Genomic DNA, 115,343 nt, shown 5'->3' with positions numbered 1-115,343 from the left:
GGCGGGTCCGCCCCTCCTTGCGGGGCGGAACGGATAATCCATGGCCAGGGGCAGTAGTGAGATGAGGATTCATGAAATGTGCGAATGGGACCCCGTATGGCGGTGCAAAGCGGGGTCCCAGCTTCCGTCGAAGGCCTTAGCGGCGGTGCTTCTGCTGGTATTCGGTCATGGCCTCGACTTCTTCCGGCGAAAGCGACGACGGGCTCACCGAATCACGGCGGATGCCGCGACCGGAGAACGACATGGTCACGATGGCCATCAGCAAGAATGCCGCGAAGAAAATCACAGCCACCAACCAATGGGGGATGCCGAGGTCAAACCCTTCGGATTCTTCCGCCAATGTTGCGGTGGCGAGGATAGCGGTGTTGAGCATAGTCCTATTTTTCCCTTCCGACGGGCCGATTCCAGCGTCCGCCGTGATGCCGGTGCGATGAGGTCACGTCCAGTTTAGCCCCTGACGTGGCCTTGCCCCCGGACCACCCACTGCGACGAGGTGAGTTGAGCCAAGCCCATCGGTCCGCGAGCATGCAACTTCTGCGTGGAAATTCCGACTTCAGCTCCGAGGCCCAATTCCCCGCCATCGGTGAATCGCGTGGACGCATTGACCATGACGGTCGCCGAATCAACGCGATTCACAAATTCATCGGCCTTACGGAGATCGTTAGTGATGATGAGTTCGGTGTGACCAGTCGAGTACTTCTGAATATGCTCGAGAGCCTCTTCCATGGAATCGACGACCTTCACCGACATTTCGAGTGCCAGCGTTTCGGAATCCCAATCGTCGTCTGTTGCCGCAACCACTCGATCTGAGAACCCGCCCGCAAGCTCGGCAGACGCATCGTCCACGTGGAGGCGGACATCAGCGTCCAACAATCCCTTGAGCACCTCGCCGGCCGCCTGCGATCCCTTTTGGATCAACAAAGTTTCGGCGGAGTTGCAGGCGGAGGGGCGGTGAATCTTCGAGTTCACGACGAGCGGGACCGCATTTTCGGCATCGGCGGTGTCGTCCAAGTAGATGTGAACGTTGCCCTCCCCCGTTTCGATGACCGGAACGCGGGCGTTCTGGACCACCGACTGGATCAGGTTGCCGCCTCCGCGAGGAATGAGGACGTCGACCTTGCCTTGAGCCAGCATCAGAGCGTTGGCACCGTCGCGGCCGTACTCGTCAACCGACTGCACGGCGTCCATGGGCAGCCCCGCGGCGTCGAGTGCGTCTCGGATCACGCCGACGAGCGTCTTATTCGTTTCGAGGGCAGCCGAGCCACCTCGCAACATCGCGGCGTTACCAGACTTCAAGGCGAGTCCCGCAATATCCACGGTCACGTTGGGGCGGGCTTCATAGATGGCACCGACGACGCCGAGGGGAACCCTGACGCGTGACACCCTCAACCCATTGGGGAGGGTCTGGCCATCCAAGATCTCCCCAATGGGGTCAACCTGGGATGCAAGATTGTGGAGGGCCTCGATGAGTCCATCAATGCGCTCATCGTTCAGCGTGAGCCGGTCCAACAGGTTCTCAGCGAGGCCCTTCTCTCGACCCCGAGACACATCGTCACTATTCGACCGCAGAATGACCTCTCGGGAGGCGTCAATGGCCTCGGCGATGCGGATCAGAGCTCGATCTTTACGACTCCGATCGGCGGTGGCCAGAGCGCGGGAAGCCCTCCGGGCGTCATCGGCCATCGCATTGACCGCGGTCTGAACGTCTTCAGGGACCGAAAAGGTGGACTGGTGTTCCTGTGCGTTTTCGCTCATAACGTCAACCCTAGCGGGAGGCGGTCAGCGAATCATCCGCTTTCACTGAACGTAAAAACGTTTGACCGCCCCCACCGCCGGCTCGGAGTCTATGGTTTCCGGCGCAACAACGCGAGATTATCGACGTGCACCAGCACGCCGTCGAAATTCTCGCCGAGTTCGTCCACGACGTCGTCGGTGTGCTTTCCTGCGGTCAGATTACATTCGTCGCTTGAATAAGCGGCGATCCCGTGAGCAATAGTCTTTCCCTCAGGCGTCTTGAGCGCAATGGCCTCTCCCGGACGGAAAACACCCTCGACCTTGGTGACTCCCGCAGCCAAGAGAGAGGTCCGGCGGCGGATCGCTTTCACGGCGCCGTCATCGAGGGTCAACGCGCCCTTGGTTTTGGCGAGCTGAGTCAGCCACACCAGACGCACCGAACGACGGCCTCCCGTGGGCTTGAACCACGTACCGACGTCCTCACCCGCCAGCGCCGCCGCCGCATTCGCCGTGGAGGTCACGAGCGCGGGAATGCCCGATGCCGACGCAATCTTGGCCGCCTCGACCTTGGTGACCATGCCGCCGGATCCCACACCGGCACGACCGATGGTTCCGATTTCGACACCTTCCAGATCCTTCTCGGGATCCGAAACCTCGGCGATGCGTTCGCCGCCCTCGGCTGGGTGCTTGGTGTACAAGGCATCCACATCGGAGAGCAACAGGAGGGCATCGGCCTTGATCGTGTGGGCGACCAGCGCCGCGATGCGGTCGTTGTCCCCGAATTTCAGTTCGTGAGTCGCGACGGCGTCGTTTTCGTTAACAATCGGGAGAACGTTGAGGTCGAGAAGGCGCTCCAGCTGACGATGCACGTTGTGGTAGCGGTTCCGGTGCATGAGGTCCTCGGCCGTCACGAGCACCTGCGAGATGGTGACGTTATAGCGGGTGAAGAGCTCCGTGTACCGGGTCATGATGAGCGACTGCCCCACGGAGGCCGCGGCCTGCTGCGTGGAGAGATCTTTGGGGCGACGGCTCAAGCCGAGGGGCGCCAGACCGGCCGCAATTGCACCAGACGACACGAAAACCACCTCGACATTGCGAGCGTGGGCCTTGGCCAACACATCGGTCACCGTGGCGACCGCGAGTTCGTCCAAGGAATTCGCAATGGAGGTCAACGAGGACGAACCAACCTTGACCACCACACGCTTGGCTTTGGGAATATCCGAACGCTTGGCGATGGGGCTGACCCGGTTCTTCCCCCGGTTTTCCGCGGAGCGCTGGATCTCGGTCTGTTTCAGCTTCGAGTTGGCCTTGCTCATTCTGTCCCGTTTCCTCCAGAAATTTCTTCGGTGCCGGTTCCACGAGCCTTACGCTCACGCGCTTGGTCCACTGATTCCGTCCACTTACCGGCAAGGCGTTCGGCCTCGAGGTCCGCACGTGCGGCGGCCCTCGCGTCCTTGCGCTGCTGGTAGTCTTCACGCTTCTCCGCACGCGTCGGACGAAGCAGCTCCTCGAGCCGGGCGTCTGTTCCTCGGGGACTCGTGAGGTTTTCCGCACCGGTCATCATCGTCGGTTCCCAATCGAAGAGCACGGCATCCGTGTCAGGTCCGATGGCGACGGCGTCGCCAGGCTTGGCACCTTGCTTGAACAATTCATCTTCGACCCCGAGCTTAGCGAGACGATCCGCCAAGAACCCGACAGCTTCGTCATTTGCGAAGTCGGTTTGCTTGATCCAACGCTCCGGCTTCTCACCCAATACGCGGAAGAGCGGCTCCAGGTTCCGTTCTTCATGACGAATTGAGAACTCTTGAACCTTTTTCTTGGAGAACCCGCGTGGACGAATAACCGCCGGAGCAGGTGCTTCCTCTTCGACCTCAACGGCCTCAGCACGAGCGGCCTCCACGAGCTCCGCCATCGCGAAGGAAAGCTCCTTCAGACCCTCGTGCGACGCCGTGGAGATTTCGATGACGCGCATACCTCGGGCTTCGAGGTCACCACGGACAAATTCGGCGAGTTCCCTAGCCTCGGGAACATCAATCTTATTGAGCACGGCGATGTGTGGACGCTCCACAAGCGGAGTGGACGTACCGGCGGTGGGATCGACGTCGTACCGAGACAATTCGGCGTTAATCGTCTCGAAGTCGCTGATCGGGTCGCGATACGGCTCCAACGTCGCGCAGTCAATCACGTGAACGATCGCGGCACACCGCTCGACATGGCGCAAGAATCGGTGACCTAGGCCTTTGCCTTCAGATGCTCCTTCAATCAATCCGGGAACGTCTGCCACCGTGAAGCGTACGTTGCCCGCTTCCACGACGCCGAGGTTCGGCACCAGGGTGGTGAAAGGATAATCCGCGATCTTGGGACGTGCGGCACTCATGGCCGCAATCAACGAGGACTTACCCGCCGAGGGATAACCCACCAGGGCGACGTCGGCAATCGATTTGAGTTCCAGTACGACGTCGCGTGCCTCGCCGTCGATGCCGAGCAAGGCGAATCCCGGCGCTTTCCGTTTGGGCGAGGCCAGGGCAGCATTCCCCATGCCACCAATTCCGCCCCGGGCCGCGACGAATTCGTCGCCTTCCCGAACGAGGTCGGCTAGGACTTCGCCGTCTTTGCTCTTGACGACGGTGCCTTGTGGCACCGAGAGGATCAGGTTCTCCCCGTGCCGTCCGTGGCTCAGACCGCCTCGACCCACATCGCCCTTGGGCGCGGTTTGATGCGGCAGATGATGATATTCGAGGAGCGTGGTGGACTGACCGTCTACCCTGAGGATCACGTCACCGCCGTTGCCCCCGTTACCACCGTCCGGCCCGGCAAGGGGCTTGAACTTTTCACGGCGCACGGAAACGCAACCGTCTCCCCCGGATCCGCCGCTGGCGTGCAAGACGACCCGGTCCACAAAGTTGGCCACACAAACTCCTCAAAATCTTGCGGTGCGTATTCCGCGATTCTATCGGTTAAGCAGAAAAGAGGGCATACGCGACGTACGCGCATGCCCTCTTTTCCTCTGCCGGTCACACCGACCGGCACGTCACGACGAACGAATTACTCCGCTGCGGACAAGATGTTGACGACCTTGCGGCCGCGGCGACGGCCAAATTCGACCTGACCAGCGGCCAGAGCGAACAGGGTGTCGTCTCCACCGCGGCCGACGTTCTCGCCCGGGTGGAAATGGGTACCGCGCTGGCGAACGATGATTTCGCCGGCGTTGACGGCCTGGCCGCCAAAGCGCTTCACACCCAGGTACTGGGGGTTCGAATCGCGGCCGTTACGGGTTGAGCTTGCACCTTTTTTATGTGCCATACCTGCCTACCTTCGGATGAAATTTCTGACGGAAAACCGTGCTGGGGGTTACTAGGCGTTGATGCCGGTGATCTTGACCTTGGTCAGATCAGCGCGGAAGCCCTGGCGCTTCTTGTAACCGGTCTTGTTCTTGAACTTCTGAATGACAATCTTCGGACCGCGGAGGTCCTCAACCTTCTCTGCCGTGACCGTAGCGGAAGCCAAGGACTTCGCATCGGCGTTGACCTTCTCGCCGTCAACCAGCATCAGCACGGGCAGCTCAATGGTGCTGCCGGCCTCGCCGGCGACGCGGTCAAGGGTCACGAGGTCTCCGACGGAAACCTTTTCTTGGCGGCCGCCAGCGCGGACAATCGCGTACACCACTTGGGAACTCACTTCTCTCGACGTTATCTGTACAAAGTTTTTTGGGAGAGCACCTAATTCAACAGGCCCTCGCCGAATGGGATGGGACCAGTCGCATCGCTACCTGCGGAGTCAACCACCGGGCGTCCGGACTCTCTTGCTCATTGACTCGTCTCAGCCCGTTTGACCGGCTCGGACCTTAACGTCCGTTCATGAGATGTTAATGAGCACCGACATACAAGACTACGACACCGCAAGTCGGGCGGCAAGTGACGGTGATGCGTGTCGCGCCCAATTTGGCGCGACACGCATCACACTAACACCGGCTCATTCCGGACGCTGAATTTCGTCAGCCGTCACGCCCACACCCAACATCGTGACGTTCTGGGACTCGGACTTCTCAGATTCCGGAGCGCGGTAGGTGGTTGAAGATACCGAACCTCCCGAGGCCGCACCGGAAATGCCCGTCTGAATTTCACCGTCGGAACCACTCGAAGCGGCTCGACGAACGCGACGCTTCTTCGGCTTTTCCGGTGCACCGGTCGCCGAAGTGGGGACGGATGCGGTCGGTTCATTGGACGCGGCTTTCTCCTCGCCAGATGCCTGACCGCTACCCGGCACCGCGACTCCGGTCACCGTTGCCTTCGCGGGATCCGGCGTCTCCTGACGGTTGGGGCGACGTCGGTTGGTATCGCCCCGACGGTTGGAACGCGACTCTGACTTCGTCGTATCCTCCGACGGCTTCTGGCGCCGGTTACGTCCAGGGCGCATATCTTCCAGAGCTTCCAGGGCAGCCTTGCGTGCCGCTTCGGCACCTTGACGACCTGAACGGGCCCTCGAAGCCTCTCGGCGCTCTTCCGCACGACGTCGGGCACGATCGGTGGTGGAGACCGTGTCCGGTGTGCTCTGGTCGGCGTCTGCATCCGACGATTTTCGCTCGTCAGACGATTTACCGTCGAAGGCCGCATTGAGCGAATCGAGGCTGAGCTGAGAGTCATCACGACGCGTTGACTTCCGCTGGCCGCCCTTCTCGGACTGCGGCAGGTTGACGACCTCGCCCTGAATGGTGACGACCATATCCGGGTTGCCGTCGGTCAAGGCGCCGCCCTGATCCTCCGAGGAGTCCGCGTTTCGTTGGGAACTCTGCGAAGCCGAATCCTGACTCCGCGTTGCCTCGGCCTGGCGATCCTTATTCCGTTTGCGGCGCTTCCGCTTCTTGGCCGACTTCGATTCACCGCTCTCCGGACGGACCGACTGAGCATCGTCATGCTGGCCGGACCCTGACGTGTCGTCGTCGTGGTGCGCGGATGCCGCCGCGATATTGGCCACGGCGTTGCGCGTTGCCTCGGCTTGAGCGTCATTGCGCTTGGGCGTCTCATGTGACGGACGTGACGAACGGTTGCGGTCCTTGTGCCGCTTGCGGTCGTTGCGGTTGCTGTGATCCACGGCGTCGGAACCTGAACGGCCCTTCAACGGCTGGTCATGCACAATCACACCCCGACCGCCGCAATGCTCGCAGGGCTCGGAAAAGACATCGAGGAGGCCGGTACCCATGCGCTTACGCGTCATCTGCACGAGTCCGAGTGATGTCACCTCAGCGACCTGATGTTTGGTGCGATCCCGACCGAGGCATTCGATGAGTCGGCGCAACACGAGGTCCCGGTTCTGCTCCAGGACCATGTCGATGAAGTCGATGACGATGATTCCACCGATGTCGCGCAGACGCAGTTGCCGCACGATCTCTTCGGCAGCCTCCAAGTTGTTCTTGGTGACGGTCTCCTCGAGGTTTCCACCGGATCCGGTGAATTTTCCGGTATTGACGTCAACCACGGTCATGGCCTCGGTGCGATCAATGACCAACGAGCCACCCGACGGCAGGAATACCTTGCGGTCCAGGGCCTTCGCTAAGCCTTCCTCAACACGGTAGTGATCGAAGAGGTCGCCCTCGCCGTCCCACTTTTTGAGGCGGTCCAGCAAATCGGGAGCCACATAGGTCACGTAAGCTTCGATGTTGTCCCAGGCCTGCTCCCCCTGAACGACCATCGCGGAGAAGTCTTCGTTGAAAACGTCGCGAACCGTCTTAATGGTGAGGTCCGGTTCCTGATAAAGCATCTCCGGGGACAGCGTCTTCTTCGACGTGGACTTCGACTCGATGTCTTCCCACTGCGCCCGCAGGCGATTGATGTCGTGTGCGAGCTCTTCCTCTGCAGCGCCTTCAGCCGCGGTGCGAACGATGACGCCAGCGCCTTCCGGCAATTTATCCTTGAGGATTTTCTTCAAGCGTGCACGCTCGGTGTCCGGAAGCTTGCGCGAGATGCCAGTCATCGACCCACCGGGTACATAGACCAGGTATCGGCCGGGAAGCGAGATCTGAGATGTCAGACGAGCGCCCTTGTGCCCGATGGGATCCTTGGTCACCTGGACCAGTACAGAATCGCCGGACTTCAAGGCGTTTTCGATCTTCCTCGGGGCCCCGTCGAGACCGCTCGAGTCCCAATTCACTTCCCCCGCGTACAGCACAGCGTTCCGGCCGCGGCCGATGTCGACGAAGGCGGCCTCCATAGACGGCAACACGTTCTGGACCTTGCCCAGATACACGTTGCCGATCAGGGAGTCCTGCTGCGTCTTCGACACGAAGTGTTCCGAAAGGACGCCGTCTTCCAGTACACCGATCTGAATCCGGTCGTCCTTTTGCCGCACGATCATCTGGCGATCTACAGATTCACGCCGCGCAAGGAACTCCGCTTCCGTGATCACGTGGCGACGGCGCCCCGATGCTCGAGAGTCACGACGACGCTGGCGCTTGGCCTCGAGACGAGTGGATCCCTTAACCGACGTCACCTTGTTGGAGGTGGCGCCTTCGGTCACTCGCGGCGTGCGGACCTTGGTGACCGTGTTGGGCGGGTCATCCTCCGAACCACCGGTTAATTCGAGGTCCTCACCACCGCGACGTCGGCGGCGACGACGTCGGGCGACCACCTCGCCGTCATCAACCGCATCGTCCTCAGGCTCATCCTCCTCAGATTCCTCGGCCGCCTTTTTGGCCTTCGCCGCCGCCTTTATTTCGTCAAGGTCGGGGGCGTGAAAGAGCAACGAGGTCGCCGAGATGGCGGGAAAAGTCCCGTCCTGGGTGTCGTCGTTGTCGCGATCGTCCTGTGATTCGTCGGTCGTCTGTTCAGCGGAGGCTCCCGACGCTTCTACGGGTGCATTTTGAGTGGTCTCTGGCTGTTGAGCTTCCGACTGTTCGGAAGGTGCCGTGGTTTCCTGTCCGAAATTCGCGGACGACACGGCGTTCTCAGATTCCGATGATTCGGCCCCACCGAGTTCGGCGGCGCCTTCGTGATGTGTGCTCATGTTTAGTTGGTACTCCTAGGAGAGCATCCCGAGCCGCACTCGCGATCTCTCTCGATTATTCGGTCTCACCGCATTCATCGCGGCGACCGGAAGTCATGGCGTACCCCGTGGCGCACGTCGAGCCGACGTAACAGAGATGCCGGCAAAGGGCACCACTCGGGCCAATGGTCGCGCCGAGCTTCGCGTCTCGCAGAAGTCTTGTGCAAGGTGGTCTTCGCATCCCTGGTCGGGACGCGGTACACGGCACCTGTCGGCTGCACATTGGGCTTCGAACCGCGTGCGGCGCGGATCTCACCTCTGCCAGTATCGCACAGCAACACGTCCACATGCCGGATTACGAATTATCAGGGAGCTCCCAGTGGACTTGCGAAGCTTTCCGTAAAATTTCGAAGGAGCCCTTGGTTAGGATGATGGGGTACGAGCGCGGTCTTCTACCGCACGCCCCAACCCACAAGGACTATCGCGTGAGCACTTCGAGAATCGGTCGTGAGGTCGGAAACGACTCGGATCGACCCCTTTCTGGGGCTGGAGAGTCCACCGAAAGACGTTTCAGCTGGCTGCTCGTCATTACCGGTGCCATCGGATTTTTCGCATCTGCGGCGCTCGTTTTTGAACGGCTTCAGGTCTTTTTGGATGCTGGTCACAAAGCCAGTTGTGACATCAACGCCCTGCTCAACTGCGGCACGGTCATGCGAACCCCTCAAGCCGAACTCTTTGGTTTCCCCAACCCGTTCATCGGCATCGTCGCCTATGCAGTCATTCTGACCCTCGGTACGGCCATGCTGGCCGGTGCACGGTTCGCCAAATGGTATTGGATCTGCGTCAATATCGGTGTGGTGCTGGGTTCGATTTTCACTTTCTGGCTGTGGTATCAGACGACGTTCCAGATCGACGCTCTGTGCCTGTACTGCATGATCGTGTGGATCGTTCAAACCATACTTTCGGTGAGCGTGACCATGCACAATATCCGCATGGGGATTATTCCCGTATCCCCGCGAATCGCCGAGACTCTCCCCCGGTGGAATTGGTTCCTGACCGTGATGATCTTGTTGGTCATCTTCGGAATTATTTTTATCCGGTTCTTCGCCAACATTCTCGCGATGTTCTAAACGAGGAGCCCCACAGAAAAACGCTCCGTTGCCATATGGCAACGGAGCGTTTTTCTGTGGAGCGGGCCGATCAGCCGAACCAAATTCCGATTTCGCGTTCCGCCGATTCCGGCGAATCCGAGCCGTGCACCAGGTTTTTCTGCACTTTTTCGCCCCAGTCCCGGCCAAGATCTCCGCGAATCGTGCCTGCGGGCGCCGTCGTGGGATCCGAGGGCCCCATCATGGTCCGCAGCCCTTCAATCGCGCGGTCGCCTTCGATGACGGCGGCAACGATCGGGCCAGACATCATGAACTCCAGGAGAGGCTCGTAGAACGGCTTGCCCTGGTGTTCTTCGTAGTGCTGTTCCAAAATGTCCCGCGTCGCGCTGAGGCGCTGTAGCTCGGCAATTCGATAACCCTTGGTTTCGATGCGGGCCAAGATGGCACCCACCAGGTTGCGTTCGACGCCGTCGGGCTTAATGAGGACTAATGAACGTTCCGTCATCCGTAAACTCCTTGGTCGGTTGAATCTCTCGTATCGATCCTAACCGGGCCGTAGAGCCGTTCCAGGGTGACGCCCGTCTCTCTCAAAATGGAGGAGCCGAAAGAGATGGTCCCGGTGATCACTGTGCGATCGATGACGGCGTCCATGGCTCGATCACGGGGAATGATGCGGAGCCGCTCCTGGAGCTTCTGAGGGAGCCGATAGTCGAGGTGTCCGCCAGGCAATGGGACAAAATAGTGCGGAATGGCCTGAGCGTCCAGCCAGTCGGCCATTCCCACCACGTTCTTGGTGGCCGGTACGGACCACAAAATCTGGTCGACCGCGCCCCACGCTTCTTGGGCGCTCTGAAAGGTTCGGCGCAGCCCCTCAGGGTCAATGCTCGCGTCCACGATGTATCTCGCGCCGGATGCGTTGACGCGCTTTTCGCCTCGTCCTGGTCGGCTGACGACCACGGGCTCCGTGCTCGTACTCACGCCCACAGCCCGACAAGCGGTATCGGCGAGAGCCTCCCCCAAGGCTCGATTTTGAGTCCGGAAGTCCCCCGCCGCCACGATCTGCACCTGGGCGTTCCTCCGCTCGGCCAGGTCATGCAGCACCCGCCGCGGCCCTTGGCTTTGCGGTACAGACCAGACGACGTCGTTCGGCCGGATGAGGCCGAACTTTTCCTGAGCGACGTGTGCCAGGGTGGGCCCAAAGACATCCAGGTGCTCCGCAAAAATGCTGGTAAACCCGACGCACCAACGATCGAGCAACGAAATCTCGTCGCGGGCACCGCCCATACCGGCCTCATGAACAACGACGTCGACCCCTGCCGCGGTCATCATGGCGTGCCCCATGACGGTGAACAGCCCGGTCGGCGCCAAATAGCCCCGGAGGCGCTCCCGCTGGGACTCCACGGCGTCCGACAGACGACAAAGCCACCGGTTGTAAGTTCCCGCACCAACGACGGCTCCGTCGATACTGAAACGATCCAGGTTGGAAATGATGCCGGGCGACGAGACCAATCCCACGCGCAACCCCGCGTTCGAAAGGTGCGCGGCCGCCGTCGTCGCGGCTTCCCCTTTGCCCTTAGAACCCGTGATCAGAACGCTCGGCGTGCGGCGGGTTCCGGAGAGCATCTCGAGAATTTCGCCGGCGCCCTGTACATCGCGCTTCTCGCCCGGTTTCCGACGACTCCACGAGCCGAATACCGCCCGAGACTCCAACTCGCGATCAATACATGATGGGTCGGGGGCCTCTGAAGCTTCACCGACCCAACCATGGCATGACGTGGTCATGACGCCACGGCCTCGCACCAGAGACTAAGCACCACCGTGGGTACGTTCCCACTCGAGTTCGGCGTCCCACCGCTCTTTCTTTTCGCGGTCGATCTTTGTTCCCGTCAGCATGGAGTACCACCACGCTGCGAGGAAGCACAGGCCGATCACGAACATCGCCGGCAGCAAGAATCCCGTGGCTACGAGAAGCAACTGCAGAATCCAGCCCGCGGCGTAACCCCATGGTTTACGAAGGAACGCACAGTTGGCGACGAAGGCTGCCGCCAGAATCACGCCGCCCACCATGACTCCGGTTTTCGCCCCTACTCCCGAATGCAGATGTTGCAACCCGAAGTAAGCCAAGGTCCCGAAAAAGACCACAAAAGCTTCCAAGAGGAGCACGGTGGAGGCGAACATGACCTTGACGGATCCGGGCTTTTTCACCTGGCCGGGTCGCCATTCACGTTGCGCTTTGGTAAGTCGAGCCATCATCTTCTCCTAGCCGCCCAGTAACACTCGGGCTTCACCGACGACGGTGATCGACCCCGTAATCAACACCGCGGCGTCGAGCTCTTCCCTGGCCGCTGCGTCGGATATCGCCGCAACCGTTGCGTTGTCGAGACGCTCATGGACCTCGAGGGCGTCCTCGTCAAACCCGGCCTCCACGGCAAGTTCGGCCAGCTCCTCCACGGGTATGGCTCGCGGAGAGGTGGACTGGGTGAGATATAGCCGCGTCTCGAATTCCTCGGACTCGGCGTAGTGATGCCGCAAGATATCCAGCATGGACCGGGCGTCCTTATCCGAGAGGATGCCGAGAACGATGTTGAGCTGCTTGATGTTAAAGGCCTCGCCCACCGCTTGGGCCGAAGCCTCGATACCGTGGGGATTGTGCGCAGCATCCAGCACGACGACGGGTGCGTTGCGCACGACCTCCAACCGCCCGGGTGACGTGGCTTCCTCAAACGCGACACGCACCACGTCCAGGGCGAGTTCTTTCTCCCCACCCCCGAGGAAGGCCTCGACCGCTGCCACGGCCAGTGAAGCATTTTCCGCCTGGTGAGCCCCGAGGAGCGGCAGCGCCACATCCTCGTATCGCCCGGCCAAACCCTGAATGGTCACGACCTGTCCGCCCACGCCCGGTGTCCGCTCCGTGACGCCAAACTCGACGCCCTCGAAGCGGAACTCGGCGTCGTTTTCCCGGGCTGACGCCAACAGGATCTCTGCGACGCTGGGCTTCTGCACCGCCGAGACGAGGAAACCTTCGGGTTTGATGATCCCGGACTTCTCTTGAGCAATCTCTTCGACCGTTTCACCAAGCATGTGCACATGGTCCAGGTCGATGGGGGTGACCACGGACACCTGGGCATCCGCAACGTTGGTCGCGTCCCAGGCACCTCCCAAGCCCACTTCGAGCACCATAACGTCGACGGGTGCGTCCGCAAAGATCGCGAAGGCCAACGCCGTCATGGCTTCGAATTCTGTGAGCGGGACTTCGCCCTGTTCCGCCAGATGGGCATCGACCATCTGAAGGTATGGACGAATTTCATCCCACACACGGACGAACGTTCGATCATCGACCGGCTCGCCGTCCAAACAGATGCGCTCGTTGACCTTTTCCAGGTGCGGGGAGGTGTAGCGGCCCGGCCGTAGGTCATGGGCCAGGAGCAAGCGCTCGATCAGACGGGCCGTCGAGGTCTTGCCATTGGTTCCGGTGACGTGAATGACTGGTGCGCTATGTGCCGGGTCCCCCAGGAAGTCCATGGCTAGACGCATCGCATCCAACCGTGGTGCCATCTGAGTTTCGGGAGCCCTGCCACGCAGTTCGGCGTAAATGGATTCGACCGAAAAGACGTCGTCCATCACGTCGCCCGAATCATCGCGGGATGGGACGGGAAGGCCTACGGCATCGTCTAACTCGAGGTCGTCGAGGTCCCGTTCTTCGGCGAGTTCGTCGGTATCGTCGGCCCCGAATGGGCTGAGCTCTTCGGGCAATTCCTCGTGTTCGCGCCCACCGTCGGCGTCGTCACGAAATGGTTGGTTGCTCATGCATCCTTCTCTTGGTCGTTGCTCGCAACGGTCTCGACGGTCACCGACGGGTCCGCGGCCTCCTCAAGGACGAGGCGAGTAGTTAACGTCTCCCCCGCGACGAGTTCCTCGTTGGCACGGATGGCCTCAAGGTTTTCGGCCCGGTCCCGAACGACGGTGACGATGCGGTCGCTCACCTGAAGTCCGGCGTCCTTGCGTGCCTGCTGGATCACCCGAACCATGTCGCGCGCCGCGCCCTCCTTCAGGAGGTCGTCGGTCAACTCGGTATCGAGCACCAAGAATCCGCCATCAATGACCGAGACTGCTCGGTCCTGATGCGCACCCTCGGCAACCACCGTCTCGAGTTCGAATTCCCCGGCGTGCAAGGCAAATCCTTGACCGTCTGCCTGGACACCCACGACGACGGTTCCGTCGTCGTTGACCTGCCAGTCGCCGGTCTTGGACGCCTTAATGGCCGCTTGGACCTGCTTGCCGAGGCGCGGGCCCGCGGCGCGAGCGTTCACCTTCAGGCTTCGGGAAATCCCGTACTTCTCCGGCGAGACATCCTCGGAGTCGAGAATCTCCACGTGTTTGATGTTGAGCTCGGACGCGATGATTTCGGAGAAAGTCTCGCCGAGTTCTTTGCCGCGCGGTACGGCAACCGTCAACTTCGCCAAGGGTTGGCGCACCCGGAGGTTCTCGGCCTTGCGCAGTGCCGAACCCGCCGAACAGATGGCCCGCGTCGTCTCCATGTGCTCCACGAGGTCCGATTCTTCGGCGAACAGACCGGCGTCGGGCCAATCCGTGAGATGGACAGATCGCCCGCCCGTCAGGCCACGCCAGATCACCTCAGTCTCCATGGGAAGCAACGGAGCGGCGACGCGGCACATCGTCTCCAAGCAGGTGTACAGCACATCAAATGCTGCGATGTCCTCGTCGAAGAAGCGTTCACGGGAGCGTCGGACGTACCAGTTCGTGAGGGCATCCGTGTAGATGCGCAGGTGGTCGCAGGCGCTCCAGACGTCGTAAGCGTCGAAATCCTCCGTGACCTGCTCCACGAGCTGGCGGGTCTTCGCGAGGATGAATCGATCCATCACGTGGTCGCATGAATACCTCGGGCGTGCGTCGTAACCCTGACCACCGAAAGCGGCGTTCGAGTAAAGCGTCAGGAAGTGATAGGCGTTCCACATCGGAAGCATGACCTGGCGTACGCCTTCACGGATTCCGCGTTCGGTCACGATCAGGTTGCCGCCGCGAAGGATCGGCGACGACATCAGGAACCACCGCATCGCGTCGGAGCCGTCCCGGTCAAGCACTTCGGAGACATCCGGGTAGTTGCGCAACGACTTGGACATCTTCTGACCGTCGGAGCCCAACACGATGCCGTGTGAGATCACATTGGTGAAGGCCGGCCGGTCGAACAACGCCGTCGACAAGATGTGCAAGGTGTAGAACCATCCGCGCGTCTGGCCGATGTACTCCACGATGAAGTCCGCCGGGTAGTGGTTTTCGAACCACTCCTTGTTCTCGAACGGGTAGTGAACTTGCCCGTAAGGCATCGACCCGGAGTCAAACCATACGTCCAAGACATCCGGGACGCGGCGCATCGTGGACTGCCCCGTCGGATCGTCCGGGTTGGGGCGAGTCAGCTCGTCGATAAACGGTCGATGCAGGTCCGGCTTGCCTTCGTGATTCAGCGGCATGCGGCCAAAATCGGCTTCAAGCTCGGCCAAGGAACCGTAAACATCCGTCCGAGGATAGTTCGGGTCGTCCGATACCCACACCGGGATCGGAGAGCCCCAATAGCGATTACGCGAGATCGACCAGTCCCTGGCATTTTCCAACCACTTGCCGAATTGGCCGTGCTTGACGTTCTCAGGGATCCAGTTGATGTGCTCATTCAACTCGACCATGCGGTCCTTGAACTGGCTCACCGCGACGTACCACGAGGTGATCGCGCGGTAGATCAAGGGGTTACGGCACCGCCAGCAGTGCGGGTAGGAGTGCACGTAGGATTTCTCGCGCAACAGCACGTTCTTGGCACGCAGGTGACGGATGATCGGGGTGTTCGTTTCGAAGACTTGGAGCCCCACGATGTCTTCCAGCTCCGTGCCACGGAATAGAGGCAGGACTTTGGCTCCCTCATCGACCGTCAAGATGACCGGGATGCCGTACTGGTCGCACGTCGCCTGGTCGTCTTCACCGTAGGCGGGAGCCTGGTGGACCACGCCGGTACCGTCCGTCGTCGTCACGTAGTCTGCCAGGAGAACCTGCCAGGCCCGTGAGGTGTCGTAGGCTTCGCTGTCGACGAAGGTGTCGAAGAGAGGCTCATAGCGCAAGCCCTCCAAATCCCGGCCGAGGTGGTGGGCCTCTACGGCCGCCTGAGCGGATTCGGCGTCCTCATATCCAAGATCTTCGGCGTAGTCACCCAGGCGCTCGGCGGCCAACAGGAAACGCTGTGCCTCGACGGACGTACCCTTCGGGCCTGCCGGCAACACCACATAGTCGATCTCCGGGCCGACGGCGAGCGCAAGGTTCGCCGGCAGGGTCCAGGGCGTGGTGGTCCAGCCGATGGCCGCGACTCCGGCGAGTTGGTGGCTCAGGTCGGTTGAGCCGTCTTTGAGGGTGAATGCCACGGTGACGGTGGGGTCTTGGCGGTCTTTGTAGACGTCGTCGTCCATCCGCAGCTCATGGTTCGAGAGCGGGGTTTCGTCCTTCCAGCAGTATGGAAGCACGCGGAATCCCTGGTAGGTCAGGCCTTTGTCGTGGAGCTGCTTGTAGACCCAGATGACCGACTCCATGTATTCGACGTTGAGGGTCTTGTAGTCGTTCTCGAAGTCGACCCAGCGGGCCTGTCGGGTGACGTATTTTTCCCACTCGTCGGTATACCGCAGGACCGAGGACCGGCAGGCGTCGTTGAATTGATCGATGCCCATTTCTTCGATCTGTTTTTTGTCGGTCATGCCGAGCTGTTTCATGGCTTCGAGCTCGGCAGGCAGTCCGTGGGTGTCCCATCCGAAGCGGCGGTCGACCTTATTTCCGCGTTGGGTTTGGTAGCGCGCGACGAGGTCCTTGACGTAGCCGGTCAGGAGGTGGCCGTAGTGCGGGAGACCGTTGGCGAATGGGGGGCCGTCGTAGAAGACGAATTCGTCCGTCGCGCCTTCACCGTGATCGCGTTCGGCGATGCTGGCCTGGAACGTTCCATCGTGTTCCCAGTAGTTGAGGACGTTTTCCTCGAGTTCTGGGAAGGAAGGCGAGGCGGGAAGGGGCTGAGAAGTTGAGTGGGTCGCCTTGGGGTAGTGAGTGCTCACGCTGACATCCTGGTTCTCGATAAGGAACATTCGTTTGTGTCAGGACGCCGTGTTGGCGCGGTACCACCTCACTTGCCGTGGACGCCGGGACGCCTCGCGGTGGCCATGGAGGCCACCGCGAGAATGTCTCAGCGGCAACGGCCGCTTCATGACGGCTGTCTCGGGCCTACCCGTCCGGGTCTAATGAGGCTGTATCTATTCCGTGGTCTCCCGCGCCGCAACGCATCGATGGGAGAACACAGGTACTGCCCGTTCTTCCGGATTGCTCGCCGGTGATCGCCGGGTCTTCGCACCGTCTCTCAGTCTAGGCAGATGGGTCTTTCCTGTCTAACCCTGACGAGGCAAAAATGTTGCTTGTGAGGGTGCGAGCTGAAGCGTCCACCTCGGGGTTTGCGCCGGTGTGGCCCGGATATGCGGGCGAGAGCTTCACGACGTCGCCAATGACCGTGACGGCGGGTGACTCGACGCCGACTTTCGCGGCAATATGGTGGATATTTCCGAGTTGTCCGATCGTGGTGCGCTGGCGGTCGGTCCAGCCTCTTTCCACGATGGCGACCGGGGTGTCTGCGCGGCGTCCCGTGGAGAGGAGGCTTTGGACGAGTGTGGCGAGGGTGCCGACTCCCATGAGGATGACGAGGGTGTGGTCGCTTCCTGAGGGTAGGTGATGGATGTTCTGATGGCCCGTGAGCACGCTGAAGCCTGACGCGATGCCACGGTGGGTCAGGGGTATTCCAGCGGCGGCGGGTACGGAAACGGCTGAAGTAACTCCGGGCACGACCTCCGTGGCAATGCCGTGTTCGGCACAGTATTCAACTTCTTCTCCCCCGCGACCGAAGACGAACGGGTCGCCGCCTTTGAGCCGGACGACCCGCTGCCCTTTCTGTGCTTCTCGGACGAGAATCCGGTTGATCTCATCCTGCGTGACCGGGTGATGTCCTGGTTGTTTGCCCACCTCGATGATGTGCGTCGTCTCCGGGAGCTGGGCGAGCACCTGTCGAGGGCCGAGCCGGTCTGCGACGACGACGTCGGCGCCAGACAAGAGGAAACGTCCGCGAACTGTGAGGAGCCCGGTATCTCCCGGACCGCCGCCCACGAGTGCCACGGTCCCGGGGGCCTGAGCTTCCGGCTGTGGGGCGCTCGTGCGAACGGCTCGGGTAGGAATCTTCCCGGTTTCGAGGGCTCCTTGGATGTGAGCCGCAGCCGTTGCCGCTCGTCGTGGGTCCCGACTGGCGTTGACCCCTACTGTCACGCCATTCCACCGTGCGACGGCGCCGACGTGGGCGCTACCCGCGGTGTCTCCACCTTTGACGCAGAATCTCTTCCGCCGTTCCGCTTCCTCAGCCACGAAATTCTGCGTGTCTGGGGAGGACGTATGTGCGAAGACGAGCCAGGCCGAATCGATATCCGTAGCCCGAACACCTCGCGCGGACCAGGTGAGATCACCGCGCTCGGCCGCACGACGGATCGATTCATCGGCCTCGGGGGCGACCACGTGAACCGTGGCCCGTTCTGCTAGGAGACCCTTGACGCGCCGGGAGGCTACTGGCCCTCCCCCAACAACCAACACTTCGCGGCCTGTGAGAGACAGACCGACGGGATAGGTCGTGGTGTCGCGTGGGCTATTCATGGGTTCCCGCCGGCACATCGGGTGAGCTGTCAGGGGACTGTAGCCGGGAAATTCCGGCTCCCCAGGTGTCTCCACTGTGCGGATCGATGACTAGGAATGAGCCGGTATGTCGGTGATCTTGGTAGTCCTCGATTGGAAGCGGCGCGGCCGTTCGCAGGGTCACGGTCCCGATGTCGTTGAGTCCGAGAGATTCGGCTGGGCGGTCGTCCAGGCCTTCCAGGTCCAATCGTCCGTCGATCGTGGCCACAAGAGCTTTGACGGTCAAGGTTCCGTGCTTGATCAGTACATGGGTCCCTGCCGTCACCTTCCGGTCTGAAAGCCAGGCCAGTTTCGCAGTGAAGCTGTTGCGTGTGACGGGCACGGAGTCCGAAGCACACAAGAGTGTGCCGCGAGCGATATCCAGGTCTGCGTCGATTTCGAGGGTCACGGATTGGGGCGGAAGCGCGACTTCAAGCCGGGTGTTCCCGTTCCAGATGGCGGTGACGCGGGCCGTGCTACCGGAAGCGGCGACCCGAATCTCGTCCCCCACTCGGACGGATCCCGAGGTGACCTGCCCGGTATAGCCTCGAAAATCGCGGAATTCACTGGCGTCGACTCCTGGCGCCACGCCACCCTGCGGTCGAATCACGGACTGCACGGCCATACGGAAGGGTTCTGCCGCGCGCATGAGTCGAGATTGTCCCGGAAGGGTTTCCAGGAGGCTCAGAAGAGTCTGCCCCGTGTACCACGGTGTGCGATCGGAAGTCGTCACGATGTTGTCACCGCGAAGAGCCGAGACGGGGACGGCCCGGAGCCGTTCCTCGACACCCAGTTCCCGGGCGATGTCCTCCAGATCTTGAACGATGGACGTGAAGGTCGCTTCGTCGTAGTCGATCAGGTCGATCTTGTTGACGGCGACGACGACGTGAGGAACCCGTAGGAGACTCGCCACGGCCAGATGGCGGCGAGTCTGTTCTAGGACCCCGTGACGTGCGTCGACGAGCAGGACGACGGCGTCGGCGGTTGAGGCGCCGGTCACGGTGTTCTTGGTGTATTCCACGTGTCCGGGGCAGTCTGCGAGCACAAAATTCCGCGCGTCTGTCGCGAAGTATCGGTACGCCACATCGATCGTGATGCCTTGTTCGCGTTCCGCGCGGAGTCCGTCGGTGAGGAGAGCGAGGTCCAGCCCGTTCTCGTCATCCCCGAATCCACGATCCGCCGAGGTGCGTGCCACGGCGTCGAGCTGGTCCGCCAAAATGGCTTTGGCGTCGTACAGGAGCCTCCCGACGAGAGTCGACTTGCCGTCGTCGACGGAGCCCGCCGTGGCAAACCGGAAGAGAGTACGGGTATCCGCAGACGTCGCGGCGAGGGTATCGGTGCTGCTCATTAGAAATAGCCATCCTTCTTGCGGTCTTCCATTGCGGCCTCTGAGATGCGGTCATCCGCTCGGGTGGCTCCCCGTTCGGTCACTGTCGTCACCGCGACTTCCTTGACGACGTCGTGAGCGGATCTGGCCTCGGACAGGACCGCGCCGGTGCAAGACATGTCGCCGACGGTTCGGTACCGCACGAGTCGAGGCGCGACGGGCTCATCGCCGGTTGGTTGAGAATGCTCGCCCACGGCTCGGATCATGCCGTCACGTTCGAAGGTGTCCCTGACGTGGGCAAAGTACAGCGAAGGAAGGTCGATGTCTTCTCGCTCGATGTAGCGCCATACGTCGAGTTCCGTCCAGTTGGAGAGCGGGAACGCTCGAACGTGCTGTCCGGGCGCGTGACGTCCGTTGTAGAGGTTCCACAGTTCAGGGCGTTGCGATCGCGGGTCCCATTGACCGAAGTCGTCCCGAAGGCTCAAAACTCGTTCCTTGGCCCGAGCTTTGTCTTCATCGCGACGTCCCCCGCCGAATACCGCATCAAAGCCGTTATTGGCGATGGTGTCCAACAAAGGAACGGTTTGCAGGGTGTTTCGCGTGCCGTCGGGGCGTTCCATGAGTTCGCCTCGGTCCAGGTAATCCTGCACCGACGTGACGACCAGGCGGGTTCCAAGACGCTGCGCGGTGCGATCTCGGAAGTCCAGTACTTCGGGGAAATTATGTCCCGTATCTATGTGGACCAGCGGAAAGGGTATCCGCGCCGGGAAGAACGCCTTGGCCGCCAGATGAGTCATCACGACCGAATCTTTACCGCCCGAAAAGAGCATGGCGGGTCGTTCGAACTCGGCGACGACTTCTCGGATGATGTGGATGGCTTCGGCCTCCAGGAGATCGAGGTCGGTTAATTCGACATCGGTTGGGGCCCGGGTGGGGTCGAGGGTTGTGGTCATGGTGTCCTTCGTCAGTCGTGGCTGGTTCACAGGTGAATTCCGCATTCCGTTTTGGAGGAGCCGGCCCAACGGCCGGACCGCGGATCTTCACCCTCAGCTACGGGTCGTGTGCACGGTTCGCACCCGATCGAGGGATACCCGTTGGTGAGCAACATGTTCACGGGTACTTGATGTTCATTCGCGTAGTCGACGAGATCGTCGAAGCTCCAGGTCGCCAGCGGATTAACCTTGATGAGCCGGTGGGAATCGTCCCAGGTGATCAGGGGCGTATTGGTTCGCGTCGGGGCTTCGTCTCGACGAACGCCCGTGAACCACACCTCGTAGCCGCTCAGTGCCTTATTGAGGGGCTCAACCTTGCGCATCCGGCAGCACGCCGCAGGGTCCCTCGCAAAGAGGTCCTTGCCGTACTCGGCGTCCTGCTCGGCCACGGACAATTCCGGGGTGAGGTCGACGACATTGACGTCCAGTTTCTCTTGCACGAGGTCACGGGTCCCGAGGGTTTCACCAAAGTGATATCCGGTGTCGAGGAATAGCACGTCCACGCCTGGCAAACGCTCCGCAACCAAAGCGGGAAGCACGGCGTCGGCCATGGAACATGCCACCGCCACCTGATGAGTGTCGAAATTCTGCGCAACCCAATCGATGACTTCCTCAGCCGCCGCGTTCTCGCCGAGCGCGTGCGAGGCATCCTGTGCTGCTTCTTGCAATCGTGATTCTCGGAGCTGTGTCATACCAGTTCCTCCTCGGTCGCGTGATGTGCCCACTGGGCGAACGACTCGCCGGACGAGTGGCTCGAAATGTAACGCCGGACCACTCGATCGACGTATTCGGCGACGTCGTCGGAGGCGACCTTGAGTCCTCGGACGGTACGGCCGAGCCCTCCAGCGCCGTCGTTGTGATGATCCGCCAAACCCCCGCCCAGGTGGACCTGGAAGCCCGATGTTTGTCCGCCATTGCCATCGGGGATGAGCTGCCCTTTGAGGCCAATGTCGGCTGTCTGGATGCGGGCACACGAGTTCGGGCAGCCGTTGATGTAAAGGGTTAATTGCTCCGGCAACTCCTCTCTCACGTCCGCAAGGCGCCTTTCCAGGTCGTACACGATCCTGGCCGCCGTCGCCTTGGTCTCGACGATCGCGAGCTTGCAAAATTCCAGTCCGGTGCAGGCCATCGTGTCTCGCCGGAAAACCGACGGTGTGGCCTCGAGCCCGAGTTCCCGGGCCTTCTCCACGAACTCGTCCGAAGCGGAAGGATCGATGTCCAGCACCACAACCTTTTGATACGGCGTCGTCCGCAGACGGGAGGTTCCGTACTGTTCCATGAGGTCCGCGAGCGCTCGCAGGGTTCCGCCGTTGACTCGTCCGACGACGGGGCTGAGCCCGATGTAATTTTTGCCGTCCTTTTGGCGGTGCACCCCGACGTGGTCGCCCGGGTGCTGTGGCGTGGGCGGTGCAGGGCCATCGCTCAACTGGTATCCGAGGTATTCGGTTTCTAGGACCTCGCGGAATTTTTCGGGTCCCCAATCTTGCATGAGGAATTTGAGGCGTGCGCGGTTGCGCAGCCGCCGGTATCCGTAGTCACGGAAGATCCGGATGACGCCGTGCCAGACCTCGGGGGCTTGCTCGGGGCGTACGAAGGCTCCAAGCCGCAGGGCCAATTTGGGGTTGGTAGACAATCCGCCGCCGACCCACAGGTCGAATCCGGGACCGTACTCGGGGTGGTCGATTCCGATGAGGGAAATATCGTTGATTTCGTGGACCACGTCTTGGCTCGGGTGGCCGCTGATCGCCGTCTTGAATTTGCGGGGCAGGTTGGACAGCTCGGGATCTCCGATGAAACGGTTTCGGATCTCTTGAATTACTGGGGTGGGGTCGAGGATTTCGTCCTCTGAGACGCCGGCCACGGGTGATCCGAGGATGACGCGGGAGACGTCGCCACATGCTTCGGTTGTGGAGAGGTCGACGTTTTCGAGTCGCCGCCAGATTTCGGGGACGTCTTCGATGCGGATCCAGTGCAGTTGGATGTTTTGCCGGTCGGAGAGGTCCGCGGTACCCCGGGCGAATTCTTCCGAGATACCGGCGATGGTTTGTAGTTGCTCGCGGGTGAGGGTTCCGCCGTCGAGGCGGATTCTCATCATGAAGTAGCGGTCTTCGAGTTCGCGGGTGTCGAGGGTGGCGGTGCGCCCGCCGTCGATTCCTGGACGCCGTTGGGTGTAGAGACCCCACCAGCGGAATCTTCCGTGGAGGTCGTCGTCGGTGATTGCGTCGAAGCCTTCGGCGGCGTAGGTGCTTTCGATGCGTTCGCGCACGTTGAGACCGTTGTCGTCGAGTTTGAATTCTTCATTGTGGTTCATCGGGGCGGTGCCGTCGATTTTCCACTGTGCGTTGGGCTTTTTCGCGCGCCGTTTCGTCGCGTTGTTACTCCCCGCGCTTTCCCGTGTGTCTGAAACCATGATGGAACTCTAGGAACACGGGATGGCTTGGGGAAAGTGCCTCTCAACACGCATCAATACAAGGTCTCGGGAGGTCACAGACCACGTCACGTGGCGTCATGGCTTCGGACATATTGCGGGTCATGTCGCCTGGTCGGCGCTAATGGCAACGGCCGGAATGCGTCCGGGCCTAATCGCGTAATTTTTCGCGGGCTCGGGCCAAGGCTAGGTGTGCGACGAGCTCCAACGATTCTAGGTCGGAGATGTGCAGTAATGGTCCCGCGACGCGTGCGCTGGTGCGCTCCAACCGGTCCTGGAATATTCCCGGTGCCAGGATGTATGAGGAGACGTAGACCGTCCGGTCTCCCCCAGAGCTAAGCTCTTGGATCGCTTCGCTCACGGTCGGTTTCGCCGCCGCACCATACCCCACGCGTACGGGGATACCGAGTTCTTTGCTGAGGAAATCCGCTTGCTTTAGGGCATCGGTCCGCCCAGCGGCGACCGACGAGCCGACGACGCCCATGACCACAGGGTGGTCTCTGTGCCATCCACGCTCTTGGAGCCTGCGAGCCTGCAGCCGCGCCAGATCGGCGGATGGGCCAAGGGGCGCGGAGACGAGCGCTGGCCCTGATCCCTTATCGTGGCCGCCCGATGTTCTCCGTCGCTCCGCCGCACGCATCAGGTCCACGTTCGTGTGAAACCCGGTGGACAGGAGCAGTGGCATCACCAGGCATCGAGAGTCCGGGGGCAAACTTTCGACGACGTCGCCGACTGCCGGCTCCTGAACATCCACGGAGGCCCCGTGTACGGGCCCGTCCGCGAGTTGCGCAATGGTCCGGACGAGTGCGGCCATCGTTTCTTGCCCTCGTGGGTCCCGAGTTCCGTGCCCACACGCCACAAGATGGGTCGATGCTGCACCGTCGTGGTCCATGAGTTACCGATCCGTGGAGCGGATGACTTTGTGCTGGGCCGCTTGCGCGACGGGGCGCATCGTGATCGAGTCCAGGTTAATGTGATGCGGCAATGTCAACGAGAAAACCGCAACTCGCGCAACATCTTCGGCGGTCAACGGTTTGTCGACGCCCTCATAGACCTTCTCAGCGGCGTCTTCGTTACCTCCGAGGCGATTGACCGAAAATTCTTCGGTGTGCACCATGCCCGGAGCCAGCTCCAGGACGCGCACATTATGCTCCGCCTCTTCGAGTCGCAACGCACGCGTCAGGGCCCGTTCACCAAACTTCGCGGCGTTGTAACCGCCTCCGCCCTCATAGGCGGCCTCTGCCGCCGTCGAGGTGAGGTTGAAAATCGTTCCTTCACCGTTGGCACGTAACGCGGGGAGAAAGGCTTGCACCATGTGCAACGTTCCCAGCACGTTCAATCGGTACATCGCCTCCCAATCTTGGGGGTTGCCCTCACCGACGTTGTCCGTGCCGAAGGCCGCACCCGAAATATTGACCAAGGTATCCACGGTCCCCTGTTCTTGGATGACGCGCTCGGCGAGTTCCCGTGCGCCGTCGGCGTCCGTGATATCCAGCGGGTGGGGAATAACGCCGGTTTCCTCGGCCAGGCCTTCCAGACGTTCGACTCGGCGGGCAACCGCATAGACGGTCCAGCCTAGTTCGGCGAGCTGACGGGCCGTTTCACGTCCGATTCCGGAGCTAGCGCCGGTCACGACGGCGACGTGGTGAGAACGATGGGTGGACTGCGCACGTGGTGAGGTCATGAGTCCAGCCTACAAATCACCAGCCCGTCGCGGGTCAAACATTGCACGATACGTACCGGCACGTCATGACGCGTCTCACCGTCCGTATCAGAAAGAGCCGAGCGTGACAGAATGTCCCCATGGCTGAAAACACGCAGGGCACAGACACGCCCACCACAGTGACCGTTCCCGACAAGCCCGGACTCGAAGGGCTCGAGGAAAAATATTCGCGTCAGTGGCGCGAACAAGAAACCTACGCATTTGACGAGAACACCGATCGTGCATCCGTGTACTCGATCGATACGCCGCCTCCGACGGCGTCGGGATCACTTCACGTCGGCCACATGTTCTCCTACACACAGACCGACGTCATCGCGCGCTACCAACGCATGACCGGCAAGAACGTCTTTTACCCCTTGGGCTGGGACGATAACGGTCTGCCCACCGAACGCCGCGTCCAGAACTACTACGGCGTCCGTTGCGACCCCTCCAAGCCCTACATCGAGGGCTATCGTCCCCCGGAGAAGCCCGCCAAGAACCAACGCGACTGGGACGTCATCTCCCGTGCGAACTTCATCGAACTGTGTGAAGAGCTCGCCGTGGACGACGAAAAAGTCTTCGAGCACCTGTTCATGACGCTCGGCCTTTCGGTGGACTGGAAGCGCACGTACCGCACCATTGATGACCACTCCCGCAAGGTTTCCCAGCTCGCTTTCCTCAAAGACCTGGAGGCCGGTAACGCCTACATGGCGGAAGCTCCGACCATGTGGGACGTCACGTTCCGCACCGCGGTCGCGCAGGCGGAGCTCGAGGATAAAGAGCGCGACGGCGCATACCACCGCGTGAGCTTCCACCGCCCCAACGGGGACCCCGTGTGGATCGAAACCACTCGACCCGAGCTGTTGCCTGCCTGTGTCGCTTTGGTGGCTCATCCCGATGACGAGCGGTACCAGGACCTGTTCGGGACGACCGTGACTTCTCCGCTGTTTGGGGTGGATGTTCCGGTCAAGGCCCACACGCTTGCACAACCCGACAAGGGCTCCGGAATCGCCATGATCTGTACGTTCGGTGACACGACCGACGTGACCTGGTGGCGCGAACTCAACTTGGACACCCGTGCGCTCATTGGTCGGGATGGTCGATTCTCCCGTGAAACGCCTGAGTGGATCACCGAACCGTCCGCACGTGAACGGTACGAGCGCCTGGCAGGAGCCACAGTCTTTTCGGCTCAGAAGGCCGTCGTTGAAATGCTCGTTGAGTCCGGCGAGATGGATGGCGATCCCAAGCCCATCAAGCACCCGGTGAAGTTCTACGAAAAGGGCGACAAGCCCCTGGAGATCGTGACTTCGCGCCAGTGGTACATCCGCAATGGCGGACGAGACGCGGACCGTCGGCAAGACCTCATCGAACGCGGCCGCGAAATTCAATGGCATCCAAGCTTCATGCGTTCCCGGTACGAAAATTGGGTCGAAGGGCTCAACGGTGACTGGCTGATCTCCCGTCAGCGGTTTTTCGGCGTTCCCTTCCCGCTGTGGTACGCGCTCGACGACAACGGCGACCCTCAATACGATCGCCCCATTATCCCCGACGAGGCTCAACTGCCCGTCGACCCGGCCGCGCAAGCCCCCAACGGATACCAGGAATCGCAACGTGACCAGCCGGGAGGCTTCACAGCCGACCCCGATGTGCTCGACACCTGGGCCACGTCCTCCCTGACCCCGCAAATCGCCACGGGTTGGGCCGTGAATCCGGACCTCCACAAGGTCACTTTCCCCATGGATCTCCGCCCCCAGGGCCACGACATCATCAGGACCTGGCTATTCAGCTCCGTGGTGCGCGCCGAGACCCTCGCCGGAACGATTCCGTGGACCAACACGGCCCTTTCGGGATGGATCCTTGACCCCGACCGGAAGAAAATGTCCAAGTCGAAGGGCAATGTCGTCGTGCCCGACGAGGTTCTGAAGAATCACGGGGCCGATGCCGTACGGTACTGGGCCGCCTCGGCCCGCTTGGGCGCCGACACCGCCTACGACGAGGGCCAAATGAAAATTGGGCGTCGCTTGGCCATCAAGCTGCTCAACGCCTCGAAGTTCGTGCTCATGCAGGGCGTGGACCAGTCTTCCGTCATCGGCCGTGGAGTATCTGCCGACGTCGTGACTCAAGGCCTCGACCGTTCCCTCTTGGCCCAGCTGCGGCAGGTCATCGAGGCGGCCACCGATGCCTTCAACAACTATGAATACGCTCGGGCATTGCAGTTGACCGAGTCCTTCTTCTGGACCTTCACCGACGACTACGTCGAGCTGGTCAAGGACCGCGCCTATGGCGCTCGCGGGCCGGAAGAGCAGGCCTCGGTGCACGCGGCTCTGGCGACGACACTCGACGCCGTTTTGCGGCTCTTCGCCCCCTTCCTGCCGTTCGCGACCGAAGAAGTGTGGTCTTGGTGGCGGGAAGGCTCGGTGCATCGCTCTTCCTGGCCGACGTCGCAGGGCTGGGACGACGTCGCCTCCGCCGGAGATATCGAGGTGCTCACCGTGGTGGGACAGGCCCTTTCGGGGCTACGCAAGTCCAAGTCGGAAGCCAAGGTCAAGCAACGCACCGAAGTTGCCTCGGCCACCATCTCCGGACCCGCAAGACAGCTGGATCAGCTCCGCGCGGGAATCGGCGATCTCAAGGCAGCCGGCAATGCTCAAGAACTCACGCTGACCGAAGCCGAGGGTGAGCTAGCAGTCTCCGCGGTCGAGCTGATCCCCGGGGAGTAACCAGCAACCCCACCCCCTGGTGGACCACGCACCGGAACCACCTCCGGCAGCCTGCCCGGCAGTCACACACGTGCTGCGGGGCAGGCTTCGGCCGGAAGAAAGCAGGACAAGCATGCGGGACGACCCGAATTACCCCGTCTATCAAGGCGACACCGACAAGACCGGTGAAAGCCGCATCAAACAACAATTTGCCGATGGACGCCGACTCTTCAACGGCTTTTCGGACCAGGTCTACTTCATTTTCGCTGGGTTAGCAGGCCTGTGGCTCGCCGTCGTCTCCCTGACCGAAGCCGTCCACCTGAGCTGGTGGTCCGTGCTCTTTATCTTGATTTTTTGGGCGCTCGCTTCGTACCTGACCCTCCCCCGGATGCACCGCATCCTCACCAACATCTACGTGCCCAACTATTTTTTTGGGCGCACGCAAACGGGCGATGGGCTTCTAGGCGACCCGGTCAACCTCGCGCTCATTGCCGAAGAGGATGACATTCACGAGGCCATGACGCGCGCGGGGTGGACCAAAGCCGAACCTGTGACCCTCAAGAGTTCCTGGCGCATCATCGTGTCCTCCGTACGCAAATCCTCCTACCCAGAAGCACCGGTGAGTCCGCTTCTGCTGTTCGGCCGCCAGCAGGATTTTGCGTACCAGCAAGAGGTCAACGGGAATCCCAGCAAGCGGCACCACGTCCGTTTCTGGAAAACGCCCAAAGACTGGAGCCTCCCCGGCGGCAAAAAGGTCAATTGGCTGGCCGCTGCGACGTACGACAACGCCGTCGGCGTATCCCTGTTCACTTTTCAGGTGACCCACAAGGTCGATTCCGATACCGACCTCGAGCGTGACTACGTCGTCTCCACCATCCAGTACAAGAACCCGGAAGTCACCGAGGACCGGCTCGAGAACTTTATGGGTGACTACAATTCGCGTAACGGTGGCGGTGACGAGATCAAGACCGACGGGCACCTGCCGATCCTTGATCTCGACGAGGTTGTTCCCGGCGATCACGAGAGCGAGTCAGATCGCGATCCCGACCAGAAGCACCGGAACATCGCGGAATTGGCCAAAAAGACGCCGCCCGACGTCTGGATTGCCGGCGCACTCGTCACCCTGGTGGCTCTGTTGCAAATCGTGCGGACCCTCATGCTGTTCTACCGACCCGGTGTTCAGGAGAACCTTTCCACCGATCTGCTGGCATCCGCCGAGAATTTTGGCACCGACACCGGAAGCGACTTCTGGACCTTTGTGGTGGCCGGCGCTTCCCTGGCCATCACCGTGGCCGCGATCCTTCAGGTGTTGCTGGCGATCAACGTGCTGCGAGGCCATAACCGGGCGCGGCAGATCTTGTTGGCGCTGCTGTGCATCAGCTTCATCATCATCGCGGTTCAGATCGTGACCGACACGGGAGATTCCTCCAATGTGTACGCGGTCTTTGTATTGATGGCCAGCCAAGTATTCGCCATGATTTCCTATACCTCAGACGAAGCTCTCAATTACACCTGGGCCAGCACACAAGAAAAGCGCCAGGCCAAGAAGGCCCGGCGCTCTTCGCGAGACTCGTCAGGGAATTAGTCGAAGATGGGTCCGGTGGTCCTGGACCGCTTGAGTTCGAAGAAACCTGGGTACGAGGCCAGGGCCACCGCACCGTCCCACACTCGGCCAGCCTCTTCCCCCTTGGGAGCCGGTGACATCACGGGGCCGAAGAAGGCCGTGCCGTCGATCGAAATGATCGGTACTCCGACGTCGTCGCCCACGAGACCCAAAGCTCGAGCGTTGGATTCACGGAGCTTTTCGTCGTAGACGTCTTGATCCGCGTATTCACCAAGCTCCCCTGGCAGGCCGACCTCCGCGAGGGCCTTGTCGATGGCCTTCCGGTACCGCTGGCGGCTGTCTTCTTCACCCGTGTTCTCTGGGTGGATCGCCGTCCCGACGGCGTCGTAGAACGCTTTGACCTTCTCCTGGCCGGCTTCTTCGCGAACGGCCATGGCCACGCGAGCCGGGCCCACCGAATCATCGATGTGCTTCCGGTATCCGGGGTCGAGGTCCTTGCCCTCGTTGAGGATTGCCAAGCTAAACGGATGCCAGGTCACCTCGACGTCGCGAATCTGGGAGACCTCAGTCATCCACCGGGAGGTCATCCAAGCCCAAGGGCAAATCGGGTCAAACCAGTATTCAGCATGCTGAGTCATGTTTCGTTCTCTCCTGCCAGATTGCTATTCGATGCATCATCGATCTTTCGGAGAGTTCAACGAACGAGCCGTGAGTTTTATGCCCGCCAACGGTGAGTCAATTCACGGGCCACTTGCTCACGACGCTCATCCGAGCTGCGTCCACCGAGCGAGAACTCTCCCCGACGAAGACGGTACGTACCCATGCAATACAGGACTACAGTCAACCCCACGACGACCAGCGAGGCCCATCCGAGAAACGGCTTGATGACCTCTTCGTAGCTAGGGCTCACTCCCCCGGTACCGACCAGAATTCCCAGGGTGAGCCAGGCATACATGAGCCCACCGGCAAACAGCAGAGTCTCGGCGGTAACGGAATCCTTGGTGTGGATCTCATGATCAAATCCCTGACGGCAATCCGCCGCTTACATGACCGCGCGAATACCTCCGATTACGACCGCCATAATGGCAAAGCCACCGGCTTGCTCCGAAGACGAGAGCATCCCGTGATCCCTCAACACGGTGATCACGAAAAAAGATGTCACCAAAAGGAAAATGGAAACAGCAATTCTGACGATACGATGCATCTCATCTCCTCCGGTATTTCTCGTTGAGCCGAGATCTACTTAAGCACGCGCCCGGAGGCCGCTCAAGCTCACCGAAGAATCTTGATCAAACCTTAATCAGAAATACCGGCGACACCCGGTTTGTAACCGGATCGTGACCAAATCATATGATGCATGTCACCATCAAACGCGAATGTGTCGTCCTTTGCCTATGACGCCGATTTCTTCCGATCGTCAGAAACGCGCGTAACCAAGGTAGGCTCCTCGCCGTCGGTGACCACTTTCTCGGTCACAATGACCTGCGCGATCTCCTCCCTGGAGGGAATGTCGAACATGACGGGTTGCAGGAGGTCTTCCAGGATGGCCCTGAGGCCACGGGCACCTGTTCCACGCTGCGCGGCGAGTTCGGCGACGGCACGGACTGCCCCATCCTCAAACTCGAGGTGGACATCGTCCAATGCGAACATGCGCTTATATTGCTTGATGAGAGCGTTTCGGGGTTCCGTGAGAACCCGGCTGAGGGTTTCGACGTCCAAGCCAGAGAGACTGGTGAGGACAGGCAAGCGTCCGATGAATTCAGGAATAAGGCCAAATTTGAGGAGATCTTCCGGAAGAAGCTTCCGGAGAATGTCTGATTCTTTGGAGGCTTCCTGAATCGGAGCTCCGAATCCAATTCCCTTTTTGCCGACGCGCGAACCCACGATTTCTTCCAGGCCGGCAAAGGCGCCAGCAACAATGAACAACACATTGGTGGTGTCGATCTGCAGGAATTCTTGTTGCGGATGTTTACGGCCTCCCTGGGGAGGAACCGCGGCGACGGTGCCTTCCAGAATTTTCAGGAGGGCCTGTTGCACGCCTTCACCGGAGACATCTCGTGTAATCGAGGGATTCTCAGACTTCCGAGAGATCTTGTCGATCTCGTCGATATAGATGATGCCTGTTTCGGCCTTCTTGACGTCGTAGTCGGCGGCCTGAATGAGCTTGAGAAGGATATTTTCGACGTCTTCGCCGACGTAGCCGGCTTCCGTCAGGCTCGTGGCATCGGCCATGGCAAACGGGACGTTGAGCTTCTTAGCAAGCGTCTGGGCTAAATACGTCTTACCGGAGCCGGTGGGGCCCACCAGGAGAATATTCGACTTGGCGAGGTCAACATCCTCGCCACCGGTGGCAAGGAGGGATTCACCGCTCTGTGGCGTGACGGAATCCTTGGCCTGAATTCGTTTGTAGTGGTTGTACACCGCTACCGACAGTGCCCGCTTGGCGGGCTCTTGTCCGATGACGAATTCCTGCAGATATTCGAAAATCTCTCGAGGCTTGGGCAACTCCATCGACGTAATCTCGGCCACCTCGGCCAGCTCTTCTTCGATGATCTCGTTGCACAGCTCAATGCACTCGTCACAGATGTACACGCCGGGTCCCGCGATGAGCTTCCGCACCTGCTTTTGGGACTTTCCACAGAAAGAACACTTTAGGAGGTCGGTGCTTTCACCGATTCTCGACATGCTGGCTCCTCATTCCTGAAGGTGGTGCGTCGCGAATCTTCGCCGTCTCCGTGCGGCGTACATGACTCGCCCTCCTAGGCTACATGCTGAAGCACCTTGTGACGCTCTCCTCGGCAAGTTTGCCGGCAAGGTTCACCAGGAGTTTTAGAGCTTCACACGGTGCGTCACACTGCGGCGCGTGAGGTCACCGTGAGCACGACGACGGCGTCGGCCCCGGCGTGTTTCCGGGTTCCGACGCCGTCTCGTTGCGACACATGATGTCGCCCATTCGGTGACTAGTCCGCCGTGTTGATCTGCGGCTTATTGATCTTTCGCGAATCCAAGACCTGATCGATCAGTCCGTAGTCCAAGGCGTCCTTGGCGGTCAGAATCTTGTCTCGCTCGATGTCCTTATTCACCTCGGCGGATTTCTTCCCGGAGTGCAAAGCGAGGGTGTCCTCCAACCAGGTGCGCATGCGCATGACCTCATTGGCGTGAATCTCGATGTCCGACGCCTGACCACCCTGCTGACCGGCCAAAGCGGGCTGATGAATCAGCACGCGGGCGTTCGGCAAGGCCAAACGCTTGCCGGGAGTACCCGCGGCCAGAAGCACGGATGCGGCCGAAGCGGCCTGGCCCAGGCATACGGTCTGAATCTCCGGCCGGATGTACTGCATCGTGTCGTAAATGGCCGTCATCGCGGTGAAGGAACCGCCCGGCGAGTTGATGTACATCGTAATGTCGCGATCAGGGTCCTGGGCCTCCAGAACCAAGAGCTGAGCCATGATGTCGTCGGCACTCGCGTCGTCAACCTGTACACCGAGGAAGATGATGCGATCCTCGAAGAGCTTCGCATACGGATCCTGGCGCTTGTAGCCGTAGGGAGTCCGCTCCTCGAAGCTCGGAAGCACGTATCGGTTGCTGGGCATCTCAACGCCGGCGGCCTGGGGCCCCTGCGGCTGCGGTGAAGTGAAGTTCATGAGTGTTTCTCCTCCAAAAATCTTTGACGTGGTCTCCGGGCATAACGCCGCGGTATGCCCTACTTCTCGTCCTTGAGCGTTCCGCCGCCACCGGCCACGGAGTTGGCGCTCTGCGCAATGTGGTCAAAGAATCCGTATTCGAGGGCCTCGTCGGCCGTAAACCAGTTGTCCCGGTCGTTGTCTTCCAGAATCTGTTCCACGGTCTTGCCCGTTTGCTCGGCGGTGAGTTCCGAGAGCCGACGCTTCATGGAGAGGATCAATTCGGCCTGGGTCCGGATATCGGACGCGGTACCCCCAATGCCGCCCGAAGGCTGGTGCATGAGGATACGAGCGTTCGGCGTGGCGTAGCGCTTCCCCGGGGTTCCGGAGGAGAGCAAGAACTGCCCCATCGAGGCCGCCATGCCGGTGGCAATGGTTACGACGTCGTTCGGAATCAACTGCATCGTGTCGTAGATGGCCATGCCCGCCGTGATCGATCCACCCGGCGAGTTAATGTACAGGTAGATGTCTGAGCTGGGATCCTCAGAGGACAGCAAGAGCATCTGGGAGCAGATGAGGTTGGCGTTGTCGTCACGGACCTCCGAACCCAACCAAATGATGCGTTCTTTGAGGAGACGGTTATATACGTGGTCGTCCTGACCGTTTCCTGCTTCCCGACTCATCATGGGACGGCCGCTGGATGTATCCCGCGCGGTGCTCTCGCCGTAAGGAAGGTTATGAGCCATGGTGCTATTGACCTCTCTCGATGTTCGACGTCGCCCACCTCGTAAAAACACATCGGGTGGGCCTCGTATGCTGCCTTCGACACTAGTAGTCGTTGGCCCTTCAGGCCTGGGTACTCCTCAATAGTTCGCTGTTGGCGTTCCAGTTAACCGTCTCGGCCGACATGGTTTCGCTGTCGGCCCTTTCCGAGCCGACGTTGCAACGTACGCCAAAGGCGCCCCACCGAAACCCGGTGGGGCGCCTTCATGAGGTGAATGTCGCGCAACCCTGTGTGTGCTGAGGGCCGCGCTCCAAAGCCTAGGAGTTAGGAAGCGTCCGCTTCGGAGTCCTTCTCAGCTTCGACGGTCTCGCCGTCGCCCTGCGGCTTGATGTAGGAGGAGAGGTCCACGGAGTTACCCTCGGTGTCCACGACCTCTGCCTTCTCCAACACGCTGGCCAGCGCCTTGGAGCGGCGAACCTCGCCGACCATCATGCCGGCCTGACCGGAGGAATCCAGCATCTGAGCGAACTGGTTCGGGTCCATGCCGTACTGCGAAGACATCGAAATGATGTAGTCGATCAGTTCGGACTGCTCGACGCCGACCTCTTCCTTATCGGCGATCGCGTCCAACACGACCTCGTTACGGAATGCACGCTCGGTGTTCTCCCGAACCTCGGCGCGGTGCTCCTCAGTGTCGTGGTCCTGCTCGGAGTTCTCCTGCTTGAAGTGCTGCTCCATCTGGTCTTCGATGACCTTCTCCGGGACCGGCACCTCGACCAATTCGAGGAGGCGCTCGAGAACCTTGTCGCGAGCGGCGTTACCCTGCTCGACGACCTTGCCCTGAGCGGCCTGCTTCTTCAGGTCTTCCTTGAGCTCTTCGATCGTGTCGAATTCGGAAGCCATCTGAGCGAACTCGTCATCGGCCTCGGGAAGCTCGCGCTCCTTGACGGCGGTGACCTTAACCTTGACGGTCGCGGCCTCGCCCGAGTGCTCGCCACCAGCGAGAGTGGTCTCGAAGGTCGCATCCTCGTCGGCGGAGAGGCCAGTAATGGCTTCGTCCAATCCGTCGAGCATGGTGCCAGCGCCCACCTGGTAGGAGAGATCGTTCGCGGCGTCGACCTCTTCGTCACCGATCATGGCGTTGAGATCGAGGGTCACGAAGTCATCTTCAGCGGCGGGACGGTCTACGGCCTTCAGCGTTCCGAAACGGCCGCGGAGCTCGTCGAGCGCCTTCTGCTCGTCTTCGGCGGTGACCTCTGCGGCGTCGACCTCGACCTTAAGGCCGGAGTAATCCGGCAACTCAACCTCGGGGCGAACAACAACCTGAATCGACACGGAGACGTCCGCTTCGCGAGCGTTCTCTTCGGGCTTCTGCTGAACCTCGACCTCGGGCTGAGCCAGCGGGGTCAGCTCATTTTCGGTCAAGGCCTGCTGGTAGAAACCGTTCAGGCCCTCGTTGAGGGCATTCTCGACGACGAAATCGAAGCCGACGCGCTGCTCAATGAGCTGGTTCGGAATCTTTCCCTTGCGGAAGCCCGGCATCTGGATCTGCTCAGCCAGTTCCTTGTACGTCTTGGAGAGAAACGGCTTGAATTCCTCGAAAGGAACATCCACCTGGATCTTGGCCAGGGTCGGGTTCAGTTTCTCGACGGCGGTCTTCACTTCCGTTGATCTCCTACAAGTCGGGGACGGTTTCCGTCCGGCGGGGTGCCGGACGTGTCGAATTGCTCTGCAATCTTCAGGTGTCAGAGTCACACCGTAAGCGGCACAGATACAGCGAAGTCGGCCGTATCCACCAGAGCCGGTGTTCCAACGTCGGGGCGACAGGACTCGAACCTGCGATCTCCTGCTCCCAAAGCAGGCGCGCTAGCCACTGCGCTACGCCCCGTGAGGCAAAGGCTAGTTTATGCGCCAAATCGGGAATCCGCGAATTTTTCCCGCGACACGGTTCAGAGGCGGATTTGACGAACCGTTCTCGATTGGGGTTATATAGTCGAGGTTCGCACGGGGATGTAGCTCAATGGTAGAGCCTCAGTCTTCCAAACTGATTACGCGGGTTCGATTCCCGTCATCCCCTCCACGTAGGTCACAAGGCCCCAACTTCAGTGAAGTTGGGGCCTTGTGCTTTAACCAGCCGGACGCTCCCGTACTACTGATGAACCAGCCGAAAGGCTTCTTCTCGGTGTTCGGCCATCAAAGCATCCCGATCCAATCCGATGGCTCGACCGTCCATCACCTTCCACTGGCCCGCCACCATCACACGATCGGCCTTCTCCGCGCCGCACAACACCAGCGCGGCAAGTGGGTCATGTGCCCCGGAAAAGGCGAAGCCATCGAGCCGGAACATGGCCAGATCGGCTTGCCGCCCCACTTCGATACTCCCAATATCCTGGCGCCCGAGCGCGCGTGCTGAACCACGCGTCCCCCAGTCCAAAACTCGTTGACTCGTCACCCGCTCGGTGCCGAAGCGTAGTCGTTGAAGATACAGGGCCTGACGCACTTCTCGTATCAGGTTGGATGCGTCGTTGGACGCCGACCCGTCGACCCCAAGTCCCACCGCAACTCCCGCCTCCTCGAGATCGACGGCTCGGGCAATCCCGGAGGCCAGCCGCATATTAGACGTCGGGCAGTGCGCCACAGAGACGCCCGCCCTACCGAGCCGGGCGATCTCCTCGTCATCAAAATGTACGCCGTGGGCCAACCACGTTCTGCCTCCGAGCCATCCCACGGAATCCAGGTAATCCACCGTTCGGAGGCCAAACCGTTCCCTGCAAAAGTCCTCTTCGTCGAGGGTTTCGGCCAGGTGGGTGTGCAAACGAACATCGAGTTCTTGTGCCAAGTCGGCGCTGTCTCGCATCAGGTGCGTGGTCACCGAGAAAGGGGAACACGGAGCCAAGGCGATCTGCACCTGAGCCCCTGAACCACGTTCGTGGTAGCTATTCACGAGACGCCGCGAGTCCTCCAGGATCACTTCCGCGTCCTGGACGGTGTTTTGAGGCGGCAGTCCCCCTTCGTTCTCGCCCAGCGACATGGAACCGCGAGTCAGCGTCGCCCTCATGCCCAAGCGACGCACCACCTCCACCTGGATGTCGATGGCATGTTCCAACCCATCCGGAAAAAGGTAGTGATGATCGGATGTCGTCGTACAACCAGATTCGAGCAGTTCCGCCATGGCGACCGTTGTTGCCACCTCCAAGGCACGAGGTGTGAGGCGAGCCCACACGGGATAGAGGTTGGTTAACCAGCCGAAAAGAGGCAGGTCGGCCACGGGTGCCCATGCACGGGTGAGGGTTTGGTAAAAGTGATGATGCGAATTGACGAGGCCTGGCGTCACCACATGTTCGCTCGCGTCAACGATTTGCCTCAGCGACGTCGGACCCCCGGTTGGTTCGCCACCGGCCGGCACGAGTTCCACAATGGTTCCCGAGCTGAGGTCGACCACGATTCCTCGTGCCGCTGAGGACGAATCCACGCCGCGCCCCAGATGAATCGCGAGGGGGTCCTTAATCCAGACGGTCGAGGATCGCGAGCCTCCATACCTCTCCGGATCGGCCACACCATGCGCGGTGACCTCCACGCGGGATTCGTTCTTCAACTCATGTTGCTTCACCATGTCAGTCGCCTTCCACGTCATTGCTGCGGTCTATTTCGACCTTGGAGTGGCGACTGAGATGGGACCAGAAGCCACCAGCTCAGGTTTTACGGCGTCTGCTACTCCGCCGGCCTTCGAAGTTGACGTCGGAATCTCCCTCGACAGGCAGCAAGAACTCTAACAGGTGTTCAAAATCACTAAAAGTCCTTGTCAACTCACCTCGGGCGATCTACGATTTTACGATAAGAAAACTTGGTTTCGTATTACGGAATACATAACAGTCCGGTGCAGCTCTTAGACTCCCGCCTCCCCCAGAGTTTGGCGTGTGAAGCCATCGCTGCGCATCACCCTCGATGGAGAGTTCAGATGTCGGCTTCCAAGCAATCCACCACCCAGCCCCCAGAAACCACGAAGCGTCCGGAAGATGAGCGTTTACCCGTCGCTGATTCCTTCGCCTACGGACTCCAACACGTCCTCACGATGTACGGCGGCATCATTGCCGTTCCCCTGATCATCGGAAACGCCGCGGGCCTCGACAGCAGTGGCATCAGCGTGTTGATTGCTTCGTGTCTGTTCATGGGTGGTCTCGCGACGATCCTTCAATCCTTTGGCGTTCCGTTTTTCGGGTCCAAGCTGCCCTTGGTTCAAGGCGTGTCCTTCTCCGGCGTCGCCACGATGACGTCGATTCTCGCGGCCGGCGATGGACTTCAAGGCGTCTTCGGCGCGGTCATTGTGGCCTCAGTTATTGGTCTGATCGTCGCCCCCGCATTTGCTCGCATCGTGAAGTTTTTCCCGCCCGTGGTCACGGGAACCGTCATCACGACCATTGGCCTGTCTTTGATGCCAGTTGCCGCGGGATGGGCCATGGGCGGCGATGCGGAAGCGAGCGACTACGGCAGCGCCCGGAATATTCTCATCGCCGTCGGAACACTGGCCGTGGTGCTGATTCTGAGCCGAATACCTGTCCCGATGATCTCTCGTTTGTCCATCCTCCTCGCGATCGTCATCGGCACGGTGGTGTCCCTAATTTTCGGTTGGACCGACTTTTCGGGCGTGCTCGACCGGGGAATTGTCGCTTTCCCTCAGCCTTTCGCTTTTGGCCTCCCGACGTTCTCCATAGCCGCGATCATCTCGATGTTCATCGTCATCATCGTGACCTTTGCCGAAACCACCGCAGACATCATTGCCGTGGGTGGGATCGTCCGGACGAAAGTGGATTCTCGACGGATCGCCAATGGCTTGCGTGCCGACATGCTGTCCTCTGCGGCTTCTCCGGTTTTCAATTCGTTCACCCAATCGGCCTTCGCCCAGAATGTCGGGCTCGTGGCAATCACCGGAGTCAAGTCCCGGTTCGTGACGGTCGCCGGTGGCGTCATCCTGGTACTGCTGGGGCTGCTACCTGTCATGGGCGGTGTGGTAGCCGCCGTGCCGTCCCCGGTGCTGGGCGGGGCCGGCGTCGTCCTCTTTGGCACGGTTGCGGCATCGGGCATCCGCACGTTGTCCAAGGTCGAATACGAGGGCAATCTCAATATGATCATTGTTGCCGTGTCGTTGGCTTTCGGCCTCATTCCCGTCGTCGAGCCGAATTTTTACCACAGCTTCCCCTCCTGGATCGGCATCATCTTCCATTCGGGAATCTCTTCGGCGACCCTCATGGCGGTGCTTCTGAACCTCGTCTTCAATCACCTCGGAGGCCAGGATCAAGACCGTTCGGATCGCTCGGTTTTCGTCGCCGGTACCGGGCGCGTGATTCGTTGGGACGATCTCGAGAAACTCATCAATGACGAGGCCTTGCTTGCCGAAGGCGACACCATCACGGATGTCACGATCGTGGACTCACAGGGAAAAGAGGTTCCCGTGGTGACGGCCCGTCAGCACAAGATCGTCGTCGAAGCGGCGGAACATGGCCAGGTGAGGTGCCAAGAGGACATCCGCCGCGTCATCGACGAGAACGAGGAATAGCAGGAATGGCTAGGCCTGACAGGTCCGGCACCAATACAGCTTCCGTCCGGCCATGTCCTCAACGACGACGGAACGTTCTCCGCACACGCGACAGGTTTGACTTGCCCTCCCATATACGTAGTGAGCATGGTCTGGCCAAGCATCGGCGGCATCTAGGCCGGATCGGTGCTCTGGGGCCGTCGTGACGATGCGGCCGAGTTCCACCCCCGCGCTCATGAGCTTGGCCGTATCGCGCCACAGCAAGTCGATCTGGGCGTCGGACAGCTCGCAGGCCGCGCGGTGTGGATTGAGGCCAGCCCGAAAGAGCGCCTCCGCACGATAGATATTGCCAATACCCGCGATGGCCTTCTGGTCCATCAGGACCGCGGCGATGGGGCGCGAGGTTCGGGCGCAGGATTGATGAAATGGGGTCGGGTCAGCCTCGGGGTTTAGAGGGTCCGGCCCGAGTTGACGCAAAACCTCGGCAACCCCAGTAGGCTCCAGGATCCGACAGGTCGTGGCTCCCACGAGGTCGGCCCATCCATGCTCGGACTCGAGGCGGACGCGGGTCGTCGGGCGAGGCGGTGGCGGACCGTGATAATTCTGCCCCGTGGACTCGTCGGCATGTTCCCGTTCCCCGATCTTTCTGGGCGCCCCAATAGAGGAGGCAGCCCGAAAAGTCTCGTCGCCACCAAATGTCCAGGCACCATACATTCCCAGGTGTACGTTGAGGGTCAGCCGTTGATCGAACTCCAGAAAGAAATGTTTTCCGACGGCGCGGGACGATACGGCCGTGGCGCCGTCGATGAGCGCCGCTCCCTCGGCGAACCGCCCCTGAGGACTCGTGGCACGGAGCTTCCACCCCACCATGACGTCCTGGAATTGACGGGCGAGACGATGAATCGAGTGCCCCTCGGGCATGGCTAGTCCGTGCCCGTACGGTTGGCGAGAGCCACGACGGAAAAGTTAGTCATCCGAATCGAGGTGGTGGCCAGCGATGCGCCCCGTATTTTCGTACTCTTCCATTTGCCCAATGCGCCGTGCGTGGCGCTCCTCGCCCGAAAATTCGGTCGAGAGGAAAACTTTAATGATCTCCAGGGCTTCTTCGACAGTGTGTTGACGGCCGCCGACGGCGACAATGTGTGCGTCGTTATGCTCGCGAGCCAGTGCGGCCGTCTCGTGATTCCATGCAAGGGCCGCGCGAATACCCCGAACTTTATTAGCGGCCATTTGCTCACCATTTCCCGAGCCGCCGAGGACGATACCGAGGGAATCGAGCCCGCGTTCCCTGTCGGCGCGAACGCCCAGAGCCGCATTAATGCAGAAACTCGGGTAATCATCGAGAGGGTCGTATTCCCTCGGTCCGTGGTCCACGAGATCGTATCCGAGGCTCGTCAACGATTCGACGAGGAAGCGGCTCGTTTCGAGCCCTGCATGATCGGTGGCTATATGTACACGCACGTTGGTATCCGTCCTCAGAGAATTGATGCTGACATCGTGTGGGTGATTCAAGCCTACCGGCTCCTGTAATAGCCTGAGAGTCAGACCAACTTCACTTCGAAAGGCGACACACATGCCAGGACTCAATCTGACGCGTCAGGAAGCCGCGACGCGCGCGGAGACCGTAACGAAGGTCCACTCCTACCGCGTCACCCTCGACCTGACCGCCTCGGAGAGCGTCTTCACCTCCACCACAACCGTCTCTTTCGACGCTGTGGCCGGTTCGTCCACGTTCATTGACGCGATTATGCACCAGGTTCATTCCGTCACGCTCAATGGCCGGGAACTCGATCCCGCCGCCGTTTCCGACGGCGTCCGCATTCAGCTTCCAGACCTCGCGGAGCAGAACGAACTCACGGTGGTGGCGGACGCCATGTACACCAATACCGGTGAGGGTCTTCATCGATTCGTCGATCCCGTGGACGACGAGGTCTACCTTTATACGCAGTTCGAGGTTCCCGATTCCCGCCGAATGTTCGCGGTATTCGAGCAACCCGATCTCAAGGCCGAATTTACGTTCGTCGTCACGGCGCCGAAATCATGGACTCTCATTTCGAATGAGCCCGTGGAACGACGTGAGGAAGGTGCCGAGGCCGACGTCTGGACCTTTGCCACGACACCCCGAATTTCTTCTTACATCACCGCTTTGGTCGCGGGGCCGTACTCCAGCCTGTCCGACCAGGTGACGTCCTCGGACGGCCGGAATATTTCGTTGAATATCTACGCTCGTCGGTCGCTCATGGATTACCTCGATGCCGAGGAAATTTTCGTGTTGACCAAGCAGGGCTTCGAATTTTACGAACAACAATTCGGCGTGCCGTATCCGTTCACCAAATACGATCAGCTTTTCGTGCCCGAGTTCAATGCCGGTGCCATGGAGAACGCCGGTTGCGTCACGATCCTCGAGGATTACATTTTCCGGTCCAAGACCACCGACGCGATGATCGAGCGTCGTGCGATCACCGTGCTGCACGAGCTCGCACACATGTGGTTTGGCGACCTGGTCACCATGAAGTGGTGGAACGACTTGTGGCTCAACGAGTCGTTCGCCGAATTCATGTCCCACCTCAGCGCCGCGGAAAACACCCGGTTCACCCACGCCTGGACCACCTTTTCCGCGATGGAGAAGACGTGGGCCTATCGCCAAGACCAGCTGCCCTCGACCCATCCCATCGTTGCGGACATCAAGGACCTCCATGATGTTCAGGTGAATTTCGACGGCATCACCTATGCCAAGGGTGCTTCCGTATTGCGCCAGCTCGTTGCTTGGGTCGGGCAAGAGCACTTCATGAAGGCCCTCCATCAGCACTTCGACAAGCATTCCTGGGGTAACGCCACGCTCGCTGATTTGATGGCGGAACTCGAGGCCACCTCTGGTCGTGAGCTACGTTCGTGGTCCGAAGCCTGGCTCGAAACGGCCGGAGTCAACACATTGACCCCCTCCGTCGAGGTGGACGACGAAGGCCGTATCGTTCGCATCGAGGTCATTCAGACGGCGCCCAATGAGCACCCGACCCTCCGTCCCCACCGCATGACGGCCGGATTCTACGACGTCGTCGATGGCCGGCTCGTGCGCGTTCACGGCGTGGAGTTCGACGTCGACGGAGAGCGGACGGAAATTCCGGACGTCGCCGGACGCCCCCGTCCCTTGGTGCTCCTCCTCAACGACCTGGACCTGGCCTATGCCAAGGTTCGGCTCGATGATGTTTCCTTCCACCACGCCAAGGTCCATCTGCGCGATTTCGAGGAGTCCCTGCCGCGCGCCGTCGTCTGGGGCGCGGCATGGAACAGCACCCGGGATGGACAGGTTCCGGCCCGTCGTTTCGTGGAAATGGTTCTGAATAATATCGACGCCGAGACCGATTCCACCACGGTTCTGACGCAGTTGCGGAATCTCGCCACCACGTTGCGTATGTACGTCCGCTCGGACGCGCAAGAAGACACCCGCGAGATGGCCGCCGATCGCCTGTGGGACATTTCGCAGGGCGCCCCCGAAGGATCTGACCGCCAGCTCCAGTTCGTGCAGGCCTTCGCAACGCACGCGATCACCGATGAACAGCTCGACGCCCTCGAAGGCTTGTACACCGGAAACGTGACCCTGCCAGGCCTCGAGATCGATACGGATCTTGCCTGGAAGATGCTGACGGCGCTCGTCGCCGCCGGCCGCCGAGGCGTGACGGACGTCGACGAATTCGCAGCACGAGACAACACCTCGACCGGCGCTCAGCGCGCCGCTCAGGCTCGGGCCGCCGTGCCGACCCTCGAAGCTAGAGAAAAGGTGTGGGACTTGGTGGTGGACCACCACGAACTCCCCAACGTGATCCAGCGTTCGGCCATTGCCGGATTCAACGCGACGAACCGTGATGCATTACTCCGGCCTTTCGTGGACCGGTACTTCGCGTCGATTGAACGAGTCTGGAGCGAGCTCTCCCACGAGATCTCTCAGCAGATCATCTCGGGGCTGTTCCCCCAGATTGTGGATCGAGATGTCCTCGACGCCGCGGAGGAATTCCTGGTGGAGCTTGGCGAGGGCAAGGATTCACTCCGCCGACAGGTCATGGAGGGACGTGACGCCATCGAGCGTGCCCTGCGGGTGAGGTCGGCGGACGTCATTTCCTGACGTCGTCAGCGCATTCGCCTTAGCCGGGCTCGTCGTAGCACTATGGAACTATGACGAGTCCGGCTTCTCCTGTCCCCACAATGTACGAACAACTGGGCGGTCACGCCGCCATTCACCGACTCACCACGGAGTTCTATGACCGGGTGGAACGGGATCCCGAGTTCAAAGCGATGTATCCAGAAGTAGATCTGGAGCCCGCGCGGCGGCGGCTCGAGATGTTTCTGGAGCAGTATTTTGGTGGGCCCACGACCTACAGCAAAGAACGAGGCCACCCACGATTGCGCATGCGTCACGCGCCGTTTGCCATCAACTCGTGGGCGCGAGAACGATGGCTCACGTACATGCGAGAAGCCCTCGACTGCTTGGAGCTGCCTCCGTTGCACGATGGCATGATTTGGGGTTACTTCGAACGCGCGGCCCACGCCATGACTAACACGCCCGACGAACCGGACGCCTCCTCGTAACCCTCACACGGCGGATGCCGATTTGGACACCACGTGCCCCTGCGTATTCGATAGCCTGCGCCATGGACCGTTGGAGTAGACGGTGAATCCCTCGTCGGTGTCGTTAAATCCCAAGACGGTGGCGCCAAACAGGGCGCCGCTCACCACGCCTTCACCGGAATCGCTTCCCCACACGCGAGAACGAACGGTATTCAGGACTGCGCCTCCAGGGTTGGTCGGTAGCGCCTCCTCGACGGCCCTCATTCCCTCGTGGGCAATCCGAGACACCGTTTCGGCGTCCAGCCGACCAGATTCAGTCCACCCACGGGATGGAGGCATGACTCCCGCCCAAGCAGCGTTGACCGTCACGGGTGGGACCGGCAGGGCGCCGTCGTTCGCGCCAATCCGGGCCAAACGGTCGAGCACCGCGGAGGCTTCGACCGTGGCGTCGATCTCTGAATCCTCGGCGAGGTGCAAAGCCCGCATCCCCAACACCGTAGGCACCGTATCCAGCAATGTTTCAGCGCTCATGACAGGTGCCCACACAGCCAAGACCCGCCCCCGAGCCTGAAGGCGGACGGCCGCGGAGGAGTCGATGGTTTTGACCCGAGACAGCAACGTCGCGAGATCTTTTGCCTCGCGATGATCGGAAAGCTGAAAGCGTGAATTTTGCAACGGTGAGGGCATCTCTTTCGCAATAGAAAGCGGGAAATCCTTAACTATTATGAATCCTCTCAGGGCACTGGGGACGATCACGATTCCCTATGTCGGCTCATGACGCGGGCGCATGGTCGTAGGATCGAATGGTGAGCACCTTCGAAGAATCCGAGTCCCCCTCCCACAACGTCGACCCCACGCAAGCGCTCGTCAGCATGCTCTCCCTCGAGCCCGAGCAACCCCTGCGAACCACCGAGGACATCTTCGTGGGGCACACGATCGCTCCAGAGTCGGATCGCATTTTTGGCGGGCAAGTCTTTGGGCAGGCGGTCATGGCGGCGAGTCGCACGGTGGACCCTGATCGGCCCGTTCACTCAATGCACGGATATTTCCTCCGTCCGGGTGACGTTTCCATACCCGTGACTTTCGGTGTGGAACGAATGCGTGACGGTCGTTCGTTTTCGGCGCGACGGGTGCATGCGTATCAAAATGGTCAGGTCATTCTCTCGGCCATCGCCTCTTTCCAAGAACCAGCTCCGGGGCTTGAACATCAGGAACCGATGCCGAGCGGCATTCCAGATCCTGAATCCCTGAAGAGCTCGGAGCAGCTCTGGGGCGACATCGATCACCCCTTCGCTCGCTGGGTGGTACGAGCACGGCCCTTCGAAATTCGTCACGTCACCGACCCCATCTACGTGACTCCCCCAGGACGTCATGAGCCGGTCAATACCGTGTGGTTTAGGACCCACGGGCGCCTACCCGATGACCCGCGTATCCACCAGGCCGCCATTGCCTACGCCTCGGATTACACGCCGATGGACCCTATCCTTCGTCGTCACGGCTTCATGTGGGCTCACCCTGGTTTGAGCCTCGCCTCCTTGGACCACGCCATCTGGTGGCACCGACCTGCACGGGCCGACGAATGGTTGCTCTACACCCAGACGTCTCCCAACGCCTCGAGCGCCCGCGGATTGGCGTGCGGACGCATCTTTACTCGCGAGGGAGAACTCGTGGCGACGACGACCCAAGAGGCGCTGGTCCGGGTTCCCGACGAAGACCTCGGCTGACGCACGCTGCCCGTCCGTCGTCGTTCAAGGGCTTTGCGGACACACCCTGGCGTAGTCTCATGAATGCACGATGCCCCCGCAACCTCGACGAGAGATAGCGGGGGCATCGTGGTAGACCAGCGATTAGTCGCGGGTCAGGCGTCGGTGAGTGAGACGATGCGGGCGGGCGGCTTCAGGCCCAAGCCGTTCGACCTTATTCTCTTCGTAGGATTCGAAGTTACCCTCGAACCAGTACCACTTGTCCGGTTCTTCCTCGGTTCCTTCCCACGCCAGGATGTGCGTGGCCACCCGGTCAAGGAACCACCGGTCGTGGGAGACGACCACGGCACAGCCCGGGAAATCCAGGAGGGCGTTTTCCAACGATGCCAGGGTTTCGACGTCGAGGTCGTTCGTCGGCTCGTCGAGGAGGAGAAGGTTTCCGCCCTGCTTGAGCGTCAACGCCAGATTCAGGCGGTTGCGCTCGCCACCGGAGAGGACTCCGGCCTTCTTCTGCTGGTCCGGACCTTTGAAACCGAAGGCCGATACGTACGCACGGGACGGCATCTCTACCTGGCCGACGTGGATGTAGTCGAGCCCGTCGGAGACGACCTCCCAGAGGGACTTTTCCGGGTCAATGTTGGCGCGGTTCTGGTCAACATAAGAGATCTTGACCGAGTCGCCGATCTTCAAGTCACCACCATCGAGAGGCTCCAGGCCCACGATGGTTTTGAACAACGTCGACTTACCGACGCCGTTCGGACCAATCACGCCGACGATGCCGTTGCGGGGCAAGGAAAACGAGAGGTCCTTGATGAGACTACGATCGCCGAAGCCCTTCTGCAGGTTTTCGGCCTCGATGACGAGGTTACCCAGTCGGGGTCCCGGCGGAATCTGGATTTCTTCGAAGTCCAGCTTGCGGGTCTTCTCCGCTTCAGCCGCCATTTCTTCGTATCGGGCAAGGCGGGCCTTGGACTTGGTCTGACGCCCCTTCGAATTGGAGCGGACCCAGTCGAGTTCGTCGGCCAGACGCCGCGCGAGCTTGGCGTCCTTCTTGCCCTGAACTTCCAGGCGCTTGCGCTTGGTTTCTAGGTATGTGGAGTAGTTGCCCTCGTAGCCGTGCAGGCGTCCGCGCTCAACCTCGCAGATCCATTCGGCGACGTGGTCCAGGAAGTACCGGTCGTGCGTCACGGCCAACACGGCGCCGTGGTAGGACGCGAGATGCTGCTCGAGCCACAGAACCGACTCAGCATCCAGGTGGTTCGTGGGCTCATCGAGCAGCAAGAGGTCTGGCTTCTGCAAAAGAAGCTTGCAGAGGGCGACGCGACGACGCTCACCGCCGGAGAGGTTAGACACCTGTGCGTCGCCGGGTGGGCAACGCAGGGCGTCCATGGCCTGTTCGAGCTGGCTATCGAGGTCCCACGCGTTCGCGGCGTCGATGTCGCCCTGCAACTTGCCCATTTCTTCCATGAGCGCGTCGAAGTCAGCGTCGGGGTTTGCCATTTCTTCGGAAATGGCGTTGTAGCGGTCCAGCTTTTCCTTGATCTCGCCGACGCCTTCTTCGACGTTGCCGAGAACGGTCTTCTCTTCATTCAACGGCGGTTCCTGCAGCAGGATGCCCACGGAATAACCGGGGCTCAACCGCGCCTCGCCGTTGGACGGCTGGTCGAGGCCAGCCATGATCTTCAGGATGGTCGACTTACCGGCACCGTTGGGGCCGACGACGCCGATTTTGGCGCCCGGATAGAACGACATGGTGACGTCGTCCAGGATGACTTTGTCACCCACCTTCTTGCGGGCTTTAGACATCGTGTAAATAAATTCAGCCATGTTCCCCAGGCTACTATGTCCGGGCAGACTGGGGAGTCATCGCGTCGCGCTGTGTGACCAGGAACTATCCAGACGCCGTCGACCGCGGCGTCGATTATTCGTTGTGTATGGTTCCGATCATGCATCGCCCATCCGACAAAGGTGCGGCGGTCGTGACGTAAACGTTTTTATCAGCGCGCACGTCCACCATGAGGCAGCGTCCCTCCGTGGCGATGGCGGCATCGACGTTATCGACGTCCAGGCCGGTAGGTGTGATGTTCTGGCCTGTCTCGATCTGGTTCGACGGCCATCCCGCCTTAACCAGTGATTCCCGGAGGCTCTGCTCGGTCGGCGCAACTTGCATCGCCTGTTTCACGGTGTTTCGCACACGCTCGACCTGCGAATCACTAGGCCCGGACGATGCGGTTGCTTGGGAGCTCCCCGACGACGAGGAGTTCCCGCTGGCCGTCGTCGTCTCGGAACACGCGGTCGCCAAGAGAATGGCAGCCACGGCCGCACCGACGGCAAAGTTTTTACGCCCCCACGAAGGTCGCGTCATGGAATGAGCCTCTCGTACTGCACCGACGCGGTGGGCATCGGGATGATCGTGACAAAATTCTGCTACACATTCTCGTTCTCGGCACGGATTTACCCGCACGAAACACAGAGCTGACACCCTGTGTTTCACGCCCAAACCGAGGAGCTCTCATGAACAGTGTGATTCGACGCGCCGCAAAAGCCGATGCGGAAGCCTGCGCATCCATTTACCGGCCTTACGTCGAAAACACCGACATCACCTTTGAAACAGTCGCGCCTACGTCCGCCGACATGGAAGAGCGGATTGCCTCGGCCCTGGAAACCCACGAATGGCTGATTCTTGAAGACGACGGCGAAGTCGCGGGTTATGCCTACGCTGGAACGTTCAACCCCCGGGCCAGTTACCAATGGGCCTGCGAAGCCAGCGTTTACATGGATGGTGCTCGAAGGTCGAACGGGGGCGGAACGCGGCTATACACCGAACTGTTGAATCGGCTTCGTCAGAAAGGTTTTCGCCGAGTCATGGGAGGGGTCACCCAGCCCAATGACGCCAGCAATCGTCTTCATCAAAAGTTTGGATTCGAACTCATCGGGACTTATACGAAGGTGGGTTGGAAGAACGGCGCATGGCACGACGTCTCCTGGTATGAGTTGGATTTGTGCCCCGACGACCACCGGGACACCGACCCCGGACTACCGCCGACGAATTAAGGCCAGCCCTTCCCGGTAGTCGCGACCGGACGGTTGCCTCGCGCCATTGAAGAAACCCGTCGGCAACAGAAATCATAAACCCAAAGCGATATTAATCGTGACGGATTAATCTCATGACATTCGAAAACTGAATTCTTAAAGGCCGCATTTTATCCAGGCCCAGAAAGCTTTGAGGGTCCGAGGAAAAACTAATTATTCTCGGCGTCACAACAAGCCTCACCGACACTCACGATCCCGAGATCGAAGATTGGCGTCAGGAACGCATCCGGCGAGTTCCCCACCGCCGGCAAGCCTCAGCGTGATGAGCGAGACGTAGATCAGCCGCCGATCTTTGACGCCCATGGACACTCTTCCAGTAGAGATGGCGTGATTTTGACAACACCCCTGGCGCTCCTTCGGCGATGGTTATAGAGGAGCTCGCTGCCGACATTTGCAATTCTGCAGGTGAAAGGCGCTTTTCAATGACGCGGGCCCGTTCATTCATGGAGTCAAGAAACAATGACCAATCTGAGCACGCTAGCGCTCAACCTATTATCAATCCATGAAAATCATCCAGTGTGCTCGTGAGGTCAAGCACTTTATTTTCACGTGTCGTAAGCGGCTCTCTCCCAGTGCCAGATATAGCCGGAGGCTGAGAATTCGAGGGGTCCGTCTCAGCAAGACGGCCTTTGTGGCACCTGGCTCTCTCTTGGAACGGGGCGTCGTGGTGGGCGACCGAAGTTGGGTGAACTATGGGGCCTTCATCGAGAGGGGCACAACCATTGGAAACGGTGTCGCCATTGGGCCCAATGCGACCATTTGCACCGCCACGCATGAATTTGGCCCAGAAGATGCTCGTGCCGGACATACGACGAAGTTACCGGTGACGATCGAGGACGGATGCTGGTTTGGTGCATGCGTGACAGTCCTCCCAGGAGTCACGATCGGCCGGGGCTGCGTCATCGCGGCCGGGGCCCTTGTTCGACGGGACTGCGAACCCAATGGCCTGTACGCCGGCGTGCCCGCTCGACGGGTCAGAGACTTGGACTGACGCCGGAAATCCATCTGGCCACAACAAGGCACCTAAGCCGCGCATCACACCGCTAGGAGTCCGGGATCGGAAGGTATTGCTGCCGGGAGAAATCCCCGAGCCCCATCTGAGATTTTTGGTCCTCATGAAATACATGTCGACGAGGCCCCGCCAGAAAGTTTCCCTGGCGGGGCCTCGTCGTGTCCACGGTGGTCAGCTTGGTGCGCATGCTCAAGCTCTTTCCGTTGACCGGCCCCTGTACATATCAACGAGAGGCCGCGGGTCAGCGGAGTGTCATGGTGCCCCAGGAGGGAGTCGAACCCCCGACCAAGAGATTAGAAGGCTCCTGCTCTATCCACTGAGCTACTGAGGCGTGGCCATCAGGCCTCATCTAGGGTACCGCGCAAGGGCCTGGCCCTCCACTTGGCGGCTCAAATGATTGCACTCACGCGATGTTCGCGCCGGAACACACGGCGCGTGGAGGGATCGATAAACATGATGTACAAGCCATACACCAGGGCGACGACGCCGGCCACCAAACGGCCCATGTTGAGGTCCAAGCTGAGGTACGGGAACACATCGAGCTGATCCGAAACGGCCCACATCATGAAGAACAAGGTGGTCAAGAGGAAGAAATCCACGTGCCAATCGGCCCGAATCCCGGTGGCGGCGAAGAACGGGATGAGCCACACGACGTACCAGGCCTGAATCATCGGGTTGAGCATCACGACCAGGGTCAAGCCAATGGTCAGACGACGAATGATCTTCTCGTCGCGCCCGACAAACGCCATGACCGCGGCCCCGAGAACTCCCACCATCTGGCCGATCTTGAACAGGTAGGACTGCAGATCCCCACCCGGAAGGCCGAGCGAATCTCCCCATAGTTTGAGGAGGAACCCGAGCAATCCCACGGGCGCATACCAGATCCATACTCCGCCCGTGGTTGAGAGCGCGCCAACCCAGTCGAAGCCAAATCCATTCGCCATGCCCAAGGCCCACAGCTCGGCGAGAGATATGGCCGCCGTCAGAAACCAGTACACAAATCGACGAGGCCATGAGGCACCCCGGCCGGCCCACAGCAAGCCGATAAAGGGCAGAATGAGCAGGGCGATCGGCTTGACCGCAATCGCGATCGTCGTCAATGTGATACCGGACAAACCACCGTAAACGTTGCGCCACCGCGCGGCCACATAGATGCCGGCGATCATCAGACCGATCATCAATGCATCATTGTGTGCCGAGACAATGAAGTGCACCAGAAACATCGGGTTGGCCAGGCACAACCAGGCCGCGCGCGTCGGATTCACTCCGTGCATCCGAGCCAATTTGGGCAGGAAGATCGCGATCAATGCGACGCCGATCAGAGATACGCCCCGGAAGAGATAGAACGCGGTATCGGGAGAATCGCCCGCTATGCGAACCACGATGTCTTCGATCCAGAGAAAGACCGGGCCGTATGGCGGTGGAGATTGGCTCCACAGCTGGTCGGCCCCATTCTGCAAAAAATTGTTAACCGAGGACACCCCGGACTCATACGGATTGAGACCCGATTGGTATACCCGCCCTTGGGCGAAATAGGAATAGACATCGCGGCTGAAGAGTGGAAAGGCCACCAGCAAGGGGGCCGTCCAACTCAGGATGGCGGCAGTCACCCATTTCTTCGCCGAAGCCTCCGCCCAATTCACTTTCTGACTCAAGCGCATCCATTCGCGAGTGAGCGCCATAGCGCCCACGGCAGTCAAGATGATGCAGAGCACCACAGCGCCGTCGGTGTAGCGAAGGTTAATGACCCACTGCTGCAACCTCAGCTGGGAAATCGGGGCGAGCCATCCGATACCGAAGGAACCCACCATCATGAGCAACGAACCTATGGTTCCGATGATGATGGTCCGAAGGGGGCTGCGCTGGACGAACCGTGGTTCCTTGGGCCGTCGCTGCCGAAGCCGTGCACTGTGGCTCAAGCGTCCCCCTGCCGTGAAATTGGTTACTGATCTGTCTCCACCTCGATCGAGGCTTCGCCCAATTTTACAGGTTGCCCCACGGATTCGCGCCGAGCCCGCCGGCCCGCGACCAAGAGATGTAGGTTGTCATTGTGTCTATTTCAAATGAACGCATCGTGTGGATCGACTGTGAGATGACCGGCCTGGACTTGGAGCAGGATGCTCTCATCGAGGTCGCAGTTCTCATCACGGACGGCGAATTGAACATTCTGGACGACGGCCTGGACGTCATTATCAAACCCAGCCAGGTCGCCGTCGACCAGATGAATGACTTTGTGCGTACCATGCACACCACGTCCGGCTTGCTGGAAGAACTCCCTTCCGGCATGAACATGAAAGAGGCCGAGCGGCAGGTTCTCGATCACATCAAAAAGTATGTGCCCGAACCACGCAAAGCCCAGTTGGGCGGCAACTCGGTGGGGACTGACAAGACCTTCCTCGTCCGTGACATGCCGGAGGTCATCGATTACCTGCATTACCGCATCATCGACGTCTCGACGATCAAAGAGCTTTCGCGCCGCTGGTACCCGCGCGCCTACTACCAGTCGCCAGAGAAGACGGGCAACCATCGGGCGCTCGGCGACATTCGCGATTCGATTAACGAACTCCGCTACTACCGGGAGGCAGTGTTCGTGCCGCAGCCCGGCCCAGATTCGGATGCCTCCCGCGCCATCGCCCAGCGTATTTCGGGGCAAGATTCCTCGAACTCCTAACTTGGGTGTTTGCGTGTGAGAGTTATCACTCGTGACGAGGTGGGTTCAGTTGGCCCCCTCGGCGCGGCTGATGTAAGCTCTTATTCGTTGTCCGATCGACGGGTCACTAAGCACCCACGGTCGAAGACGGCGTGGTGGGCGTAGCTCAGTCGGCAGAGCGCCTGGTTGTGGTCCAGGAGGTCGCGGGTTCAAACCCCGTCGCTCACCCCAGAAAAATGAGGCCCCGAAACATCTGTTGCAGATGTTTCGGGGCCTCATTCGTTAAGCCTCAACCCTCATGATGCCGACCAAGCGGCGGGCCTCTCCCCCGCTACGAGCCCTCGTCATCCCCCACACCGCGCGCATCGAGCGCATCGCCGACCTGATCCGCGTGCTGCAAGGTCAAGATCAACATCGGCATCACCCAGGCCCACGGCGCAATACGAACGCCTCTCGCTGCCTGAGCATCGCGCACGTCTCGGACGATTCCCCCGAGTTGATTCACGGACGTCAGAGTCAGCGCCATCGCGAGTCCCATGCGCTCAGGCTTGACCCCGAAGCGTCGGAAGGGCCCAAGGACTCTCTCACAAGTCTCGATCATGCCGTCGATGGGCGTCGTCCGGGTTACCACTTGGGCAAGGAGCACAATCGAAATCACGCGCACGGTGTTCCGGGTCGCGTCCATCGGGTCGAGAAAAATCAGCTGGGTCACGGCCAGGAAGACCACCAGCAGAAGCAGGCCACGCAAGTCCCGGAAGAAAGTCCTGGTTCCCAAGCGCGCCACGGCGTATCCCAGAACGGGAAGGATCACGCAGAGGACGACGGTCACCCACGTTGCTGGGGCGAACGACAGAGCCAAGGCAATGACCGCGAAGGCCGCAAGCTTATATCCCGCAGACAGCCGATGAATCAGGCTAGATCCTGGCTGATACAGAGAGATCATCCAAGAATCTCCTCATACCGCTCGATCATGTCCTCCGGCGATCCCTGGCCTTCAATGCGTCCGTCGGCCACTAATACGGCCTCATCGCAGCGTCGTGCCAGTTCGAGGTCGTGCGTCACGAGAATTACTTGTGGGGCGGCGGGTTTAAGGAGGCGCTCGGCAATGATGCGCCGATGGCGAGCGTCCAATAGGCTCGTCGGCTCATCGGCAAGGACGAGCTGAGGTTCCCCGACCAAGACCGAACACAGGGCGAGGCGTTGCATCTGCCCGCTCGACAACGAGTGACATGGGCGGTCAGCTAACGACGTCAGTTCGTGCTCTTCAATGGCCCGTTCCACCCGCTCAGAAATCTCCTGACGTGAGAGCTTGCGGCCCCGAAGCGTGAGCGCGATGTCCTCGCGAACCGTTGGCATGATCACCTGCGCCGCGGGATTTGCAAAGACGAACCCGACCTCACGACGGAGTCGTTTGACCTCCTTGACCACGTCGATCCCATTGACCTGTACGGCGCCTTCCGCGGGGGCGATGAGCCCTGCCAACGTCTTGGCCAAGGTTGACTTTCCGGAGCCGTTTTCCCCCAGGATCGCCGTCCTCGGAGCCTCAAGGTTCAGAGTGACATCCTCTAAGAGCGTCACCGGCCCCTGATGGCCGTCCACTCGGACGTGCATATTCGTGATGTTGACGGTCATTCCACATACTCCAGCATCATTGCCGTTCCCATTCCTCCGCCTATGGCACACGCCGCAACGCCTACCGCCCCGGGGCCTTCCCTCCGGAGACGATGGGCGAGCCGCACCAGTGCGACTGCTCCCGAGGCACCCCACGGGTGTCCCAGCGCTAATGCGCCGCCCCAGGCATTAACCCGCGGGTCGATGTGGCCTCCAACCGCGAGACCGAGGTCATCCGCAACGGCCAGGGTTTGAGCGGCGAACGCTTCCACTATTTCGACGGCGGCGAGCCTCTCCAGGCCCATACCCGAGGCCTTCAGCGCACCGCGGATCGCCGAGACGGGCAGTATTCCAGGAAGCGCCGGATCACCGCCGGTCATCGCGGATCCGCGGATGATCCACCGCGGGCCCGAAGCCTGGCTTTCTGGCCGAAGCAAAACCGCGGCGGCGCCGTCTGAAATCCGTGCCGCACTGACCGGAGTCACCGTGGCCCGCGGCTCGGTGCGGACCGGGGAAAACCGAGACGTGGTGTGTGGGGTCAGCTTCCTCGGGCCGTCATCGATGATGGAGTTGCCAGATTCGGGATGACGCAAGCTGATGAGCTCTTCCCCCACAAACTCGGCGGACGACAGTGTGAGCGCGTGGCTCCGTACGGCAAATTCATCCTGTCTGGCCCGCGATATTCCGCGCTGAGCCGCGAGGTGGTCGGCGGCCTCGATCATGTCGGGATCCGGGAACCCCTCTGGCGCGAACGGTGCACGCTCGAAGGCCTCGCCATTGATCGAGCGGACGGGCGCCGTGCTCGCCGACTCTGTTCCCCCGGCAGCGACGATCTGCCCGGTACACGCCACATGCTGAACAGCCTGCATGACGGCGAGCATTCCGGAACCGCATTGCGCGTCCAAGCCCCACCCCACGCAGTCCGTACCAAACCCCGCCGCCAAAGCCGACATGCGTCCGAGGTTTCCACCAGGCCCGGTGCAATTGCCCAGCACGACGGCGTCCGGACTGATGCCGCTCATCTCGCGCAAGGCCCGAAGGGTGTTCCCGGCGAGTGTCTCAGCACCGTATCCAGACAATGCGCGGGATCGTCCCGTGATGGGGGTTCGTGCCACACTAATGATTGCGACGTCGTTCATGTTCGGCCTCCCTCGACTGAACCAGAACCACCGTCCATGGGCCTCACCTCTGGTAGCGCTTCGAATTCTTCCGCCGTGATGCGCCGAACCTTACCCACCGACGTGCGTGGCAGCTCCTTCACCATTTTCCAACGACGCGGTCGCTCGGCGACCGACAGCTCACGGTAGGCACGAGCTGTGATCTCCCGAAGGTTCGGCTCAGCGAGGCTCGATTCGACGGCCGCCGCAACAATCTGCCCAACGCGCGCATGGGGTATGCCGACGACGACGGATGCTCTCACTCCGGGCAATGTCTGGAGTACTGACTCAACATCCGACGGAATGACCGTAGCGCCTGCGGTGAGGATCGCGTCGTCGTCGCGCCCATGCAGTGTGAGCCGGTCATGGTGCAGACTGGCCCGGTCACCGACGCTGGCCCACTCGCCGTCGCGCCGCAGACTTCCGGAGCCCCCAAGACACCCCAGAGCGAGCTGCTCTGTGCGGACCCACAAGACAGAATCTCGAATATCGACCTCGACGCCGTCGAATATTTCGGCTCCATCGCCGCTGTCCACGGCAATCAAACTGAGTTCTGAAGCGCCGATATAACTGTGAACCGTAATGCCATGTCGTTCAGCCCGACGGCGTAGTCCTGGTTCCACACGGTCACCACCCACGAGAGCCTTTCGAAGCGGGGTGGAGCACCCGGCATCGAGGAGGTCGAGAACGTCCCTCACATGCCAGGGGGTCCCGTGAAGCACGGTCACGTCCCTCAGATCCTCTGCGCTCACTCGGGCGCGCTGTGGAACCGTGAAGTCGAAGCCGGTGTGTTCGGAATGTGAAGCCGCAAATGTGGCCATCGACGAGACCGGGTGCGCTGCGATGAGCATCCGATCATGATTCGTGATTCCGGCGATCCGATTCAATCCAGGGTATGCCACATCCCAGGAGCGCTGTGTTCGCAGAATAACCCGCGGATGTCCCGTGCTACCGGAGGTGAAAACCGCCCACTCTGCTTCGGGATGGATCGCACGTCGGTCGAGAGACCGCAGCATCGTCGTCCACCGAGCGTCCGACCATCGTTCGTCTCCGATGAGCGGTACGTTCCCGGCCCGTCGCATCTCAAGCGCACGTCTCAATACCGCTTCGTGGTCGGGTCCACGAAGCGGCATCAATCGGGCAGATCCCGAGGACGTCACCGCTGGAATGCCCTCGGATACGCTTTCCACAGGGACATCGTGACCAGGCAAGCAATCACCAACTTGATGAGGTCACCCGGGATAAACGCCAAGGACGACAAAGCCGCTTGACTCATCGACATTCCCGTGACGAACGACTGCACCGGAATGCCGACCGCGTAAATGGCGAGAATCCCGCCGAGCAAACAACCGACGATGCACTTGGTCCAGGTAGGCCGACCATCACCCGAGCGCATGACCCATCCGATCACCGCGGCACCCAATATCCAGGACACGAGATATCCCGCACTCGGCCCCACAAAGGCGCCCAAGCCACCTCGGCCGCCAGAGAGCAACGGAAGCCCGATGGCCACCAAAATCAGAAAAAGGGCCATGGATGCCGCCCCGCGCCACGGACCAAGAATCGCGCCGGCCAGCATGACGCCGAGCGTCTGCGCCGTAATCGGCACGAGGCCGGGCAGCGGAATATTGCCGGGGAGCCCCAACACCGCTACCAATGCGGCAAATACCGCGATGTACGCGATCGAACGGCCGGTACTGGACCGTGAGACGGGTTGAGCCGCCGGTCGTTGGCTACTGGACAAACTATTCATGGTGGACTCCACTTCGGTGCGCACCGGTCGTTTTTTACCTCGCTGGAAGTCAGCGGTATGGACCGGTCACTGAGTTTTGAACGGTGTTCAGAATACCTGAGAATTCGTGTCCCCGTCTCATCGACGTCATGCATCCTCCACCGACACCCCTCCCCGCGAGTAGGCACCGGAAAAATTGGATACGGTGAGGTGACGCCCATTGTCCGACCATCTTGGAGCTTCCATGACCATTCGACCCATCGTGATCACCGGTGAACCCGTACTTCATCAACCCACCCGTCACGTCACCGTCTTTGACGATGAGCTCCGTGACCTGGTCAAGGACATGTACGAAACCATGGACCGCGCACACGGGGTCGGACTCGCAGCAACCCAGGTTGGCGTGCCCCTCAGACTCTTCACCTATACCTATGACAACGACGACGACGCACCCAACCGCGGCGTCCTCATCAACCCTCAGCTCACTCTCGGCAAGATTCCTGAAGTCGCCCCCGATAAGCATGACGAGTCTGAAGGCTGCCTCTCGGTTCCAGGCCTGGCTTTCCCGCTCAAACGAGCCGAGTGGGTCCACATGAAGGCCCAGGATGAATACGGTCAGATGGTCGAATTCGACGCAACGGGGTGGTTCGCGCGCGTCATGCAACACGAAACCGACCACCTCGACGGCAAGCTCTATGTTGACCGCCTCAACGACCGGTGGGGACGCAAGGCCCGTAAAACCATCAAGGCCGAAGGTTGGGGTGTACCCGGGCTGACCTGGATGCCTGGGGTTGACGAAGACCCCTTCGGCCACGACGAAGAGTAAACCTTTACTTGAGGTTCCGCGACATGGCCTTCATTCCCGGAGAATCAGGGTGATCTGGGACCCTTGGCGCCCCTGAGTAGACAGTTCAACCTCCATATGAGGTGCAAGGTTCTCGGCGACGTCGTCTATTGACTGTGAGGCACATTCTGATTCCAACAGAATGCGAGCCGCCTGCCCTCGATAATGCTTGGCCATGTGAGAAACGACGCTCCGCTGACCGTGGCGCTCCCGAACCACTCGAATCGACACCGTTCGGTCCGACGGCGACTTCCATGCCGCCGCATACCCCGACGATCGGCAATCTACGATGATGCGGCCCTCTGCGGCACGGTCCAAGACGGGTTTCAGTCGCGGTTTCCACCACGACGCTAACGGTTGACCGTCGACCACCTTGGCTCCCATAGAAAGCCGGTACGCGGGAATGAGGTCACCAGGTGTCACGGCACCCCAGAGCGCGGACATCACGAGGAGCGAACCATCCGCTCTGCTTCGCGCATCGCGATCGAGCGTGTGATACCCGAGCGCGTCATAGAGCACGCCGTTGTAGATACTCATCGCTGGCGCCGTGGGTGCTTCTTCGAGTCGAATGTTCCTCTTGACTTCCTCGGAGAGGCTCGGACCGGTCTTGAGTAGCTCGGCGGCATCGTCCCGGGCGCTTACCTCAACCAGTCGACGCACCATCTCCCGACGGTCGTCACGGAGTTCGGGAAAGCTCAGCCCGGCGATGTCGAGCTGCGGGCCACTCTGTGGTGCGATTTTCGATTCGGAGGGAGGAAGCAAGATCAGCATTCTTCCCAGTGTAGAGTTGTCCCCCGGACGGGTCGGACAGACGGTCGCGCGGCGTTTCACGCCTCGAGGAAAGTCCGGGCTCCGCAGAGCAGAATGGTGGATAACGTCCACTCGGGGTAACCCGCAGGCCAGTGCCACAGAAATGAAACCGCCCGCTTAAACGGGTAAGGGTGAAACGGTGGTGTAAGAGACCACCAGTTCCCGCGGCGACGCGGGAAGCTCGGTAAACCCCATTCGGAGCAAGGTCAGACAGAATGCGCCACGAGGGCTGCTCGCCCCAGCATTCGGGTAGACCGCTTGATCCGCCGAGCAATCGGCGGGCTAGATGGATGACTGTCACCTCGCCTGGGTAACCTGGCGCAGGCACAAGACCCGGCTTACGCTCCGGCCCGTCCATTCCAAACGATCAAGGAACCCGAACTCCACGGGTCATGCGCCGCTACCGGGCGTAGCCGGAGCCCTCCGGATCGGTCGATGCCGAGACCGGAACCTCATTCGGCGTGATGGAAAAATCCCACGGGTCGGTATTGAGGCTGCTCAGCAGAATCTCGACCTCAAAACCCTGATCCGAAAGATGCGCCTCCAGCATTTTCGCTCCCCTGGCGAGCCAAAGTTCCTCGCTGGCGAAATGTGAGCAATCCACCAGGTACGGCGTTCCACCTTGGAGCAGTGCACGTTCGCGAGCTTCGGAAGCCGGGTGGTGGCGTAGATCCGCCGTCACATATACATCGGCAGATTCGGCTCTCACCACGTCAAAGAGGGAATCGCCCGCGCCTCCGCAGACGGCGACGCGGCGTACACGACCATCCTTGGGCCCCGCGATACGCAACCCACCGGCCGTCGGCTGAAGCACAGAGGCTAACCGCATGGCCAATTCGTGGAGAGAGACCTCCTGAGGCAAATCTCCCACACGTCCGATGCCGGTCTCCCCCTCCGGATCGCCCAACGGTCGAGCTTCGGTGACCCCACACGCCTCAATGAGCGCGTCGGAAACACCGTTGCGCATACTGTCGGCGTTGGTATGCGATGCGAGGAGGCCACAACCCCCTTCAATCAGCGTGTGCACCACACGGCCTTTGTCACTCGACGCAGGGAGGAAAGACGCACCGCGCATCAAGAGCGGGTGATGTGTAATCAGGAGCTGACACCCCGCCTCGACCGCCTCGCGTGCAGTTCCCTGAACGGCATCGACGGCGAACAGAATACGTTCGACCGGCGCCTCCGGATAACCACTGACAAGACCGCTCGCATCCCAATCTTCCGCTAGGCTCACGGGCCATAGATCGTGGGCAGCTTGGACGACGTCGTGCAGGCTCGGTGTAGTCATGAGATCAGTCTATGGAACCGAAGCTTCCGCGTCATGGCTCCCCCAACAGCGAAACCGTGATGACGGAGTGCTTCCGCCGGTCAGACAATGGAGCAATGAAGGAATTTACTGTAGCCGCAGGATGCTTTTGGTGTCTCGACGCGATTTACCAGCGAACCCGAGGAGTGGAATCCTCCATCTGCGGATATACGGGTGGTGAGACCTTAAACCCCACCTATTCCGATGTGTGTACCGGGCAGACTGGCCACGCGGAGGCAGTGCGGGTGCGCTTCGATGAAAACGTGGTGCCCGAAGACGTCATCATGGACATGTTTTTCACGACACACGACCCCACGAGCCTCAACCGGCAGGGATTCGACGTCGGCACCCAATACCGATCAGCGTTGTTCTACCGCGACGACGCAGAGAAGGCCTTCTTCGAAAAGCAGATCGCGCGAGCCCAGCGCCTCTTCGACGAGCCCATCGTCACGACACTGGAGCCCCTCTCGACTTTTTATCGAGCCGAGGAAGTCCACCAAGACTTCGAGCGTGAGAACCCGTATAACGGCTACTGCCAAGCGATCATCGACCCCAAGCTCCGCAAGGCCCGCGAATATTACAAGATGTGGCTCGAGCCCCAAGCCTAACCGCGCGGCAGACTACCGTAGTCGGTAGAAGCCCTCATCAGCAGAGACACTTCATGACGAAAGGCGACACTATGACAAAGATATTGGACAACGTTACCGAGGCCATCGGTTCGACCCCGCTCGTCCGTCTCAACCGACTGGACAAGGATCTTCCGGGCAACGTCGCCGTCAAGCTGGAGTTCTACAACCCGGCGAACTCGGTCAAGGACCGCATCGGAAAAGCCATCGTCGACGCCGCCGAGGCATCCGGACAGCTGCGCCCCGGCGGAACGATCGTCGAGGGAACCTCCGGCAATACCGGCATCGCGCTCGCCATGGTGGGCGCCGCTCGCGGTTACAAGGTCATTCTGACCATGCCCGAGACGATGTCGACCGAGCGCCGAGTCATGCTCCGGGCTTACGGTGCCGAAATCGTGCTGACCCCCGGTGCCGAAGGTATGCGGGGCGCCGTCGACAAGGCGGCCGAGATTGTTGAAAACTCTGACAATGCCGTCTTGGCACGTCAGTTCGAGAACGAGGCCAACCCGCAGGTGCACTACGACACCACGGGCCCGGAGATCTGGAATGACACCGACGGCGCAGTCGACATGCTGGTCGCTGGCATCGGTACCGGTGGAACCATTTCCGGCGCGGGTAAGTACCTGAAGGAACAGAACCCAAACCTCAAGGTCATCGCCGTCGAACCTTCCGACTCTCCGTTGCTGACTGAAGGTAAGGCCGGCCCCCACAAGATCCAGGGCCTGGGCGCCAACTTCATTCCCGAAACCTTGGATCAGAATATTTACGACTCCGTGACCGACGTGAAGATTGACGACGCCGTCCGAGTAGCTCGTGAACTCGGTGCCCAGGAGGGAATCTTGGGCGGCATCTCTTCCGGCGCGAATGTGTGGGCCGCACTGGAGGAAGCCAAGAAGTCCGAGAATGAGGGCAAATTGATCGTGACCGTGGTGTGCGACTTTGCCGAGCGGTACATCTCCACCCTCCTGTACGAGGATATCCGGGGCTAGCCCTAGAACTCCTGACAACGCACGGTGCCTTCGCGAATCGTTCGCGTGGGCACCGTGCTTCATGTCTGCCTGGCAACGTCACTTTTCCCGTGAGGGAATAGGCAAGCCGATAACGAGGTTGGACCTCAGCAGAGCCTGAAATCCGTTCGCCCCGCGTCTCGGTGCCACGGCCCACGCACGCACACCCTTTCGAAAGAGACTTCGACCGTGAGTTTCCTCAGCCGCCTTCGGGAAGATCTGTCCACCGCTCGAACCCACGACCCCGCGGCGCGTGGCGACCTCGAGATTCTCCTGAACTATTCCGGCCTCCATGCCATCTGGGTCCACCGGTTAACCCATCGCCTCTGGCACCAAGACCGATACAAGACCCTCGCCCGGACGCTGTCGCAAATCACCCGGTGGCTCACGGGCATTGAGATTCACCCCGGTGCCACCATCGGCCGCCGCTTCTTCATCGATCACGGCATGGGAATTGTCATCGGAGAAACCACGGAAATAGGCGACGACGTCATGCTCTATCACGGCGTCACTTTGGGCGGGCGATCCCTGGAGCGAGTCAAGAGGCACCCCACACTAGGAAACCGGGTCACCGTGGGCGCTGGCGCCAAGGTGCTGGGACCGATCACCATTGGTGACGACTCTGCCGTGGGCGCCAACGCCGTCGTGGTTCACGACGCCCCTGCGGATTCGATCGTCACGGGTATCCCCGCTGAGGCCCGTCCGAGGACGCCAGAGAAGAAGGCGCCCCTCGTCGATCCGGTGACGTACATCGATCCCGCCATGTGGATCTAGCCTTCCGGGACGCCAAACGCCGGCGCCGCCCCGCATATACGGGACGGCGCCGGCGTTTTTTGGACGTGCCGTTGGCAGACGTACAGGTTAGTCCGTCTGGATCTCGGACCGGTCCTCAGACCACAGCGTGTGGAAAGAACCCGGCTCGTCGACACGCTGGTAGGTGTGCGCGCCGAAGAAATCCCGCTGTCCCTGGATGAGCGCCGCCGGAAGACGATCGCGGCGCAAGCCGTCGTAGTAGGACAGCGAAGAAGCAAAGACCGGAACAGGAACGCCCAAAGCCGTCGCCTTGGAGACCACACGGCGCCACGACGGAAGGAGGTCCTCGAGCGTCTCGAGGAAACCAGGGGCCAGCAACATATTGACGGGCGCGTTATCGCCCTTGTAGGCCTCCATGATTTCTCCGAGCAATTCCGCGCGAATGATGCAGCCATTACGCCAGAGCGAAGCGATCGTGTCGAGCTTCAGGTCCCAGCCGAATTCCGCGCCGGCCGAGGCCAACATGTCGAGACCTTGAGCGTAGGAGACGAGCTTCGAGGCATACAGCGCCTTCCGAACGTCTTCAACGAATTCTTCGTCGCCCTTCGCGACACCGGTGGAGGCAATGAGGCCGGCCGGCAACTTTTCTTGGGCCTGCTCACGGGCCTCGGGGTTCGACGAGGAGAGGGCACGCGCGAAAACCGATTCCGCGATGCCTGACACGGGGGAACCCAGGTCCAGGGCCGACTGAACGGTCCACCGCCCGGTCCCCTTCTGCCCTGCCTGATCCACAACGACGTCCACCAGCGGTTTGCCGGTCTTCTGGTCCACCTGCGATAGCACCTCGGAGGTGATCTCGATCAGGTACGAATTCAAATCGGTGGTGTTCCACCGCTTGAAGACTTCGGCTTGTTCCTGCGGCTCGAGGCCTGCGACCGAACGGAGCAGGTTGTAGGCTTCACCGATGACCTGCATATCGGCGTACTCGATGCCGTTGTGCACCATCTTCACGAAGTGACCGGCACCGTCCGTGTCGATCCACGCACAGCAGGGCGCGCCGTCGTCGGCCTTTGCAGAAATCTTCTCCAGCATGGGCCCAAGCGACTGATACGACTGCTTCGACCCACCAGGCATGATGGACGGTCCGTTCAAGGCACCTTCCTCGCCACCGGAAACGCCCACACCCACGAAATGCAGCCCGTGCTCGGCGCATTCCTTCTCGCGACGGATGGTGTCCTTAAAGTACGAGTTACCGCCGTCGATGATGATGTCGTCGCGATCCAAGAGCGGGATCAGGGACTCAATCACGGAGTCGACCGGAGCGCCAGCCTTGACCATGATGAGAATGCGACGCGGCCGTTCCAAGGAATCCACGAGTTCCTGAAGGGTCTCGGTCCTGACAAAGTTACCCTCCTCACCGTGCTTCGAGAGAAGGTCATCGGTCTTCGCGGAGGTGCGGTTGTGTAATGCTACGGTGTAGCCATTTCGAGCCAAGTTTCGGGCGAGATTTGCGCCCATGACGGCCAAACCGGTCACGCCAATTTGGGCCTTACCAACATTTTCCGCGGAATTCTGGGGAGAAGTACTTTCAACTGCCATGTTCCCTAGGCTACGCCGTCCGGATAGGCCCGTGGCCGCGAAGCGCCATTATTTCTGTAACGCTCGCGGAGGGCGGACAGCATCAACAGAATTTTTGCGTGAAAATTTGTCCATCAAACGTCCGCAGCTTACTCGGAAGATCAAAACGTCGAATGGACAGTGGCCAAATGCGCCGATGGCCTGGACGCTGGGTATCGGCCAGCAACCTGAGTGGTGGGTCCTACCGGGATCGAACCGATGACATCCACGGTGTAAACGTGGCGCTCTACCAGCTGAGCTAAAGACCCTTGAAAATCGAGTGGGCCACTTTTTCAGCAGCCAGCACCCGATCTGATTGATTACAGTACATGGATCGTCGTGCCCGAGAACAATTCAGCGGGCCCTGACGGAGGTGAGGTTTGACACAGCCAGTTGGAGATTAGAAGCGGGTCGTGACCAAACGCGTCGCAGACCAGTCGCTCGAAGCCTGCGCACTCGTCGTGAGCTTGAGTCCTGCGACCTGTGCCGCCTCCTGGATATCGGCCGGAGGAACGTGGCCGTCTCGCCCAGCCTTTGGGGTCATGAGCCACACGACGCCCTCTTCGTCGAGCGTGGTGAGGGAATCAACCAAAGCGTCCACCAGATCGCCGTCTTCCTCGCGCCACCAGAACACGACGGCGTCCACCACTTCCTGGTCATCTTCGTCGAGAAGTTCCGAACCGGTGACGTCTTCGAGGTCGTCCCGCAGGACGAAGTCGACGTCGTCGTCGTAGCCGAACTCCTGGATGAGATCCCCATCCTTGAAACCAAGCAGGACTGCCGGGCGGTCACCGGCGGTCTTGGTCTCGCTCACGTATTTTCCTCCTGATGTTGATTCACCCCGGATGACCCCGGGGTGGGTGCGCATCGTTGAGCGCTACGATTGAACTAGGTCAACACGTGATATCCACTCTATCAAGTGACGCCAGAATCCTCGTGATCCCGAACACTGCAACATTGCAGAGCCCCAAGGAACACGGGGTCTCAGCGAGATGAAACCGCTTCAGACCTCCCTAGGAGCACTTGGAATGTGCGTAAATGTCCGGTCTGGTGTGACAACATAGGATGTTGTAAAGCCCAGGTGGGTCGAACGTGCCCTGCCCTACTCACCCCAACCACGGGGTGTGAGCTTTCTCCTCACATCGACAAAGAGAGGTTCCACGTGGCTCCCTCAGAGACGAATGACCACATCCTCAGCGCCCTCACCTTGGGTCTGTCGGACCAGGATCATGAAGAGACCTCCGAATGGATCGAAGCCTTCGACGCCTTGGTTGAATCCCAGGGTACGGAGCGTGCCCAGTTCATCATTCGGCGATTGCTGCAACGCGCTGGAGCGAAGAGCATCCAGGTCCCGACCGTCACCACCACTGACTACGTCAACACCATTCCCGTCGACCAGGAACCCGAGTTCCCCGGTGACGAAGAGATCGAACGACGCTACCGCGCGCTGATGCGCTGGAATGCCGCCGTGATGGTGCACCGCGCCCAACGTCCCGAAATCGGCGTGGGCGGGCATATTTCCAGCTTCGCTGGCGTGGCGACGCTCTACGAAGTGGGCATGAACCACTTCTTCCGCGGCCAAGACCACCCCGGCGGTGGCGATCAGGTCTTCTTCCAGGGCCACTCCTCGCCCGGCAACTACGCCCGTGCGTATCTTGAGGGCCGCTTGACCGAAGAGCAGCTCGATGGTTTCCGTCAGGAGAAGACCAAGGGCGAAAACGGCCTCCCCTCATACCCGCACCCCCGGTGCCAGCCGGATTTCTGGCAGTTCCCGACCGTTTCGATGGGCATCGGTCCGCTGAACGCGATTCACCAGGCGCAGTTCAACAAGTACCTGCACAATCGCGGCATCAAGGACACCTCGCAGCAGCACGTCTGGGCCTTCCTCGGCGACGGCGAGATGGACGAGCCGGAGTCGCGCGGCGCACTGCAACTGGCCGCCAATGACAAGCTGGACAACCTGACCTTTGTGGTCAACTGCAACTTGCAGCGCCTCGACGGACCTGTGCGCGGTAACGGCAAGATCGTTCAGGAACTCGAAGCCTTCTTCCGCGGTGCCGGATGGCACGTCATCAAGGTTCTGTGGGGCCGCGAGTGGGACGACCTGCTCCAGAAGGATGAAAACGGCGAGCTCGTTCGCATCATGAACGAAACTCTGGACGGCGATTACCAGACCTATAAGGCCGAATCCGGCGGATTCGTGCGCGAGCACTTCTTCGGCAAGTCCCCCGAGACCAAGGAAATGGTCGCAGACATGTCGGACGAAGAGATTTGGGCCATGAAGCGCGGCGCCCACGATTACCGCAAGGTTTATGCCGCGTATAAGCAGGCCATGGAGACCAAGGGTCGCCCGACCGTCATCTTGGCTCAAGGCATCAAGGGCTACGGCCTGGGCAGCCACTTCGAGGGACGCAACGCGACCCACCAGATGAAGAAGCTGACCCTGGAAGATCTCAAGGTCTTCCGCGATCGTTTGCGCATCCCGATCACCGACGAAGAGCTCGAGAAGGATCTCTACGGTGCGCCGTACTACCACCCCGGTAAGGACGCTCCGGAGATCAAGTACATGTTGGAGCGCCGCAAGGAACTCGGTGGCTTCTTGCCGTACCGAGACGGCTCCCAGCGTGAGCTGGTCCTCCCCTCGGACAAGGCCTACGCCGTCACCAAGAAGGGTTCCGGCAAGCAGATGGCGGCCACCACCATGGCTTTTGTCCGCCTGCTCAAAGACCTCATGCGAGACAAGGAATTCGGTCAGCACGTGGTGCCGATCATTCCCGACGAGGCCCGTACCTTTGGCATGGACTCGTTCTTCCCGTCGCAGAAGATTTACAACCCGAACGGTCAGAACTACCTTTCGGTGGACCGCGAACTCATGCTGGCCTACAAGGAGTCTGCCCAGGGGCAGCTCCTCCACGTCGGCATCAATGAGGCCGGTGCCACGGCTGCCTTCACGGCGGTGGGTTCGTCGTATTCGACACACGGCGTACCGATGATTCCGATCTACATCTTCTACTCGATGTTCGGTTTCCAGCGGACCGGAGATTCCTTCTGGGCCGCCGCCGACCAGCTGACGCGCGGTTTCATTGTGGGTGCCACGGCAGGCCGCACAACGCTCACGGGCGAAGGCCTCCAGCACATGGATGGGCACTCCCCCATCTTGGCCTCGCAGAACCCCGCGGTCATCCACTACGACCCGGCGTATGGCTACGAAATCGGCCACATCGTCAAGCGCGGCCTCGAGCACATGTACGGCACGGGCGACGAAGACCACAACGTCATGTACTACCTCACGGTGTACAACGAGCCCATCATCCAGCCCGCCGAACCTGAGGACCTGGATGTTGAAGGCCTGCTCAAGGGCATGTACTTGCTCAAGCCGGCTGAGGTGGATGGCCCCCGTGCTCAGTTGTTGGCCTCCGGCGTCGGTGTCCCGTGGGCGCTCGAAGCTCAGAAGCTCCTCGCCGAGGACTGGAACGTTTCGGCCGATGTGTGGTCCGTGACGTCCTGGAACGAACTCCGTCGCGATGGTCTGGCCGCCGAGCGTGAATCCATGCTCCACCCGGAGCAGGAGCCCCGCGTTCCGTTCGTGGCTCAGCAGCTCGAAGGCGCCGTCGGCCCTATCGTGGCCACTTCGGACTTCGTCTCTGAGGTTCCGGACCAGATTCGCCAGTTCGTTCCGAACGAGTTCGCGAGCTTGGGTGCGGATGGCTTCGGCTTCTCCGACACCCGTGCCGGTGCCCGTCGCTTCTTCCACATCGATGCCCACTCCATGGTGGTGCGCACGCTTGAAATGCTTGCTCGCCGCGGAGAGGTAGATCAGGATGCTCCTGCGAAGGCCATCGAGAAGTATGACCTCCTCGATGTCAACGCTGGCACCAGCGGAAACGCCGGTGGCGACGCCTAAGTCGTGATCGAGGCGCTGCGGTCGATTCACTCCGATTCGACCGCAGCGCCTTTTTTGCGACGTGACTGATACCTACATTTCTGGAAAGCTGTTGAACGTGTTAGCAATTCTCTGCCCTGGACAGGGCTCCCAAAAACCTGGTTTTCTGACCCCGTGGCTCGATGTCGATGGAGTGCCTGAGCGGTTAAAGGCCCTCGGCACCGCCGCCGACCTCGACCTCATTCATTACGGCACCGAAGCCGACGAAGAAACCATCAAAGATACCGCTATCGCACAGCCCCTCATCGTTGCGGCGGGCATCGTCGTGGGCGAACTCTTGACGGAGCGCGTCCGTGAAGAGCGCGTGCTGTGGGCCGGCCACTCCGTCGGTGAGATCACCGCCGCAGCACTGTCCGGTGTCATGACGCCTGAAGATGCCATGCGCTTCATCAAAGTCCGCGCCTCGGGAATGGCCCGTGCCTCCGCAGCGGAACCCACCGGAATGTCCGCCGTATTGGGCGGCTCCGAGGAAGACGTGCGGCAAGCCATCGAGCAGGCCGGGCTGACCGCGGCCAATTCCAATGGTGGCGGTCAGATTGTGGCCGCTGGATCGATCGAAAATCTGGAGGCATTCGCCGCCAATCCGCCCGCGAAGACGCGAGTTATCCCGTTGAAAGTCGCTGGGGCATTCCATACGTCGTACATGCGCCCCGCAGTAGCCGACCTTCAAGAACTCGCCCACGACCTCTCGACAGACGAACCCGTGACCACCCTTTTGTCGAATAAAGATGGCAAGCCGGTCACGTCAGGCGCGGCCGCTACACAGAGCCTGGTTGACCAGGTGACCCGCCCGGTCCGGTGGGATCTTTGCATGCAGACCATGCAGGAATCCGGAGTGGATCGGTTGATTGAGCTGACCCCCGCCGGCACATTGGTCGGCCTCGCAAAGCGCGGCATGAAGGGCGTTCCCGGAACGGCGCTCAACACTCCCGATCAGCTGGACGAGCTGTTCGAAAAGTAGCTCGAACCTACTGGAAAGAGAGCATCGTGGTTACCCTCAAGACGACCCCTGTTCAGAAATACACCAGAATCCTCGGCGTCGGCGAGGCGCGACCCGACGTCGTCGTCACGAATGACGACGTCTGCCAGTGGATTGATTCCTCGGACGAATGGATTCGCACGCGCACCGGCATCTCCACACGGCGCCGGGCCGGTGCGGACACCTCCGTTTTCGACCTGGCCCTGGAGGCCGCTCAGGATGCGATGTCTCGTGCGGGAGTCTCTGGGGAACAGATCGACACCGTGTTGGTTTCGACGGTCTCCCACCCCTACGCGACGCCCTCACTCGCCACGAAATTGGCTGACGCCATCGGTGCCACTCCGGCCCCGGCCTACGACATTTCGGCCGCTTGCGCCGGCTACTGCTACGGGATCGCTCAGGCAGATGCTCTGGTCAAAGCCGGAACGGCGGGCATGGTATTGGTCGTTGGAGCCGAGAAGCTTTCGGACTTCATCGACAACTCCGAGCGAAGCATCTCATTCCTCTTGGGCGACGGCGCAGGTGCGGCCGTGGTGGGTCCGTCGGATCACCCCGGCATTTCACCCACGGTGTGGGGTTCGGATGGTTCAAAATGGGAAACCATTAATATGAGCCATTCAATGCTCGAGGTGAGGAACAGGGATTGGGCACACGAGCCCGTCACTGCCGAGGATAAGATCTGGCCGACCCTGTACCAGGACGGTCCCTCCGTTTTCCGTTGGGCGGTGTGGGAAATGGCCAAAGTCGCCCAAGAGGCCTTGGAATCTGCCGGTATTTCTTCCGAGGACTTAGGTGCATTTATCCCTCATCAGGCGAATATGCGGATCATCGATCAAATGGTCAAGACCCTCAAAATTCCGGAGCATGTTGCCGTCGCACGAGATATTGCCGAGATGGGCAACACCTCCGCGGCGTCCATCCCCCTGGCCACGTGCCGCCTCTTGAAGGAGCAACCCGAATTGTCAGGCAAGCCCGCCCTGCAGATCGGTTTTGGCGCGGGGTTGGTTTTCGCCGCTCAGGTCATCATCCTGCCCTGACTGATCACATCACTATCCCCTGCAGCGAAATTGCAGCGTGTGGAATGGCCGAGCTACCGGCGCGTTCGGCCTCGAAACGATAAAGTAGGGGTTAGTTCATGCCCGTTGGCACGGGATGCTTCGGTTTTACATGACCGCATGACAACGCATGCATCGTTGACTCGATGTGTGTTCACACAAAAAAGGAGAACATCATGGCTGATAAAAACGAGATCCTCTCCGGCCTCGCCGAAATCGTCAACGAGGAGACCGGCGTGGAAACCGCCGACGTTCAGCTCGAGAAGTCCTTCACCGAGGACCTCGACATCGACTCGATCTCGATGATGACCATCGTCGTCAACGCCGAGGAAAAGTTCGGCGTGACCATCCCGGACGAAGAGGTCAAGAACCTCACCACCGTGGGTGAAGCGGTCGATTTCATCGCTAACGCTTCCGAGTAGTCGTTGTGTGGGCGCGGTACTAAGGTGCCGCGCCCTGGCTTCTCCCCAACTGTTCCCTTTCGCCCACCTATAGGATGTCCGACGCGGACTGAGCCCATCGACGTGGGCGGAATCAAGAAAGACGTGAGATGAGTCAGAAAGTTGTAGTCACCGGATTGGGCGCATTCAGCCCCATCGGCGGCACCGTATCCGAGACGTGGGACAATGCACTCCAAGGCGTTTCCGGCGTCACGACCCTTACGGACGATTGGGTCGCCGAGTACGACCTCCCCGTATACATTGCCGGACGTGCAGGACAGTCCGTCGAAGATTCCGAATTCATCTCCAAGGTCGAGACCAAGCGGCTCGACCCCTCGGGGCAATTCGCCGTGATCGCCGCTCGCGAGGCATGGAAGGATGCCGGATTCACCGCCGACGACGCCGACGCCGCGGAGGAACTTGATCCCGATCGCCTCGCCGTTTCTTTTGGCACCGGCATTGGCGGCGTCTGGACGTTGCTCAATAGCTGGGACACCCTTCGTGAACGGGGCCCCCGCCGCATTCTGCCGATGACCGTTCCCATGTTGATGCCGAATGGCTCCGCGGCCGCGATCTCTCTGAACCATAAGGCACGTGCGACCGCCCAGACCGTGGTTTCGGCCTGCGCCTCGAGCACCGAATCGTTGCACGCCGGATTGGACTTGATCCGCAGCGGTAAAGCTGACGTCGTCATCGCCGGAGGTACCGAATCGGCGATTCACCCGATGACCCTCGCTTCGTTTGCCAAAATGCAAGCCTTGTCTAAGCGCAACGACGACCCCGAAGCGGCGTCACGCCCCTACGATGTCGACCGTGACGGCTTCGTCATGGGTGAGGGCGCTGCGGCACTGATCCTCGAGTCTGAGGAGCATGCTAAGGCGCGCGGCGCGCGGGTCTACGCGGAACTCGCCGGATCTGGGGTGTCTTCCGACGCCCATCACATCACCGCCAATGATCCGGAGGGCATCGGCGCCGCCCGAAGCATCCGCGAAGCGTTGACCGCCGGTGACATCGCGGTCGAGGACGTGGTGCACGTCAATGCACACGCGACGTCGACCCCCGTCGGTGATCCGGCCGAGGCTATCGCGCTTCGGGTGGCCTTTGGCGATCACACGGATAATATTGCTGTTTCGGCGACGAAATCGATGACGGGCCACCTTCTCGGTGCCGCCGGTGCATTGGAAGCCGTGATGACCGTTCTATCCGTGTACGACCGCAAGGCTCCGGCCACGATCAACCTCGAGAATAAGGACTCGGAGATCGACTTGGACGTCGTCACGGAGGCTCGCGAGTTGCCCTCGGGCGACATCGTGGCTTTGTCCAATTCCTTCGGTTTCGGCGGACATAACGCCGTCGTGGCTTTCCGGAGCGTCAACTAGGTCTTGAGCTCCCAGCGAGGTCGCCCGGAAGGGGACCACGCAAAAGGGCCCCATCAGTCATGGAACTGATGGGGCCCTTTTGCTATCTGGATTCGATGCTAGCCAACGCGGTGCAGGTATCGCACATTGCTTGGCTCGATGGCACGCTCACGAAGCGGCTCAAGTTCGGTGTCCCAGGCTTCGCCCAACGCGAGAGCAAATTGGCGGAGTAGAACCTCGGGGTTTCCTTGAGAAAACTCATAGGCGTACCGCACACGGTCCTCCGTAATGACCGTATTGCCCAGGGAGTCGGTCATTCCGTAGAAGATACCCAGTTGAGGGGTGTAAGCCCATCGCCCCGCATCTGAGCCGCTGCTCGCTTCTTCGGTCACTTCGAAACGCAAGGACTTGAGTCGTTGCAAAGCGGAGGCGATCAGGGCGCCTGTGCCTTGAGGGCCTTCCCACTCCATGGTGGTTCGAAGTTGTCCCGGCAGGGCCTCCTGCGGGTACCACTCAAGATCCGCTGACCGGCCGGCCACGGATTCCAGCGCCCAGCGGATGTGTGGGCACAATGCACTCGGGGTTGCGTGTACGTGCAAAACCCCTCGGGTTGACGTCGTATTCACCTTAGGCTCCCATGTCATCGACAGATACGTCTTCCCCTACGACCTGACGACGGTGAACCAAGAACGGGTCAACGATTAGTATTGTGCCCGATATTTTGCGCGAGGCATAGACCCGGAGAGCCGTGGATCATCGGTGGGCTTTCTGTGAATTCCCTGGATCCCCTTACGCTCGCGGGTGCGCCTGACGGTACGTCTTTTGAAGCCGGTCCACGGAAACGTGCGTGTAAATCTGCGTTGTGGCCAGGGTTGAATGCCCAAGCATTTCTTGGACTGCACGGATATCAGCGCCGCCATCGACCATGTGAGTGGCCGCTGTATGGCGGAAAATGTGGGCCCCGGTGGCGCCTGCGCTGGTGGCTCGGCTCAGCAGCGCGTTGAGATCATCCCGAATTTGTCGTGCTCCAGCGCGCTTGCCGCGGACGCCGATGAAGAGGGCATTCTCGGCGGAATGGACCCATTGGATGCGCCCGCGGCGTATCCAATGGTCGATCGCCGACATTGCCGGGATTCCTACGGGGATAGTCCGTTGTTTATTGCCTTTACCTGTAACGGTGATAGTCCTGCGTTCGGTGTTGATGTCACCCAGATTGAGTCCACAGAGTTCTGCAATGCGCACCCCGGAGCCGTACAGCAGCTCGACGACGGCACGGTTTCTCAAGGCTCGTACGTCCTCGGGGTTCTCGAGGATGTCGCTCTCGACGAGTTCGAGAAGCTGTGTGATGTCCTGAGTGCTCAGCACTTTGGGAAGGGTACGATGCCCTTTCGGAGATTGGATTCTGAGGGCGGGGTTCGTGTCGATTTTTCCCCTGCCGTGAGCCCAGGCGTAGAACGTGCGGGCACTGGACGCCTTTCGTGACAAGGTCGTTCTGGCTTCGCGACGTTCAAATCCCCAACCGAGCCATTCGCGGAGGTGCTCGAGTTCGAGCTCCCAAGGCGAGGTCAGGCCTACCTTTTGGGCGAAGCGGAAGAGCTCCAGCAAGTCTGATGTGTAGGCCCGAAGGGTTTCCGGGGAACGCGCCTTCTCATAGCGAAGGTATTCTTCGAACTCGCCGAGGGCTTGGGTGAACGTTTCTCCCAGTTCATGGTTGTCTTGTGAATTTGCGGTGCTCACGGCGTCGTCTCCATCGTGGGAGTTCTCAGATCGGACGCCCACCTTGTGATGAGCGTGAGAACAGCGCCCAGGCGGAATCGACTCGGCACGCGCACGCTCAATCCGGCGGCGACCAGTGGTGCTGCCGTGACGTCCCCGACGGCAAAAAGTGCCGTTTTTCCTGTCCGGGTTGCCCTCTGGATCTGGGCTCGGTCTGTCTCGCTCATCAACGCTAACCATTCTTCACTGCCGCTGGCCGAGGTGAAGAGAACCCCAATGGCACCGCCGTGTGCGGCCGCCCGGATGCTGTTCAGCAACGGCTCGGAGTCAGAGGGCGGGTCAGACCTGTAGGTCACAATGGGTTCGCTCTTGCCACCCCGTGATTCGATGAGCTCGTCGAGGCCATCAGAACCTGTTCCATGGTGCTGGACGACGACGGTCCGGCCTTCCAAAGACAATGTCGAAAGGTACCGCCCAACGTCCGCAGCCGTCTCTTCGTGAGACACCCACTCGACGGGAATCTTTTCGCCCCGCAAGGCGCCGAGGGCCTTGGCCCCGCGGGCCACAATTCTCGCCCCTCTCAGCGTTTCGCGGAGCTCCGTTCCACAACCCTCCGCATCCGCCGCCGAGAGCCATCCACGAAGCCCTCTGCCGGTGGTGACGACTACGAAGTCCGGTGAACTCTCGATGATGTGGCGAGTCGTGGCCATGAGCCGAGGATCGTCTTCAACCGGGGTCGTGAGCAACGCAGGACAATGCTCCACGCGCACTCCTTTGCGCTGGAGGGCGCCCTCGATCTCGGTTGCTTTACGTTGGGCAGTCACGAAGACGCAGGGCTCATTCGTCACGTCCGACATCGCGGCACCTCCTCATACGTTGTGAGGGTCCTTATCGAGACCCTCGGATTTCCCTACTGTACCCGGGGGCTTCTCCCCTGGTGGATTGGTTGCGTTACGCGTCATGCGCGGCCACCTGTCGACATCTTCCACAAACCGTCACGGCATTCGGCCAAGTCACGCTGCTCCAGTTGAGCTAGTGTGGCGAGGACGTCGCGGATGGGTAACCCGGCGGAGCTACAAAGCCTCTCAGGCGGTACGGGATGACGAGCTGGCAGTGCTTCTCTCACCAACACCTGCATCTGGGTCAGGGCCAATTCGGTCTCCACATTGTCTCGAGGCGGCGCCTTCGTTGTATGTCTGGAGCCCTTTCCTCGGTGTTCACCACTGGGTAGCAGGTTCAGCAGGTCATCACTGGAAGTCACGAGTTCTACCGGTGCTTCGGAAACCAATCGATGGCATCCCGCCGACTGCGCGCTGAACACCGGACCCGGAACCACACCGACCGTGCGGCCCATCTCCAAGGCATGACGGGCGGTGTTGAGGGCACCCGATCGAAGCCTTGCCTCGACCACGAGAGTCACCGCCGACAGGGCCGCGATCAGTCGATTGCGTTGCAGGAATCGGTGACGCATGGGACTCGAACCTGGATTCAGCTCTGTCAGAATCAACCCTGACCTCTCGATGTCCCGCAGGAGTTCTTCGTGAGCCCGTGGATAGGTTCGGTCGATTCCACACGCGAGGAACGCGACCGTTGAAGGCGCCCCCGTCCCCGTGGCTAGTGCTGTTCGGTGCGCGACGGCGTCGATACCGAAAGCGGCACCAGACAATATGCCGTAGCCTTCCGCGGCCACCGCGCTCACCAAATGACCCGTGACTTCGTGACCGTAATTGGTGGAATCTCGGCATCCAACGACGGCGAGTTGCGTGTCCACCGGCGTGGAGAGGCCGGCCCTGTCTCCCCGCCCCCAGAGACCGATCGGTGCCCTCTCCCCTATATGCGCCAAAGCTTCGGGCCAATCCTCGTCCTCCGGTACGGCGAGCCAGGATCCTCTATCGCTCAAAGTTCGTTCCATGGACAAGGGGCTTCGTAGGGGTTGTCGTTGACGCCATCGGTGCAGAGTCTTCCGTAAAGACTCCTCGTCCATTCGTTCGGAAAGTTCAGGACGCTCTTCCCTCACGACATCCAGTTCACCGGAAGATGGAGCTCGGCCCGCCACGATCTCGTAAGCTTTCACGGGGCCGAGCACATGGATTAGCGCCATGCCCAAGTGATCTTGGGGTTCGAGGAAGTGCATTAGCTGGATTCGGGCGCTTCGAACGTCTTCAGCGGCCATCCGTGTCGATTCCCGCGTCATGCAGAACACCCCACTCCGGTCCGCAGGCCAATGGCCGCGTCGATATGCTCTTGTCGTGGCGACTCGGCGTCGTCGAGATCGGCCAACGTCCAGGCGACCCGTTCAATACGGTGACACCCACGCAGTGAAATCTGACCACGTTCCTGCAGTCTGCGCAGCCCGCCGAGGACGCTCGCCGGTAACCGAAGTTCATTCCGCAGTTGGCTTCCCCGAACTTCGGCGTTACACGATAGGCCCCACCGGGCGAGTCGTTCCCGTGCCCGAGCACGCGCATGAGCAACCCTGCCTGCAACAATGTCCGAAGTTTCCGGGACCTGCCCCTGCGAGATCTCGGCCCACGAAAGCTTCGGCACCCGCAACTGAAGATCGATGCGATCCATCAGTGGCCCCGACAGGCGACCTAAATATGAACGCTTTTCCCGAGGTGCGCACGAACAGACTTCTCCGACGCTCAGAGAGCGACCACAAGGGCACGGATTAGCGGCCAACACGAGCTGAAATCGAGCGGGATACTTCGCGCTCCCTTGAGCCCGATTCAGAGTGATCCACCCGGACTCGAGGGGCTGACGCAGAGCATCGAGTACCCCTCGGCGAAACTCGGGCGCCTCGTCGAGGAAGAGGACGCCATGGTGAGCACGAGAAATCGCGCCCGGCCGAGGTAATCCACTCCCGCCGCCCACGATCGCCGACGCCGAAGACGTATGGTGTGGTGCCTCCCATGGAGGCTCGGTCATCAGTTGATTCAATCGGACGTCCGGAACACCCACCGAATGAATCGACGTCACCTCCTGAGAAGCCGATTCGTCCAAGGCCGGCAAGATGCTCGGCAGTCGTTCCGCCAACATCGTTTTTCCCGAGCCCGGAGGTCCGAACATCGCGAGGTGATGACCCCCGGCGGCTGCAATCTCCAAGGCCCAACGGCCCTGTTCTTGACCCAGCACATCACACAAATCGGGGCGTGCCCTGGCCTTTTGTACCGCCGGCTCCAGGACGCGCCGATGAGCCGGCCACCGAAGACGCGCATCCTCCGCACCACACCAACGCAATACATCCGCCAAGGCATCGAACCCATGGACCTCGGCCCCATGCACCAACTCCGCTTCGGCACGGTTTTCACGGGCCACCACCACGACTCGATGCCCAGCCGCCACCGCTGCGCTGACCGCCGGATACACGCCCTGAACCGGACGCAACGACCCATCCAACCCCGTCTCGGCGAGAAAGACGCACCGATCCGTCGGACGCGCTTGACCGGCCGCCTGAATCGCCGCCACCACGATCGCCAGGTCAAAAGCAGTACCCGCTTTCGGGAGACCTGCGGGTGAAAGGTTGACCGTCAGTTTTCGCGGCACGAGGGGTACACCTGAATTCTTCGCGGCCGAGCGGATACGTTCCCTCGACTCTTTCAACGACGAATCCGGCAAACCCAGCAATACGAAAGCCGGCAGAGTCTGCCCGATATCCGCTTCAACCTCGACCACGTGACCCGACAACCCCAACAACGCCACCGTGAACGTCCTGGCATACCCCATCAGAGCACCCCCACCAGGTGCTCCACCGAGAACCTCCGCTGATCACCAACGATCGCGATCACATCGACACGCACGCGCTCCCGGTCGGTCCCCGTTGCCGCGCACCACGCACCCGCCAAGCGACCCAGCCGCGCGGCCTTTGACACATCCACAGCCTCAAAAGGATGCCCAAATCGCAGACTCGAGCGCGTCTTGACCTCACACACCACAAACTGCTCACCCTGAACGGCGATGATGTCGATCTCGCCACGCACGGTCGAGCACCCGGGACGCGGTCTCCAGTTGCGTTCCAGGACCTCCCAACCCAACGAACACAACAAGGACGAGGCGATCTCCTCGCCCCACAAGCCAAGACTGATCCGAGAATTGCTACAACGATTCATGCCCCACAAGATGCACCATTCCGACTCGGTGCACGGTGACGCACGGGCAATTTGGGCATTATTTGTGGATAAGCACCGTAACTCCCCCAAACGAGGTCATCAGTGGACGGCGCCTAAGTTCCGGGTCGCAACTCCCGGGTCCGTAACGCCGCCCGGATCTGTGCTTCCGAAGCCCCCAAGGACCACGACAACCGATGCTCCGCGCAAGGCCCGCACCGAAGAATTCCGTCCCGATGCGACGACGAACCGTACCCCTTATTCCGATCCCACGCATACATCGGATGGTCCTCCGACAACTCGACCATGACGTCGTCGCGCTCTACCTTCGCGACCACACTGGCCGCGGAAATGGACGCACACCGAAAATCGCCTTTGACCTGCATCGTCACCGGCAAATCCCACACGTCGTTCTCAGAGCGGTGGCGAGCCAACGGATCTGGTTCCAGCGCGGACAATAGGTCCCTAGCACGTGTCAGCCAGTCGTCACGGCCATCCAACAAGACCGCGGATGCCAATATCGTGCTTCGCCCAACTCGCGAACACAGTTGATCCATGGCTCTCATCCCGGCCAAGCGCAACGCTTGCGTGATCCCCAACTCGTCAATCTCCTGGGGCGTCGAGCTACCGGTAGCGGCCACCACCCAGTCGAGGATCTTGGGGACCATATTCCGACGTCGGGCCGGACTCAGAGCTTTACTGTCCGTCAGACCTTCCACGGCCAAGGCAAGTCCCGGAGGTACCCACGTCGCGCCGACGGTTACCGGTCCCGCCAATGCTCCCCGGCCAACCTCATCCATGCCAACGACTCCGGCATAGCCGTGTTCGAGCAACTCTTGCTCCACGGCAAGGTCCGGCCCCCGGTCCAAGGTAGGCTCTTGCGAACCCGAGGGCATTACTTATCGCTGTTCGTTGCTTTGGGACCGGGAATGTCGCTGAAGACGTTGTCGGCGGAATCTAGCCACGTCCAACGGCTAATGGGCCACGCGGTAACGAACGCGCGTCCTTCAATATCGTCGCGCTTGACGAATTCCGTACCTTGCTGAATGTGATACCGCGAGTCAGCCGAGGCGTTACGGTGGTCACCCATCACGAAGTATTCGCCCTCCGGGACGGTGACATCGAAAGGAAAATCTGAGGGCTTGGCGCCGGGATAGAGGTACGAGGATTCATCAATAGCCTTGCCATTGACCTGAACCTTGCCGTCGGCGGAGCAGCACGTCACGTGGTCGCCGCCCTTACCAATCACGCGCTTGATGAGGTAATTCTGCGAGGAATCCGGCAGGACGCCCACAAACGAGAGAGCATCACGAATCGGGTTAGACGACGTATTCGACTGATTCTCAGGAATCCAGTGCTGGCTATCCTTGAACACCACAATGTCGCCACGATCCGGGTCGGAAAGGTAGTTACCGGCGACATTCACGAAAATTCGATCGTTGAGTTCCAGCGTGTTCTCCATGGAACCGGACGGAATATAAAATCCGCGGATCAGGAACGTCTTGACGATGAAAGCAATGATGAGGGCGTAGAAGATGACCAGCAGGATCTCTTTAATCTTCGGCCAGAGTCCCTCTGGCTCCTGCTTCTTGTCACGTCGAGCTGCTCGACGGGCAGTGCGAGATTCTTCGACCGTCGATCCACCCAAGGAGTCGTCGGCGGAGGCGTTCTGATCAGATGCCATGGGGTGTCCTTTTCTCACAAGCTCAGGTCTCAGCCAAGTCTACTGGCGTCGGCGTCCGTCATCGGCGAATTCGGGTCACGGAATCGAGCGGCCACAACACGGCGACGGGGCGACCCACGATCTTATCGGTACGAATCAGGCCCCCACCGGGTGCGCCGAGCAGCGACCTGGAGTCCCGCGATTCGGAACGGTGATCGCCCATGACCCACATGCGGCCTTCGGGAACGACGACGTCGAATGGTGTCGTCGACGGTGCGTCGCCCGGCATGATGTACGGCTCGTCGAGAGGTTTTCCGTTGACGGTGACCTTCCCATCGGCGGCGCAGCAGTGCACGTGATCCCCGGCGACGCCGATCACGCGTTTCACGTAAATATCGTCACGCTGAGTCATTCCGACCCACGCGCCAACTTCCGAGGCCAAGCGAGTCAACGCGTTCGCCCCAGAATCGTAGGGAGCCAACGACCCCGAACCATCGAAGACCACAATGTCCCCGCGCTGAGGCTCGCCGGCGTCCAAGCGCCACACGGCAACTCGATTGCCGCCCTTCAAGGTCGGTTCCATCGACCCCGAAGGGATGTAAAACACATCCAGGACAAATCCACGGATGCACACTATGACGACGACGGCAATCGACAACGCCACCACGACCAAGCGCCGGTTCCCCGAGAGGAACCGGCGCTTGGCGGCGTGGGCCGAGGTATCGGCCAAAGTCATGATGACGAAAGACCTTACTTGGTCTCGCGCTTCTCACGGATACGAGCTGCCTTACCGTGGCGGTCACGCATGTAGTACAGCTTGGCGCGACGAACGTCACCGCGCGTCAAAACCTCGATCTTGTCGAAAATCGGGGAGTGCAGGGGGAACGTACGCTCCACACCGACGCCGAAGGAAACCTTGCGGACGGTGAAGGTCTCGCGCACGCCGGCACCCTGACGGCCGACGACGTAGCCACGGAAAACCTGAACACGGGAGCGATTGCCCTCAGTAATGTTCACGTGAACATCGAGGGTGTCGCCCGGGCCGAATTCCGGGATATCCGTGCGGAGGTTTTTCTGGTCAATGAAATCCAGAGTCTGCATGAGATTATTCTCCTCAGCCAATGCCGCAGGCCACCAACTGATTGATACGACGGAGGCTTCCTCGCCCTAAGCGAGAATGCTTCCGAAGAAATGTTTCACCTCATCACGATTGGTGCTGAGGTGCCGTCTTCCGTATGGTCGCTCTTCCCCCTGCGGCAGGGGCGTGCCCGGAGACGGCGCGATCCCCTATTCTGCCACACCGCACTGATCAGTTCCACGGAGGAACGCGGGGTAAATGAACTACTCGGTGTTGTCCTCATCACTGTGTGCGGTCACGTCACGCAGCACCGCCTGGTCCTTCCGGTCCAACGAGGACTCTGGCAGCCCCTCGATGAGATCTGGACGACGTCGTGCGGTCCGTTCTAATTGCCAATCACGACGAGCCCGCGCGATGACGGCGTGATGACCCGATAGGAGGACCTCCGGAACGGGCCGGTCCCGCCATACAGATGGCTTGGTGTAGACGGGGTATTCCAGCAATCCGTCGGAATGGGACTCTTCAACCAAAGACTCGGGATTACCAATCACGCCGGGCAGGAGGCGAGCGGTGGCCTCGATCATCGCCATCACCGCGACCTCTCCCCCGTTCAACACGTAGTCCCCCAGGCTGACCGGCAGCACTCGAAAGCGATCCGCGGCCCACTCGAGAACCCGCTCGTCGATGCCTTCGTACCGGCCACAAGCGAAAACGATGTGCCGTTCCGTAGCAAATTCTTCAGCCGTGCGTTGCGTAAAGACGTGTCCGGCCGGGGACGGAACGACCAAGAGAGGGCTATCGTTGACGTCCAAAATGCTGAACATTTCGGCGTCGTCGCCGTCGGGAAGCAGGGATTCCAGCGCCTGCGCCCAAGGTTCGGCCTTCATGACCATGCCCGCTCCGCCACCGTACGGGGTGTCGTCAACGGTTCGATGACGATCAGTCGTGAAATCGCGAAGATCGCTGATCGTTAGGTCCAGCAAGCCTGCGCGGCGGGCCTTGCCAATCAGGGAGAGCTCGAGCGGCTGGAGGTATTCGGGAAAAATGGAGATGACGTCGTAGCGAGGAGTCATTGCGCCGCCTCGTCATCCTCGTCGTCCGAATTTACGGTGAGGAGCCCGGGCGGCGGACACAACACGACAAAGCCCTGCTCCAGGTCGACGTCCGGGACAATCTCTTCCACAAACGGGATCAGCGCTTCGGTGCCATCGTGAAGGGTGACGGTGAGGAGGTCCTGGGTGGGCATGGTCTGGAGACCTGCGACGGTTCCCACCGGCTCCGTCAGTTCCGTTTCATCAGGCGAGGAGACAACGTAGACGTCCAGCCCTTCGAGTTCGTGCTCGTAGTAACCCTCAGTCGAATCTTCCTCGGTGTCGGTATCCAGCACCAAACGGTGCTCCCGAAGAGCTTCCGCGTCATTGCGGGTGCGCACTTCCCGGAAGCCCAGCACCATGATGGACTTATTCCACCGTGCGCTCGAAATGGTCACGGTACCGTGAGGCGCCAAGGGATGCGGCGGCTCCAAGACGAATTCTGCGCCCTTGGCCATGCGGGCCTCCGGGCTATCCGTGTACAGCTGAACCGTGACCTCCCCCTTGATCCCGTGGGGTTTGCCGATACGCGCAACCTGCACCTTCACAGCGGTGGTCTCCTTCACTTCGGTGGCCAGATCGCCACGGTGTACTCCACGGAAATATAACAGGCCCGCGTCCACCACAAAGGTGAACGCGGGCCCATCGTCACGGCATAATGCCGTTCATGTTATGAGTGACGCCTGTCGGTATCGACGACGTCCACCCGAACCTGTTCTCCGTCGGCCAGAGCATTAATCACGGTACGCACCGACTTTGCGGTACGACCGCCCCGGCCGATGACGCGACCTAGATCCTCAGGATGGGTGCGGACCTCAAGGGTCTGCCCTCTCCTGCCGGATCGGGAACGAACATCGACATCTTCGGGGTGATCAACAATCCCCTGGACGAGGTGCTTCAAGGCTTCGGACAACATGATTATTCGGCAGACTCTTCGGCGGCCTCGGCCTTGTCCTCAGACTCCTGAGCCTCTTCAGCCTTGGCGTCACCCTTCTTGGTGATCGCCTCGGTGATGATCACGGAGTCCTTTTCCGGGACCTGGAACTCAGGCTTGCTCTCAACCGGCTTAACGGTCGATTCAGCAGCGCCCTCGCCCTTGAACTTGGCCCAGTCGCCGGTCAGCTTCAACAACGCGAGCACCTGTTCGGTCGGCTGAGCGCCGACGGACAGCCAGTACTGCGCACGCTCGGAATCGATCTGAACCAACGAGGGGTTTTCGGTCGGCTGGTAGATGCCGATCTCCTCGATGGCACGACCATCTCGCTTGGTACGGGAATCGGCCACGACCACGCGGTAACGCGGATCGCGGATTTTGCCCAAACGCTTCAAACGAATCTTAACAGCCACTTGTGTGGACTCTCCTGTATCTATACAAGGTCGGATCCAGACGCACACCCGTGGGGCGGGGTTGTCGTGCAAGATCCTGCGAACCTAATGTCACACGGTGAGAGGGGCCGCGCGCATTGAGTACCCGTCAAGTATGCCAGACGTGTCCAGGCATGACCAGCACGTCAACCTTCCCGGCGTGGTCGTCTGCATCACGTGGGAGGCCTACTCCAGATCGGCTAGTCCGGTACGCAGGGCAAAGATCACGGCCTGCACCCGGTCTCGACTTCCGGTTTTGGCGAATACCCGAGATACGTGGGTTTTGACGGTAGCCAAACCGAGGAAGAGTTCGGCAGCAATTTCGGTATTAGACTTACCCTGAGCCATCAGCACCAGCACTTCTTTCTCCCGCTCCGACAACTCGTCCAAAGCCCGCGCCTGGTCGGGAGAAATTTCCTCGTCACGCGCAGTTCCACGGTTTCCTGGACCCGCGCTGTGTGCCCCGTCCCCGGAGCGGAACGAATCCGGCTCCACGAAACGTCGGATCAACGGAAGCGTGACTTCCGGGCTCAAGAGTGCATGTCCGTCGGCCACTGCCTCAATCGCGGCCACGAGGTCTTCCGCGCTGGCCGTTTTCAGCAAGAATCCGCTTGCTCCGGCTTGGAGGGCACCAAAGAGGTAATCCGACCGATCAAAGGTCGTCAACATGATGACCTGCCCGAGGCCCTCGGCGACGACGGCGCGAGTCGCCTCGAGACCACTCATTCCCGGCATCTGAATGTCCATGAGCACGATGTCGGCGGGATCGGCCCGCAGCTGTTCCAAGGCCGACATTCCGTTGGCGGCCGAACCCACGACCTCGATCCCCGGTTCGACCGATAGGACCAACGAAAATCCCGACCTGACCAGTTCTTGGTCGTCGACGAGAAATACCCGCAACGGCTGTTTCATTCGGAGTCCTCTCCACTGCTCCATGAAACGGGCCAGGGAATAGTCCATGAGATAGTCCACCCAGCCGTTTCACTCGACGGTCCATACTGGATGTGGCCTCCCCACCGTGTGACCCGTTCTTCAATGCCCCGAATCCCTGCGCCACTACTGGAAACCAGGCGTTCTGAGGTTGCGGCTCGCGCCGGTCCGGCGTCGAGAATCTGCACTTCGAGTTCCTGCGTGGTGCGGCGGGACTTCACGGCCAGTTTGGCCTCCCGAGAGATGGAATGCTTCAGCACGTTGTTCAGGGCCTCCTGAATCATCAGATAGAGGCCTCTCCTCACTTCTGCGGACGGATGTTCGGCCAATTCATCGAAGACCAATCCGTTGTCACCGCTAATCCACAATCGCGTCGTGAGGCCCAGCTCTTCAAAATGTTCGAGCAAGGCCGGAAGATCTCGGAAAGCTTCCGGACCTACTTCGTTCTCCTCGTCTTCGGCACGAAGCACCCGCAGGACGGTCTGGAGTTCGCCGATGCCTTTCTTAGTGCTGGATTCGATGGCCTGTAAGGATTCCTTCACGAGGCTCGTCTGCTCCTCGTTTAATATCACTCGATCCCCCACGACCGAGCGTTCCACGATTCTCCTGACGCCTCCGGCTTGGAGGCCCACCCCGGTAAAATGATGGCCCACGGAATCGTGAAGGTCACGGGCCAACCTCAATCGATCTTCGACAATCGCCTGTCGCGTTAGCATCCGTGTTTGGCTTTCGATGGTGCGCGTCTGTTCGGCCAGGCGGGAGCGTCTCAGTGCGCCCTTCCAGGAACTTCTACCGAAAAGGGCTGCGCCACACAGATATGCGACGTTCACGAGCGCCGAGAACATGGCGTAGGCGATCACCGGATCGAGCGGCCCTTGCGTGTCGTCAAGTTTGATTCGCAGGCCGGTTTCATACGTGGATTGGAGCATCCAGGGCACCGCAATCAGGGCTAGGAAGCCGACCACCACCAAACCGACGACGATCCACGTACGGCGACGATGCGGCGCCCAGGCCACCGCCGTGTAGATGGCGGAAAAGTAGCACGCCTGAAATATCCATGATGTCGCCACGGCGGGCGAGAGGGTAGACAGCCCCAGAAAGAGAACGGTGGCCACCATCAATGTGACCAGCGGAAATCTTCGTCGGAAGAGAAGGCCGAGAGGCATGAGAACCGCCGCACCGTAATCGACCGGCGAATAGGTGCTCTCGCCTAGCGGACCGCCAAACGACTGCATGAGGCCCGTCAGCAGGAAACTCAAGACGGCCAAAACCACTGCCAGCAGAACGTCGGCCCGTTGCGATCTCTTTCCCGGGCGTGGGCGTATCCATTCGGGGGCTTCTGGATCGTTGAGCCACCCGTTGAGGGCCGCGAGTTTCGGGTGGTGAGCCACGCCTATCGCTTACGACGTAGCAGCCACGCACCAATACCGACGCCGGTTGCGGCGGCTAAGGCCCATCCGCTTCGGCGCGCCGTGGCCCCGAGCTCCTGGGCCGCGTGGAGGGCCGCGCGGCCGTCGTCGAGGTTCAGGGCACGGCCGTGCGCTTCCACCCGTTCGTAATCTGGCTGATCGGCCATGGCCTTACGACCGTCGATGATCTTTGCGGGCATATCGGTGAGCCCCAAGAGTTGGAGGACGGACTCGGGAGCAAAACGTCCGTGATCGTCCGCTGCGTATCGCGAAAGGCGGCGTGCACCGACGTCATCCAGCCCGAAGGCTTCCGTCAGGTTCTTCACCGCTTGAGTCCGAGCGGCGTCGCGGACCTCACGCTCCTCCTGGCCGGCGATTTCGGATTGCAGTGCACCGGCCGGGGAATTTGTGGGATAGGTGAACACCGCGCCTCGGACAGGACCCCACGCCAAGGTCACAGGGTCCCCGACGGTGGGGCAGAATGTCGCGGCACGATGCTCACCGTCGGTGTCGAGTACGACGGCTCGGTGCGGAAGTTCGTCGACGATCGATAGGAGATCCTCGTAACGTTCCGAGGTCACGATCACCCAGCGGTCGCCCGCGCTGGCACGCTCAATCCATCCCTCGGGCTTCGACTGAACGATGGCACGCTGCACCTGCCGGTGGCTTGCTTCGAACATGGCGACGGCGCTTGGCGCACCCGTTATGCCGTCGCCCGTTTGCCATGAGGCGTATTCCAGACCTGGGAAGGCCAGAATGGTTTCCATGAACTCACCGAGTTCGCCGCCCAGGCTAAGCTCGCCGTTTTCGTCTGCCCTGGCCACGTGGGTGATCTCGTCGCGGATATGTACCGGCACCATCAGCCGTAAGTTGTGATCGCCGACCGTATAGAGGGCTGGCACCGACTGTTCACGAATCACCGCAAGTATGCGCTCACGCTCGGCGTCAACACCGCTGCCCGTCACGACGACGCCACCCTCAGACGTCTCCCGAAGCTGGCGGTGAAGATCCAAACGAACGGGGACCCACTGCCAGGAGATGCCTCCGGGTTCAGGCGTTGGGTGGGTGGGACGCTGTTCCGTCACGAAATTCCCCTTTCGCAGTGGTCGGTCTGTCTATTCCTCACGCTACTCGTGTTCTCCTCACGTGAGGTGAGGATGCGAATGATGTGGATGGTCGGTTCAGCCGTGTGAGCTGAGCTCGATGACCGCGTCCGTCCCCCGGACGTCATGTGCCTGGCGCAATCGGTCCGAGAACCCGGGGCTCAAGAATCCGTCCAATTCAGTCAACGGGACGAAGCGGTAGTCCGTCAGCTCCTCTTCCTGAAGAGTGATCGGTGCATCCGAGCGGATGGAACCGCCGTCGTACATGAAGTACGCGGAGTCGCCCCATTCGCCCATATTGAGGCCGTGAAAGACCAGAAGCATGCGTCCTCGGGGCAAGTCGAGCCCGACCTCCTCGAGGACCTCGCGGAAGCATCCTTCCTGAGGAGACTCCCCTGCCTCAACTGTGCCACCCGGCAAAGACCATCCGGACTTGTAATTGGGCTTGACGATCAGCAACCGATCGGACTCGTCCGTAATGATTGCTCCAGCGGCCATGCGTCGACGCGGCAGAGATGCGACGAAAGCCTTGAAATCCTCTGGGGAAAGGTATGTATCGACCATGACTCTAGGTCTACTTGTCCCCGAGGAATTTCTCAAAGCCCTTCGGCAAATTCATGGAATCCATATCGAAATCCTGGCTCTTTCCGAAACTCGAGCCGTTCTTCTGCGCCGGCTTACGGACCTGACCCTTGAGCTCCGCTTCGCGCTTTGCAGGATTACCCGAGCGGCCCTTCTTCGCGTTCTTGCCCTTGACGTTCTTGCGGTTCTTCTTCGCACCGCCGGCTCCACCCATGCCCGGAATTCCGCCGGGCATTCCGGGAACGCCCTGGCCAGAGGCCATACGCTTCATCATCTTTTGGGCCTGAGCGAATCGTTCCATGAGCTGGTTCACTTCTGAAACCGTCACACCGGAACCGCGAGCAATACGGGCACGTCGAGACCCATTGATAATCTTCGGCGCCACACGCTCGTGCGGCGTCATCGAGCGTACGATGGCCTCGATCCGGTCGATCTCGCGGTCGTCAAAGTTTTCGAGCTGCTGACGCATCTGAGCCGCACCCGGCATCATCATCAGCATCTTCTTCATCGATCCCATTTTGCGGATCTGTTGCATCTGGGCCAGGAAGTCCTCGAACGTGAAGTCCTCACGGTCCTGGAATTTCTTGGCCATCCGATCGGCTTCGGCCTTGTCCCAGCTCGCCTCGGCCTGCTCAATCAAGGTCAGGACGTCGCCCATGTCCAGGATGCGGCTGGCCATACGGTCCGGGTGGAACTGTTCGATGTCGGTGACGTTTTCACCGGTTGAAGCGAACATGATCGGCTTGCCCGTCACGGAAGCGACGGACAGTGCCGCACCGCCGCGGGCGTCGCCGTCGAGCTTGGAGAGCACGACGCCGGTAAAGTCGACGCCCTCGTTGAAGGCCAACGCCGTGTTGACGGCGTCTTGACCGATCATGGCGTCGATGACAAACAGGACTTCGTTCGGAACAATGGCATCGCGAATATCGCGGGCCTGCTTCATGAGTTCCTGGTCCACACCCAAACGGCCGGCGGTATCCACGATCACGACGTCGTGGAGCTTGGCGCGAGCCGTAGTCACGCCGTCGCGCGCCACCTGCACGGGATCGCCGGTGGGATCGTCGAATTCACTCGTCGTTCCGGGGTGCGGCGCGTACACCGGGACGCCAGCCCGCTCGCCGACCACCTTCAGCTGGGTGACGGCGTTGGGGCGTTGGAGGTCGGACGCGACCAGCAGCGGCTTGTGGCCCTGGCCGGCGAGCCAGCGTCCCAGCTTGCCCGCGAACGTCGTTTTACCCGAACCCTGAAGGCCGGCCAGCATGATGATCGTGGGGCCCGTCTTGGCCATGTTGATGCGTCGGGTTTCCCCACCGAGGATGCCTTGGAGCTCCTCGTTGACGATCTTTACGACCTGTTGTGCCGGGTTGAGGGCCTCGGAGACCTCGCTACCCGTGGCACGTTCCTTAATGGATGCCGTGAAGGCACGAACCACGGGGACCGCGACGTCGGCGTCCAACAGCGCGCGCCGAATCTCGCGAACGGTGGCATCAACATCAGCCTCCGAAAGTCGGCCCTTGCCGCGGAGGTTTTTGAAGGTCGAAGCTAGACGGTCGGAGAGGGAATTGAACACGTGACGTGGTCTACTTTCAGTGCAGTGGTCTCCGGGCGCGGCACTCAAACATGGCCGGTCGCCACGGGTGGTCGGTCGGCTTACAAGACTAGCACCGGCCGCCCCATAGCCTCATCATTTTTCCACGCCGCGAACGGCCGATCGCCTCACACTCGGGGATCCTCCCCACCTGCCGGAGACGCCGAAGCCATCGATTCTCCGGAGCGCTCCCCCGACGCCCCGGCCATCAGCGAGTATGCCGTTTCCGCGTGCACCATGGCGTCGATGCCCGCTTCCTCGTCACTTTCACTGATCCGGAATCCTATGGTGCGCTTGAGGACCCACGCGATGCAGAACGTTCCCAGGGCCGTGAATCCCACGGTCGCCACCGTTGCCACGACCTGAGTCACAAGCAGGCCGAGGCCTCCGCCATAGAACAATCCAGGACGTCCGGTGCTTGACGTGGCAATGAACCCCAGAGCGAGCGTTCCGATGATGCCGGCGACGAGGTGCACTCCCACGACGTCCAAGGTGTCGTCATAACCCCAGCGATATTTCAGCCCGACGGCGAGCGCACACGCCACCCCGGAGACAAAACCCAGGACGATGGCCCAGGCCGGGTCCACGTTGGCGCACGCGGGGGTGATGGCGACGAGGCCGGCGACGATGCCGGATGCCGCGCCGAGGGAGGTGGGGTGCTTGTCGCGGAGGCGTTCGGTGAGGAGCCACCCGAGCATGGCGGCCGCCGGGCACACGAGGGTGTTGACCCAGATGCGCCCGGCTTGGGCGGCGTCGGTGGCGGCTCCGGCGTTAAAGCCGAACCAGCCGAACCAGAGAATGGCGGCGCCAAGCATTACGAACGGCACATTGTGGGGCCGGTGTTCGGCCCGAGTCGTGAAGTTTCTCCGGACGCCGAGGACGAGGCAGAGCACCAGGCCCGCGACGCCAGCGTTGATGTGAACGACGAGTCCGCCGGCGAAGTCGATGGCTTCTCCGAGTCGTTGGCCGATCACTCCGTGTTCTGCGAAGAGGCCGCCGTCGGCCCACACCATGAAGGCCAGTGGGGCGTATACGAGGGTTACCCATAGCGGAACGAAAACGCACCACGATCCGAATTTCGTGCGGTCGGCGATGGAGCCGGAAATCAGCGAGACAGTAATGATGGCGAAGGTTGCGGAGAATCCGGCCGACATGAGGTCTCCGTCAGAAATTGACTGGCCGAGACCGAAGTTGCCGGTGGGGTTTCCCACGATTCCCGGGATCATGGCAGGTGCCGTGGCCATGGAACTTCCCCAGAGTGCCCAGACCACGCCAACCAATCCGATCGACACGAAGCTCATCAAGATCATGTTGAGGGCCGAGTTCACCCGGGTCATTCCTCCGTAGAAGAAGGCGAGTCCCGGCGTCATGAAGAGGACGAGCGACGCGGCGACGATCGTCCACACATCTTGGGCGGTGAGGTGGTCCATGAAGTGTCCCTTCCTGGCGGGACCTCGTCACGGTCCCTGGGTTGGCAGTCAACTCCAGTCTCGGGATGGCGTGTTTCGTCTCGACGCAGGAATGATGTCCGGGATGTTACAAATCTGCCGCGAACGTTTCGGGAATGTATACGAATTGGGCTTGGGACCGGACAACACGAAGGCCCGATGTCCTCCCGCGTGGGAAAGGCATCGGGCCTCGGTGCAATAGGTCCGTGGTTTTCGGCGACTGCCAGGCTAGTCGATGATGGCGTCCACGAAGCCTTCGGGGTCGAAGGGTGCCAGGTCGTCCGGGCCTTCGCCGAGTCCGACCAGTTTTACGGGCACTCCGAGTTCGTTCTGGATCGCCACCACGATGCCGCCCTTGGCCGTGCCATCGAGTTTGGTCAGGACGATGCCGGTGATGTCCACGACCTCGGCGAAGACCTTGGCCTGCACCATGCCGTTTTGGCCCGTAGTGGCGTCGATGACGAGGAGTACCTCAGTCACGGGCGCAACCTTTTCGAGCACACGCTTGACCTTGCCGAGCTGGTCCATCAGCCCGGCCTTGTTTTGCAGGCGTCCGGCTGTGTCGACCATGAGGGTGTCCACGCCGTCATTCTTGGCGCGTTCGGCGGATTCATACGCGACGGACGCGGGGTCGGCCCCCTCCTTGTCGGAGCGGACGGTCTCGACGCCAACGCGGTTTCCCCACGTCTGGAGTTGGTCCGCGGCCGCGGCGCGGAATGTATCGGCAGCACCGAGCAGGAGGCTCTTGTCCTCGGCGACCATCACGCGGGCGAGCTTGCCCACGGTCGTCGTCTTGCCGACGCCGTTCACGCCCACCACCAGGACCACGCCTGGATTATCGCCGGCGCCGTCGAGGGCGAGTTCGCGGTCCATGGTGGGGTCCACGAGTTTGAGGAGTTCTTCCCGCAACATGGTCTTCACCCGGGCGGGATCTTCCGTGCCTTCAACCTTGACGCGGGTCTGTAGTGCCTCGACCATCCGCTGGGACGGTTCGGAACCGAGGTCCGCCATGAGGAGCGTTTCCTCGATTTGGTCCCACACGTCTTGGTCGATCTTGTCGCTCGAGAGCAAGGCCAAGAGGCCCTTGCCCAGCATGGAGTTGGAGCGAGCGAGTCGTGCGCGGAGTCGTTGGAGGCGACCAGCCACAGGGGCGGGACGCTCGTAGGCTGGCTTGGTCGTGACCGAAGTCGAGCCCTCGGTATCGTCTTCGTCGCGAGTCTCCGGGTAGCCCTCCTTGGGGGCTTTCGGGCCTTTCAAGAAGACGAAGGCCAGACCGCCAAGCACCAGGACTCCGGCCAGGATGTACAGGATCAGGATCAGGGTGTCGTTCACGTTCCCAGCTTGCCACAAGCACACTGATGCTCAACACCACGGTGCAGGTTGTGGATCGCGGGTCCGTCCGCGGTCGAGTAGGGTGCTTCCCGTGACCCCCAAACCCCCGCACGACGCCGCAGAGTCGTCCCCTGAATCATCCCAGCCGAGCCCCGGACGAAAGGCCCCACGTCCCAAGGTTCCCACGGACCTGAAAGTGCTCGTTGTGGCGGCCTTCGTGATCGCCGCAGGCTACGGCGTCGTGGCCCCGGTATTGCCGCAATTCGCTACCTCCTTTGGCGTGGGCGCGACCGCTGCGGGAGCCGTGATGTCCGCCTTTGCGTTGATGCGGGTGGCCTGGGCCCCGGTGGCCGGACCGATCATGTCCCGAGTCGGTGAACGGCGCACGTATCTGATGGGCTTGGCCGTGGTGGCGCTATCCTCCGCGGCCACGGCCTTCGCGCCCTCATATATTTTGCTCGTCATTTTGCGGGGTCTGGGTGGCATTGGATCGGTCATGTTTACGGTCTCAGCGATGGGGCTGATCGCCCGCTTGGCCCCGCCGTCGATTCGCGCCAAAGTCTCTGGCTACTACGCGACGTCGTTCATGCTGGGAAGCATCATGGGACCGGTCATTGGTAGTCTCACGGCGGCCTGGGGGCTGCGGGCGCCTTTCGTGATCTATGCGCTCGCGTTAGTTTTTGCGATCGCCGTCGCCGCTTGGAAGCTCAGGCCGGTCGAGGCCCGTACGGATACCGGGTCTGTGCTCTTGCCGATGACCTTTTCTCAGGCATGGTCAATCGGCAGCTACAGGTCCTTGCTCTTGGCGAGCTTCGCACACGGTTGGGCCAACCTCGGGGCTCGCGTCGCGATCATTCCCCTCTTCGCCACGGCCATAGCTACCGCTAGTGGGGCGCCCGCTTCTGGGTTCGGTTCGGGGGCCAGCGTCGCGGGGATCGCCCTGGGCGTCTTCGCCGGAGGATCGGCGCTCTCCCAGATTCTCTTCGGCGGCCTATCGGACCGTTATGGACGCCGCCCCTTTTTGGTCACCGGGCTCGTTGTGGCCGCTATCCTCACAGGCGTGTTGGGTGGTGCCGGTCATGCCTGGTCCCTGTGGGCGCTCTGTCTCCTGGCGGGTCTCAGTACCGGGCTGTACACGCCCTCCATGCAGGCCACGCTCACGGACATCGTGGGATCGAAAAGGTCCGGCGGCAACGTGATGTCCGCCTATCAGGCCTGCGCCGACGTCGGGCAAATCATCGCCCCCATCGTCCTCGGTGCCGTGATCGACGGCGTCGGCTTTGCCCCGGCATTCGGTATCTCAGGCGGGCTCCTCGCGCTGGCCGGAGTCGTGCTCTTCCTGACCCCGCGGGCATCCTTCCCGCAAAAGGACTGAATGAATTATCAGCGCAGGTCTGCCAACTTTTGCGAAATGACTTGGGTAATACCGTCGCCGCGCATCGAAACGCCATAGAGGGCATCCGCAATTTCCATGGTGCGCTTCTGGTGGGTGATGATGATCAACTGCGAGCTGAGCTGAAGTTCCTTGAGGATCGTCAAGAGTCGACCCAGGTTTCGGTCGTCCAACGCGGCCTCGACCTCATCCATCACGTAGAACGGCGATGGCCGTGCCTTGAAGATCGCCACCAGCATCGCGATGGCGGTCAACGAGCGCTCGCCGCCGGATAAGAGAGAGAGTCTCTTGACCTTCTTCCCGGCAGGTTTGGCGTGCACTTCGATGCCGGTGGTCAGCATGTCGCTCGGATCGGTCAAGACCAGTTTTCCTTCGCCGCCGGGGAAGAGGGTGGCGAATACTTTGACGAATTGTTCTTGGGTGTCGTGGAAGGCCTGGGTGAAGACGGTTCGCACGTGATCATCGACATCGCGAATGATTTCTTCAAGATCGGCGCGCGAGGCTTTGAGGTCCTCGAGTTGTTGCACGAGATATGTATGGCGCTCTTCCAAGGCCGCGAACTCTTCGAGGGCCAACGGATTGACCTTACCCAACGCCTTGAGATCCTTGCGGGCTCGTTGGAGCCGTCTCTCCTGGGCCTCACGCACGAAGGGTTCCTCGCCCGTCGTCTCCCCAGATTCGTCCAGAACCGGAATCGGCAGGTGCGGACCGTAGTCAGACACCAAGGTGTCCGTCGTCAGGCTCAATTCCTCCAGGATCGATTCGCGGAGAGATTCCAATTTGGCTTCACGGGTGGCACGCTCCAGTTCCCCCGAATGGGCCTTGGAGCGTTGCGCGTCCAGTGCGTCTCGCTGGGATTTCTCGCGAGTCCGGGCTTCCGCTAGGCGTGATTCGAGTCCGGCCCGTTCTTTTTGGAGTCGTTCCCGTTCCGCGTCGGCCACGGTGAGGGAGGCCTCGAGACGTTCGCAGACCGAGCCGATCATGCTCAGAACTCGGCTGGTGGCCTGGTATTGGATGCGGCGGCGCCTTTCTTGGCGCTCGACCTCCGCATGTGCCGCCTTTTCCGTGGACACCGCACGCAGGGCGGCGTCTTTGCGTTGTTTAAGCTGGTCGATCTGGCTCTGCGCACTTCGAACTGCCAGGAGTGCTTCGGTTTCGCGAGTGCGAGCGGTCCTGGCCGCTTCCGTTGCGTCCTTCCTGGCGACCTCGGCGCGTTCCAACGCCTCGCCGCCGTCTTCGTCCTGGAGCTCCAATGCCGCCGAGACGGCCCCGACGGCGTGTTCCAGCTTCTCGGCCAATGCGGGCTCTCGCGCAGCGAGTTCTTCCAATCGGCGTTTGGCGCCGTCGAGCTCTTCCTCTGTGGAAGTCACGAGGGTCCGTGCCTGGGCGAGCGCCGCGGCATTGGAACTGCTCTCCTTGCTGATGCGCGCGAATTCTTCGCGAGCGGCCCGCGCCGCCTCTCGGGATCGACGGTGTTCTTCCGAGGCTTTCTCGTGTTTGGCCACGGCTTGATCGTGCCGTTCTCGGAGCCCTGCCAGGGCTTCCTCGGCGGACGCCAAGCGGGCACTAATCTCCAGCCCGGTGGCCCCCGAGGCGCTTCCGCCGCGTGCTTGACCGGCGGCGATGACGGTCCCATCCGCGACGACGACCTGCCACCCCGGCGTCGTCAATTCGCCGTCGGGCAGCTCCAGCAGGCGGTCCCTCAACGCACAGGCAACGTCGAGGCTCGGGGCAATCAGGCACCTGCTCACGATGGTGCGCACGCTCTCGGCGAGGTCTCCACCGGTCACCACGCGGGGTGCCCACACGACGTCCGAGGCCCACGATTCCTTGATGCGATGAAGGGCATTCTCTAGGTCATCGCCTCCGCCACGCACCACATTCGGAGAGTCCACCAGCAGACTCACGACGCCGAGTCCTTCTTCGCGTGCATGGTTCAGAATGTTTTGAAGTGCTTCCGGCTCGCGGACGGCTAGCCCGTCGGCCACCGCGCCGAGTGCCACCGAGAGGGCTCCCGCATGTTCTGGTTCCACCGTGACGCCGTCCCGCACCCGGCGTATCTGGTCGCCAAATGCGGACGCTATCGCCTCCGTAGCGTCAGCGGCTGGAAGAGATTCTTTCAGCGCCTCAACCCGAGCCAGCGCCGCATCGAGTTCGCGCCGGGTCGCGTTGAGGGACGTCGCCGCCTTGTCCAACTGGGCTTGCGTGGACTCCGTTGCGGCGTGGGCTTCATCCGAGGCACGAGAGGCGGCGGCGGTATCTTCATCGGTCGGGCCTGAGGCGCCAGAGAGCCTCTCGAGGTCCGTGCGATACGTGTCCAAGCGCTGTTGCACGGATGCGACTTCGGCCTCTTGTTCGCGACGTCGCGTCTGAAGCGATTCGTGTTCAGAACGTGCGGTGGACATGGCGCCCCGGAGAGACGCGAGGTTTTCCCGCCGCTCGGCCGAGGCCGCGACCAAGTGTGCGTGGTGGGCCTCAGCGGCTTGCGCCTCGTCCTCGGCCCGGGAACGTTCCTCCCCGGCCTCGAGATGGCGCTGTTCCACCTGTTCCACGGCGTGCTCAGCGTCCTCAAGTTCGCGAGCAATCCGCTCGGCGTTGGCCTGAAGCTGTTCGGGGTCCCGCAGATGGGCCCTGCCAACGGGCGTGGACTGGGTGCGCTGTCGCTCCTGCGCCAATTGCTTGAGCGATTCGTAGCGTTCCCGCAGTTGGGAGAGCGCATACCAGGTGTCCCTGGCCCGAGACACTCGAGGAGAAAGGCTCGCCGCTTCCGCCTCGATCTCCGCGATGGCTCGAGTCGCCTCTTCCTGCTCCGCCTCGAGACGCCGCAAATCGTCCGCAACACGTTGCAGCTCTTCGGCGTCGGTCTCCAATGCGGTCGAGGCTTGGACCCAATCGTCAGCGAATAGACGCGCGCGGGCGTCACGGACATCGTGTTGGATCCGCTGAGCGCGACGGGCCACCTTGGCTTGACGCCCCAGTGGGGTCAATTGCCGGCCAATCTCCCCGGTGAGATCCTCCAGTCGCGAGACGTTGGTTTCCATCGACGCGAGTTTGCGGAGCGTTTTCTCCTTGCGCCGGCGGTGTTTCAGGACTCCAGAAGCTTCTTCGATGAAGCCACGCCGCTCTTCCGGGGTCGCGTGCAAAATGCGGTCGAGTTGCCCTTGGCCCACGATCACGTGCATCTCGCGCCCGAGGCCGGAATCCGAAAGAAGCTCTTGGATATCGAGCAGGCGGCACGAGTTGCCGTTGATCGCGTATTCGGAGCCGCCGGTGCGAAACAAGGTCCGAGAGATCGTGACCTCGGAATATTCGATGGGTAATGCGCCGTCGGTGTTATCGATGGTCAGCGAAACGTGAGCACGGCCGAGTGGTGCACGGCCAGAGGTTCCTGCAAAGATGACGTCTTCCATCTTGCCGCCACGCAAGGATTTGGCTCCTTGCTCGCCCATGACCCAGGACAACGCATCGACGACGTTGGACTTTCCAGAGCCATTTGGCCCGACAACCGCGGTCACACCGGGCTCGAATTCGAAGGAGGTAGCCGAGGCAAAAGATTTGAACCCTTTGACCGTCAACGTCTTGAGGTGCATGCCTCTCCCTCGATTATGGTGCTCGGACGGATAGCGGGTCACCGTGAGAGATGACCGATCGCCCACTCTATCGCGTGCGTGTGCCGGCAACCCACCACAGGCATCAAGGTCCCATCTCACGTTTCGTGACCGGTGAAATGACTGACCGGCGGCGCACCGGGTAGTAGACTTGCCTCTTGAGTGTCGAGGACGATCCTCGCAACCACACCGCCCACTTTCCGGATAAAGGCTCGATTCATTGATCCCTAACTCTTCTATCCACCACCGCAACTCTGCGCTTCTTTCAGTGACCAAGGTGGAGGCCGAAGAGGAGTTGCCCTCCTCATACTTCGACGAGCAACTCGCGGATACCTATAGGCGTTTGAAGATGCCCAAGGGCCTTCTGGAGCGCCTCGCCGGAATCTCCTCTCGACGAGCATGGTCTGCCGAAAGTTCCTTCGAGCACGGCGCAGCCCAAGCGGGCTGTGCTGCACTGGCCGAAGCCGGTATCCAGCCCGAGCAGATCGGGCTCATCATCAACACGTCCGTCACCCGGGATAATTTCGAGCCCGCCGTCGCGGTGGGGATCCACCACGAGATCGGTCTCCCCCGCCACGCGTTGAACTTCGATATGACCAACGCGTGCCTCGGATTCGTGAACGGCCTCACCGTTGCATCATCCATGATTGATGCTGGAGCCATCGAGTACGCGCTCATCGTGTGCGGCGAGGACCCCACCCCGTGGCATGACACCGCCCTCAAAATGCTGAATGATCCGTCCGCAACTCGCGACGACGTCCTCGCACAGTTCGCGACGTTGACCCTCGGTTGCGGCGCCGCAGCCGCCGTCGTCGGACCCGCCGACCGCCACCCGGAAGGCCATCGGATTCTGGGATCGATTTCGCGAGCTGGAACCGAACACAAGGATTTGTGCATCGGAGGCGAAGCCGGCCAAGGCATGAGCACCGATGCCACCGGTCTGCTCAAGTACGGGCTCCAGCTCGTGACGGACGCATGGGATCGCGCGCACGAAGACGGTTGGGACTGGTCCGATATGGATGCATACGTCACCCACCAGATTTCCACTTCCCACACCAACGCGATTATCGACGCCGTTGGCATCGACCGCGACCGTATCCCCGTGACCTTCCCGTACTGGGGAAACGTCGCGGCGGCGGCACTTCCCATGACCCTCGCGCTGGAGGCCGAGCGACTCAAACCCGGCCAGCGTGTCCTGTGCATGGGCGTGGGTTCAGGTTTGAATACCGCCCTCATGGAAATCGCCTGGTAACCACCGACTCACCGCAAGGAAGAGGTACTCATTGGTCGCCGTGAACCGGACAGATCCCCACACGCCGCAGCCCGGACCGATTCCGCTCAAGCGTTGGCCCGGTGTGGCCCGCGATCAGAGCCGAACCCTCACGGTGCCCTCTTCCGCGCCCGTCGACGCTGGGACCGAGCGGACGTGGCATTTCTTGGACAACGCCGCGGAACTCGAGCGATTGGGCGTCGACCCAGTGGGGACCATCCTGTGTGTGCATGGCAACCCCACGTGGTCTTATCTGTGGCGAGACGTGGTCTCGGCCGGTGCTACCTCAGGGAGTCAGCCGTGGCGCGTGGTTGCCGTTGATCAGCTGGACATGGGGTATTCCGAACGAACCGGCACCGAAAGGAGCCTGGCGGATCGCATCAGCGATCTCGGTGATTTCACCCGCACTCTGGGCATTGATGAGAATCCCGGTGAGCGCGGCGTCGTGACGCTGAGCCACGACTGGGGCGGACTCATTTCACAGGGCTGGGGCGTGGAGCATCCCGAACTCCATAAGGGACGGATTTTCACCAACACGGCGTTGCACCATCCCCGCGAGGAGAAGATTCCCGCGGCACTACGGCTCGCGCTCCATCCGTCCGTGCATCGCCGAGGAACCTCGAGTACCACTGCCTTCCTGGATGTCACACTCTCCTTGCATCGAGGCGAGTGGGACCCCGAGGTCAAGGCGACCTTCCGGGCACCGTACCGTTCCACCGAGGACCGCCAAGGGATCCAGAATTTCGTGGCGGACATTCCCCTCGACCCTTCGCACCCGGCGCATCCCCACATGGAACGCATCGCTCAAGCGGTCAATGATGACGATCTGCCCTGCCTGGTCCTCTGGGGCCCCGCCGATCCGGTTTTCCAACAGCGCTACCTCGACGACATCCTCTCACGGAATCCCCAGGCACAACTGCACCGCTTCGACGACTCCGGACACCTCGTCGCGGAAGACCAGAACATCGCCCCGGTGCTTTTCACCTGGCTGGATGAGGCCCTCTTGGGCGCACGTTCCGTGGTCGATCACCACCGCATTACCCGAGAGAAGGAACGCCGCGCCTCTCCCCTGGCCCTTCAGTACCGCCCCATGACGGCCGAACTGGACGAACGCCGCGACGACGAATCCCTCGCCGTCGTCGACATGGGCCCCGCCCACAAGTCGGCCAACCCGACGTCGCATGGGAAGCATGCTTCTGCGCCCTTGGCCACCATCCGGCGGCAATTGTCGTGGCGCGAACTCTCCGAAAACGTCGATCATGCGGCTGGCGTACTTCGGGACCTTGGTGTTCGAGCCGGAACTCGTGTGAACCTTCTGGTCCCGCCGGGTTCACGACTCACCATTCTCATTTATGCGTGCCTGCGAATCGGGGCCGTCATCGTGATTGCCGATACTGGGTTGGGAATCCGCGGTCTGACCCGTGCCTTGAAGGGGGCTTCCCCGGAATTCCTGATTGGCACCCCTCAAGCTCTCCTCGCGGCCAAGACCGCCGGGTGGCCGGGACGGCGAATTCTGGCAGGTACGGGGCATTCGAGCACCCTCAAGTTCCTCGGTGCTGAGGCAGGCATCGACTCTCACGGAGGCCGCCAGGCTCAACCGTCGACGCCGTGGGATACCCCCCAACCCGACAACGTAGCCGCGATTCTCTATACCTCCGGTTCCACCGGGCCGGCCAAGGGCGTTGCCTACACCCATCGCCAGCTTTCCGCGATGAGAGACGCCATCCAGAACACGTACAACCTCTCCGCCGGTGCCGGCCTCGTCGCGGGCTTTGCTCCCTTTGCGCTGCTCGGACCGGCTCTGGGCGCCACCTCGGTCACCCCCGACATGGACGTGACCAAACCCAAGACCCTGACGGCCCGCGCCCTCGCCCAGGCGGTGGAGGCAATCCGTGCGACCGTCGTTTTCGCGAGCCCCGCCGCCCTCATGAACGTCGTGGCCACCAAGGACGACTTGAGCGAACGGGAACGCGGGGCCATGCAACGCGTAGGGCGCTTGCTCTCGGCAGGTGCCCCCATCACCATCCCGCTCCTCGAAGAGGTCGCGACGGTATGCCCCAACGCCAAACTCCATACCCCGTACGGCATGACGGAATGCCTACCGGTGACCGATATCAACCTCAACCAGATCCGCGAGGCCGCGGCAGACTCCGAACCAGAAAATGGTGTGGACGGTGCCGGCAGCGGTGTCTGCGTAGGAACTCCCGTTTACGGTGCCCGTGTGGCGGTGGTTCCCCTCGACGAGGAAGGCCGCGCGACCGGGAACCCTACCTACACGCAAAACGTCACCGGCGAAATTATTGCCTCCGCACCGCACGCCAAGGATCACTACGACCGACTGTGGTGGACCGAACGTGCCTCGGATACCATTCCGGGCTGGCATCGCACCGGCGACGTCGGGCACTTCGACGCGAGCGGGCGCCTCTGGGTCGAAGGACGGATGTCTCACCTCCTCTCCACGCCTGAAGGCATCATCACGCCCGTTGCCGCCGAGACCGCCGCGGAACACATCACTGGGGTCCGCCGCGCCGCGGTGGTGGGCGTCGGGCCGTGGGGCGCTCAGGTGCCGGTCATCGTCGTCGAACGCGACGCCGGTGAGAACGGAAGTAAGCATGCGCGGGTCAAGGACGGCCCGGCACCGCCCAATCTGGCCCGTGCCGTACGGTCCGCCGTGGAATCCGCCACCGGCATTCGAGCTGCGGCAATTCTCCAGGTACGTGAGCACCCGACCGATATTCGTCACAACTCCAAGATCGACCGCCCGCGCCTGGCCTCTTGGGCCACGTCGGTACTATCCGGTGGAAAGGTCACGAAACCATGAGCAAGCGCACGCCTTGGAAGGCCCCCGATCCGAGTACTCGCCGCGAGATACTGGCAGACCATTCGCTGGCCAAGTCCCGCAACCGCACCATCGTGGTCACGGGCGCGAGTGGATTGCTTGGCTCGCGCGTCGCGTTGCGGCTGATCGCCCGCGGATACACGGTGCGTTGCTTCCAGCGACGCGACGCCGTCGCGGTGCGAGAATCTTTGCAGAGCAAGGGCCTGGAGCGTCTCGAACAGCATCGCGGGTCCATTACGAATCCTGGACACGTCGCTCGTGCACTGGAGGGCGCCGACGCCGTGATTCACCTTGCCGCCAAGGTATCGGTGACCGGACCGTGGGAAGAATACGTCCGGACCAATGTGACCGGAACCCGACTGCTCTTGGAAGGCGCCCGCGCCGCGGGGATGCGAAAGTTCGTCTACGTTTCGTCCCCCTCCGTCGCACACTCGGGCTCCGCGATCATGGGCGAAGCCAATGAACCCGCCGACCCGGCCGCGGCACGGGGCAACTACGCCCGGTCCAAGGCCTACGCCGAACGCCTCGCCCTCGACTACGACGGCGAGGATTTCCTCGTGGGCGTCGTTCGCCCGCACCTCGTGTGGGGTCCTGGGGATACGCAATTGGTTGAGCGCGTGATCGAACGCGCCCACCGGGGCGGCATTCCCCTTCTGGACGCCGGCGCGGCCCTGATCGACTCCACCTACGTGGATAATGCTGCCGAGGCCATCGTGAAGGATTACAAGCGGCTCAAGACCGTTCACGGCAAACCGCTAGTTATCAGCAACGGCGAACCGCGCACGGTCGGTGAACTGATGACCATGATGTGCGACGCCGCCGGGGTTCGCCCGCCGGAACGCACGGTCCCGGCGTCGCTCGCGAAACTCGCGGGAAGCGTGGTCGAGAAAATCTGGGAGAAGCGCCCGAACGGCGATGAGCCGCCGATGACGCGATTCCTCGCCGAACAGCTCTCGACCGCACATTGGTTTGATCAGCGCGAAACCCAGCAACTGCTGGGTTGGACGCCTGACGTCAGCATCGACGAAGGAATGCGCCGGTTGCGGCGATACTACCGCCCGCGGGTGGGTGAACATACCGCGGCGTTGAAGCCGCTGGTCTGAGGGTCGAGGCTGCTTGATGTGCCTCGCCGCCGCTATGCCAAGGGACGAAACCCTTGGGGAGCACGTTGACACTTGGGGCATCGATACGGGGATCGATTCATAAACGGCTCCCGCACGATCGCTGCCCCACAACGTTTGCACGGCAACCCAGCGCGCCCATAAACATTCAACCCGCGCTCAAAATAGCCCGACTCGCCACCATTGACACGTTTATGTACAGCGCATTGAATCGCCAGTCGACTCGCCATCCAATCGGCACTCAACTCGTGCTCAGGTCCCGGCGCGTCCGACCGCCGCAGATCCGGCGGCCGTCCACAGACTACTGAGCCTCGCATCCGCTACGTGCTATCCTTGCACCATCATGATCAGCCCGTTGCCGCAAGGCGCGGGCTGATTTTCTTTCCCGGGGAGGGTCATGGCCGAGTATGCGAAGCCGTGGCTGTCCGTCGACGAACAGATCGATCGACTGACGAGGCACGGAGTCGAGATCGAAGACCACGCCCGGGCCGCATCGGTCCTACAGGCGGTCGGCTACTACCGCCTCACTGGGTACCTCTACCCGTTCCGTGAGTCCGAGGATGACATCGACGACGAGGGCCGCGTGCGGGTCCGCGTGCTCAGCGACTACAGGGCCGGCACAACGCTGCGGCAGGCCGAGGACCTCATCGACTTCGACCGACGCCTGCGCTTGCTCGTCATGGACGGCGTCGAGCGCATCGAAGTGGCTGTTCCAATGCGGATCGGGTACGTGCTCGGCCGAAGGTCCCCCTTCGCCTACGAGGACCCGGTCTGTTTCACTGAGTCCTTCACCGGCGAGAGCACCGACGCGCGGGATCCCGCGCCGAGCAAGCACGTGCAATGGCTTCGGCGCGTCAACGAGAGGAAGACCCGCTCGGACGAGCACTTTCGGGAGAAGTACGACGATCGGATGCCGGTCTGGGCGCTCACCGAGATCCTCGAGCTGGGCCACCTCTCAGTCCTCTATCGGGGGATGAACCAGCAGGATGCCGAGGAGATCGCCCTGGCTTTCGGAGTCCCGACGAAGAGCATCACGAGCAGCTGGTTGGCCAGCCTGAACTACGTTCGTAACGTCGCGACGCACCACTCCCGCCTGTTCAACAGAAAGCTCCAGAACGCACCGGCTCGCCCGAAGGTCGGACAGGTCCCCATCCTCGACCACCTGCGTGATGAGGAGACGGCTAAAGGTGTCTTCGGCACCTACAACGCCCTCGCGGTCATCGCGTGTCTCCTGCCGACCATCGACCCCTGCTCTGACTGGGCGCAACAGCTGGCCGCGCTGCTGCGGAGGTTCCCGACCTCGCTCGCCCTGACGGTCGAGTCGATGGGCGTACCCCGCGACTGGGAGTCGTTCGAGCTCTGGCGAGGCTGACGCCTGCAACCGGCACGGCCTGAACTCGCGATCTGGCAACTGACACGCGGATGCTCCGCCCGCAAACCCTGCGCTTGGGAGTCGCCGCACCTGACCGCCTCTTCAAGGACGTTGCCCCAGGGATCTTCTACTTGTCGGGGGGTGCTGATAGACAAGAAGGCATGAACTCCGAACCGGCCCATCGCAAGCCACCCAGCTCCCGGAAGCCCCTCGTCGGCCACCGTCCAGAGGACCGCACAATCGGCAAGAAGGTACACGCGACGCACCGTAACCATCAGGTGAAGATTCGCGGTCTCATCATGGACCTCCCTGGCGCAGAGGAACCGGTCGAGGTCTGTGTGAACGACCAGGCCGACTGGGAGTTGATATATAAGAACCCTGCGGTCCACGTGAAGTGCATCGTCTCTTCGTGCGACACGCTGCTCATGGCGAAGCGGATGAGCGCAAGCGGTCTTCGCTTCTTCGCCATCCGTTCCGGAGGTTGTGACCACAACGAGGTAGACATGCCAGTCAGCCCTGGCGAGATAGAACAAGACCCCGCTACGCTCGACGGAGGAGGCGGGCCAGAGGGAGTCGAGCACCTGTGGATCAAGGGCCGCTTGTACAGGATCGCGAAAACGCTGGGTGCAAAGGCCGAGGTCGAGCACTCCCTCACCCACGGCGACGTCTTCCTGCCGGAGCACGACCTCGTCCTTGAGTACCAGCGATGGAACACAGACTTCGCCACCCGAACACTGCAGCAAGGACGATCTGGCTGTTCCCGACAGAACTTCCCGAGCGAGCCTCCAAGTCTCTGAGCGCAGCAATCCGCAAGGAGGTCTTTCAGAACGGCGGCATCTACGTTTCGGTACTTAGTCCGAGCGACAACTATGCACCCCAGAGACCGTGGGAAGATCCCTCGCAAGAGCGCAATGCTCTCCTCTTCGCGCGGGGATCGATCGCGGAGTTCGATCCTGACCGCCAAGCGCTGATCTACAAATCCCGCTCGTTGGCGACGATCCTCGCAGAAATCCTCAGCGGCAAGCGAGTGCTGCAGCGGGCCCCCGTTTGGAAGAAGAAATTTCGACGTCTGGAGATGGCGCGAGTCTGGGTGCTGCGAAGCGACCTTGAGTTGTCAAACGCGGCCCAGTCGAGACGACGACCCATCTCACCGCCAGCATCGAGCAATCACACAGCATCGGATCATCCCGACGAACCACGCCCTGAACAGGCGGTCCGTCCTGAAGTCGAACTGGCTACGGAACTAGAACCTCCTCAATCACACTCTGACAAGGCACCTTCAGAGACTGCGGCCGACCGCTCCCCTCTCACGGAAGAGCAGGCAAAGATCAACGCCGAACCGATCGCTGAGCAGGACACTGTTCCCACCGTCGAGGCCGTTGCGCCGACATCCCCGAATACAGACGATCAAGATGTGACGACCGAACTGCCAGCGCCTGCCAGGAGCTTGTGGAAGAGGTTTACGGACTGGCTCCGCCGGCCATGATTGGGCACACCTCGCACCCGCCGCTAAGAGCGCCGGCTCATCGCAGCACACCCCAGACTCCACAGCGGATCACTCGCGCAAAGACCATCGTGACCGTGACTCAATCGGAGCTTGCAGCACCCCAGCCTCGACAACCCGCAATGCGACCGGTCGTCCAATAATCGCCGCGCGAACCGTTCATCAGCTCCGGACGGGTCAAACCCGCTTTTGGCCCCCGCCTAAGACAATTCGTCATTCAACTACCGGGCCCTACGACGTAGGCGTTACGGAGCCATGTGCGCATCTGTATCTCGAGGTTCTCCTGGAGCGCGTCTTGAAACGGACCAGACAAGAGGGGCCACAAACAGTGTCGGATGACGTCGGGGTGTCGGTCCGGGTCCGGGCATGTGATCACGCCGATCAAGCGTAGGTGCTTGAACACGGACTCTTCGCCGATCGTCTTCGCCGCAGCGATGACGGCCATGACAGCCTTCTTGATCAGCGACTCCAAGAACGAGTACTCGACGAGTTCGAACGCCGCGACGACGCGGTACTTGTATTGGTAGATGTCGCGTGCTTGAGTGTCGTCTGTCCGATCGAATGAGATGTCTTCGCGTAGCCTCATCATGACTGCACCAACTAGATCGTCTACGGACGAGGTGATGAAGCTGAAGGCTTCGTCGTAGAGTCGACAGATCGTCGCCAAGACCACACACCACAAGTGACGGCTGCTTCGGCGGTCGGGCCCTCCGCCGTCGAGGTGACGTTGGAAGTCCGCACCAACTTCATCGGATATCTGCTGCGCCATAGCGGCGATAACGTCAATCTCCGCATCATCTCGCGCCTGCCCAACGAGGGTGATGACCAGTTCGCTGACGATGCCCGTCACCGCCGGCTGGCGGTCAGCAACATTGTCTTGGATAGTCGCCGTCTGCGCCGCCCTAGTCATACGTGTCCAGCGCCGCGGTTCGGCCCACTCGATGGCCTCCGCCCGCCTGGCCGGGTCCGAGGTGGTGATGCCTCTGGTGAGGATCGCGCCGTGGAGCGCGCCCCCGCACGAGCACACACAGGAGTAAGTCTTCGCGGTCTCACAATTGTCAGGGTGATCCATCGTCTTCTCGCCTCCTCGTCGGATCATAAGGGGTCCATCAAGGAGGGGATCCGGCTACCAGACAACTCGGCAAAGCGATCCGAGTCGCCACGCCTGGACTCACCCGTACGCACACCATGGCGGGAGTGCTTCCAGACTACCGAGACCGAGGGGCCGCTTTGAGGCACCCCTGGGGCTTCGACCCGCTTCCTCGCTCCTTGGGTCGCCGCTCTATCGCTTCGCGCCCACTCCAGATGGTCGACGAACACCCTGGCGATGGCGATCTTCTGCTCCTTCGTGAACGGCCGTGCCGTCGCTCGAATCCTACGCACGTGTTCGATGCGTGCAGTCTCACCGAACCACTCATCAAGGCTGCCGGCGTGGACGAAGGTCCAGATGGGCCATATCCCTTGAGCTTCTGCCGCTTCATCCCTGCGCCCTAGCACGATCCCGAGCTTCACGAGCCGTCGGATGGCCTGAGAGCTCGTATTGAACCGCTCCGCCGCGGCCACGACGCTGATCCACTCATCTAGGTGGGTCATGACTCCTCCAGATCTCGTGAGCATCCAGAGGGGCCGAGGTGACTGCCACAGCTCCGAACACATCGATGTGACTCATAGTCCGTGGACTCATCGTCAGCGTATCGGAATCTTTGAATGCATGACCATCCCTGCCCATCGCGTCGCCTTCGGCGATCGTCTGCGCGATCTGCGCCGTGAGCACGGATGGGAGTCACAGGAGGCCTTCGCACACCACGTCGGCCTGGACCGCACCTACATCAGCGGACTCGAGCGGGGACGCCGGAACCCGACTCTTGACGTCATCGTCAAGCTCGCCCATGGCCTCGATGTGAGGCCGGCGAACCTTCTCTCCACGCTCGAGTGAACGTGGTACTCCTATGCCAACCCGATCGGCCGATGATCTCAGGGCTGACCGCCGGGGGAAGCCGCACGCACCCCACCCTGAAGTAGAATGCGGCTACAACCTCGACCGCATCTTTTTCCGTCGCGGTCGGCTCGTCAAAGCTGTCACACCACGGCGCGCTTGAACGAGAGCCTCGTCCTTCGTGTTCTCTTTCACGGTGAGCCTGCTCAGGACCCGCTGTTGTGTCTCAGGAGTCCAGAAGATTCCCAGCTGGCGGCGCGCGCGAGTGATCGCCGTGTAGAAGATGCTGTGCGATATCCGCTCTTCGTTTGCGTCTGTGATGACGACCTTCACCGAGTCGTACTCAAGGCCCTGCGCCTTGTGGATCGACACCGCGTACGCAATCTGGAACGGGATCAGAGTATTGAGGTCGTCGTCATCGTCGTCGCTGCTCACCCGCTCGAAGACGTCGAACTGAACGACGGCTCCGCCGACCCAGCGCAGTTCCGTCCCGGACACGTCGAACGCTGTCGTTTCGCGTTCGAGTTCGACTTCGAACGTGATCCGACCGGGCACCCGCTCGATATCGACGATCGTGCCCTTCATGTTGTTGTGGATCACGGGCTTAAATCGGTCGATGTCGTTGAATAGCACGGGGTCTCCAACCTTATACATCGCTTCGCCCCAGGTCACAGCGTGGCCGGGATTGCTCGCCTGCATGAAGCGGTTGACATTGTTGATGCCGTAGAGACCGTCGTAGTTCAGGCAGAGCACGATCTCGTCCGCGCTGCGGTGCTCAAATAGGGCTGCACCGAGCACAGCCGAGTAGCCGTTCTTCGACAGCGACTCCTCGATGCGGTCGTCGAGTTTGCGCACCCTGTCCCAAAGGGTGAGGAGCCCGTCGTCATCGGTACGGAAGGGCTTCGTCAGCTCGAAGACCGATCCCTTCGGGAGGTAAGAGCGGGCCATGCTGAACCAGTTGCCGAACTGGATCGACTCAATCTGGTACACGTCCCCGACGAGCACGAGCAGGTCGAACTTCGTGCAGTCCAGCACCTTGAGCAGGTTCGCGTTGTCGACAGTACTGCACTCGTCAATTACCAGCACGTCATACCGCGAGCCGAAGTCCTCGCTCCGGTAGACGTGGCTGGTGATCGTGCTGAACTGGGTGTTCGTGGCATCCACGCGCCGCTTCAGGTTTTCGACGGCCGGGTTCGTCTGGGCGAGGAAGAGCTTACTCTCGTCCGAGAAGTAGTTGGCGATGTGGTTGACCAGGGTCGACTTGCCCGTGCCGGCGGCACCGGCGACAATCGCGACGTTCGACTGTCCGAACAGCCGCTTCAGAGCATCCGCCTTCGAGGGATCGTCGATCACGTCGGGATTCGCATCCAGCCAGACCTGCACGTCGTCGGCATGACCGTCGAGGCCCTCGCCGGCGGCCACCTGCAACTTCTCGATGATCGCGACCGTGTCGTCCTCGTAGCCGACGATGAAGACATGCCCGTTCGCATGGGCGAGCTTCCGCGGCGCGTGACGTTGAGTCGGCGGGAGCAGCCTGTTGTAGGTCTTGATGAGCGCGTCGACGTCACCAAGGTCTTCGCACTCCGCTTCCGGCGTGTAGATCATGCCGCGCTGCTCGACGTTGTTCCGCACCCGGCGCGCCAGCAGCTCGTGCTCGCGGCCCTTGGCATCGAGGCTCTCCGCAAGATCGGCGAAGCGCGGGTTGTGCCCGCTCGGCGACGTGCAGAACGGCATCTTGTCGAACGGGCTGCTCCGAGACGTGAGTCGGAGGTTCGAGAGCCAGTGGTTCTCCGCTGGATCGAATTGCGCCTTGATCCACTGGTTGCGCATCTGCAGCATCAGGTACCGCAGCACTCGGGATCCCGGACGGTTCGCGCGGATGATCGTGCGGGCCTGGTCGAGCACAGGGAAGATCGCCGGATCACGGCGCGAGGCATTGAGGGCCCAGTTTCGGATCTGGCTGTAACTGGCGTCGGACATGTCGACGAGGTCGAGAAGGCTGGAGCGAGTCGTCGTCAGATACTGCATCAGGTTGCGATACTCGGTGTGGCTCGACTGGACGCGGGATGAGTCGCCGAAGAACCGGGCGAAGTTGTCGAACTCGCATGGGCGGATCGAGACCTCCCATGACCGGATGATCAGGATCGGCATGGTCTGCCCGAGCACAGTGATCGACTCACTCGACAGGTCCAGGTAGGCCGCGTACCGGTCGGTCATGTCGATGTCGGTGAACGCGATCGTGCGGTCGAACTTGCTCGTCCAGTTGTGGGCCACTGAGAAGGTGACCTCATAGTAGACCCGGCCCTGGACGAAGAACGGTCGGGAACTGTGCACGTAGTAGCGCTCGCGACGCGGCTCGGCCCGCGTCGCCCGAACAGCGTCAATACGGCCGGCGATCTTCTCGTGGTACTCGCGGAGCGACGGGTCGAGGTCCAGAGGGTACTTCTCGAGGTTGCCGAGGATCGCGATGCCTAACTCCTTCAGCGTGAGGTCGCGCGTGCGGAGCAGGTACTCGTAATATTTCAGCATCAGCCGCTCGGACGGATCGCCGTCCAACGTGTAGTGAGAAACGCTGGCCTGGAGCAGGCTGTGGAACCTGCTCAGCAACCGGAACTTCGCCTTCGCCTTGATCTCCTCCAGTGCCGGGGCCACCTTGTTGTAGTGGAACTCGGCGTCTGGATCATCGAGGTGCGCCCAGACCACGAGCGCCTCGACCAAGTTCCGGAGCTGGGCGAGAACGTTCTGGGAGAGGAACGCACGATCGTCGCCGAATCGGGCGATGTTCTGGCAGATCACGTCGTCGACGCTCTGCACCTGCTGCCGCACGGATGCCATTGCCGTCAGCCCTCGTCGCCGACGAGACGCAGAACGGGACGCTTGTTGGCGTCGCCGAGCGGGTCGCGCACCTGTGTGGGGCTGAGCTTCAGCGCGTCGGCGAGGACGAGTACGTCGGCACCGTGGTTGCCGGAGAGATCGGCGGTCTTCTTCAGGCGAGACGGCGTCTCCTCCAGGTAGCCACTGGTCGGGTCGGCCAGCGGGTCGTCGATCACGGCCAGGCGCTGGTTGGCCCGTCGCGCCGACGATTCCGTGGTGCGGCCGCGCTCGACCACCCTCCGGATGAGCGAGTGCGGCGAGACGCCGACCTCGTCAGCCAAGTCCGTCGTACTCAACCCGATGCGGACGCGGGCCCGGATAAATCGGGCCGCTTCGCAGCGGTGAGCCTTCGCCTCTCCCAGCGATTCGAGTTGGGAGCGGACCTGCGTGGCAGGCTGCGTCGCACTGTTCGACAGAAGACCTCCAACTCGCGAGACTCTCATCATTCCACCCACCTCCGACAGATCGCTCTCACTACATATAGCGGCGCGAAGAGCCGATGTTGCGAACTGGCTTGCTACACGCCCAACGGATACTTTGCCCTGCAACGCTCTCTAACGCCATAGAACTCTAACCTCGAATTGCCCACCAGCCCTAGGGTCTGATCAGAGTTACTCATTCAAGGTCATCCAACCGTGCCACTCGGATCAGGATGCAGGCAGGAGTGGACATCGAGGCGGCGGCTTAGAAACGTCACTAAGGCAACACTTGCCCCACAGTGACTCAACTCAAAAGCCCGCGGGGACTCACGGGGTCGCCTCATAGCCCATATAGAAATCGAATCCACCCCTAGAGCCCGTTGAGCCATGATCCTTGGATGCTCTCGACGCGATACCCTTATGCAGCACCCTTTCGGTACGTCGCCCTGAAGACAGCTTCGGCCAGCCACTGCTTGAAACTGCCATTATCCTGGAACTCTTTAAACAGTTGGGTGTCGTCCGCGATAAGACGCAGCATCACTTGACCGAGCGCGCGGTCGCTCTCTACGCGAGCGTTCACAGGGTCGTCGTTTGACTGTGCGTTCCTGTAGGCCTCATCTTCGGACACGAGCCTCGGGATCTCTTCTGTGATGAAGCGCCCGACACGGTCGGCATCGTTCCATTCGATGTTGCCAAAGTGGTCGTTAAAGCTCCTCACGATTGCCGAGAGCCGATCGAGCTCTGGATCCGAACGGTGCCCACCGCCGCCGGGCGGTATTCCGGCAAGCGTGCCATCCTCGTCGGCAAGAACGATCTTCATCGCGTTCTGCTTCTCAGCACGGTAGGACTCGAGGTCGATGTTCTCCAGGATGCCCGCGGAGAGGTCTTCCTCTTTCGGCGCTGGGAGCTTCGGCACGAGGTGATCGAGGAAGATCGATCGCTTCTCCCAGTCCTGGCTCCCGTAAGGCAGGACGGTAGACAGGAAGTTGTAGGTCCGCAGGAACGCCTTGGCATCACCCTTGAACGACACCTGGTCGTCTTCGTCGGGAAGCTCAATATACTCCGCAACAGAAATATCCAGCAGCGGGTCGAGTTGGTCACGACTCTCACCAGCCAGGTAGCGACTCACAAACTCATCAACCTTCTCGAGGGTGTAAATGCCGGCGGCGTCGAGATCGTTCACTAGGTCATGAAGTTTGTTGGCGTCAGTCTCCTCGGCCAGCACCGTCGTCCGGTAGTACGGCTCGAACGCTCGCTGGATATCGTCGGCGTCGTTCGCAAAGTCGAGAACGAAAGTGTCGTGCTTGGCAGGGTGGGCACGGTTGAGACGCGACAGCGTCTGCACAGCCAGAACTCCAGAGAGCGCCTTGTCGACGTACATCGTGTGCAGCAGCGGCTCGTCGTATCCCGTCTGGAACTTATTGGCGACGACCAATATCCGGTAAGGATCGGTCTCCACCTGCTCCGCGATCGCGTTGGAGGGGAAGCCATTCAAGCTAGCCTCGGTCACCTTCATGCCCTTGTACTCGTGCTCGCCGGAGAAGGCAACGACTGCTTGATACGGGCTCTTGCGCGCGGCGAGTGCCTCACGGATCGCGTGGAAGTACTCGATGCATCGTGCAATCGATGACGTCACCACCATCACCCGGGCCTGCCCGGCGATCTTTCGCTTTCCCACGACCTGGCCGAGGAAGTGCTCGACCATGATCCCGGACTTCAGTGCGATGGCATGTTCGTTACCCTCGACGTACGCGCGGAGCTTCTTCGATGCACGCTTAGCGTCGAACTCGGGGTCGTCCTCTACGGTCTTCATGAGCTTGTAATAGCTATCGACGGGAGTGTAGTTCGCGAGGACATCGACGATAAAGCCCTCCTGGATCGCCTGCTTCATCGTGTACGAGTGGAAAGGCCGGAAGCTCGTGCCTCTGTCTGAGTTCGGCACAGGCTCACCGAACATCTCGAGGGTCTTGTTCTTCGGAGTCGCAGTGAACGCGAAGTAGCTCGCGTTCGTCAGGAGCTTCTTACCCTCGATGATGCGGTTGATCTGGTCTTCGACGGTGTCATCTTCAAGTTCGTCGATACCGCCGAGAGCGCGGGACACTGCAGCCGACGTCTTCGAGCCCTGCGACGAGTGCGCCTCGTCGATCACGATGGCGAACGTGCGGTCGCGATGATCCGCTCCGATGTCATCCAGGATGTAAGGGAACTTCTGCACCGTCGTGACGATGATCTTCTTACCCGCCGAGATCGCCCGCCTGAGATCCCCCGATCGGTCGGCGTGCACCACCGTCGAGCCCACCTGTAGAAACGACTTGATCGTCTGTGTGAGCTGGTTATCCAGAATGATTCGGTCGGTGACGACGATGATCGAGTCGAAGGCAATGCGAGCTTCATGGGTCGTCTCGGTCAACTGATGCGTCAACCAGGCGATCGAGTTCGACTTACCACTGCCCGCTGAGTGCTGGATCAGGTACCGGCGGCCCGCACCGTTCGCCTCGACATCGGCAAGTAGCTGCCGGACAACGTCGAGCTGGTGATACCGCGGGAAGATCGCTTTCGGGGCCTTTTTGCCGGTCTTCTGGTTCTTCTCAACGACGATCTGTGCATAGTTCTCGATGATCCCCGCGAGGCTGTGCGGAGCGAGGACCTGCCGCCAGAGGTAGTCGGTCATTACACCGCCCGGGTTTGGCGGGTTGCCGGCCCCGTCATTGAAGCCCTGGTCGAAGGGGAGGAACCACGAAGAAGCTCCCTTGAGCTCGGTACAGAACCGGGCGCGTTGGTCGTCGAGGGCGAAGTGTGCGATCGTCCGGCCAAAGGCGAACAGCGGCTCACGGGGGTCGCGGTCGCGTTGGTACTGCTGGACCGCGTCCTCGACCGTCTGCTTCGTGATGTTGTTCTTCAACTCGAATGTGAATACTGGCAAACCATTGACGAACGCGACAAGGTCTACAGCGTCACCCGTGTTGCTCACACTGTGATGGACCTGTCGTGTGACTACGAATCGGTTCGCGTCAAAGAGATCAACAGCACGGGAGTTCGCCTCGACAGGCGTTGGGTAGTACAGATCAACGTGGAGACCGTGGTGGTCGATACCGTTGCGCAGCATATGCACAACACCGCGGCGCGTGATCTCACCCTGGAGCCGCGCGAGGAACTTGTGACGTGTAGGGGTGTCGGAGCGAAGGCCAAGTGCTTCGACGCGCTCGGACTGTGTCGTCTCGATGAACTTCGTGAACTGGTTGAGGTCGAGAGCGTAGGACGCAACGTAATCGGCTGGCGCGCCCTCACCCCACCCATCCTCGACCATCTGGTCGACGATGAGCGCTTCCAAGCTCTCCTCATTGAGACGCCGCATGCTCACTCCTCACCTCCGGCAAGTGCATCATCCAACAACGAGTCCAGTCCGATCCCCAGTTCCGGGAATTCAGGCAACGATGCGGCGATCGCACGGACGTCAACCTGCCCCGTCACGACATCGGCAAAAAGGCGGGTACGAAATTCTTGGAGGAGCCTCATCTCCCGCTCTGCTTTCATGATGGCTTCGTGCGGCTTACGCGAAAGATCGTCGATCTTAGCAACCGCCTTCTCTTGCTCCTCGAGATTTGGGACAAGCACCCGCATCCACCCGATGTCATCCATATTGAAATGCCCGACGGTAGACCCCTGAGTAGCCAACTTGATCCGCTCCCGAGGGAGGCCCTCGTAGATCTGGTGAACAAGAAACTGGGGAACAATTACATCCTTGCGAAGCTTCATCAGAACGGTGCGCTGACCGAGCGCAACGTTTCGTCCGGACGGAATCACAGCCGCCTCCCCAACTGGAGCTTCTCGTGTAAAGATCACGTCGCCGGGTCGAGGAGTGGCACGCTGGGTCCATTCCTCAAATGACTCAGCGTCTGTCGTGTACGCGCCGGACCAATCGATCTTCCCCTTCTTCACCGACGAGGTACGCAAGATCCAATGCTTTCCGCCCTCAACATACGGCGCGGTCTTATGCTCGCAATCTACAAGCTTTTCTAGCACGTGACGTAGCTCGCGGCTCGACCCTTTGAAGTCCATTAGTGTCTCGGCGACTATCGCTGCTTTCTGTTCTTCGAGCAGGGCTATCATGCGACGCTTCGCGGCTATAGCCCTTTCGATCCGCACGCGCGCATCGTCGATGTACTTCACAATCGCGGCTTGCTCTTCTGGCGGCGGAACTGGAAGGAGCTGCGCACCGAACGTCTCAAATCGAAAGTCTGTTGAGCGTTCCCGAATTCCTTTAGAGAGGGCAGTAATCCATAAGCTACGCGCCATTTCGCGTATGACCGCGGCATAGTAATGTGGATTCGCTTCCCCGCGCGGTATGCATACGCTATATACGGGAGTTCCCTTTCCATTGCTGTCAGAGACTCCTACAGCCCCAGCGAACGCGTCCATCGCATGGATCACAAGATCACCCTTGCGGATTCCCTGATAGCCGATCTCTTTCAGGGACTCCGTGTAACCTGTCGATCGACGACGACTCCTCAGCGTCACGACGCCATCGCGATAGCACGTGACAACTCCGTCTGAGGTTAAAGGTTCCCGTTGGACGCGCTTAAAAAGCGACTTACCTCGCTTCAGTTCCCAGTGGCGCGGCAAAATAGGTACCCATTTGACAGTCGTCTTGGACAGATCGGCATAACGTGGTAGATCTCGAAACATCAGTCTTCCCCCGCGATCTCAACGATCAGGTCTTCAGTCTCCGCCTCCAGAGCACGGATGTCGGCCTGGATTTCGGCTAGGGTGCGCATCGGCGCGGGCTTGTAGAAGTGACGGGTGAAGGAGATCTCGTAGCCGATCTTTGTCTTCGAGTCGTCGATCCAGGAATCGGGGGCGTACGGCTCGACCTCGCGGCGGAAGAACGCCTCGATGCCGTTGGCATAGTCACCCGCGGGCTCGTTGAGCGGTACCTGTTCGGTGTCACGCAGTTCAACATCGGGCTCGTACTCGACGACACGGGCGCGGCCGTCGATGACGGCTTCGTGTCTCCCGTGCAGCGGATCGGGTGTCGCCGCGTACGGCAGGGCCTTGCGGATGAGGGGTGGCGCACTCTCATCGCGCACGCCGTCCTCCTTCAACTGCTTGATCTCTTTCGCCGTGTAAACACGATGCGGATCTACACCGGCGATGCGCAAGGGCCGATCGACAGTGATCTTGCGGTACCCGAAGTCCACTCCGTCGAAGATCTTCGAGTGATCGGTGTCCTCGTACTCGTCGAATGCTTTGAACGCTTCGAGGACCCTGTCGGCGTCAGTCGAGCTGACCTCGACACCCTTCTCGCCCAGGTTCTTGCGCAGCGGCGTGTACCAGTCAGTGGCGTCGATGAGCTGGACCTTGCCCTTGCGGCGATCTTCCTTGCGGTTCGAGAGCACCCACACGTACGTGGCGATGCCGGTGTTGTAGAACATCTTCAGCGGCAGCGCAACGATCGCCTCGAGCCAGTCGTTCTCGATGATCCATCGTCGGATGTTGCTCTCGCCCTGGCCGGCGTCACCGGTGAACAGCGAGGAGCCGTTGTGCACCGATGCGATCCGGGAGCCGAGCTCGGTGCCCTGCTTCATCTTCGCGATCAGATTCGCGAGGAACATCAACTGTCCGTCGCTGCTCCGCGTCACCAGCGAATACTCGCTGTCATTGTCGTGGTTGACGACGAACCGCGGGTCGATGATCTTCTTCGCGCCACCGAGGCGGTCCTGGTCAGTCTTCCAACTCTTGCCATACGGCGGGTTGGAGAGCATGAAGTCGAACTCCTGGCCCGCGAACGCGTCGTTCGACAGTGTGGAATATTCCGGACCACCGACGATGTTGTCGGCCGCCTTGCCGTCGCCCTTGAGGATCAGGTCGGCCTTCGCGATCGCATACGTTTCGGCGTTGATCTCCTGCCCGTAGAGGTGCGTGGAGACCTTCTTGCCAGACATCTCCGTGAGGTGCTTCAGTGTCTCCTCGGCGACGGTCAGCATGCCACCGGTGCCCATAGCACCGTCGTAGAGCCTGTAGGTGCCCGACGGGATCGTGTCTGCGATGGGTTCGAACATCAGCCGCGTCATAAGGCGCACGGCGTCCCGAGGCGTCCAGTGCTCGCCGGCCTCTTCGTTGTTCTCCTCGTTGAACCGACGAACGAGCTCTTCAAAGACCGTCCCCATACCGTGGTTGTCGAG

101 protein-coding genes, 5 tRNA genes and 1 other RNA gene (2 of these 107 only partly in view) are annotated in these 115,343 nt (G+C 61.0%); 31 read left to right on the top strand and 76 right to left on the bottom strand.

Annotation, left to right across the window (positions count from 1 at the left end):
• The 8 genes from nadD to B9Y51_RS09000 all read right to left on the bottom strand — a co-directional run.
• Positions 1-73: the start of a nicotinate-nucleotide adenylyltransferase gene (nadD, locus tag B9Y51_RS09035; protein ID WP_082156597.1), read on the bottom strand. 707 nt of this gene lie to the left of the window's left edge; the window shows 73 of its 780 coding nt (coding positions 1-73); the start codon lies at positions 71-73; the stop codon falls past the left edge of the window.
• Positions 74-136: 63 nt separating this feature from the next.
• Entirely contained in the window at positions 137-373 is a 237-nt protein-coding gene (locus B9Y51_RS09030; RefSeq protein WP_048678193.1) for a hypothetical protein, read from the bottom strand.
• A 74-nt stretch (positions 374-447) separates the two neighbouring features.
• The gene (locus B9Y51_RS09025; protein WP_085529457.1) at positions 448-1,755 is read right to left on the bottom strand and encodes a glutamate-5-semialdehyde dehydrogenase; all 1,308 of its coding nucleotides are present in this window, start codon (positions 1,753-1,755) and stop codon (positions 448-450) included.
• Between the two features lie 89 nt (positions 1,756-1,844).
• Positions 1,845-3,050: a glutamate 5-kinase gene (gene proB, locus B9Y51_RS09020; protein ID WP_082156596.1), complete on the bottom strand. Its 1,206-nt coding sequence runs from the start codon at positions 3,048-3,050 to the stop codon at positions 1,845-1,847.
• On the bottom strand, positions 3,047-4,645 hold the full coding sequence (gene obgE, locus B9Y51_RS09015) for a GTPase ObgE (protein ID WP_048678191.1): 1,599 nt from the start codon (positions 4,643-4,645) through the stop codon (positions 3,047-3,049). Before obgE ends, proB begins: the two co-directional genes overlap by 4 nt.
• 134 nt (positions 4,646-4,779) lie before the next feature.
• On the bottom strand, positions 4,780-5,037 hold the full coding sequence (gene rpmA / locus B9Y51_RS09010) for a 50S ribosomal protein L27 (protein WP_030014389.1): 258 nt from the start codon (positions 5,035-5,037) through the stop codon (positions 4,780-4,782).
• 51 nt (positions 5,038-5,088) lie between these two features.
• Positions 5,089-5,400 (bottom strand): 50S ribosomal protein L21, encoded by a 312-nt coding sequence (gene rplU, locus B9Y51_RS09005; protein WP_048678608.1) that lies wholly within the window; start codon positions 5,398-5,400, stop codon positions 5,089-5,091.
• Between the two features lie 306 nt (positions 5,401-5,706).
• Entirely contained in the window at positions 5,707-8,733 is a 3,027-nt protein-coding gene (locus tag B9Y51_RS09000; RefSeq protein ID WP_085529456.1) for an Rne/Rng family ribonuclease, read from the bottom strand.
• 464 nt (positions 8,734-9,197) lie between these two features.
• Here B9Y51_RS09000 and B9Y51_RS08995 point away from each other — a divergent pair, with 464 nt between their 5' ends.
• Complete coding sequence (locus B9Y51_RS08995) at positions 9,198-9,842, top strand: vitamin K epoxide reductase family protein (protein ID WP_245826122.1); 645 nt, start codon at positions 9,198-9,200, stop codon at positions 9,840-9,842.
• A gap of 70 nt (positions 9,843-9,912) precedes the next feature.
• On the opposite strand, the gene ndk is transcribed toward B9Y51_RS08995, so the two are convergent.
• From ndk to B9Y51_RS08935, 12 genes are all read right to left on the bottom strand, one after another.
• The gene (gene ndk, locus B9Y51_RS08990) at positions 9,913-10,326 is read right to left on the bottom strand and encodes a nucleoside-diphosphate kinase (protein ID WP_085529455.1); all 414 of its coding nucleotides are present in this window, start codon (positions 10,324-10,326) and stop codon (positions 9,913-9,915) included.
• Positions 10,323-11,603: a folylpolyglutamate synthase/dihydrofolate synthase family protein gene (locus tag B9Y51_RS08985; RefSeq protein WP_143468040.1), complete on the bottom strand. Its 1,281-nt coding sequence runs from the start codon at positions 11,601-11,603 to the stop codon at positions 10,323-10,325. The genes ndk and B9Y51_RS08985 overlap by 4 nt, the downstream gene beginning before the upstream one ends.
• A gap of 24 nt (positions 11,604-11,627) precedes the next feature.
• Complete coding sequence (locus B9Y51_RS08980; protein ID WP_085529453.1) at positions 11,628-12,071, bottom strand: DUF4233 domain-containing protein; 444 nt, start codon at positions 12,069-12,071, stop codon at positions 11,628-11,630.
• Positions 12,072-12,080: 9 nt separating this feature from the next.
• Positions 12,081-13,442, bottom strand: coding sequence for a bifunctional folylpolyglutamate synthase/dihydrofolate synthase (locus B9Y51_RS08975; protein ID WP_218189223.1), 1,362 nt, complete (start codon positions 13,440-13,442; stop codon positions 12,081-12,083).
• Positions 13,443-13,624: 182 nt separating this feature from the next.
• Entirely contained in the window at positions 13,625-16,948 is a 3,324-nt protein-coding gene (ileS, locus tag B9Y51_RS08970) for an isoleucine--tRNA ligase (protein ID WP_082156593.1), read from the bottom strand.
• 274 nt (positions 16,949-17,222) lie between these two features.
• Positions 17,223-18,545, bottom strand: a complete 1,323-nt coding sequence (gene cobA / locus B9Y51_RS08965) for a uroporphyrinogen-III C-methyltransferase (RefSeq protein ID WP_053089912.1) — start codon at positions 18,543-18,545, stop codon at positions 17,223-17,225.
• The gene (locus tag B9Y51_RS08960; protein WP_085529451.1) at positions 18,538-19,911 is read right to left on the bottom strand and encodes a sulfate adenylyltransferase subunit 1; all 1,374 of its coding nucleotides are present in this window, start codon (positions 19,909-19,911) and stop codon (positions 18,538-18,540) included. The genes cobA and B9Y51_RS08960 overlap by 8 nt, the downstream gene beginning before the upstream one ends.
• Positions 19,911-20,843 (bottom strand): sulfate adenylyltransferase subunit CysD, encoded by a 933-nt coding sequence (gene cysD, locus B9Y51_RS08955; RefSeq protein ID WP_085529737.1) that lies wholly within the window; start codon positions 20,841-20,843, stop codon positions 19,911-19,913. Before cysD ends, B9Y51_RS08960 begins: the two co-directional genes overlap by 1 nt.
• 26 nt (positions 20,844-20,869) lie before the next feature.
• Complete coding sequence (locus B9Y51_RS08950) at positions 20,870-21,574, bottom strand: phosphoadenylyl-sulfate reductase (protein WP_085529450.1); 705 nt, start codon at positions 21,572-21,574, stop codon at positions 20,870-20,872.
• Positions 21,571-23,292, bottom strand: coding sequence for a nitrite/sulfite reductase (locus tag B9Y51_RS08945; protein WP_085529449.1), 1,722 nt, complete (start codon positions 23,290-23,292; stop codon positions 21,571-21,573). Before B9Y51_RS08945 ends, B9Y51_RS08950 begins: the two co-directional genes overlap by 4 nt.
• Before the next feature lie 169 nt (positions 23,293-23,461).
• Positions 23,462-24,202, bottom strand: a complete 741-nt coding sequence (locus B9Y51_RS08940) for a sirohydrochlorin chelatase (RefSeq protein WP_085529448.1) — start codon at positions 24,200-24,202, stop codon at positions 23,462-23,464.
• 3 nt (positions 24,203-24,205) lie between these two features.
• Positions 24,206-24,994, bottom strand: a complete 789-nt coding sequence (locus B9Y51_RS08935) for an SDR family oxidoreductase (protein ID WP_048678178.1) — start codon at positions 24,992-24,994, stop codon at positions 24,206-24,208.
• A 119-nt stretch (positions 24,995-25,113) separates the two neighbouring features.
• On the opposite strand from B9Y51_RS08935, the gene valS reads away from it, so the two are divergent.
• Positions 25,114-27,732 carry a valine--tRNA ligase gene (valS, locus tag B9Y51_RS08930; protein ID WP_085529447.1) on the top strand — a complete coding sequence of 873 codons (2,619 nt, stop codon included), beginning with the start codon at positions 25,114-25,116 and terminating at the stop codon, positions 27,730-27,732.
• A gap of 112 nt (positions 27,733-27,844) precedes the next feature.
• Positions 27,845-29,296, top strand: a complete 1,452-nt coding sequence (locus B9Y51_RS08925; RefSeq protein ID WP_065424193.1) for an LssY C-terminal domain-containing protein — start codon at positions 27,845-27,847, stop codon at positions 29,294-29,296.
• On the opposite strand, the gene B9Y51_RS08920 is transcribed toward B9Y51_RS08925, so the two are convergent.
• The 7 genes from B9Y51_RS08920 to B9Y51_RS08890 form a co-directional block, all read right to left on the bottom strand.
• On the bottom strand, positions 29,293-29,913 hold the full coding sequence (locus tag B9Y51_RS08920) for a mycothiol-dependent nitroreductase Rv2466c family protein (RefSeq protein WP_085529446.1): 621 nt from the start codon (positions 29,911-29,913) through the stop codon (positions 29,293-29,295). The genes B9Y51_RS08925 and B9Y51_RS08920 overlap by 4 nt on opposite strands.
• 77 nt (positions 29,914-29,990) lie before the next feature.
• Entirely contained in the window at positions 29,991-30,230 is a 240-nt protein-coding gene (locus B9Y51_RS08915; protein ID WP_085529445.1) for a hypothetical protein, read from the bottom strand.
• Positions 30,231-30,667: 437 nt separating this feature from the next.
• Positions 30,668-31,960 carry an ATP-dependent Clp protease ATP-binding subunit ClpX gene (clpX, locus tag B9Y51_RS08910; RefSeq protein WP_048678170.1) on the bottom strand — a complete coding sequence of 431 codons (1,293 nt, stop codon included), beginning with the start codon at positions 31,958-31,960 and terminating at the stop codon, positions 30,668-30,670.
• A gap of 275 nt (positions 31,961-32,235) precedes the next feature.
• Positions 32,236-32,919, bottom strand: coding sequence for an ATP-dependent Clp protease proteolytic subunit (locus B9Y51_RS08905; protein WP_085529444.1), 684 nt, complete (start codon positions 32,917-32,919; stop codon positions 32,236-32,238).
• A gap of 59 nt (positions 32,920-32,978) precedes the next feature.
• Positions 32,979-33,581, bottom strand: coding sequence for an ATP-dependent Clp protease proteolytic subunit (locus B9Y51_RS08900; protein ID WP_048678593.1), 603 nt, complete (start codon positions 33,579-33,581; stop codon positions 32,979-32,981).
• Between the two features lie 365 nt (positions 33,582-33,946).
• Complete coding sequence (tig, locus tag B9Y51_RS08895) at positions 33,947-35,284, bottom strand: trigger factor (RefSeq protein WP_085529443.1); 1,338 nt, start codon at positions 35,282-35,284, stop codon at positions 33,947-33,949.
• 153 nt (positions 35,285-35,437) lie between these two features.
• Positions 35,438-35,510 (bottom strand) — tRNA-Pro (locus tag B9Y51_RS08890).
• Positions 35,511-35,628: 118 nt separating this feature from the next.
• Between B9Y51_RS08890 and B9Y51_RS08885 the strand changes: the two genes are divergently transcribed.
• Positions 35,629-35,702, top strand: a tRNA-Gly gene (locus B9Y51_RS08885).
• A 69-nt stretch (positions 35,703-35,771) separates the two neighbouring features.
• Here B9Y51_RS08885 and B9Y51_RS08880 read toward each other — a convergent pair.
• Positions 35,772-37,235: an 8-oxoguanine deaminase gene (locus B9Y51_RS08880; protein ID WP_085529736.1), complete on the bottom strand. Its 1,464-nt coding sequence runs from the start codon at positions 37,233-37,235 to the stop codon at positions 35,772-35,774.
• Here B9Y51_RS08880 and B9Y51_RS11180 point away from each other — a divergent pair.
• Together B9Y51_RS11180 and B9Y51_RS08875 are read left to right on the top strand one after the other, a co-directional pair.
• Positions 37,234-37,395 (top strand): hypothetical protein, encoded by a 162-nt coding sequence (locus B9Y51_RS11180; RefSeq protein ID WP_153245882.1) that lies wholly within the window; start codon positions 37,234-37,236, stop codon positions 37,393-37,395. The genes B9Y51_RS08880 and B9Y51_RS11180 overlap by 2 nt on opposite strands.
• A 185-nt stretch (positions 37,396-37,580) precedes the next feature.
• The gene (locus B9Y51_RS08875; RefSeq protein WP_048678165.1) at positions 37,581-39,176 is read left to right on the top strand and encodes a nucleobase:cation symporter-2 family protein; all 1,596 of its coding nucleotides are present in this window, start codon (positions 37,581-37,583) and stop codon (positions 39,174-39,176) included.
• Positions 39,177-39,185: 9 nt separating this feature from the next.
• On the opposite strand, the gene B9Y51_RS08870 is transcribed toward B9Y51_RS08875, so the two are convergent.
• Entirely contained in the window at positions 39,186-40,076 is an 891-nt protein-coding gene (locus tag B9Y51_RS08870; protein WP_085529442.1) for an Fpg/Nei family DNA glycosylase, read from the bottom strand.
• A gap of 45 nt (positions 40,077-40,121) precedes the next feature.
• Positions 40,122-40,616, bottom strand: a complete 495-nt coding sequence (locus B9Y51_RS08865; RefSeq protein ID WP_085529735.1) for a ribose-5-phosphate isomerase — start codon at positions 40,614-40,616, stop codon at positions 40,122-40,124.
• A gap of 112 nt (positions 40,617-40,728) precedes the next feature.
• Between B9Y51_RS08865 and pepN the strand changes: the two genes are divergently transcribed.
• Positions 40,729-43,275, top strand: coding sequence for an aminopeptidase N (gene pepN / locus B9Y51_RS08860; protein ID WP_085529441.1), 2,547 nt, complete (start codon positions 40,729-40,731; stop codon positions 43,273-43,275).
• A gap of 50 nt (positions 43,276-43,325) precedes the next feature.
• A complete protein-coding gene (locus B9Y51_RS08855) occupies positions 43,326-43,739 on the top strand; it encodes a globin (protein WP_085529440.1) in 414 nt (137 codons plus the stop codon).
• Positions 43,740-43,742: 3 nt separating this feature from the next.
• Here B9Y51_RS08855 and B9Y51_RS08850 read toward each other — a convergent pair whose 3' ends face one another.
• Entirely contained in the window at positions 43,743-44,405 is a 663-nt protein-coding gene (locus tag B9Y51_RS08850; protein ID WP_085529439.1) for a DUF8185 domain-containing protein, read from the bottom strand.
• Between the two features lie 116 nt (positions 44,406-44,521).
• Between B9Y51_RS08850 and B9Y51_RS08845 the strand changes: the two genes are divergently transcribed.
• Positions 44,522-45,442 (top strand): acyl-CoA thioesterase, encoded by a 921-nt coding sequence (locus B9Y51_RS08845; RefSeq protein ID WP_085529438.1) that lies wholly within the window; start codon positions 44,522-44,524, stop codon positions 45,440-45,442.
• Positions 45,443-45,565: 123 nt separating this feature from the next.
• Here the strand turns inward: B9Y51_RS08845 and ettA are convergent, their stop codons facing one another.
• Both ettA and B9Y51_RS08835 read right to left on the bottom strand, forming a co-directional pair.
• Entirely contained in the window at positions 45,566-47,248 is a 1,683-nt protein-coding gene (ettA, locus tag B9Y51_RS08840) for an energy-dependent translational throttle protein EttA (protein WP_048678157.1), read from the bottom strand.
• A gap of 94 nt (positions 47,249-47,342) precedes the next feature.
• On the bottom strand, positions 47,343-47,786 hold the full coding sequence (locus B9Y51_RS08835) for a DUF6993 domain-containing protein (protein ID WP_085529437.1): 444 nt from the start codon (positions 47,784-47,786) through the stop codon (positions 47,343-47,345).
• Between the two features lie 149 nt (positions 47,787-47,935).
• Here B9Y51_RS08835 and B9Y51_RS08830 point away from each other — a divergent pair, with 149 nt between their 5' ends.
• Positions 47,936-48,475: a GNAT family N-acetyltransferase gene (locus B9Y51_RS08830; protein ID WP_143468039.1), complete on the top strand. Its 540-nt coding sequence runs from the start codon at positions 47,936-47,938 to the stop codon at positions 48,473-48,475.
• Positions 48,476-49,016: 541 nt separating this feature from the next.
• Entirely contained in the window at positions 49,017-49,505 is a 489-nt protein-coding gene (locus tag B9Y51_RS08825; RefSeq protein ID WP_085529436.1) for an acyltransferase, read from the top strand.
• A 52-nt stretch (positions 49,506-49,557) separates the two neighbouring features.
• Here B9Y51_RS08825 and B9Y51_RS11175 read toward each other — a convergent pair whose 3' ends face one another.
• From B9Y51_RS11175 to mptB, 3 genes are all read right to left on the bottom strand, one after another.
• Entirely contained in the window at positions 49,558-49,713 is a 156-nt protein-coding gene (locus B9Y51_RS11175; RefSeq protein ID WP_158088282.1) for a hypothetical protein, read from the bottom strand.
• Positions 49,714-49,781: 68 nt separating this feature from the next.
• A tRNA-Arg gene (locus B9Y51_RS08820) sits at positions 49,782-49,857 on the bottom strand.
• A gap of 58 nt (positions 49,858-49,915) precedes the next feature.
• Positions 49,916-51,445 carry a polyprenol phosphomannose-dependent alpha 1,6 mannosyltransferase MptB gene (gene mptB, locus B9Y51_RS08815; RefSeq protein ID WP_048678152.1) on the bottom strand — a complete coding sequence of 510 codons (1,530 nt, stop codon included), beginning with the start codon at positions 51,443-51,445 and terminating at the stop codon, positions 49,916-49,918.
• A gap of 131 nt (positions 51,446-51,576) precedes the next feature.
• On the opposite strand from mptB, the gene orn reads away from it, so the two are divergent.
• Together orn and B9Y51_RS08805 are read left to right on the top strand one after the other, a co-directional pair.
• Positions 51,577-52,197: an oligoribonuclease gene (gene orn, locus B9Y51_RS08810; protein WP_048678150.1), complete on the top strand. Its 621-nt coding sequence runs from the start codon at positions 51,577-51,579 to the stop codon at positions 52,195-52,197.
• A 134-nt stretch (positions 52,198-52,331) separates the two neighbouring features.
• Positions 52,332-52,407, top strand: a tRNA-His gene (locus B9Y51_RS08805).
• A gap of 100 nt (positions 52,408-52,507) precedes the next feature.
• On the opposite strand, the gene B9Y51_RS08800 is transcribed toward B9Y51_RS08805, so the two are convergent.
• The 5 genes from B9Y51_RS08800 to B9Y51_RS08780 form a co-directional block, all read right to left on the bottom strand.
• Positions 52,508-53,119 (bottom strand): energy-coupling factor transporter transmembrane component T family protein, encoded by a 612-nt coding sequence (locus tag B9Y51_RS08800; RefSeq protein ID WP_048678148.1) that lies wholly within the window; start codon positions 53,117-53,119, stop codon positions 52,508-52,510.
• The gene (locus B9Y51_RS08795; protein WP_048678147.1) at positions 53,116-53,808 is read right to left on the bottom strand and encodes an energy-coupling factor ABC transporter ATP-binding protein; all 693 of its coding nucleotides are present in this window, start codon (positions 53,806-53,808) and stop codon (positions 53,116-53,118) included. Before B9Y51_RS08795 ends, B9Y51_RS08800 begins: the two co-directional genes overlap by 4 nt.
• Complete coding sequence (locus tag B9Y51_RS08790; RefSeq protein ID WP_048678146.1) at positions 53,805-54,926, bottom strand: thiolase family protein; 1,122 nt, start codon at positions 54,924-54,926, stop codon at positions 53,805-53,807. Before B9Y51_RS08790 ends, B9Y51_RS08795 begins: the two co-directional genes overlap by 4 nt.
• Positions 54,923-55,960 (bottom strand): AMP-binding enzyme, encoded by a 1,038-nt coding sequence (locus B9Y51_RS08785; RefSeq protein ID WP_245826175.1) that lies wholly within the window; start codon positions 55,958-55,960, stop codon positions 54,923-54,925. Before B9Y51_RS08785 ends, B9Y51_RS08790 begins: the two co-directional genes overlap by 4 nt.
• Before the next feature lie 140 nt (positions 55,961-56,100).
• On the bottom strand, positions 56,101-56,697 hold the full coding sequence (locus B9Y51_RS08780; RefSeq protein WP_085529734.1) for a biotin transporter BioY: 597 nt from the start codon (positions 56,695-56,697) through the stop codon (positions 56,101-56,103).
• 223 nt (positions 56,698-56,920) lie between these two features.
• Here B9Y51_RS08780 and def point away from each other — a divergent pair, with 223 nt between their 5' ends.
• Positions 56,921-57,502 carry a peptide deformylase gene (gene def, locus B9Y51_RS08775; protein WP_048678143.1) on the top strand — a complete coding sequence of 194 codons (582 nt, stop codon included), beginning with the start codon at positions 56,921-56,923 and terminating at the stop codon, positions 57,500-57,502.
• A gap of 30 nt (positions 57,503-57,532) precedes the next feature.
• Here the strand turns inward: def and B9Y51_RS08770 are convergent, their stop codons facing one another.
• Positions 57,533-58,291 carry a YaaA family protein gene (locus B9Y51_RS08770; RefSeq protein ID WP_085529435.1) on the bottom strand — a complete coding sequence of 253 codons (759 nt, stop codon included), beginning with the start codon at positions 58,289-58,291 and terminating at the stop codon, positions 57,533-57,535.
• A 28-nt stretch (positions 58,292-58,319) separates the two neighbouring features.
• Here B9Y51_RS08770 and rnpB point away from each other — a divergent pair.
• Positions 58,320-58,687: RNase P RNA component class A (gene rnpB / locus B9Y51_RS08765), an RNA gene on the top strand.
• A 43-nt stretch (positions 58,688-58,730) separates the two neighbouring features.
• Here rnpB and B9Y51_RS08760 read toward each other — a convergent pair.
• Positions 58,731-59,618, bottom strand: a complete 888-nt coding sequence (locus B9Y51_RS08760; protein ID WP_085529434.1) for a Nif3-like dinuclear metal center hexameric protein — start codon at positions 59,616-59,618, stop codon at positions 58,731-58,733.
• A gap of 95 nt (positions 59,619-59,713) precedes the next feature.
• On the opposite strand from B9Y51_RS08760, the gene msrA reads away from it, so the two are divergent.
• From msrA to epsC, 3 genes are all read left to right on the top strand, one after another.
• Positions 59,714-60,244 (top strand): peptide-methionine (S)-S-oxide reductase MsrA, encoded by a 531-nt coding sequence (gene msrA, locus B9Y51_RS08755; protein ID WP_048678583.1) that lies wholly within the window; start codon positions 59,714-59,716, stop codon positions 60,242-60,244.
• A gap of 71 nt (positions 60,245-60,315) precedes the next feature.
• Positions 60,316-61,251: a cysteine synthase A gene (cysK, locus tag B9Y51_RS08750; RefSeq protein ID WP_048678136.1), complete on the top strand. Its 936-nt coding sequence runs from the start codon at positions 60,316-60,318 to the stop codon at positions 61,249-61,251.
• A gap of 207 nt (positions 61,252-61,458) precedes the next feature.
• Positions 61,459-62,043 carry a serine O-acetyltransferase EpsC gene (epsC, locus tag B9Y51_RS08745; protein ID WP_085529433.1) on the top strand — a complete coding sequence of 195 codons (585 nt, stop codon included), beginning with the start codon at positions 61,459-61,461 and terminating at the stop codon, positions 62,041-62,043.
• 87 nt (positions 62,044-62,130) lie between these two features.
• On the opposite strand, the gene gndA is transcribed toward epsC, so the two are convergent.
• From gndA to B9Y51_RS08730, 3 genes are all read right to left on the bottom strand, one after another.
• Positions 62,131-63,621: an NADP-dependent phosphogluconate dehydrogenase gene (gene gndA, locus B9Y51_RS08740; protein WP_085529432.1), complete on the bottom strand. Its 1,491-nt coding sequence runs from the start codon at positions 63,619-63,621 to the stop codon at positions 62,131-62,133.
• A gap of 211 nt (positions 63,622-63,832) precedes the next feature.
• A tRNA-Val gene (locus tag B9Y51_RS08735) sits at positions 63,833-63,908 on the bottom strand.
• A gap of 131 nt (positions 63,909-64,039) precedes the next feature.
• A complete protein-coding gene (locus B9Y51_RS08730) occupies positions 64,040-64,453 on the bottom strand; it encodes a DUF3052 domain-containing protein (RefSeq protein ID WP_048678131.1) in 414 nt (137 codons plus the stop codon).
• Between the two features lie 348 nt (positions 64,454-64,801).
• On the opposite strand from B9Y51_RS08730, the gene aceE reads away from it, so the two are divergent.
• The 5 genes from aceE (at position 64,802) to fabF (ending at position 71,435) form a co-directional block, all read left to right on the top strand.
• The gene (gene aceE, locus B9Y51_RS08725) at positions 64,802-67,543 is read left to right on the top strand and encodes a pyruvate dehydrogenase (acetyl-transferring), homodimeric type (RefSeq protein ID WP_048678129.1); all 2,742 of its coding nucleotides are present in this window, start codon (positions 64,802-64,804) and stop codon (positions 67,541-67,543) included.
• 97 nt (positions 67,544-67,640) lie between these two features.
• The gene (locus B9Y51_RS08720; RefSeq protein ID WP_085529733.1) at positions 67,641-68,543 is read left to right on the top strand and encodes an ACP S-malonyltransferase; all 903 of its coding nucleotides are present in this window, start codon (positions 67,641-67,643) and stop codon (positions 68,541-68,543) included.
• A 26-nt stretch (positions 68,544-68,569) separates the two neighbouring features.
• Entirely contained in the window at positions 68,570-69,598 is a 1,029-nt protein-coding gene (locus B9Y51_RS08715) for a beta-ketoacyl-ACP synthase III (protein WP_085529431.1), read from the top strand.
• A 194-nt stretch (positions 69,599-69,792) separates the two neighbouring features.
• Positions 69,793-70,038 carry an acyl carrier protein gene (locus tag B9Y51_RS08710; protein ID WP_048678126.1) on the top strand — a complete coding sequence of 82 codons (246 nt, stop codon included), beginning with the start codon at positions 69,793-69,795 and terminating at the stop codon, positions 70,036-70,038.
• 128 nt (positions 70,039-70,166) lie between these two features.
• Positions 70,167-71,435, top strand: coding sequence for a beta-ketoacyl-ACP synthase II (gene fabF / locus B9Y51_RS08705; protein WP_085529430.1), 1,269 nt, complete (start codon positions 70,167-70,169; stop codon positions 71,433-71,435).
• A 98-nt stretch (positions 71,436-71,533) separates the two neighbouring features.
• On the opposite strand, the gene B9Y51_RS08700 is transcribed toward fabF, so the two are convergent.
• From B9Y51_RS08700 to ftsY, 21 genes are all read right to left on the bottom strand, one after another.
• Positions 71,534-72,040, bottom strand: coding sequence for a DUF3145 family protein (locus B9Y51_RS08700; RefSeq protein ID WP_048678122.1), 507 nt, complete (start codon positions 72,038-72,040; stop codon positions 71,534-71,536).
• A gap of 163 nt (positions 72,041-72,203) precedes the next feature.
• Positions 72,204-73,151: a tyrosine recombinase XerC gene (locus B9Y51_RS08695; protein ID WP_126855654.1), complete on the bottom strand. Its 948-nt coding sequence runs from the start codon at positions 73,149-73,151 to the stop codon at positions 72,204-72,206.
• A complete protein-coding gene (locus tag B9Y51_RS08690; RefSeq protein WP_085529429.1) occupies positions 73,148-73,987 on the bottom strand; it encodes a uroporphyrinogen-III synthase in 840 nt (279 codons plus the stop codon). Before B9Y51_RS08690 ends, B9Y51_RS08695 begins: the two co-directional genes overlap by 4 nt.
• 101 nt (positions 73,988-74,088) lie before the next feature.
• Positions 74,089-75,030 (bottom strand): DNA-processing protein DprA, encoded by a 942-nt coding sequence (gene dprA / locus B9Y51_RS08685; protein ID WP_245826121.1) that lies wholly within the window; start codon positions 75,028-75,030, stop codon positions 74,089-74,091.
• A 290-nt stretch (positions 75,031-75,320) separates the two neighbouring features.
• Positions 75,321-76,856, bottom strand: a complete 1,536-nt coding sequence (locus B9Y51_RS08680; RefSeq protein WP_085529428.1) for a YifB family Mg chelatase-like AAA ATPase — start codon at positions 76,854-76,856, stop codon at positions 75,321-75,323.
• Positions 76,856-77,239, bottom strand: coding sequence for a YraN family protein (locus tag B9Y51_RS08675; RefSeq protein ID WP_085529427.1), 384 nt, complete (start codon positions 77,237-77,239; stop codon positions 76,856-76,858). The genes B9Y51_RS08680 and B9Y51_RS08675 overlap by 1 nt, the downstream gene beginning before the upstream one ends.
• 113 nt (positions 77,240-77,352) lie before the next feature.
• Positions 77,353-78,132, bottom strand: coding sequence for a ribonuclease HII (locus B9Y51_RS08670; protein WP_085529426.1), 780 nt, complete (start codon positions 78,130-78,132; stop codon positions 77,353-77,355).
• Entirely contained in the window at positions 78,132-78,920 is a 789-nt protein-coding gene (gene lepB / locus B9Y51_RS08665; RefSeq protein ID WP_053089909.1) for a signal peptidase I, read from the bottom strand. Before lepB (B9Y51_RS08665) ends, B9Y51_RS08670 begins: the two co-directional genes overlap by 1 nt.
• Positions 78,921-78,978: 58 nt before the next feature.
• The gene (lepB, locus tag B9Y51_RS08660) at positions 78,979-79,635 is read right to left on the bottom strand and encodes a signal peptidase I (protein ID WP_085529425.1); all 657 of its coding nucleotides are present in this window, start codon (positions 79,633-79,635) and stop codon (positions 78,979-78,981) included.
• 14 nt (positions 79,636-79,649) lie between these two features.
• On the bottom strand, positions 79,650-80,000 hold the full coding sequence (rplS, locus tag B9Y51_RS08655) for a 50S ribosomal protein L19 (RefSeq protein WP_048678110.1): 351 nt from the start codon (positions 79,998-80,000) through the stop codon (positions 79,650-79,652).
• 240 nt (positions 80,001-80,240) lie between these two features.
• Complete coding sequence (trmD, locus tag B9Y51_RS08650) at positions 80,241-81,050, bottom strand: tRNA (guanosine(37)-N1)-methyltransferase TrmD (protein ID WP_085529424.1); 810 nt, start codon at positions 81,048-81,050, stop codon at positions 80,241-80,243.
• On the bottom strand, positions 81,047-81,616 hold the full coding sequence (gene rimM / locus B9Y51_RS08645) for a ribosome maturation factor RimM (protein WP_085529731.1): 570 nt from the start codon (positions 81,614-81,616) through the stop codon (positions 81,047-81,049). Before rimM ends, trmD begins: the two co-directional genes overlap by 4 nt.
• Positions 81,617-81,738: 122 nt before the next feature.
• A complete protein-coding gene (locus B9Y51_RS08640; RefSeq protein WP_048678107.1) occupies positions 81,739-81,984 on the bottom strand; it encodes an RNA-binding protein in 246 nt (81 codons plus the stop codon).
• 2 nt (positions 81,985-81,986) lie between these two features.
• Positions 81,987-82,415 (bottom strand): 30S ribosomal protein S16, encoded by a 429-nt coding sequence (rpsP, locus tag B9Y51_RS08635; RefSeq protein ID WP_048678106.1) that lies wholly within the window; start codon positions 82,413-82,415, stop codon positions 81,987-81,989.
• Between the two features lie 204 nt (positions 82,416-82,619).
• On the bottom strand, positions 82,620-83,345 hold the full coding sequence (locus B9Y51_RS08630) for a response regulator transcription factor (RefSeq protein WP_085529423.1): 726 nt from the start codon (positions 83,343-83,345) through the stop codon (positions 82,620-82,622).
• Positions 83,342-84,754 carry a sensor histidine kinase gene (locus tag B9Y51_RS08625; protein ID WP_085529422.1) on the bottom strand — a complete coding sequence of 471 codons (1,413 nt, stop codon included), beginning with the start codon at positions 84,752-84,754 and terminating at the stop codon, positions 83,342-83,344. The genes B9Y51_RS08630 and B9Y51_RS08625 overlap by 4 nt, the downstream gene beginning before the upstream one ends.
• A 2-nt stretch (positions 84,755-84,756) precedes the next feature.
• Positions 84,757-85,857, bottom strand: coding sequence for a hypothetical protein (locus B9Y51_RS08620; protein WP_085529421.1), 1,101 nt, complete (start codon positions 85,855-85,857; stop codon positions 84,757-84,759).
• Positions 85,858-85,953: 96 nt separating this feature from the next.
• Entirely contained in the window at positions 85,954-86,439 is a 486-nt protein-coding gene (locus B9Y51_RS08615) for an NUDIX domain-containing protein (RefSeq protein WP_085529420.1), read from the bottom strand.
• Positions 86,440-86,449: 10 nt separating this feature from the next.
• The gene (ffh, locus tag B9Y51_RS08610) at positions 86,450-88,027 is read right to left on the bottom strand and encodes a signal recognition particle protein (protein ID WP_048678097.1); all 1,578 of its coding nucleotides are present in this window, start codon (positions 88,025-88,027) and stop codon (positions 86,450-86,452) included.
• Between the two features lie 146 nt (positions 88,028-88,173).
• A complete protein-coding gene (locus tag B9Y51_RS08605) occupies positions 88,174-89,475 on the bottom strand; it encodes an ammonium transporter (protein WP_085529419.1) in 1,302 nt (433 codons plus the stop codon).
• A 246-nt stretch (positions 89,476-89,721) separates the two neighbouring features.
• Positions 89,722-90,825 carry a signal recognition particle-docking protein FtsY gene (gene ftsY / locus B9Y51_RS08600; RefSeq protein ID WP_048678096.1) on the bottom strand — a complete coding sequence of 368 codons (1,104 nt, stop codon included), beginning with the start codon at positions 90,823-90,825 and terminating at the stop codon, positions 89,722-89,724.
• A gap of 91 nt (positions 90,826-90,916) precedes the next feature.
• On the opposite strand from ftsY, the gene B9Y51_RS08595 reads away from it, so the two are divergent.
• Positions 90,917-92,200 (top strand): MFS transporter, encoded by a 1,284-nt coding sequence (locus B9Y51_RS08595; protein ID WP_158088281.1) that lies wholly within the window; start codon positions 90,917-90,919, stop codon positions 92,198-92,200.
• Positions 92,201-92,208: 8 nt separating this feature from the next.
• On the opposite strand, the gene smc is transcribed toward B9Y51_RS08595, so the two are convergent.
• Positions 92,209-95,808 (bottom strand): chromosome segregation protein SMC, encoded by a 3,600-nt coding sequence (gene smc / locus B9Y51_RS08590; protein WP_085529417.1) that lies wholly within the window; start codon positions 95,806-95,808, stop codon positions 92,209-92,211.
• Positions 95,809-96,046: 238 nt separating this feature from the next.
• Here smc and B9Y51_RS08585 point away from each other — a divergent pair, with 238 nt between their 5' ends.
• Genes B9Y51_RS08585 through B9Y51_RS08575 form a run of 3 tightly spaced genes read left to right on the top strand, consistent with a single transcriptional unit; the run spans position 96,047 to position 101,038 of the window.
• Positions 96,047-97,078 carry a 3-oxoacyl-ACP synthase III gene (locus B9Y51_RS08585; protein WP_085529416.1) on the top strand — a complete coding sequence of 344 codons (1,032 nt, stop codon included), beginning with the start codon at positions 96,047-96,049 and terminating at the stop codon, positions 97,076-97,078.
• Positions 97,079-97,118: 40 nt separating this feature from the next.
• The gene (locus tag B9Y51_RS08580) at positions 97,119-99,917 is read left to right on the top strand and encodes an alpha/beta fold hydrolase (protein WP_085529730.1); all 2,799 of its coding nucleotides are present in this window, start codon (positions 97,119-97,121) and stop codon (positions 99,915-99,917) included.
• A complete protein-coding gene (locus B9Y51_RS08575) occupies positions 99,914-101,038 on the top strand; it encodes an NAD-dependent epimerase/dehydratase family protein (protein ID WP_085529415.1) in 1,125 nt (374 codons plus the stop codon). Before B9Y51_RS08580 ends, B9Y51_RS08575 begins: the two co-directional genes overlap by 4 nt.
• A 32-nt stretch (positions 101,039-101,070) precedes the next feature.
• Here the strand turns inward: B9Y51_RS08575 and B9Y51_RS11095 are convergent, their stop codons facing one another.
• The gene (locus tag B9Y51_RS11095) at positions 101,071-101,286 is read right to left on the bottom strand and encodes a zinc finger domain-containing protein (RefSeq protein WP_425432068.1); all 216 of its coding nucleotides are present in this window, start codon (positions 101,284-101,286) and stop codon (positions 101,071-101,073) included.
• A gap of 167 nt (positions 101,287-101,453) precedes the next feature.
• Here B9Y51_RS11095 and B9Y51_RS08565 point away from each other — a divergent pair, with 167 nt between their 5' ends.
• The 3 genes from B9Y51_RS08565 to B9Y51_RS11170 all read left to right on the top strand — a co-directional run bounded on the left by B9Y51_RS08565 (position 101,454) and on the right by B9Y51_RS11170 (position 103,914).
• Complete coding sequence (locus B9Y51_RS08565) at positions 101,454-102,428, top strand: Abi family protein (RefSeq protein ID WP_173834747.1); 975 nt, start codon at positions 101,454-101,456, stop codon at positions 102,426-102,428.
• 161 nt (positions 102,429-102,589) lie between these two features.
• On the top strand, positions 102,590-103,225 hold the full coding sequence (locus B9Y51_RS08560; RefSeq protein ID WP_143468037.1) for a hypothetical protein: 636 nt from the start codon (positions 102,590-102,592) through the stop codon (positions 103,223-103,225).
• Positions 103,135-103,914 (top strand): prolipoprotein diacylglyceryl transferase, encoded by a 780-nt coding sequence (locus B9Y51_RS11170; RefSeq protein WP_158088280.1) that lies wholly within the window; start codon positions 103,135-103,137, stop codon positions 103,912-103,914. The genes B9Y51_RS08560 and B9Y51_RS11170 overlap by 91 nt, the downstream gene beginning before the upstream one ends.
• A gap of 235 nt (positions 103,915-104,149) precedes the next feature.
• On the opposite strand, the gene B9Y51_RS08555 is transcribed toward B9Y51_RS11170, so the two are convergent.
• Together B9Y51_RS08555 and B9Y51_RS08550 are read right to left on the bottom strand one after the other, a co-directional pair.
• The gene (locus tag B9Y51_RS08555) at positions 104,150-105,004 is read right to left on the bottom strand and encodes a hypothetical protein (RefSeq protein ID WP_085529413.1); all 855 of its coding nucleotides are present in this window, start codon (positions 105,002-105,004) and stop codon (positions 104,150-104,152) included.
• Between the two features lie 23 nt (positions 105,005-105,027).
• Positions 105,028-105,525 (bottom strand): hypothetical protein, encoded by a 498-nt coding sequence (locus B9Y51_RS08550; protein WP_085529412.1) that lies wholly within the window; start codon positions 105,523-105,525, stop codon positions 105,028-105,030.
• Positions 105,526-105,643: 118 nt separating this feature from the next.
• Here B9Y51_RS08550 and B9Y51_RS08545 point away from each other — a divergent pair, with 118 nt between their 5' ends.
• Entirely contained in the window at positions 105,644-105,868 is a 225-nt protein-coding gene (locus B9Y51_RS08545; RefSeq protein ID WP_085529411.1) for a helix-turn-helix domain-containing protein, read from the top strand.
• 93 nt (positions 105,869-105,961) lie between these two features.
• On the opposite strand, the gene B9Y51_RS08540 is transcribed toward B9Y51_RS08545, so the two are convergent.
• The 5 genes from B9Y51_RS08540 to B9Y51_RS08520 form a co-directional block, all read right to left on the bottom strand.
• Positions 105,962-108,703, bottom strand: a complete 2,742-nt coding sequence (locus tag B9Y51_RS08540; protein ID WP_085529410.1) for an ATP-dependent DNA helicase — start codon at positions 108,701-108,703, stop codon at positions 105,962-105,964.
• Positions 108,704-108,708: 5 nt separating this feature from the next.
• The gene (locus B9Y51_RS11245; RefSeq protein ID WP_177345061.1) at positions 108,709-109,188 is read right to left on the bottom strand and encodes a hypothetical protein; all 480 of its coding nucleotides are present in this window, start codon (positions 109,186-109,188) and stop codon (positions 108,709-108,711) included.
• A 391-nt stretch (positions 109,189-109,579) separates the two neighbouring features.
• On the bottom strand, positions 109,580-112,516 hold the full coding sequence (locus tag B9Y51_RS08530) for a type I restriction endonuclease subunit R (protein WP_085529409.1): 2,937 nt from the start codon (positions 112,514-112,516) through the stop codon (positions 109,580-109,582).
• 2 nt (positions 112,517-112,518) lie between these two features.
• A complete protein-coding gene (locus B9Y51_RS08525; RefSeq protein ID WP_085529408.1) occupies positions 112,519-113,847 on the bottom strand; it encodes a restriction endonuclease subunit S in 1,329 nt (442 codons plus the stop codon).
• Positions 113,847-115,343, bottom strand: the 3' portion of a protein-coding gene (locus B9Y51_RS08520; protein WP_085529728.1) for a type I restriction-modification system subunit M. It continues 465 nt past the right edge of the window; the window shows 1,497 of its 1,962 coding nt (coding positions 466-1,962); the start codon falls outside the window, past its right edge; its stop codon occupies positions 113,847-113,849. The genes B9Y51_RS08525 and B9Y51_RS08520 overlap by 1 nt, the downstream gene beginning before the upstream one ends.

Origin of the sequence: Kocuria massiliensis, assembly GCF_900169715.1 — a bacterium.
Lineage (GTDB): Bacteria > Actinomycetota > Actinomycetes > Actinomycetales > Micrococcaceae > Rothia > Rothia massiliensis.
This window is presented reverse-complemented; position numbering and strand designations above follow the sequence as displayed.

Bases quoted from the DNA above. Each gene is read 5' to 3' on its own strand.
- B9Y51_RS08825 (WP_085529436.1), top strand. From the start codon at position 49,017: ATGAAAATCATCCAGTGTGCTCGTGAGGTCAAGCACTTTATTTTCACG.
- ileS (WP_082156593.1), bottom strand. From the start codon at position 16,948: ATGTTCCTTATCGAGAACCAGGATGTCAGCGTGAGCACTCACTACCCC.
- B9Y51_RS08605 (WP_085529419.1), bottom strand. From the start codon at position 89,475: ATGGACCACCTCACCGCCCAAGATGTGTGGACGATCGTCGCCGCGTCG.
- cysK (WP_048678136.1), top strand. From the start codon at position 60,316: ATGACAAAGATATTGGACAACGTTACCGAGGCCATCGGTTCGACCCCG.
- clpX (WP_048678170.1), bottom strand. From the start codon at position 31,960: ATGTCGAGAATCGGTGAAAGCACCGACCTCCTAAAGTGTTCTTTCTGT.
- B9Y51_RS08565 (WP_173834747.1), top strand. From the start codon at position 101,454: ATGGCCGAGTATGCGAAGCCGTGGCTGTCCGTCGACGAACAGATCGAT.
- B9Y51_RS11245 (WP_177345061.1), bottom strand. From the start codon at position 109,188: ATGATGAGAGTCTCGCGAGTTGGAGGTCTTCTGTCGAACAGTGCGACG.
- B9Y51_RS08915 (WP_085529445.1), bottom strand. From the start codon at position 30,230: ATGTATGCCTGGCTCACCCTGGGAATTCTGGTCGGTACCGGGGGAGTG.
- B9Y51_RS08630 (WP_085529423.1), bottom strand. From the start codon at position 83,345: ATGAAACAGCCGTTGCGGGTATTTCTCGTCGACGACCAAGAACTGGTC.
- B9Y51_RS11180 (WP_153245882.1), top strand. From the start codon at position 37,234: ATGTCAGTCGCCTTCCACGTCATTGCTGCGGTCTATTTCGACCTTGGA.
- fabF (WP_085529430.1), top strand. From the start codon at position 70,167: ATGAGTCAGAAAGTTGTAGTCACCGGATTGGGCGCATTCAGCCCCATC.
- B9Y51_RS08985 (WP_143468040.1), bottom strand. From the start codon at position 11,603: ATGACCACGTCATGCCATGGTTGGGTCGGTGAAGCTTCAGAGGCCCCC.
- B9Y51_RS08835 (WP_085529437.1), bottom strand. From the start codon at position 47,786: ATGACGCGACCTTCGTGGGGGCGTAAAAACTTTGCCGTCGGTGCGGCC.
- B9Y51_RS08855 (WP_085529440.1), top strand. From the start codon at position 43,326: ATGACGAGTCCGGCTTCTCCTGTCCCCACAATGTACGAACAACTGGGC.
- B9Y51_RS08615 (WP_085529420.1), bottom strand. From the start codon at position 86,439: ATGGTCGATACATACCTTTCCCCAGAGGATTTCAAGGCTTTCGTCGCA.
- B9Y51_RS08800 (WP_048678148.1), bottom strand. From the start codon at position 53,119: ATGATCTCTCTGTATCAGCCAGGATCTAGCCTGATTCATCGGCTGTCT.
- B9Y51_RS08545 (WP_085529411.1), top strand. From the start codon at position 105,644: ATGACCATCCCTGCCCATCGCGTCGCCTTCGGCGATCGTCTGCGCGAT.
- B9Y51_RS11175 (WP_158088282.1), bottom strand. From the start codon at position 49,713: ATGCGCACCAAGCTGACCACCGTGGACACGACGAGGCCCCGCCAGGGA.
- B9Y51_RS08925 (WP_065424193.1), top strand. From the start codon at position 27,845: ATGCGGGACGACCCGAATTACCCCGTCTATCAAGGCGACACCGACAAG.
- rplS (WP_048678110.1), bottom strand. From the start codon at position 80,000: ATGCAGACTCTGGATTTCATTGACCAGAAAAACCTCCGCACGGATATC.
- B9Y51_RS08980 (WP_085529453.1), bottom strand. From the start codon at position 12,071: ATGGCTCGACTTACCAAAGCGCAACGTGAATGGCGACCCGGCCAGGTG.
- B9Y51_RS08525 (WP_085529408.1), bottom strand. From the start codon at position 113,847: ATGTTTCGAGATCTACCACGTTATGCCGATCTGTCCAAGACGACTGTC.
- B9Y51_RS08940 (WP_085529448.1), bottom strand. From the start codon at position 24,202: ATGGACCACGACGGTGCAGCATCGACCCATCTTGTGGCGTGTGGGCAC.
- B9Y51_RS08690 (WP_085529429.1), bottom strand. From the start codon at position 73,987: ATGTCGGACGTGACGAATGAGCCCTGCGTCTTCGTGACTGCCCAACGT.
- B9Y51_RS08900 (WP_048678593.1), bottom strand. From the start codon at position 33,581: ATGAGTCGGGAAGCAGGAAACGGTCAGGACGACCACGTATATAACCGT.
- valS (WP_085529447.1), top strand. From the start codon at position 25,114: ATGGCTGAAAACACGCAGGGCACAGACACGCCCACCACAGTGACCGTT.
- B9Y51_RS08785 (WP_245826175.1), bottom strand. From the start codon at position 55,960: ATGCTGCGGTCTCTCGACCGACGTGCGATCCATCCCGAAGCAGAGTGG.
- B9Y51_RS09030 (WP_048678193.1), bottom strand. From the start codon at position 373: ATGCTCAACACCGCTATCCTCGCCACCGCAACATTGGCGGAAGAATCC.
- B9Y51_RS08675 (WP_085529427.1), bottom strand. From the start codon at position 77,239: ATGAATCGTTGTAGCAATTCTCGGATCAGTCTTGGCTTGTGGGGCGAG.
- B9Y51_RS08670 (WP_085529426.1), bottom strand. From the start codon at position 78,132: ATGCCCTCGGGTTCGCAAGAGCCTACCTTGGACCGGGGGCCGGACCTT.
- B9Y51_RS11170 (WP_158088280.1), top strand. From the start codon at position 103,135: ATGGAACACAGACTTCGCCACCCGAACACTGCAGCAAGGACGATCTGG.
- B9Y51_RS08530 (WP_085529409.1), bottom strand. From the start codon at position 112,516: ATGCGGCGTCTCAATGAGGAGAGCTTGGAAGCGCTCATCGTCGACCAG.
- B9Y51_RS08880 (WP_085529736.1), bottom strand. From the start codon at position 37,235: ATGGTGAAGCAACATGAGTTGAAGAACGAATCCCGCGTGGAGGTCACC.
- B9Y51_RS08975 (WP_218189223.1), bottom strand. From the start codon at position 13,442: ATGGACGACGTCTTTTCGGTCGAATCCATTTACGCCGAACTGCGTGGC.
- B9Y51_RS08905 (WP_085529444.1), bottom strand. From the start codon at position 32,919: ATGAACTTCACTTCACCGCAGCCGCAGGGGCCCCAGGCCGCCGGCGTT.
- B9Y51_RS08710 (WP_048678126.1), top strand. From the start codon at position 69,793: ATGGCTGATAAAAACGAGATCCTCTCCGGCCTCGCCGAAATCGTCAAC.
- lepB (WP_053089909.1), bottom strand. From the start codon at position 78,920: ATGGCATCTGATCAGAACGCCTCCGCCGACGACTCCTTGGGTGGATCG.
- pepN (WP_085529441.1), top strand. From the start codon at position 40,729: ATGCCAGGACTCAATCTGACGCGTCAGGAAGCCGCGACGCGCGCGGAG.
- ettA (WP_048678157.1), bottom strand. From the start codon at position 47,248: ATGGCTGAATTTATTTACACGATGTCTAAAGCCCGCAAGAAGGTGGGT.
- B9Y51_RS08830 (WP_143468039.1), top strand. From the start codon at position 47,936: ATGAACAGTGTGATTCGACGCGCCGCAAAAGCCGATGCGGAAGCCTGC.
- proB (WP_082156596.1), bottom strand. From the start codon at position 3,050: ATGAGCAAGGCCAACTCGAAGCTGAAACAGACCGAGATCCAGCGCTCC.
- B9Y51_RS08640 (WP_048678107.1), bottom strand. From the start codon at position 81,984: ATGTTGTCCGAAGCCTTGAAGCACCTCGTCCAGGGGATTGTTGATCAC.
- B9Y51_RS08780 (WP_085529734.1), bottom strand. From the start codon at position 56,697: ATGAATAGTTTGTCCAGTAGCCAACGACCGGCGGCTCAACCCGTCTCA.
- B9Y51_RS08945 (WP_085529449.1), bottom strand. From the start codon at position 23,292: ATGGTTTCAGACACACGGGAAAGCGCGGGGAGTAACAACGCGACGAAA.
- B9Y51_RS08845 (WP_085529438.1), top strand. From the start codon at position 44,522: ATGGTGAGCACCTTCGAAGAATCCGAGTCCCCCTCCCACAACGTCGAC.
- B9Y51_RS08850 (WP_085529439.1), bottom strand. From the start codon at position 44,405: ATGCCCTCACCGTTGCAAAATTCACGCTTTCAGCTTTCCGATCATCGC.
- B9Y51_RS08770 (WP_085529435.1), bottom strand. From the start codon at position 58,291: ATGCTGATCTTGCTTCCTCCCTCCGAATCGAAAATCGCACCACAGAGT.
- B9Y51_RS08790 (WP_048678146.1), bottom strand. From the start codon at position 54,926: ATGAACGACGTCGCAATCATTAGTGTGGCACGAACCCCCATCACGGGA.
- B9Y51_RS08575 (WP_085529415.1), top strand. From the start codon at position 99,914: ATGAGCAAGCGCACGCCTTGGAAGGCCCCCGATCCGAGTACTCGCCGC.
- B9Y51_RS08680 (WP_085529428.1), bottom strand. From the start codon at position 76,856: ATGGGGTATGCCAGGACGTTCACGGTGGCGTTGTTGGGGTTGTCGGGT.
- B9Y51_RS08540 (WP_085529410.1), bottom strand. From the start codon at position 108,703: ATGGCATCCGTGCGGCAGCAGGTGCAGAGCGTCGACGACGTGATCTGC.
- lepB (WP_085529425.1), bottom strand. From the start codon at position 79,635: ATGACTTTGGCCGATACCTCGGCCCACGCCGCCAAGCGCCGGTTCCTC.
- B9Y51_RS08760 (WP_085529434.1), bottom strand. From the start codon at position 59,618: ATGACTACACCGAGCCTGCACGACGTCGTCCAAGCTGCCCACGATCTA.
- def (WP_048678143.1), top strand. From the start codon at position 56,921: ATGACCATTCGACCCATCGTGATCACCGGTGAACCCGTACTTCATCAA.
- B9Y51_RS09025 (WP_085529457.1), bottom strand. From the start codon at position 1,755: ATGAGCGAAAACGCACAGGAACACCAGTCCACCTTTTCGGTCCCTGAA.
- B9Y51_RS09000 (WP_085529456.1), bottom strand. From the start codon at position 8,733: ATGAGCACACATCACGAAGGCGCCGCCGAACTCGGTGGGGCCGAATCA.
- B9Y51_RS08870 (WP_085529442.1), bottom strand. From the start codon at position 40,076: ATGCCCGAGGGGCACTCGATTCATCGTCTCGCCCGTCAATTCCAGGAC.
- B9Y51_RS08950 (WP_085529450.1), bottom strand. From the start codon at position 21,574: ATGACACAGCTCCGAGAATCACGATTGCAAGAAGCAGCACAGGATGCC.
- msrA (WP_048678583.1), top strand. From the start codon at position 59,714: ATGAAGGAATTTACTGTAGCCGCAGGATGCTTTTGGTGTCTCGACGCG.
- B9Y51_RS08555 (WP_085529413.1), bottom strand. From the start codon at position 105,004: ATGGATCACCCTGACAATTGTGAGACCGCGAAGACTTACTCCTGTGTG.
- B9Y51_RS08550 (WP_085529412.1), bottom strand. From the start codon at position 105,525: ATGACCCACCTAGATGAGTGGATCAGCGTCGTGGCCGCGGCGGAGCGG.
- B9Y51_RS08920 (WP_085529446.1), bottom strand. From the start codon at position 29,913: ATGACTCAGCATGCTGAATACTGGTTTGACCCGATTTGCCCTTGGGCT.
- smc (WP_085529417.1), bottom strand. From the start codon at position 95,808: ATGCACCTCAAGACGTTGACGGTCAAAGGGTTCAAATCTTTTGCCTCG.
- cysD (WP_085529737.1), bottom strand. From the start codon at position 20,843: ATGACCACAACCCTCGACCCCACCCGGGCCCCAACCGATGTCGAATTA.
- B9Y51_RS08935 (WP_048678178.1), bottom strand. From the start codon at position 24,994: ATGACCTCACCACGTGCGCAGTCCACCCATCGTTCTCACCACGTCGCC.
- rpmA (WP_030014389.1), bottom strand. From the start codon at position 5,037: ATGGCACATAAAAAAGGTGCAAGCTCAACCCGTAACGGCCGCGATTCG.
- B9Y51_RS08960 (WP_085529451.1), bottom strand. From the start codon at position 19,911: ATGAGCAGCACCGATACCCTCGCCGCGACGTCTGCGGATACCCGTACT.
- B9Y51_RS08875 (WP_048678165.1), top strand. From the start codon at position 37,581: ATGTCGGCTTCCAAGCAATCCACCACCCAGCCCCCAGAAACCACGAAG.
- B9Y51_RS08795 (WP_048678147.1), bottom strand. From the start codon at position 53,808: ATGACCGTCAACATCACGAATATGCACGTCCGAGTGGACGGCCATCAG.
- B9Y51_RS08560 (WP_143468037.1), top strand. From the start codon at position 102,590: ATGAACTCCGAACCGGCCCATCGCAAGCCACCCAGCTCCCGGAAGCCC.
- trmD (WP_085529424.1), bottom strand. From the start codon at position 81,050: ATGACTCCTCGCTACGACGTCATCTCCATTTTTCCCGAATACCTCCAG.
- gndA (WP_085529432.1), bottom strand. From the start codon at position 63,621: ATGGCAGTTGAAAGTACTTCTCCCCAGAATTCCGCGGAAAATGTTGGT.
- ndk (WP_085529455.1), bottom strand. From the start codon at position 10,326: ATGACGGAACGTTCATTAGTCCTCATTAAGCCCGACGGCGTCGAACGC.
- B9Y51_RS11095 (WP_425432068.1), bottom strand. From the start codon at position 101,286: ATGGCGAGTCGACTGGCGATTCAATGCGCTGTACATAAACGTGTCAAT.
- cobA (WP_053089912.1), bottom strand. From the start codon at position 18,545: ATGAATAGCCCACGCGACACCACGACCTATCCCGTCGGTCTGTCTCTC.